This is a genomic window from Nonomuraea sp. NPDC050022 (genome assembly GCF_044460705.1).
Taxonomy (GTDB): domain Bacteria; phylum Actinomycetota; class Actinomycetes; order Streptosporangiales; family Streptosporangiaceae; genus Nonomuraea.
The window spans coordinates 174,124-289,466 of the sequence record NZ_JBITKE010000007.1; the positions used below are offsets into that span (position 1 = coordinate 174,124).

A 115,343-nucleotide genomic window follows, 5' to 3' on the forward strand; every position below is an offset into this window, starting at 1 on the left:
CCGGTCGCGCGGCAGCGCATCGCGGTCAGCAAGGAGATCCCGTACACCACCGGCTTCCTCTCCTACCAGGTCGGCGGCGACTTCGGGCTCGGCAAGAGCACGATCAAGGACCTGTCGCTGGACATCCGCCGCATGGCGTGGCTGCGGATCAGGCCGGGCAAGATCCCGTTCGGGATGAAGGCGCCGCCCGCGCTGGGCTACATCACCCCCGGTTTCGAGGGGAACTACGGCCGCCTCGCGCTCGCCGCGAGCGGGGTGAGCCTGCGCCCCGACGTCAACGTGAACGTCAAGCTGAGCCGCAAGCTCGGCAACGACATCTTCCGCGACGCGGTCCGCATCGGCCCGGTGACCTCGCTCGCCCTGCGCCGCTACGACCAGCGGATGCGCCGCATCGGCGCCAAGCAGGCGATCAGCGCGGTGGGCGTGCAGCTGGCCTGCCTGACCGTCGACGCCAAGCCGGGCTTCGCCGCGAACGGCACGAACTCGATCACGCTGCGCGGCGCGGACGGCCCGCAGATGGTGTCACTGCTCGACCCCGGCGGCCAGGTGCCCGACTACGCGGTGGACCTGCTGACGCACTTCATGTCCCCGTTCCCCGGCGCCGAGTGGAAGGTGGCGGGGACCAAGGTCGGGCATTGCGCCACGGGCACCCCCAAAACCTGAGCCGTCAGCGGGGGCCCAGGTAGCCGGGGGGCGGGCCCGCGCCGTCGTAGGTCCGCACCGGTCGGCCCGCCAGGAAGGCGCGCAGGACGTTCAGGTAAGGCTTGCCCCGGTACGAGCCGGTCGCCACGTAGGCGAGCTCGGCCCGGGGGAGGGTGGCGCGGTAGTCGGCGGCGGCCGACCAGGTCCGTCGGTCGTGGACACCCTTGACGATCAGGGCAGGCACGGTCGAGGCCGCCAGGCCCCGGCGCAGGCCGTCCGGGGCGGCGCGCTGGGCCAGGCCGGCGTAGCCGCTGCCGTAGGCGGTCTCGACCTCGCGGTCTCCGGCGAAGGCGTGCGCGGCCTGGGGGTCGGCCCGCAGGAGCGTGTAGACCGCGAGGAGCCGCGGCGACGGCGGGCGGTTGAGGCCGAGCAGAGAGGCCGCCTTCGAAGCCAAAGGGGAGGCCGTTTCCGGGGGGTTGAGGGGCAACGGGGAGGCGGCCTCCTGGCCGTCGAGCGGGGCCGGGGAGGTGAGGACGGCCTTGGCCACCTGGTCCGGGTGCTCCGCCAGGTAGGCGGCGGCCAGCCGGGCGCCGTAGTCGTGGCCGATCAGGATCAGCCGCCGAGCGCCGATCTCCTGCCGTATCGCCTCCAGGTCGGCCACGTCGCGAGTCAGGCCGTACCCTCGCGGGTCCGTCAGCCGTGCGGATCGGCCCGCGCCTAGCTGGTCATAGGCGTACACGGTGTAGCCGTCGGTGCTCAGCCCGGCCAGGAACGCCGAGTCGCCCGCCAGGTCGGCCGTGCCCGGCCCGTCGTGCAGGAACACCACCGGATCCGGCCGCGTGGCCCGCTTGGGCGTCAGCCGTACGTAGGCCAGCTCGGAGCCCGTCGCCAGCCGCCACTCCCGCTGCCCGGCCACGGCGGGCGGCGGCGCGGACGCGTCCGGCGGGGCGTGCAGGGTGGCGGCCGTGACCTGCCAGACCACGGCGGCCTCCACCGACAGGATGGCCAGGGCCCGCAGCCAGCGCCCCCAGATCGGGCGCGGTCTCGGCACGCACAGCAGCAGGCCGAGGAAGAACACCGACGCGAACACCGCGAGCCCCGTGATGGCGAAGACGTCCGGCGGGGCGCCGATCGTCGCCATGCCGGCCAGCGCCGCCAGGCCCGCGATCGGCGAGAGCGCCAGGATCGCGAGCCCGGTCAGCAGCCGACCAGCCCGTCTGGCTAGAGCACGCACAGGGCGAAACTAGCCCAAACCACCCGTAAGGGCGACCGAAACCGCCAATGGTGCCCCATATTGGTGCCTCCGGTATTGGTGCCTCCGGTCAGGTGAGCGAGTCGCCCAGCCGGAGCCGGAGGTGGCCGTCGCGTGGCGCCATCTCCCGCACCGCCCAAAGCCGCTCCTGCACGACGGTCCCCCGGCCGGTCACGTACCCGCCCACCCGGAGCACCGGCCGCCCGGTGTCGTCGGTCAGGAGCCGCGCCCGCGACTCCGCGTCGTCGCCGCCGAACACCAGCAGGAAGTCGACCGGATCGGCCGGCGCGTCGAGGATGAGGCCGGGGGAGAGGTGGGATTCCGGGATCCTGATCACGTGATAGTTCACCCGGACGCCTCTACCCCGGCCGCGCGGTTTCAGTTGTTGTTGAGGAACTGCTGGGCGAGCGTCCTGCCCAGGTTGGTGGCCTGGGTGTGGTTCTCGATGGTCGAGACCTTGGTGCCCGACCCCGTGAACACGATGTACGTCACGCCGCTGTCGGTGCCGCCGTTGCTCGGGTCCGGGTTGATGCCCAGGTCGGCGGCCGTACGGTAGGACGCCTCACCGATGATGCCCGTCGGTCCGGTATCACCCATGACGGCGTACTCCACTTGGCCGTTGTAGACGATCGCCACCACCGTCCCGCAGCCGATGCCCTTGGTCCGGTAGTCCCAGATGCTGCTGGCGCTGGGCACCACCATGTAGGCGAGCTGCGCCGCGTTCAGCGGCCCGCCGGAGCTGGTCTGGCAGAACGTCTCGTTCTGGAAGCAGCAGTCGGTGTCCTCGTTGCACTGCGTCGTGCGTACGCCGTCGCAGTCGATGTCCATGTCTCCCTTCCAGAACACCGCGCCGGTCTTCTCGCACACCGCCACCGTCGCCGTGCTGACGTCGGAGTCGGTCTTGTACTTGCCGTTGGAGATCTGGCTGCACGCCGTGACCTTGGCCAGCAGCTGGTCGGCCGTGGGCCCGGTGGTGCCGCCGGTGGCGGTGCCGGTGACCGTGGCGCTGTGGCCCGACTCGTTGCCCGCCGAGTCGACGGCGGTGACCGTGTAGCTGTGGGTGGAGCCGGAGGTCAGGCCGCTGATCGTGGCGCTGGCCGTCGGCGAGGTGGCCACGACCGTGGTGCCCTCGTAGACCTTGTAGCCGGTCACGCCGACGTTGTCCGTGGAGTCGTTCCAGGCCAGCGAGATGCTGCTGGCCGAGGTGCCGGTCACCCGGGGGCTGGCCGGCACGCTCGGCGCCTGGCCGTCCGGGCCGCCGGAGCCGCTGACCGACAGCCGGTCCACGTTCGGGCCGCCGTTGGCGGAGGTGCCGGTCGCGCGGATGGTGTTGACGCCGGCGTTCAGGGTGACGGTGACCTGGCCGTCGGCCCAGGTGTCCCAGTTGCCGGTGCCGGCGAAGTTGACTCCGGCGGCGGCCACGGAGCCGTTGACCGCGATGTCCATCGGCCGGGTCGCCGTGGTGCCGTTGGCGTAGCGGAAGGTCAGGGTGTGGGTGCCCGCGTCGGCCACGCTGACGCTCCACTCGATGTACCCGCCGACGGCGTTGACGTAGTCGACGAAGCCGGTGCCGGTGTAGCCGGTGTGGTTGGTCGCCACGCTGGCCTCCGACAGGGTGGCCGCCTCCGCCTGGTACTCGCTGGCGGGGGCGTCGGCGACCGTGGCCTCCAGGTAGTCGAGGTTCGGGTTGCCGCCCGCGTTCGTCGAGGTGACGCGGATCGTGTTGTCGCCCGCGTTCAGCGTCGCGGTGAGCGTGGAGGTGGCCCAGGTGTTCCAGTTGGCGGTGGTGCCGAAGGAGCGGCCGGCCGAGACGACGGTGCCGTTCACCGAGACGTCCGCGGTGCGGGCCGAGGTGGTGCCGTTGGCGTAGCGGATGGCCAGTGTCGCGGTGCCGGCCGCGGGGGCGTTGACCGTCCACTCGGTGTACGGGCCCACGACGTTGTCGCCGTTGACGAAGCCGGTGCCGGAGAAGCCGGTGTGGTTGGCCTCGACGACGCCCTGGACGACGGTGGCGTTCTCGGCCTCGTAGCGGACCGTGGCCGCCCGCGCGGGCAGAGCGGTCAGGGTGGCGGCCAGGAGGGTGAGGAGGGGGAGCAGGATCAGCGGGCGTAAGCGTAAGCGAGCCCGAGCTGGAGAGTGCACGGCTGGCCCTTCTGCCGAATTCGTTAGGAAGGCTTCCTAACAACTGGAGATGGGACCACTCCGTCAAAGCCCAGTCAACCCCGTAGAGGGGCCCAAATAGCGCGAAGGCCCGCAGATGCTATGAAATAGCTGCACCTCTACCAAGGCTGGAGACCTACGTGGCCCTGTTCGACCTGCCGCTTGAGCAGCTCCGTTCCTACCTCCCCGACCGCGACGAGCCCGCCGACTTCGACGACTTCTGGACGCGCACGCTCGCGGAAGCACGCGAGTTCGATTCGGCGGCCGAGTTCACTCCCTACGACCTGCCGCTCGCCTCGGTCGACGTGTACGACGTCTCGTTCGCGGGCTGGGGCGGCCATCGGATCAACGGCTGGTTCCTGGTGCCGAACGGGGTGGAGGGGCCGGTGCCGTGCGTGATGCACTACATCGGCTACAGCGGCGGCCGCGGCTTCCCGCACCACCACCTGGCCTGGCCCGCCGCGGGCTACGCGGTGTTCGTGATGGAGACCCGGGGCCACGGCGGCGCCAGCCCGGGCAGCCCCGGCGTGACCGGCGACCCGTACGGTGGCGACCATGCCCAGGCCCCCGGCATGATGACCCGCGGCATCCTCGACCCCGACCAGTACTACTACCGGCGGGTCTTCACCGACGCGGTCCGCGCGGTCGACGTGGCCGCCGCGCACCCGGCCGTGGACGCCTCGCGGATCGTCGCCTCAGGCGGCAGCCAGGGTGGCGGCATCGCGCAGGCGACCGCCGCGCTGCATCCGGCGATCAAGGCGGCGCTGATCGACGTGCCGTTCCTGACGCATTTCCGCCGGGCCGTGGAGATCACCGACCGCGACCCGTACCAGGAGATCGTCCGGTTCCTGTCCAGCCGCCGGGAGAGCGCCGAGCAGGTGTTCCGGACGCTGTCGTACTTCGACGGCGTGAACTTCGCCGCCCGTGGGCAGGTGCCCGCGCTCTACTCGGTGGCGCTCATGGACCAGATCTGCCCGCCGTCCACGGTCTTCGCCGCCTACAACCACTGGCGTGGGCCGAAGGAGATCAGCGTCTGGCCGTGGAACGGCCACGAGGGCGGCGGCGGCTTCCAGAACGAGGAGCAGATCCGCTACCTGCACAAGCTGCTCGCCGGCGCCTGAGCGGCCGCCGGTCCGGTACAGCCTGACGAACCACTGGTCCGGTACGGCCTGACAAACGGTACGTACCGGACCGGCGGTGGTCCGTGTTTCAGTCGGCCTGGCCGCTCGCCAGGCCGATAAGGCCCGTTTAGACGGGCTGGTCGGTCACCAGGAAGGACACAGAGCCCTGGTCGTCCGCTCCCGCGTCCAGAGACTTGTCCTCCAGCACGGTCGCGGCCACCGGGTCGAGGTACACCCGCGCGCCCTCCGCCTCGACGACTTCGTCGGCCGGCTCCGGCGCGGTGGCCAGGGACAGGGTCAGCGAGCTCGAGCCCTCGCCCTGGGACGAGATGCGGATGCCGCTCTGCGCAGGCTCGGGCGCGGACGCGGTCAAGTCGCGAATCGCCTGGGCTGCGTTGTTTGTCAGGGTGAGCACTACGGCTCCTCCTCACGATCGACGTACATGAACTGCCTGCCCTTCCCTCATTCGGCGGGTCAAACCTTCTGACTCGAAATCTTTGCCAGGCATTCTTGGCCGCTCGCGGGAATCATGTCGGGTATGGAGTTCGACGAGTACCGCGAGGCCATGGTCGCCCAGCTGCTCGAGCGCGGGGAGGTGAGCGAGCGGGTCGCGGAGGCGTTCCGGCTGGTCCCGAGGCATCGGTTCCTGCCGGACTTCGCCCCGGAGGCCGCCTACCGGGACGAGCCCATCGTCACCAAACGCGACGAGGAGGGCCGTCCGATCAGCTCCTCCTCGCAGCCCGCGATCATGGGCATCATGCTCGACCAGCTCGACGTCCGGCCCGGCCACCGGGTGCTGGAGATCGGCGCGGGCACCGGCTACAACGCCGCCCTGCTCGCGCACCTGGCCGGGCCGGAGGGCCGGGTGGTCAGCGTCGACATCGACGCCGACGTGGTCGCGGCGGCGCGGCTGCATCTCGACGCCGCCGCCTATCCCGAGGTGGCCGTCGAGTGCGCCGACGGCGCGGCCGGCTTCCCCGCGGAGGCGCCGTACGACCGGGTGATCGCCACCGTCGGCGTGTGGGACCTGGCTCCGGCGTGGCTGGAGCAGCTGGTGCCCGGCGGCCGGCTCGTGGTGCCGCTCGACCTGCGCGGTGTGCAGGTGTCCGTGGCCATGGAGCAGGCCGGCGACCACTGGTCCAGCCGGTCGGTGGAGCCCTGCGGTTTCATGCGCATGCGCGGGCCATCCGCCGGGCCCGAGGTCACGCTGATGCTGGACGGCGACGCCGACCTGGTGCTCACGCTGCCCGAGCCGCGCGAGGTGGGCGACGTCCTGGCGATGCTGGAGGAGCCCTTCGCCGAGGTGGCCGCCGACGGTGTGGCGCCGCTGCCCCGCCTGTCGCTGATGGGCGGCGGGGTGGGCCTGTGGCTGGCGCTGCACGAGCCCCGCTGGGCGTCTCTGGCCGGGCGGCTGCGGTGGGCCCCGGTGACCACCCAGGGCTACGGCATGACGGTGGGCATCGTCAGCGGGGACGGTCTGGCCGTACTGGCGGCCGAGGAGGAGCTGCGGGCCCGCGGGTACGGGCCCGGCGGGGCGGCACTGGCGGCGGAGCTGATCGCGCACGTCCAGGCATGGGACGCGGCGGGCCGCCCGGAAGCCTGCGACCTGCGCATCGACGCCTACCCCGGCCCGGCGCCGGAGGGCACGGCCGTCATCGCCAAGCGGAACACCCGCCTCGTGCTAAGCTATGACTGAATATCCATAGTAGTCATAGGGGCATAGATGGCCGTGGCGTTCACGGCGGACGATCGGGCGCGCATCACCGCGCGGCTGCTCGACACCGCCGAAGAGCTCTTCGCCGCCCAGGGGCTGAAGAAGACCTCGCTCGACGAGCTGGTCGCCCCCTCGGGCATCGCGAAAGGCAGTTTCTACGCGTTCTTCGAGTCGAAGGAGGAGCTCTACAAGGAGGTCATGGTCCGCCGGGCGCCGCTGATGGGCAAGCTGCTGGCCGCCGCGCTCGACCGGCCGCCCAGCGTGGAAGCGCTGGCCGGGCTCATGCGGAGCATGATCGAGGCGCTCACCACCGACCCGTTCTACCGGCGGCTGCTCACCCGCCCCGACGAGCTCGAGGCGGTGGCCCGCCGGGTCGGCCCCGAAGAGCTCGCCCGGGTCACCCCGCACCTGATGACGCCGCTGATCGACTACCTCGCCCAGGGGCAGAGCGACGGCGTCATCGTCGCGGACGTCCCGCCGGAGGTGCTGATGGGCGTGCTGCGCACCACGGGCCTGCTGGTGATCAACCGCGACAGATACGGACCCGACTTCGAGCAGGTGCTCGACGCCACCATCAACGCGCTGGCAAGGGGGCTCATCGCATGAGTGTGCTGAACAGATACGCGCAGGCCGCTGGCATGACCGACGAGGCGTGGAAGCGGCATGCCAACCCGTGGAGCGTCTGGACCAGGTTCGCCGCCATCCCGCTGATGATGCTGGCCATCTGGAGCAGGACGTGGATCGGCTGGTGGTCCCTGGTGCCGGTGGCCCTGGTCGTCGTCTGGCTGATCGTCAACCCGCACGCCTTCCCGGCGATCGAGCAGCCGACGAGCTGGACGGCCAAGGGCATCTACGGCGAGAAGATGTGGTTCCAGAACCGGTCGCTCGTGGTCGGCGATCATCGCAAGGTGCAGCGCCTGCTCATCGCGGTGGGGCTGGCCGGGTTCGCGCTGCTGGCCTGGGGACTGGTCGCGCTGGAGGTGTGGCCCGCCGTCTTCGGCGCGACGCTGGTCGTGCTCGGCCAGCTCTGGCGCATCGACCGCCTCGGCCAGCTGTACGAGCGCCACAGGGCCGCCTAACCGGCTGGCAGCTCCATCGGGGCGCCCAGGGTGCGGGAGACCTCGTGGGCGGTGGTCGCGACCAGCGGCCCGAGCTCCTCGGCGTCCGCCACCGACAGCTCGTGGGTGAGCGTCGAGATGCTCACCCCGGCCACCACGTGCCCCATGTGGTCGAAGACGGCCGCGGCGACGCAGCGGATGCCCGCCTCGTTCTCCTCGTCGTCGATCGCGAAGCCGCACTCCCGTATCCGGGCCAGGTGGCGGCGGAGCGCGGCCTGCGTGGTGATCGTGGCGGGCGTGCGCCTGGTCAGCCCGGTGCGGGTGGCGATGCCCGCCACCTCCTCGTCGGACATGGCCGCGAGCATCGCCTTGCCGATCCCGCTGGAGTGCAGCCACAGCGACATGCCGACGCGCGAGGGCATCTGGTAGGGCTTGCGGCCCTCCAGCTTGGCGGCGTAGACGGCCTCGTCGCCGTTGAGCACGGCCAGGTGCACGGTGTAGCCGGTCTGGTCGTGCAGGCGCTGCAGCACCGGCGAGGCCTGGCGTACGGGATCGAAGCGGGCCAGCATCCGGCCGGCCAGCGTGAGGATCTTGGGACCCGGCAGGTAGCCGCCGCCGCCGTCGGGCCGGGCGAAGCCGTGCTCGGCCAGCGACTGCAGGATGCGGTGGGTCGTCGACTTGGGCAGGCCCGTCGCCGTCGCGATCTTGGTGACGCTCTCGTGCTCGGCGAGGGCTTCCAGCACCCAAAGCGCCTTGTCGATGGCGGTGCTCGGCCTGGGTTCCACCCGATCAAGCATACTCAGCGGGCCAGCCAGCCGCCGTCCACGACGAGCACGTGGCCGGTGACGTAGTCGGAGGCGCGCGAGGCGAGGTACACCGCCGCCCCCTCCAGGTCCGCGGGCTCGCCCCAGCGCCCGGCCGGGATCCGCGCCCTGATCTCCGGCTCGCGCCCCGAGTCCTCCCGCAGGGCCGTGGTGACGTCGGTGGCGATGTAGCCGGGGGCGATGGCGTTGACCTGCGCGCCCCGTGGCGCCCACTCGTTGGACAGCGCCTTGGTCAGCCCGGCCACCGCGTGCTTGGCCGCGGCGTAGGACGCCACGTTGATCCCGCCCTGGAACGACAGCAGCGACGCGATCGAGATGATCTTCGTGGCGCCGTGCTCCAGCAGCGCCTGGCTGAGCACGTACACGGCGTCCACGTCGACGGCCATCACCCGCCGCCAGTCGTCCAGGCTGGTCGAGCCCCGGCTGATCGTGCCCGCGTTGTTGACCAGGATGTCCACCTCGCCGCGGGCCAGGACCGGCTCCAGCGCGGGCCTGATCGCGGCCGGGTCGCCCAGATCGAGCACGAGCTTGCGTACGTCCGCGCCGAGCGGCTTCACCTGGCGCTCGGTCTCGTCGAGGTCGTCGCGATGGCCGTGCAGGACGAGGTCGGCCCCGGCCCGCGCGAGGCCGACCGCGATCGCCCGGCCGATCCCCGACCGCGCCCCGGTGACCAGCGCCGTCCGGCCGGTGAGCGAGAACAGCTCCATCCGTCACCGCATCTCCGTGATCGCGACCTGGTCCATGTCGTCGAACGCCTGGTTCTCTCCGGCCATCGCCCACACGAACGCGTAGCTGCGCGTGCCGAACCCGCAGTGCACCGACCAGCTCGGCGAGATCACCGCCTGCTCGTTGGCCACGATCAGGTTGCGGGTCTCGTCGGGGCGGCCCATCAGGTGCACGATCCGCTCCTCGCGCGGCAGGTCGAAGTACAGGTAGACCTCGGTGCGGCGGTCGTGGGTGTGGCACGGCATGGTGTTCCACATGCTGCCGGGCTCCAGCACGGTCACGCCCATGACGAGCTGGCAGCTGCGGATGCCGTCGAGGTGGATGTACTTGTAGATGGTCCGGTCGTTGGAGCCGTCGGCGCCGCCGAGCCGTACCGGATCCACGTCCTTCAGCCGCGCGTGCGTGGTCGGGAACGTCTCGTGCGCGGGGGCTGATACCAGGTAGAACGTGCCGCGCTCGAACGTCACCTCGCGCGCGCCTCTGCCGACGTACAGGCAGTCCTTGAGGTCCAGCTCGTAGGGCACGCCGTCGACCTCCACGGTGCCCGGCTCCCCGATGTTGATCACGCCCAGCTCGCGGCGCTCCAGGAAGTGCTCCGACCGCAGCGGGTCGAACGCCCCCAGCCGGGCCTTCCCGCTCGGCCTGACCCCGGCGACGACCATCCGGTCCTGGTGGGTGTAGACACCGTCCACCTCCGGCCCGAACAGGCCCTCGACGAGGTAACGGGCGCGGAGTTCCGCGGTGCCGAAATGGCGGATCTGGTCGGGAGCGGTGGCATGCCGTATTTCCATCTCTTCCCTCCGGTTGTTCGGCGTCCTACGATCCTAGACACGGAACACTGTTCTATCCAATGGAACGCCTACCCCCGGAGGCGCGCGGTGTACCAGCAGAACTTCAACCCCACCGGCTCCCTATGGTTGTCCGCCCTTCTGGCCGCCCTGCCCCTGCTCGCGGTGCTGGTGCTGCTGGGCGTCTTCAAGTGGAAGGCGCACTGGGCGGGCATCTCCGGCCTGGTCGTCGGCTTCCTGATCGCGATCCTGCCCTTCGCGTACGGCATGCCGGTCACGCAGGCGCTCGACTCCGCCCTGTACGGCGCGGCCAGGGCGGTGCTGCTGATCCTGTGGATCACCTTCAATGCCATCTGGATCTACAAGATGACCGAGCGCAGCGGCCACTTCGCGGTGCTGCGCCGGGCCTTCCAGGGCATCAGCGACGACAAGCGGATCACCGCCATCGTCATCGCGTTCTCCTTCGGCGCGCTCATCGAGGCCCTGGCCGGCGGCGGCTCACCGATCGCCATCTGCGCGGTCATGCTCATCGCCCTCGGCTTCGAGCCGATGCGCGCCGCGGTCATCGCGCTCATCGCCAACACCGCACCCGTCGCCTTCGGCGGCATGGGCAACCCGATCACCATCCTGGGCAGCGTCACCGAGCTGCCGCCCGAGCCGTTCGGCGCGATGGCGGGCCGGCAGACCGCGTTCATCGCGCTGCTCGTGCCGTTCATCCTGATCTTCGTCGCCGACGGGCGGCGCGGCCTGCGCCAGGCGTGGCCCGCCGCGCTCGTCGCCGGGCTCAGCTTCGGCGTCACGCAGATCCTGATGTCCCAGGTCAACTACCTGCTCACCGACATCGCGGCGGCCCTGGTCTCGGCGATCGTGCTGGTCGCGTTCGGCAAGATCTGGAAGCCGGCCGAGACGGTCGGGTTCACGCCGAGCCCGACGCCGATCGCGGGCGGCTCCGTGGACGACCCGGCGTTCGTCCGCACCCACGGCCGCCCCGGCGGCGACACCACCGGCGACAAGATCGCGGCCTTCGCCCCGTACGCGATCATCATCGCGTTGTTCTCCATCGCGCAGATCCCCGCGATCAAGACCTACCTCGCCGGTTTCACCGTCAAGCCCGCCTGGCCCGGGTTCGACATGGTGAGCCCGGCGGGCAAGGCCGTGCCCGTGGTCTACGAGCTGCCGTGGGCCGCGCACCCGGGGACGCTGCTGTTCGTCTCCGGGCTGCTCACGCTCCTCGTGCTGCGGATCAGCCCGGCCTCGGCACTGGCCACCTACGGGGCCACGATCCGGCAGTTCGGCTGGGCCATCGTCACCATCCTGTCGGTCTTCGCCCTGGCCTTCGTCATGCAGTTCTCGGGGCAGATCCAGACGCTCGGGCTGTTCCTGGCGGGCGCGGGCGCGTTCTTCGCCTTCCTGTCACCGCTCGTCGGCTGGTTCGGCGTCGCGATCACCGGCACGGACGCGGGCGCCAACGCCCTGTTCGCCAAGCTCCAGACCACCGCGGCGGGCCAGCTGAACATCCCGCCGGAGCTCTTCGGCGCGGCCAACAGCGCCGGCGGCGTCATGGGCAAGATGATCTCGCCCCAGAACCTGGCCATCGGCACGGCCGCGGTCGGCCTGGTGGGGGAGGAGGGCAACCTGTTCCGCCGGGTGATCGGCTGGAGCGCCGTGCTGCTGCTCATCCTCTGCGTGCTGGTGTTCCTGCAGTCGACGCCGGTGCTGGGGTGGATGGTGCCCTGACACCGGATGGGTCGGCTACGGCCTCGCCGGTACGTCCGGTTGCCCTTGCCCGTACGTCCGCTTGCCCGGCCGGTATGTCTACGGTCCGGCTGGTACGTCCGGTTGCTCCGTCGGCGCGGTCGGCTGACCGTCCGGGCCGACGGGGCTGTCGGGGTCGCTGGGCCCGCTGGGGCCGCTGGTTCGTCTGGACAGCAGCCAGACCGCCAGCCCGGCCACCACCAGCGCGGCGAGTCCGCCCCAGAGCCAGCCCGGGATGCCCCCGCCCTGCGCCGCAGCGGCAGGTCGGGTGCCCTCCGCCGAAGTGGCGGGTGCGGCCGAGGCGGCTTCGGTGGCGGACGCCGTCGCGCCGGCGGCGGCGCCTTTCACGGTGAAGGGGATCTCGCCCTCGATCGGGTGGCCGTCGGACGAGACCACCCGCCAGGCGATGACGTATGAGCCGCCCGCCAGCTGGGTGGGCACGGCGGTCCGCACCTTGGGGCCGTCGGCCTGCGGCTCGCCGAGCTGGATCGTCTTGCCGTCGGCGGTGCGCAGCACCACCAGCGGGAAGCGGACGCGTGACGAGTACTCCAGCTCGATCGTCTGGACACCGGAGACGGTGGCGTTCTTGGCCGGTGAGCTGCTCTTGAGGCTGTCGTGGGCGAGGGCGGCGGGCGCGGTGGCGGCGAGGAACAGCCCGCAGCCGATCACCGCCACCAGGGTTCTGCGAAGGAGCGTTGGGCGAAGAAGCGTTGGGCGAAGAAGCGTTGGGCGGAAAAGCGTTGGGCGGAAAAGGAAAGGCAAGGTGGACTCCATGACGAGGGAAGTGTTGGCGATGCGGTGACTCCCCTCGTGGGAGGTCCTCTGCGTGGCTCCGCGGTCGCGATCTGGACCGTGATCGACGACCTCAGCGGCGCCCGCGCCGGCGCCCAGCGTAGCGGAGCGAGGGCGAGAACCGGGCGAAGCGGGCGCGGCACGGCGAGCTGGGGACGGCCCGCCAGACGCAGCATGAGCCAGAACGCGCTCTCACCCCGATGCAGCCACCAGCCCGTGAGCACGGCGATCGTCAGGTGCGCCAGCGGCATGCCCACGGTCAGATGCGCGTGCCCGCCGCTGGGCGCGGTCACCCCGAACAGCTGATGCAGCACTGCCTGCGTGCCCACAGTGGCGCCGAACACCACCTCGGGTCCGCGCTCGTGCCCGCCCAGGCCGTACGCCAGGCCGAGCGCGCCCAGCCCGCCCAGGACCATGACGCCGGGCGCGACCGCCGCGCCGCCCGCGAAGGCATGCCCGGCCGCCGTCACGGCGGCACACACCACCGCGAAGACCAGAGCCCGGGCGAAGCGCATGCGCCCATCCTCGCAGCCTTCAGCCACCCACAACCTACTTGCCGGATATATGTACGGCCGGAGGGGCGGTATTTACTGTGAAGGCATGTGCGATCTGAATCAGCAGGAAAGTCGGGACCTAAGCGACACCCTGAGCAAGATCAACAGCCTGGCGGGGCAGGTGGAGACACACCGATCGAGCATCGAGCAGACCGCGTACATGGACCACGAGAACCTGGCCGCCCTCCTCTCTGACCTGGAGCGCCAGGTGGGCTCCGCCCGGGCCTGGGTGGTGGCCAAGCCCCAGGAGCACGCCGGACACTGACGCTCAGGGCGTGCCAGTGGGGGGAATGCGGATGATGCGGTCGTCCTGGGCCACCGGGGCGCCGCGCCCGTCGCGGTTGCTGGTCGTCACCCACAGCCATCCGTCCGGTCCCACCGCGGCCGCGCGCAGCCGCCCGTAGGTGCCCCGCAGCTCGGCGACCGGGGTTCCGGCCCCGCCGGCGCTCGTCAGAGGGACGGTCCACAGCCGGGTCCCGCCCAAGGCGGCGGCGAACAGCGTGCCGTTGGCGTACGCGAGCCCGCTCGGCGACGCCTCGGCCGTCGACCACGTGACGATCGGGTCGCGGAAGGACGGGTTACCACAGACGCCCTCGCAGGTGGGCCAGCCGTAGTTGCCGCCCGCGACGATCCGGTTGATCTCGTCCCGGGTGTTCTGGCCGAACTCGCTGGCGTACATCCTGCCCTGCGCGTCCCAGGCCAGGCCCTGCACGTTGCGGTGGCCGTAGCTGTAGACCCGGGAGCCGCCGAAGGGATTGTCCGCCGGGACGCCGCCGCTCGGCGTCATGCGCAGGATCTTGCCCGCCGGGGTGTTCAGGTTCTGTGCGTTGGCGGTGTTGCCGGCGTCGCCGGTGGACAGGTACAGCTGGCCGTCGGGGCCGAAGGCGATGCGGCCACCGTTGTGGATGGAGGCCCGCGGCACGCCGGAGAACAGGACGTTCTGGGTCTGCGGCGCGTTCAGCCGGAACCGGACCAGCCGGTTGTCGTTGCTCGTGGAGAAATAGGCGTAGACCCACTGGTCCTGGGCGTACGTCGGCGACACGGCGATGCCGAGCAGCCCGCCCTCGCCGGAGGCGGCGACCCCGTTGACGGTCGCCACCCGAACCGGGGTCTGTCCCGGGCGTACCTGGAGAATTCTGGCGGTGCCGCGCTCGGAGACCAGCGCGCTGCCGTCGGGCAGGAAGGCCAGCCCCCACGGCACCTGCAGGCCGGTGGCGGACACCTGCGCCCGGGAGTAGTCGAAGCCGCCGATCGCCTCCGCGGCGTTGGGGCTCGTTACCACGAGCCCCACGGCGGCCAAGAGAATCATGATCAGGGACGGGGTCGTTCGCACGCGCATGGCGGGATCCTTGACCGATCTGTCGAGATCATCGTCAATGACGGGGACTCGTACGCTACGCAGTTTTCGACGCGTCAACAATGATCTGATCCGTCGCCTGTCGCGGCGCCGGCCCCGCGAGCTGCGCGTTCGGCCGCCTCCTACGATGTAATTTTCAACGCGCAGGCGTAGCCACAGGGACAGCTCACTCGGCGCTGTGTCGAGGCCGGTCTCCTCGGCCAGTTCCCGAGCGGCGTGCCAGCGTAGGGCGGCCGTATCGAGGCCCACACCCTCGGCGGGCGGTTCGACCGCTCCACCAGGTAGCTGCCAGCGACCAGGAGTGGCCGTCGACGCCGACATCCGCCCCACCAGCAGCCTCCCATCATCAGTCGCCGGTTGCGCGACGGCGACGAAAAGGGACGGCAGCCACGAGGTGGCCCCCGGAACCCGCCCCAGAGCGCGGTGCCGGTAGGTCGTCCTCGCCCAGGTGAGCACCAAGCTGTGCGGCCCATCCCGATCCAGCCGCGCGCACGCTACCACCGGCCCATCGAAGAGACAGGGGTTGGCCTGGACCGCCTCCTCCCACAGGCGATCCATGGCCACTCGCTCAGCGGGCGGCACCCGCGGCGCGGCGTCCTCGATCAAGCGGAGCCGGCCGACTTCCAGAAGGCTGACCTCGCGAGGCTCCGGCAATGGCTCGTTCACCGACTCATGCTGGCACATCACGGCCGACAGCCGTGTTTGGCTACGCGGCTGGCGCGGCGGATTCTGTCGGTGGCGCGTGGGAGGCTCGCGGGGACACAGAAGGAGGGCTTACGTGGAAGCCCGCGCAGACGGTCCGATTGGCTGGATGGCCGAGCAGACCGAGGGAGGTCGGCGGCGGCCGCCTTTCGGGGCGGTCCAGAGACGTGTGGAGTTGCCCGTGGTCGTCGTCGAGCCGACGGGGGCCGCCGGATGACGGCCGACCGCAAGCACGGTCGGTCAGCGCCCCCGACCACCACGACGGTCCGCTCGGCCGACTGGGACGGTCGCGAGCTGACCCAGGAGACCTACCATCAGGTCTTGTTCGTCGACGTGGACATGACGGAGCTGACCAGCACCGGGTGCGTTTTCGAGGAGTGCACGTTCAGCGACGTCCGTTTCGACGTGTCCGTGCACGAGGACGCGATGTTCCTCAACTGCACGTTCTCGCGGTGCTCGTTCTTCGACACGACGTTCAAGGGTTGCAAGCTGACGGGCAGCATGTTCGACGGCTGCTCCTACGGGCTGTTGAAGGTCGAGGGCGGTGACTGGTCCTTCACCGGCCTGCCCGGCGCCGACCTGCGGGGGAGTGCCTTTCATGGGGTGCGGCTGCGTGAGGCCGACCTGTCGGGCGCCCGGCTGGAGAAGGCCGAGGTGTTACGGAGTGATCTTTCCGGGGCTTGGCTCAACGGGGCGGACCTGACGGGCTGCGATCTGCGGGGCAGCGACCTGTCCGACCTGGACCCGTCGACGGTCACACTGAAGAAGGCGATCATCGACGCCTTCCAGGCGACCGTCGTGGCCACCGCGCTGGGCTTCGACGTCCGCGCTTGACGCGCTCCTGGGATGCGTCCTGAGGTTTCTCGCCCCTGCCGCAGGGACTGCCTCGCGCACTGTCACCGACGCGGCGCTGCGCCGCGCCCACGGGCTGCTCACCAACCGCGACGACCTGCGCGAGGGATCGCATCCTGATCAACGCCACCCTCGCCGTGTGCGACACCGGGTGGTGTGGCCGGGCATGACATGGAATGTCGCTCAGGTTAAGCGGCAGTTGTCCCCGGACAGGTCCCCGTTCCACGAGAAGACGCTGGGGCAGGAGTAGGTGCCCTGGGCTTCGCCGAACCTGATGAGGACGGTGACCTGGTAGAAGCCGGAGCCGCTGCACACCCAGCCGCTCAACTTGTAGGAGTCGCCGTTCGAAGTCCGGGCGCCGGAAAAGCACTCGTGTGATCCGTCCGCGCGGGCCGGGGCAGCGAACAGGCCCACGACCAGCAGGGCGGCGCTGGCTGTGGCGGCAAGGCGTTTGAAGGGCATGCTCCGAACGTAGAAGCCACCTGCGCAGGTGGCCTAGATGCGGTTTGCCATCGTGAGGCGTGGATTCTTCACAGCGCGAGCCGTGCGGTCGCCCGACTGCTCGACCGCCGCGTTCCGGCCGTCGCACGACTGCTCGACCGCCGGAATACGGCGGTCGAGCACGGCGGCCGGACCTCGCCCAAGAGCTTCGTCGGCTGGCGCGAGCGCCGTACGCATCCTGACGACCGGCGGCCTCTCCGATTTGACGGGTGAGTGGGCGTTCACTCACTATGAGCGGGAGCTGAGGAGGCCCTATGAAGCTGACGATCTTCGGAGCTACCGGAGGTACGGGAACCGAACTGCTTCGCCAGGCGCTCGCCGCCGGGCATGAGGTGACCGCGGTGGTCCGCGATCCTCGGCGGCTGCCGGCCGATCTGCCGTCCGGCCTCGACATCGTCCAGGCCGACCTGATGAACCCGGACGCCATCGCGCCCGCCGTCAGGGATCGCGACGCCGTACTGTCCGCGATGGGTGCCGGCAGTCGGGGGCCCACCACGGTGTGCTCCGACAGCATCAGCGCCATCGCCACGGCCATGGCGCGAGGCCGTACACGGCGCGTGCTCATGACCAGCGCCAGCGGCCTGGTGGCCGACGCGGGCGACGGGGTGTTCACCCGCTATGTGCTCAAGCCGCTCCTCGTGCAGCGGCTCCTGAAGCACGCCTACGCCGACCTTCGGGAGGCCGAGCGGCGGCTACGTGCGACGGACCTCGACTGGACCATCGTGCGGCCGAGCCGCCTGACCGATCGCGGGCTGACGGGCCGTTACCGCACGGCGTGGGACACCAACATCAAGGGCGGCCTCAGTACGACCCGCGCCGACACGGCCCACTGCCTGCTCGCGCTGGCCGCGGATCCCATGTCCGTGCGCCACGCCGTTTCGGTGGCCTCTTGACGACGCATACTCTTGATGAAATCAAGAGTTGTTGGTACAAAGAGTAGAGGTGATCGCTCTTCCAGCGGGGACGGGGGCGCCGACAGCAGAGAGATCGCGTGTGGAGACTCCCGAAGACAGGTTCTTCCGCGAGCTGGGCGGTGCCTGCGGTGAGACGCGTCAGGCGTTCGCGCGGCATGTGGGCATGAGCTCATCCAGACTTCAGCTGCTGATGCGGCTGTGGAGGAACGGAGAGACCAGCCACAGCGACCTGCGTCAGGGTCTGTCCCTCGACGGGGCGAGCGTCACCCGGCTGATCAAGGAGTTCGAGGCCGAGGGACTGGTCAGCCGTCGCATCGATCCGGCGGACAACCGCTACACCCTGGCCAGCCTGACATCCACCGGCGAACGAGCGGCCGCCGACCTTGAGCGGTCTCATCAGGCATACCAGGTGCGGCTGCTCGACGGGATCAGCACGCAGGAGCGGGAGATCGTGCTGCGCGCTCTGGAGCGCCTGCGCGCCAATATGGCACGCATCGATCCGGTCGGCTGACGGCCCGTGATATCCCCAGACACCCGTGATAGCCAAGGAAAGAGCAGACAGATGACCGATGACGTGCGAGCTGTCGGGCAGCGCATGTACGAGGCGTTCAACGCCCATGACTTCGGGGCAGCCGAGACGATCTTCGCTCCGGATTTCGTCAGCCACCCGTTGGGCACGACTGGAGCCGAGAGCGTCATCTGGGCGTGGACGCGGTTCCACGAGAGGTTCCCCGATGTTCGGGTGATCATCGAGGACATGCTCGTCGACGGGGACAAGGTCGCCGTCCGCACGACCCTGCACGGGCTCCCGGCCGATGTCGTCGAGCAGCAGTCGCCGCCGACGATGCTGGAGATCTTCCGGGTGCGGGACGGCCGCATCGCCGAACTGTGGGGTCTGTCCGCGCTGAGGTGATCCCCCGCACGACGGGATACCCGCATGAGCGGGCGGTGTCGGGGCAGCAGGATGAGGTGAACCCCGCACGGTACGACCCCGCCAACCTGGAACATCTCATCCGTCAAGAGTTAACCAACGCGGGGTTCACCGTCGAACCCCCGAAGCCGCCCAGGTCGAACGGGCCGTACGGGCCATCCGGGTCGTCGGGTGAAGGTGGTCTCAGCCTCCGGCGCGAGCCCGGCCGCGGTGTGGTCGTCTCGTGGGAGGCATCTCCCGACCTCGCCAAGGCCGACATGGTGAAGTACGAGACCATCCGCACCGCCGTACAGCTCGCCCTGCGCACGATCCTGGCGCAGGCCGGATTCCAGGTGGTCGGCGACTTCGGCGACAACGAGATGCTCGTCATCGCCGACCCACTCGGTACGACGCCCGAGGACCACTGGCCGCCCGGACCGGTACCCGAGCGAAACCGGCCGAGCAAGCCGGTGCCGGGACAGAACTGACACAGCGCGCCCGGGGCCCCGCGACGGTACGAAACGGCAGCCACCAGCCGGTCACCCCGGACAGCGCCCACGCAGAGCCCCAACGGCCAGTCTCCCAAGTACCGGCCATCTCCACCCAAGGGCGCTCTGCCCGGACAGACGGGGGAAACCGTCGGTCAGTGTCTCCCCTTGGCGAGGGGGAAGGGGACCGGTGGGAGACTGCTGGTGAGAGCCGCAGTCGCGGGGCGAGCGTTACGGGAGAGGTTGGCATGACCGACGAGTTCGACGTCATAGTGATCGGCGCCGGCCCCGCCGGCGAGAACGCCGCGGCCAGAGCCGTGCGCGGTGGTCTGACCGCCGCCATCGTGGAGGACCGCCTGGCCGGTGGCGAATGCTCCTACTGGGCCTGCATCCCGAGCAAGGCGCTGCTGCGCCCGATAGACCTGGCGGCCGAGGTGGGCCGGGTGCCCGGTATGTCGCTCGGCCCGCTCGAGGTGAGCAAGGTGCTCGCCCGGCGTGACGAGGCCGTGTCGCACTACAACGACTCGGGGCAGGTCGAGTGGATCAAGAACGTGCCCATCGAGTTCGTCCGGGGCCGGGGGCGGCTCGACGGGGTCAAGCGGGTGCTGGTGACCACGCGAGACGGGCAGCAGACCACCGAACGCGTGCTGACCGCGCGGCACGCCGTCGTGCTGGCCACCGGGAGCACCGCCCTGGTCCCGCCGGTGCCGGGGCTGGCCGAGGCGAAGCCCTGGACGAGTCACGAGGTCACGGCCGCCCAGGCGGTGCCGGAACGGCTGGCCGTGATCGGTGGCGGAGTGGTCGCCTGTGAGATGGCGCAGGCCATGCACGGGCTTGGCGCACGGCAGACCACCCTCCTGGTACGCGGCGGGTCGCTGCTCCCCAAGATGGAGCCGTTCGCCGGTCAGCTGCTGGCCGAGTCGTTCGCCGATGCCGGGATCGAGGTGCGGACCCGCACGGGCGTCGCTCGCGTCGAACGTCTGGAGCCCGGCGGCAAGGTGACCGTGCACCTGCCCGAGGGGCCGCCCGTGGAGGCCGACGAACTCCTGGTGGCCACCGGCCGGGTGCCCGCCACCTCTGGGCTCGGGCTCGAGTCGGTCGGTCTGCCGGGCGGCCGCTCGATCGAGGTGGACGACAGCATGCGGGCCACGGGTGTCGAGGGCGGCTGGCTGTACGTGGTCGGCGACATCAACGGCCGCGCCCTGCTCACCCACATGGGCAAGTACCAGGCGCGGGTCTGCGGCGACGTCATCGCGGCGCGGGCCAAGGGCGGCGACGACACTCTCCCCGCGATGCGCGACATAGCGGACGGGTACGGGGCGCCGCAGGTGGTGTTCACGGACCCGCAGATCTGCGCGGTCGGTCTCACTGAGGCCGCGGCTCGCGAGGCCGGGTTCGCGGTGCGCGCGGTCGAGTACGACCTGGGCAACGTCACGGGGGCCTACCTGCTCGGCGACGGATATCACGGCCGGGCCAAGGCGGTCGTGGACGAGGAGCGGCGGGTGCTGCTGGGCGTCACGTTCGCCGGTCCCGGCTCGGCCGAGCTGCTGCACGCGGCGACCATCGCGGTCACCGGCGAGGTGCCGCTCGACCGGCTCTGGCACGCCGTCCCGTCCTTCCCCACGGTCAGCGAGATCTGGCTGCGCCTCCTGGAGGAGTACGGCCTCTGACACGCGCGGACCGCCGGGCGGCCGCGACCGAGCGGCCCGCCGGGCGGTGCGAGCGAGCACCCGGACCGCTGGCCGGGTGCGATCGAACGCCCGGCTCAGAAGGACACGTCAGGCTGGCGCGATGGTTTCGGCCGTGTGCCACAGGTCGGGTAGCGCGTCCAGTACGCGCTGCCCGCGCCGCCGCCGGTCCGCGAACGTCTCGGCATCGAGGTCCGCCAGCAACGCGCGGAACCCCTCCTCGTAGGGCCCGGTGGGCGCCCCGGCCAGCGACAGCTTCTTCAGGCACCGCGCGTACGTCGCCACCAGCCAGAACACCGCCTCCCGGTGCAGGCCGCGCGCGATGAGCTCCCGGCTGCCGTCGATCGACAGCGGCCGGGCCGCCTGGCTGATGTCCGACGAGAACGGGTACGACGCCACCTGGACGTTCTTGGCCGCGTCGAACACCCGCTCCAGCACCTCCAGGTGCCCCGCCACACGCGCCGCCCCCAGCCCGCCGCAGCCGAGCAGCTCCAGCAGCGCCTCGTGCCGGTCCAGCATCCCGTGTACGGCCAGCAGTTCCCGTACGGCCTCGTAGCGGCGGCGGACGGTGGGGTTGCGCAGCCCGGCGACGAGCAGCACATGAGTCGTGACCCCGGTGCCGAACAGCCACGACATCACCTGGTCGACCGGCGGCGCCGCCTCGTCCATACCGGCGATCCCGCGGCGCACCACGTCCATCGCCGCGCCGCATCGCCGCAGCACCCGCCGCCGGTCGGCGAACTCGCGGGCCACCACCTCGTGCAGCGCGGTCAGCCGCCCGCCCGGATCGGCCAGCACCCCGGGCAGGTGGAAGCTGCCCGCCAGGTGGTAGTCGCCCAGGACGTCCTCCGCCGACGCCAACCGCTCGCCCGACATATACGAAATTTCCAGCAAAACGCCGTCGTACCGCAGCTTGCCGGGCTTGACGGGCGGTTCCGGGACGTCCAGCACCACCATCACGTCCACATCGGAGCTGGTGGCCAGGACCGCGTCCGCCGGCGACCACAACGCCGAGCCGGTCAGGAACGCCCCGCCGAACCCGGGCAGCCCGGAGCCCACCTCGGCCACCCACCGCCGCGCGATCTCCCTGGCCTCCCGGACCCGCGTCACCACGTCACCCGGCACACCGCTCGCGTCGAGTCCTACCGGCGGGCGCGCAGCGGCGCGCCCACCTCGTGGAGGTGCTTCATCGCCTGGCCCCAGGAGGCCAGCAGCCCGCACTCCACGTACGCCACCCCCAGCGACTCACAGTGCTCCCGCACCAGCGGTTGCACCTTGCGCAGGTTGGGGGTCGGCATGCCGGGGAACAGGTGGTGCTCGATCTGGTAGTTGAGGCCGCCCAGCGCCGTGTTGACCACGTGCCCGCCGCGTACGTTCCGGGAAGTGAGCACCTGGCGGCGCAGGAAGTCCAGCTCGTCCTCGGCGGTGAGGACCGGCATGCCCTTGTGGTTGGGGGCGAACGTGCACCCGAGGTAGACACCGAAGCACGCCTGGTGCACCAGCAGGAAGACCACGGCCTTGCCCACCGGCAGGACCGCGAACACGCCACCCAGGTAGATGACGAAGTGCGCGAGCAGCAGCAGCCCTTCGGCCATCCGGCTCTTGAGAGAGTCGCGGCGCAGCGCCCGGACGCTGGAGATGTGCAGGTTGAGGCCCTCCAGCGTCAGCAGCGGGAAGAACAGGAACGCCTGATAGCGGCCGATGAGCCTGGGCAGTCCCCGGCTGGCCTCGGCCTGCTTGACCGACCAGAGCAGGACGTCGGGCGCGACGTCGGGGTCGTGGTCCTCGTGGTTGGGGTTGGCGTGGTGGCGCGTGTGCTTGTCCTGCCACCACCCGTAGCTGAGCCCGATGCCGAGGTTGCCGACGAGCAGGCCCGCGATCGCGCTGTTGCGCCGGGACGGGAACACCTGCCCGTGGGCCAGGTCGTGGGCGAGCAGGGCCACCTGGCCGAATGTCGCCGCCTGGAACACCGCGACCAGAATCTGCCACCACGAGTCGCCGACCAGGGCGAACGCCACCCAGCCCGCCGCGAAGAGGCCCGTCACCACGCTGATCCGCGTGGCGTAGTAGACGGGTCGCCGTTCCATGAGGCCTGCCTGGGCCACCCGGCGTGACAGGCGGGCGAAGTCGCTCCCCCTCTCTTCCGATGCCGGTGCCGATGCCGAGGCCGTGGCGGCGCGAGTAGTGCTCACGTCAGTCACAGATTCTCCGATGCTCCAGACTCGATTCCCGATCGTTCACCATCAGCATTTCGGGATAACCGTGATCGCGAAGTCCTGCTGTCACCCGTCTTCGAGGTAGGGCTGTCCCTACCTCTGGGACCGGTCGAGGTCAGAGGATACGCTCCGCGGCCCTGACAGGTTCGACTCCGCGGGAGTTCGGCGAGCGTGTCGAGCCGCACCGGCGGGAATCGCGGCCGACTCAGACCGTGCACCGCCGGGAATCGCAGCCACCCCAGAGCGTGCTCCGGCGGAAGTCGCGGTCACGCGCGGATCAGCGCGAGTGCCTGACGGGCGATCTCCCATTCCTCGTCGGTGGGCACGACCAGCACCGTCACCTCCGACTCCGGCGTGGACACCCGCCGGTCGCCCGTCTCGTCGGCCTCGTTGCGCGCGGGGTCGAGGGCGATGCCGAGGCGCTCCAGCCCGGTCAGCGCGGCGGCCCGGGTGGCCGGGTCGTGCTCGCCGACGCCGCCCGTGAAGACGATCGCGTCCACCCGGCCGAGCAGCGCGTAGTAGGCCCCGACGTACTTCCTGATCCGGCGGCCGTAGATGTCCAGTGCGAGCCGCGCCCGCTCGTCGCCGTCGCGGGCCCGTCGCCGTACCTCCCGCATGTCGCCGGTGCCGGCGAGGGCGAGCAGGCCGCTGCGGTACGTCAGCTCCTTCTCCGTCCGCACGATGTCCATGCCGCCCGCGCGGGCCAGGTAGCCGGTCAGCGCCGGGTCCACGTCCCCTGAACGGGTGCCCATGACCAGTCCCTCCAGCGGCGTGAGCCCCATGGAGGTGTCGACGCTGCGGCCGCCCTCGATCGCCGTCGCGCTCGCGCCGTTGCCGAGGTGCAGCACGATCAGGTTCGTCCGCGCCGGATCGCGGTCCAGCAGCTCGGCCGCCCGCGCCGACACGTACGCGCAGGAGGTGCCGTGGAAGCCGTAGCGCCGCACGCCCAGCCGGTCGTGCCAGTCGCGGGGCACGGCGTAGGTGTACGCCTCGGGCGGCAGCGTCCGATGGAAGGCGGTGTCGAACACGGCCACCTGCGGCACACCGGGAAAGGCCTCGCGGGCCACCCGGATGCCGGTGATGTTCACCGGGTTGTGCAGGGGTGCGAGCGCCGATAGGTCCCCGATGGCGCTGATCACGTCTTCGTCCACCAGCACCGCCTCCTGGAAGCGGGTCCCGCCGTGCACCACCCGATGCCCCACCGCCACCGGCTTCAGCGCGGGCCCCGCCTCGTCGAAGGCGGCCAGCATGGCGGTCAGCCCCGCCGCGTGGTCGCCGAACCGCTCCTTCCGCTCGTACGGCGGGTCGTCCCCGGCGCGGTGGGTCAACCGCCCCTCCTTGTCGCCGATCCGCTCCACCAGCCCTCTGGCCGGCCGCTCGCGTGACTCCACGTCCACCAGTTCGTACTTGATGGAGGAGGAGCCGGTGTTCAGGACGAGAATCTGTCCGGCCATGTCCACTCTCGGATCTCGGGCGCGTCCTCGCCGTGCTCACGGGTGTGGGCGCGGGCGCGCAGGCGGGCGTCGGTCATCCGCTGACGCAGGTGAGCCTGGGAGGAACCGAGGCCCGGTGTACGGTCGATGACATCCATGACCAGGTGGTAGCGATCGATGTCGTTGAGCATGACCATATCGAAGGGCGTGGTGGTGGTGCCTTCCTCCTTGTAACCGCGGACGTGCATGTGGGCGTGGCCGTGGCGGCGGTAGGTGAGCCGGTGGATGAGGGCGGGGTAGCCATGGAAGTTGAAGATGACCGGTTTGTCGGTGGTGAACAGGGCGTCGTACTCGTTGTCCGGCAGGCCGTGCGGGTGCTCCGAGGGCGGTTGCAGGCGCATCAGGTCGACCACGTTGATCACGCGTACGCGTAGCTCGGGCAGGTGCTCGCGGAGCAGCGCGGTGGCGGCCAGGGTCTCCAGAGTGGGGATGTCACCGGCGCAGGCCAGCACGACGTCGGGATCGCTTCCCTCGTCGGTGGAGGCCCACGGCAGAATGCCCAGTCCGCGGGTGCAGTGCGCGATGGCCTGGTCCATGGTGAACAGGTCGAGGATCGGCTGCTTGCCGGCCACGATGACGTTGACGTAGTCGCGCGAGCGCAGGCAGTGATCGCCGACCGACAGCAGCGTGTTGGCGTCCGGCGGCAGGTAGACCCGCACGACGCTGGCCTTCTTGTTGACCACGACGTCCAGGAAGCCCGGATCCTGGTGGGAGAAGCCGTTGTGGTCCTGCCGCCAGACGTGCGAGGACAGCAGGTACGTGAGCGAGGCGACGGGCCGCCGCCAGGAGATCTTCTGGGAGGACTCCAGCCACTTGGCGTGCTGGTTGAACATGGCGTCGATGATGTGGATGAACGCCTCATAGCAGTTGAACAGCCCATGCCGCCCGGTCAGCAGGTAGCCCTCCAGCCAGCCCTGGCACAGGTGCTCGCTCAGCACCTCCATCACTCGGCCGCCGGGGGCCAGGTTCATGTCGGTGGGTTCGAGGCGGGCGTTCCAGGCCCGGTCGGTGACCTCGAACACGGCCGACAGCCGGTTGGAGTCGGTCTCGTCCGGGCCCATCAGCCGGAAGGCGCGCGGGTTGGCGGCGATCACGTCGCGCAGCAGGGTGCCGAGCACCCGGGTCGGCTCGCTGGACTGGGTGGCGGGCGTCTTGACCTCGACGGCGTGCTGGCGGAAGTCGGGCAGTCGCAGGGGCTGGAGCAGTTCGCCGCCGTTGGTGTGCGGGTTGGCGCTCATCCTGCGGTCGCCCGGCGGCACCGTCTCCCGGATCGAGTCCACCGGCCGGCCGTCGTCGTCGAACAGCTCCTCGGGCCGGTAGGAGCGCATCCACTCCTCCAGCATCGCCAGGTGCTCGGGGTTCTCCCGTACCTTGGCCAGCGGCACCTGATGGGCCCGCCAGGTGCCCTCCACCGGCACCCCGTCGACCTCGCGCGGCCCGGTCCAGCCCTTCGGCGTGCGCAGGATGATCATGGGGAGCCGGTCGGATCGGCGCTGTTTGTACTCGGCGATCTGGTCGAAGACGGTGTCGAGGGTGTCGGCCATCTCCTGGTGGTCGGGGCCGACGATGTGCGGCCGGTAGCCGTAGCCCTCCATGAGCGCGATCAGCGTCTCCGGGGGGATGCGGGCCAGCACGGTCGGGTTGGCGATCTTGTAGCCGTTCAGGTGGAGGATCGGCAGCACCACGCCGTCATGGGCCGGGTCGAGGAACTTGTTGGAATGCCAGCTCCCGGCCAGCGGTCCGGTCTCGGCCTCGCCGTCGCCGATGACGCAGGCCACGACCAGTTCGGGGTTGTCGAAGGCGGCGCCGTAGGCGTGCGCGAGCGAGTAGCCCAGCTCGCCGCCCTCGTGGATGGAGCCGGGCGTCTCCGGCGCGGCGTGGCTCGGGATGCCGCCGGGGAAGGAGAACTGGCGGAACAGCCGCTGCATCCCGGCCGCGTCCTGGGAGACGTTCGGATAGCGCTCGGAGTAGGTGCCCTCCAGCCAGGCGTGCGCGACCGTCGCGGGACCGCCGTGGCCGGGGCCGGCGATGTAGATCATGTCCTGGTCGCGTTCGCGGATCACCCGGTTGAGGTGGGCGAAGCAGAAGTTCAGTCCCGGTGTGGTGCCCCAATGGCCGAGTAGGCGGGGTTTGATGTGCTCTGGGGTCAATGGTGTCTTTAGTAGTGGATTGTCCAGTAGGTATATCTGGCCCACCGACAGATAGTTCGCCGCGCGCCAGTACGCATCGATTCGCTCCATGTCTCTGCTGATTCCTCCAGAAACGCCGCTCAACCTCAGGCGGCGGTCAACGTGCGCCGCCGCGTAGATTCATCTGATCCAATTTGATGCACTCTGATCCGTCCTAGCTGAACCTCATTCGGTTAGCATCCGTCATATCGGTGGGGGGCCGCAGTCACTGGAAGTGCGCACGAACGCGCATTGCCAAAAACGGGGTGCGGAGGACGCCGGTGGGTGGATCGCGGGGATTGGCCGTACACGACGACATAGAGATGTCGTTGCTGTCGGGAGAGCACGCACTGTATGGGGAAGGCAGCCTGCGGGCGGCGCGGCGCTGGTTCGAGACCGCCCATCGGGAGGCCGAACGACACGGCGACGTGGACGGGATGGCGCGGGCGGCGCTCGGGCTGGGTGGGCTGTGGGTGCACGAGCACCGCACGGCCGCCGAGGCGGCCGCGGTGCGCGCGCGCCAGCGCCAGGCTCTGGCGCTGGTCGAGCCGCGCTCCTCACTGGGGTTACGGCTGCGGGTACGGCTGGCCGGCGAGGACGACTACCGCTCTGGAGGGTACGAGGCGATCCTGGCCATGGTCGATGAGGCCAGGCAGGCCGGTGACCCCGTCGCGCTGGCCGAGGCGCTGAGCCTGGCCCACCACTGCGTTCTGGGACCCGAGCACGGCGCCCTGCGCCTGGCGCTGGCCGAGGAGCTGATCGAGCAGGCGCCGCGGACCGGGCGGCGCGGCGATCTGCTGATGGGGCTGCTCTGGCGGACCGTCGACCTGGTGCTGGCCGCCGACCCCCACGCCGAGCGGGCGCTGGTGGAGCTGCGCGGCCTGCTGTCCAGGGAGGACCACCTGGCGGTCGGGTTCGTCGTGGACGCGATGGAGGTCATGCTCGGCATCAGGAGCGGCCGGCTGGCGGAGGCCGAGGCGATGGCCGGAGCCTGCGCCGACCGGGGCGCGGCGGCCGGCGACATCGACAGCGCGGGCTGGTACGCCGGCCAGCTCGCGACCCTCCGTTGGTACCAGGGACGCGCCGCCGAACTCGTCCCCATGCTGGCGGATCTGGTCAACTCGCCGGATCTCAGCGCGGTGGACAGCTCGTTGTGGGCGGTGCTCGCGGTGTCGGCGGCCACCGCGGGGGACCGGCGGCTGGCGGAGGGGGCGCTGGCCCGGCTACGCGTCCGGGACCTGGCGGCGCTGCCCCGCTCCAGCACCTGGCTCATCTCGATGTACGGCGCGGCCGAGGCGGCGTACCTGCTCGGCGACGCCGACACGGCGGCCGAGGTCCATGCCGTGCTCTCCCCGTTCGAGCGGCTGCCCGTCGTCGTCAGCCTGGGTGTCACCTGCCTCGGCTCGGTCCGCCACTCTCTCGGCGTGGCCATGCTGACCTGCGGCGAGACGGACAAGGCGATCGCCTATCTGCGGGCCGCCGTGCACGACAACCTCGCCCTGGGGCACTGGCCCGCCGTCGCGCTCTCCCGCCTGCGGCTCGGCCAGGCCCTGCGCGGGACCGAGGAGTCGCGCAGGGTCCTGGCGCTGGCCCGGCAGGAGGCCGCGTCGCTGGGCATGACGCTGCCCGACGACGGCCCGGCGGCCCCGGCGGAGGTCGTATGCGCGCGCCAGGGCCGCAAGTGGCGGATCGAGCTGGCCGGCCGGACCGTGCTCGTCGACCACATCGTGGGCATGGCCCACCTGGCGACCCTGCTGGCCAACCCCGGCCGCGAGATCCCGGCCGTGGACCTGGCCGCGGGGGCGGCGGCGAGCGAGGCGGCGGAGTCGGCCCAGCCGGTGCTGGACGAGCAGGCCAGGCAGACCTACAAGCGGCGGCTGTCCGGGCTGCAGGCCGAGATCGACGAGCTGGAGACGATGCACGACCTGCAGCGGGCCGCCACGCTGCGGGCCGAGCGCGACTGGCTGATCGACGAGCTGGCCGCCGCCACCGGGCTGGCCGGGCGGGCGCGCCAGTTCGCCGGCAGCGAGGAACGGGCCAGGATCGCCGTGGGCAAGGCCATCAGGCGGGCCCTGGTGCGCATCGGCGAGGCCGACCCGGTCATCGCGGAGCGGCTGCGGTCGGCTGTACAGATGGGGGTGCGATGCAGCTATCACCCAGTGTGACGTGGAACAGCATGGAACTGGATGGAACGCCTAAAAGGTGTATCCACCCTGGACCGTGATCTCACGCTTAGGCGGCCAGTGAGATCACGCCCCCCGGCGGCCCGTGTCCCTGTGCGGGCCGCCGGTTTCATCCCCAAAATGGCGGGATGTCAGGATGAGGGCATGCCGCTCCGCAGCTCCCGCTGGTACTCAGGTCAAGACCGCAACTCCTACATCCATCGCGCCTGGATGCGCCGCGGCCTGCCGGAGGCCGCGTTCGACGGGGACCGGCCGCACATCGCGATCGCCAACACCGCCTCCGACCTCACCCCGTGCAACTCCCATCTCGACGAGGTGGCCGACAGCGTCAAGCAGGGCGTGTGGGCGGCCGGCGGCGTCCCGCTCAACCTGCCCGTCGTCTCCCTCGGCGAGACGAACGTCCGGCCGACCGCGATGCTCTGGCGCAACCTGGCCGCCATGGCCACCGAGGAGATGCTGCGCGCCAACCCGATCGACGGCGTGGTGCTGCTCGGCGGCTGCGACAAGACCATCCCGTCGCTGCTGATGGCCGCCGCATCGGTGGACCTGCCCGCCCTGGTGGTGCCTGGCGGCCCGATGCTGACCGGCCACTTCCGCGGTGTCCCGCTCGGCTGCGGCACCGACGTGTGGCGGCTGAGCGAGGAGGTACGCGCGGGGACGCTCTCCCGCGAGGCGTTCCTCCGCTCCGAGTCGTCCATGATCCGCAGCCGTGGCCACTGCAACACGATGGGCACCGCCTCGACCATGGCCTGCATGGCCGAGGCCCTCGGCATGACCCTCCCCGGCACGGCGGGCACCCCCGCACCCGACAGCAGGCTGCTCGAACGCTCCCACGAGAGCGGCCGGCTCGCCGTCGAGCTGGTACGGCGCGAACTGCGGCCGAGCCAGGTGATGACCAGGGGATCGTTCCTCAACGCGATCGTGACGCTGGCCGCGATCGGCGGCTCCACCAACGCCGTCGTCCACCTGCTGGCCATCGCCGGGCGCCTCGGCGTGGAGCTGGGGCTGGACGACTTCGACCGGACCCGCAGGGGAGTGCCGCTGCTGGTCGACCTGCAGCCCGCGGGCCGGCACCTGATGGACGACCTGTTCAGGGCGGGCGGGCTGACGGCCGTACTGAAGGAGGTCGAGGACCTGCTGGACCCGGCGGCGGTCACCGTCAGCGGCCGGCCGCTCGTGGAACACCTCGCCGAGGCGGAGATCTGGGACGAGAGCGTCATCCGCCGGCGCGCCGACCCGCTGCTGCCCGAGGCCGGGATCGCGGTGCTGCGCGGCAACCTCGCGCCGGACGGCGCGGTGATCAAGCCCGCCGCCGCCTCACCCGAGCTGCTGAACCACCGCGGCCGGGCCGTCGTGTTCGACAGCGTCGAGGATCTCAACGCCCGGCTCGACTCGCCGGACCTGGACGTCGACGAGACCTCGGTCCTGGTGCTGCGCGGCTGCGGGCCCAAGGGCTACCCCGGCATGCCCGAGCTGGGCAACCTGCCGCTGCCCGCGAAACTGCTGGCCAAGGGCGTACGCGACATGGTCCGCATCAGCGACGCCCGGATGAGCGGCACCGCGTACGGCACGGTCGTCCTGCACACCGCGCCCGAGGCGGCGGCCGGCGGGCCGCTCGCGCGGGTGCGGACCGGCGACCCCATCGTGCTGGACGTCGCGGCCAGGCGGCTCTACGTCGACATCCCCGACGCCGAACTGGCCGCCAGGGAACCGGTCGTCAACGGGCACGCCGCCCCGCCCCGCGGCTGGGAGCGCCTGTACGTCGACCACGTCATGCAGGCCGACAAGGGGGCGGACCTGGACTTCCTCACAGGTTCGAGCGGCGATGCCGTGGGCAGGGAATCCCACTGACCTGGAGACCCGCGCGATATCTTGCCTGATACGGGACTAGTGTGATCGTTTGACGGCACGAGGAGGACGAGTGGGCGGCGACATCACCCAGAGCCAAGAGTGGGCGGCACTGGACAAGCACCACGGGGAGCTGGCGGGCAAGCAGCTGCGCGAGCTGTTCGCGGAGGATCCCGGCCGCGCCGAGCGGATGACGCTGACCGCCGGTGACCTCTACCTCGACTACGCCAAGCACCGCGCCACGGACGAGACGATCGACCTGCTCGCCCAGCTGGCCGAGCGAGCCGGGCTGCGCGACCGGATCGCCGCGATGTTCCGGGGCGAGCACATCAACGTCAGCGAGGACCGGGCCGTCCTGCACGTCGCGCTGCGTATGAGCCGGGAGGCCAAGCTGGAGGTCGACGGCCAGGACGTCATCGCCGACGTGCACGCCGTACTCGACAAGATGAGCGCCTTCGCCGACCGGGTCCGCTCCCGTGACTGGACGGGCGCCACCGGGCAGCCGATCACCACCGTGGTCAACATCGGCATCGGCGGCTCCGACCTCGGCCCGGCCATGGCCTACGAGGCGCTGCGCGACTACGCCGACGCCGGCATCGCGGCCAGGTTCGTCTCCAACATCGACCCGGCCGACATCACCGGCAACCTGGCCGGCCTGGACCCGGCGAGCACGCTGGTCGTGGTCAGCTCCAAGACGTTCACCACCTTGGAGACGCTGACCAACGCCAAGGTCGCCCGGCAGTGGCTCGTCGACGCGCTCGGCGAGGACGCCGTGTCGCAGCACTTCGTGGCCGTCTCGACCAACGCCGAGAAGGTCGCCGAGTTCGGCATCGACACCGCCAACATGTTCGGCTTCTGGGACTGGGTCGGCGGCCGCTACTCCTACGACGGCGCCATCGGCCTGTCCCTGATGATCGCGATCGGGCCCGAGCGGTTCCGCGAGATGCTGGCCGGGTTCCGCGCCATGGACCAGCACTTCCGCACCGCGCCGTTCAAGGCCAACATGCCGGTGCTGCTCGGCCTGCTCGGCGTCTGGTACAACGACTTCTTCGGCGCCCAGACCCGGGCCGTCCTGCCCTACAGCCAGCGGCTGCACCGCTTCCCCGCCTACCTGCAGCAGCTCACCATGGAGTCCAACGGCAAGTCCGTACGCGCCGACGGCACGCCCGTCACGACCGACACGGGCGAGATCTTCTGGGGCGAGCCGGGCACCAACGGCCAGCACGCCTTCTACCAGCTGCTGCACCAGGGCACCCGGCTGGTGCCCGCCGACTTCATAGGGTTCGCCGAGCCGTTCGAGGACCGCGAGGGCATGCACGACCTGCTCAACGCGAACCTGTTCGCGCAGACCTCAGCGCTGGCCTTCGGCAAGACGGCCGAGGAGATCGCCGGCGAGGGCACGCCGCCCGACATCGTGCCGCACAAGGTGATGCCCGGCAACCGGCCCACCTCCACGATCCTGGCCACCAAGCTCACCCCGTCCACGCTCGGCCAGCTCGTGGCCCTGTACGAGCACGCGACGTTCGTCGAGGGCACCATCTGGGGCATCGACTCCTTCGACCAGTGGGGCGTCGAGCTGGGCAAGAAGATGGCGCTCGACCTCGCGCCCGCGCTCACCTCGGAGGAGCCACCGACGCACTTCCCGGACGCCTCCACCGAAGGGCTCGTCCGGCGCTACCGCGAGCTGCGCGGAAGGCGGGTCTGAGGTGGGGGCGACCAAGGCCGCGGGCGCGCTCGTCCTGTTCGGCATCACCGGCGACCTCGCGCGCAAGATGGTCCTGCCCGCCCTCTACCAGCTCACCGCCAAGGGCGAGCTCGATCTGCCGATCATCGGCGTGGCCAAGACCGACCTGGACCTCGACGGGCTGCGCGAGCACGCCCGCGCGGCCTGCGGCGGGGCGCGCGACGCGGCGTTCGAGAAGCTGGCGGGCAACCTGCGGCTGGTGGCGGGCGACTACCGCGACCCCACCACCTACACCCGGCTCCGCGAGGAGCTGGAGGGCAAGGGCTTCCTGGTCCATTACCTGGCCGTGCCGCCCGCGCTGTTCTCGGTCGTGGCCGAGGGGCTGGCCGGGGAGGGCCTCAACAGGGACGCCAGGCTCGTCGTGGAGAAGCCGTTCGGCAGCGACCTGGACTCGGCCCGGGGGCTCAACGCCGAGCTGCTGAAGTATTTCGACGAGGACCACCTGCGCCGGGTCGACCACTTCCTGGGCAAGGAGCCGGTCGAGGACCTCATGGTGTTCCGGTTCGCCAACATGCTGGTCGAGCCCATCTGGAACCGCAACTACGTCCGCAGCGTGCAGATCACCATGGCCGAGGACTTCGACGTGGCCGACCGGGGCGCCTTCTACGACGCCAACGGCGCCATCCGCGACGTCGTCCAGAACCACCTGCTGCAACTCCTCGCCATCCTGGCCATGGACCCGCCGCCGTCCAAGGACGCCCGCGCCCAGCTGGACGAGAAGTGGCGGGTGCTGCGCGCCGTCGAGGCCATCAAGCCCGTCGACGTGGTCCGCGGCCAGTACGAGGGCTACCTCGACACCGAGGGCGTCAAGAAGGGTTCGACCACCGAGACGTTCGTCGCGCTGCGCGCCTACATCGAGAACTGGCGATGGGCCGGGGTGCCGTTCTGCATCCGGGCCGGCAAGGCGCTGCCGGTGACCGACCTGGAGATCGTCGCCGAGCTGCGCAAGCCGCCGATCTCGCTGTTCCCGCACGACCCGCACCTGAACCCCAACCTGATCAGGTTCCGGCTGCAGCCCGACGCCGGGGTGACCTTCGACGTGCTGGCCAAGGAGCCCGGCAAGCAACGCACCCGGCAGGTGCCGGTGAGCGTCGACTTCACCAAGGTGCTCGGGCCGATGGAGGCCGCCTACGAGCGGATCCTGGCCGATGCGGTGAGCGGCGATCCGCTGCGGTTCGCCAGGTTCGACCTGGTGGACGAGTCGTGGCGGATCGTCCAGCCGATCCTCGACCTGCCGGACCCGCCGCTGCCGTACGCGAAGGGCACCTGGGGGCCCAAGGCGGCCGAGAAGATCGCGCCCGGCGGGTGGCACGAGATCTCGACCACCTTCGACTGATCCCGCGCGGGCGGGCGGCGATGAGTGGCATTGACGGCGGGGCCGATAGGTCCGACGATCGCAGGCATGCCCCTCATCCCTGTTCCCGCCCACGCGCACACATGGGCGGCAGTCACCCGCGATACCTCCTATGTCTTCGGGGTGGAAACCGGCGACGACACTCGGATTGCGCAGTGGTACTGGGGGCCCCGGTTACCCGCCGGGGCCCTCGGCCAGGTCGCCGAGCACGACCCCGGCTGGATCGTCACCGGCTTCCTCGACCCCGACGACGCGACGGAGATGCTGCCCGTCGACGGCGGCCGCCGCTGGGGCGTGCCCTCGCTCCAGGCCGTCTACGAGGGCGGGGTCCGCTCCGTCGAACTCGGCTTCGAGGACGCCGTCCTCGGTGAGAACGAGGTGGAGGTGGTCCTGCGCGACCACGCCTACGGCCTCCGGGTGGGCCTGCATGTACGGGTCTTCGACGATTGCGACGTCATCGAGCGCTGGGTGGACGTCACCAACGAGTCGGCCGCGCCCCTGCGGCTGCGGCGGCTCGACTCGGGCAGTTGGGTGATCCCCGAACAGGCCGGTTTCCGCTACACCGGCGCCGCCGGAGGCTGGGGCCGCGAGACTCGGCTCCAAAGCGGCGAGCTGCCGGCGGGGGAGACCACCTTCGGCAGCAGGACCGGCACCACCTCGCACAAGGCCAACCCGTGGATCATGCTCGGCGACGCCACCGAGGACACCGGCGACCTCTGGACCGTCGCGCTCGCCTGGAGCGGCTCGTGGCGGATCACCACGCAGCGCCGCCCCGAGGGCGACGTCGCGGTGAGCGCCGGATTCGGCCACGAGGGCCTGACCTGGCCACTCGGTCCCGGCCAGTCGCTGCGCACCCCCTCCGCGCTCGGCCTGCACACCTCCGGCGGCTACGGCGCGGCCAGCCGGGCCTGGCACGACTACGCCCGCAAGCACGTCCTGCCCAGACCCGAAGAGGAACGGCCGGTCCTGTACAACTCGTGGGAGGCCACCGGGTTCGACGTCACCGAGGCCGGCCAGCTGGACCTGGCCCGCCGGGCGGCCGACCTCGGCGTGGAGCTGTTCGTGGTGGACGATGGCTGGTTCGGCGCCCGCACCGATGACACGCGCGGGCTCGGCGACTGGTGGCCCAACCCCGAGCGCTTTCCGCACGGCCTGCGGTCGCTCTTCCAGGGCGTACGCGACCTGGGCCTGCTCGCCGGGCTCTGGGTCGAGCCCGAGATGGTCAACCCCGACAGCGACCTGTACCGCAAGAACCCCGACTGGGTGCTGCACTACCCGGAACGCCGCCGCGACACCATGCGCAACCAGCTCGTGCTCAACTACGCCCGCGACGACGTGCGCGAGTGGGCGCTCGGCTGGCTCGACCAGCTCGTCCGCGAGTACGGCCTGGACTACCTCAAATGGGACATGAACCGCAGCTTCAGCCAGGCAGGTTGGGCCGAGGGCGGCGACCTGCTCTGGATCGAGCACACCAGGGGCGTCTACGCGATCATGGACGAGCTGCGCGGGTGCCATCCGGGGCTCCGCATCGAGTCGTGCTCGGGCGGTGGCGGCCGGGCCGATTTCGGCATGCTCCGCCGTACGGACCAGGTGTGGACCTCCGACAACACCGACGCCCGCGACCGGCAGGTGATCCAGCGGGGCTTCTCCTTCCTCTACCCGGCCGGCGCCATGTCGTGCTGGGTGACCGACAGCCCCAACCCCCTCACCAACCGGGAGGTGCCGCTGCGCTACCGCTTCCACGTGGCCATGGCGGGCACGCTCGGCGTCGGCGGCGACCTCACCCGTTGGAGCGCCGCGGAGCTCGACGAGGCCAGGCGGCTCATCGCCGACTACAAGGCGGTCCGCCCAGTGATCCAGCACGGCGCGCTGCACCGGCTGGCCGGTAGGCCCGGTGAGACCGCCTCCGCCGCCCAGTACACGCTCGGCGACCAGGTGGTCGTGCTCGCCTACAACCCGTTCGCGCTGGACAAGCAGCCGCCCCGGCGGCTCCGGCTGGCCGGGCTCGACCCGTCGGCCGTCTACGAGGGGCCCGGCGGCTCCTGGTACGGCGCCACGCTGATGCACCACGGCCTCACCCTGCCCACGTGGTTCCACTCCGGCGCCGACTACCGCAGCGAGATGGTGGTGTTGCGGCGGGTCTAGGGCCAGCATGTGGGGATGGACATCATGGAATTAGTCGAACGCGCGAAGGACTCCGCGACCGTCAAGCGGGTCTTCGGCGACCCGATCCAGCAGGACGGCGTCACGGTCATCCCCGTCGCCCGGGTCGTCCAGGGCGGCGGCGGAGGAATGGGCAGGCAGGAAGTCTCCGTGGATCCGGACGCCGCGCCCGGCGGCGAAGGCAGCGGCGGCGGATTCGGTCTCAGCGCCACTCCCGCCGGGGTGTTCGTGGTCAAGGACGGCGACGTCCGCTGGCAGCCGGCGGTCGACGTCAACCGCATCGTCATCGGCGGCCAGATCGTGGCCGTCGTGCTGCTGCTGACCATCCGATCGATCCTCAAGAAAAGCCGCAAGAGCTGATTTTTGCCTGTTTTTAGTAGCGTGAGCGTCATGACCTCTGTGACGCAAGTGCTGGCTTTCGGCGGTGTGGTGATGCTCGGGGCCATGTCCCCAGGGCCCGACTTCGCCGTCGTCGTACGGCGCTCGGCGATCTCCGGTCGCCTGTACGGCATGGCGGCGGCCCTGGGCATCTCGATCGGCGTGTTCGCCTGGGTGGTGGCCGCGGCGACCGGCGTCGCCGCGCTGCTGGCGGCCTCGGCGATGGCGTTCACCGTGGTCAAGGTCCTCGGGGCCGCCTACCTGCTGTTCCTGGGCGTCAAGGCATGGCGCGCCGCCCTGCGCAAGGGCGGCGGGCTGGAGCTGGAGTCGCTGGACCCGGGGAAGCGGAGCGCGTGGGCGGCCTTCGTCGAGGGACTGCTGACGAACGCGCTCAACCCCAAGGCGGCGCTGTTCTTCGTGGCGCTCGTGCCGCAGTTCGTCAGCGAGGGCGCGTCCCTGGGCGACACGCTAACGCTGTCGGTCATCGCGCTGGCGCTGACCGTGCTGTGGTTCCTCCTGGTGGCCAACATCGTGGGAGCGCTGCGCAAGGTCTTCGCCAGGCCGGCGGTACGGAAGGCGGTCGACGGGCTGACGGGCGCGGCCCTCATCGCCCTCGGCGTCAACCTGGCCGCCGCCAGCCGCCCATAGCCCTTCGAGACAGCCGGTCTATGGGACGGCGGCTTTATGAGGCTTTATGAGACGGTGACGCCCAGTAGGTGGCCCAGGCCGAACGTCACGGCGGCGGCCCCAGCGCCCAGCGCGAGCTGGCGCAGGCCGCCCAGCCACCACGGGCGGGCCGTCATCCGCGCCACCGCCGCACCGAACACGAACAGCGCCACCAGGCTCAGCACCAGCGCCACCGCCAGCCCCGACGCCCCGAACAGGAACGGCGCCAGCGGCACCACCGCCCCGGCCGCGAACGCGCAGAACGACGACCCGGCCGCGAGGTACGGCGACGGCAGATCGTCGGGATCGACGCCCAGCTCCTCACGCACATGCACCCGCAACGCCTGCTCGGGATCCGCCGACAGCCCGGCCGCCACCCGCGCCGCCAGGTCGGCGTCCAGGCCGCGGGCCCGGTAGATCGCGGTCAGCTCGGCCAGCTCGCCTTCGGGGTCGCGGGCCAGCTCGCGGCGCTCCACGGCGATCTCGGCCCGCATCAGCTCCGTCTGCGACTTCACGGAGGTGTACTCACCCGCCGCCATCGAGCACGCGCCTGCGATCAACCCCGCGAACCCGGCGAGCACCGCCCCACGGCCCGCCCCCGCCGCCCCGACGACTCCGGCGATCAATGCGAAATTGGACACCAGTCCATCCATCGCCCCGAACACCGCCGGCCGCAACCAGCCACCGGTCACGTCGCGATGGCTGTGGTGCCTCTCGGGAGAGTACGGTCGGTCGAGCTCGATGGTCATGAAAAATCCTCCGCCTCAATAACGCCTTAGTACGAAATTTAGGCAGATGTCACGATGATCCGCAACGAAGGGGAGGCTTCCCTGACCTGCGACGAAGCAGCAGGCTGCGAACAAGTGTGCGGGTGTCGCGGAGGGCCGGGCGGGCGTGCGAGACTCGGCCCTATGACCCGTGGGTCGAGGTGCTGGAGCTGGGAGCGGGCGGCTACGAGGTGACCGCTCGGGCTGGGGCGGGGGAGAAGGTGGCGATCTCCGATCCGTTCGCCGCGTCCTTCGACCCGGCATGCCTGCTCGACTCCTGATTCGATCCGCTGGGGAAGCGTGGCGCATCCCCAGGGGCCGGGTCAGACAGAGGTCAGATGCGGACAGGGGTGGCTGGCTCCGGGGCGGTGTGGGTGTCGATGCCGCGGATCAGGGCCTCGCAGTCCGCGATGGCGCCTGTCAGCAGGTCGCGCAGCAGGGTGTCCGGGTCCGGGATGCAGGCCTGGACGATGCCCACCACCGAGAGCTGCACCGCGTTCGGCGCCGCGTACCGGCGGAAGCCCTTCTCCGTGATCCGGGCCGCCCGGCTGAAGCGCCTGGCCTGCTCCGCCGCGTGCGGGACCAGCGCCATCGCCAGCTGGCTCTCCTCGCTCAGCGGGACCGTGCTGAACCGGCCGGACGGGACGCCGTCGAGCCTGGCCAGCATCTCCTCGGCCGCCAGCACCGACACCGCGAGTGCCAGCTGACGCTCGGCCGCCGAGACCGGCAGCGCCGTCGTCGCGCACCGCAGCGCGATCCGGGCGTCCACCCGGAGGTCGTCGGCGTTCAGGTCGATGATCGAGGGAACGAGACCCACGAGGCGGGCCCGGTTCGCGTCGCTGGTGTTGTCGTTGACCAAGCGGGCGAGCGCGGCCAGCAGTGGGTGCGTGCAGGCCGGGTGGTCGCTCCACCGCTCTCCGGCTAGGTAGGACGCCAGTTCCATGAAGCAGGCGCCGCGCTTCGGGTTGCGATGCCTGCCGCGTGACAGAACCGGCATGTGATCAAGCTGATTGTCCACGGGGTGCTCCACTGCTCCACGGGATGCTGCTCTACGGGATCGCCGTCTTTCCAGTCTGCGCTGATAACAGCAACAACGCCAGTGATGGGGGATTTTGCCTCCCCTGGAGCCTGCCCGGCGGGCGCGGGCGCACACCTGAGGTAACAGGGATGCCACCTTTGTGGATCAGTTCGACCGCCCGAAGGCTCTGAAATTATTCTTTAGTTCATCGTCAAGTCTTGAAAGTTATAACCGCGAACGATTGAGTTCGGTCGTGCAGACCCTCCGCTACGCGGCCGTCGCGGCCGCGCTCGTCTTAGGGATCGCCGCCCCCGCGCAGGCCGATCCCCAACCCCCTGTCGAAGACGCGCTGAAGGCGTCGTCCTATCCGCCGCCCTCCACGCTGCTGACCCAGGCCGTCACCGGCAAGCAGCTGGAGACGGCCAAGAAGACCCGGCCGGTGGCTCCCGGCATCTCGCTGACCTCGTTCGATCGCTACGACGAGCTCGGCTGGCTGCGGGCCGACGCCGTCACCGCCGACCTGGGCGCCGCGAAGGCCGACTACGTCTACTCCGGCGAGGTGTCCAAGACCGAGCCGCTGTCCGGGCCCGCCAAGCGCGCCCACGCCGTCGCGGCCGTCAACGGCGACTTCTTCGACATCAACAGCTCGGGCGCCGCCCTGGGCATCGGTATCCAGAACGGCTCACTCATCCAGTCGCCCGCCTCCGGCCATGACAAGGCCGTCGCGGTCAGTGGCGACGGCCTTGGGCGGGTGCTGAGGATGTACTTCGAGGGCACCGCCACCCCCGCGGGCGGCGCGCCGATCACCCTGACCCAGTTCAACCAGATCGTCCAGGCGGGCGGGGTCGGCCTGTTCACGCCGCTGTGGGGCTCCTACAACCGGGCCCGCGCCGTCGAGGGCGCCACCGCCGTGACCGAGATCGAGCTGGTCGACGGCGTGGTCTCGGCGGTACGCCAGGCGCCGGGCACCGGCCCGATCCCGGCGGGCACCACGATCCTGCTCGGCCGCGACGCCGCGGCCGCCACGCTGGCCGGGCTCAAGCAAGGCGACAAGGTCGATGTGAAGTACCAGCCGAAGTCGTCGGACGGCAACGCCGTCAAGGCGGCGGTCGGCGGCAACTACGTCCTGGTCAAGGACGGCGCCGTGCAGAGCTCCACCGACCCGGCCGCGCACCCGCGCACCGCGGTCGGCTTCTCGGCCGACGGCAGGAAGATGTACCTGCTCACCGTCGACGGCCGCCAGGCCGACAGCCGCGGCGTCACGCTCAACGAGCTGGCCGCCATGATGGTCGACCTCGGCGCCGCGAACGCGCTCAACCTCGACGGCGGCGGCTCCTCCACGATGCTCGCCCGAGAGCCGGGCTCCGCCGACGTCCAGGTCGAGAACAGCCCGTCAGACGGCGGCGAGCGTCACGTGCCGAACGGCCTGGCCCTGTTCGCCCCCGAGGGCAGCGGCAAGCTCAAGGGCTTCTGGCTGGAGACGGCCGGCGACCCCGACAAGGCGCCCGGCGCCGCACCCATCGCCGGTGGCCGCCCCGACCGGGTCTTCCCCGGCCTCACACGGCGGCTGACCGCCGCCGGATACGACGAGACGTACGGCCCGGCGGCCGGTACCCCGTCCTGGCGCGCCGAGCCGATGGTGCACGGCGTCGTCCGCGACGGCAAGTTCCACGCCCTGGTCCCCGGCCAGACGACGGTTACCGCCTCCCGTGGCGCCGCCAAGGGCACGCTCCAGCTCACCGTGCTCCAGCCGCTGAAGCGGCTCGGCGCCACCGTGGACCGGGTCGGCCTGGCCGGCGCGGACGCCACGGCCACCTTCGGCGTCGTCGGCTACGACCACAACGGCAACACCGCGCCCATCGAACCGGCCGACCTCACGCTCGACTACGACCACGACGCATTCGAGGTGACGCCCGCCGACCAGGGCTACTTCACCGTCAAGTCCAAGAAGGCGACCACGTCCGGCCTGATCACCGCCAAGGTAGGCAAGATCAGCACCGCCGTGCCCGTCACCGTGGGCTTCGAGGACAAGCCGGTCGCCGACTTCGAGAATGCGGCCCAGTGGAGCTTCGCCGCCGCCCGGGCCACCGGCTCGCTGTCGGCCGCGCCTGGCCAGAGCGGGGGCGGGCTCAAGCTGTCGTACGACTTCACCCAGTCCACCGCGACCCGCGCCGCCTACGCCAGCCCGCCGCAGCAGATCGAGGTGGCGGGGCAGCCGCAGGCGTTCGGCCTGTGGATCAACTCCACCGGCAAGGGCGAGTGGCCCAGCCTGGAGTTCTACGACGGCCAGGGGCAGTCGCAGATCCTGCGCGGCCCGTACATGACCTGGACCGGCTGGAAGTACGTCGAGTTCGCCGTGCCGCCCGGCGTCACCTACCCGCTCAAGCTGCGGCGCTTCTACGTGGCCGAGACCAAGACCGACGCGAAGTACACCAACGACATCCTCATCGACGGCCTGGTGGCCAAGGTGCCGCCGTCGGTGACGGCGCCGACCGCCCAGAAGGTCGCCGACCCGGTCGTCAAGCCCGAAGTGGCCAAGATGCCGTGGCGGTTCGCCGTCATGTCGGACGCCCAGTTCGTGGCCCGCGACCCGGACAGCGACATCGTCAAGAACGCCCGCCGCACGCTCCAGGAGATCAAGGCCGCCAAGCCCGACTTCCTGCTGATCAACGGTGACCTGGTGGACGAGGCGTCGCCCGAGGACTTCGCGCTGGCCAAGAAGATCCTCGACGAGGAGCTCGGCGGGACGCTGCCGTACCACTACATCCCCGGTAACCACGAGGTGATGGGCGGCAAGATCGACAACTTCAAGGCCGTCTTCGGCGACACGTACCAGACCTTCGACCACAAGGGCACGCGGTTCGTCACGCTGGACACCTCGCGGCTGAACCTGCGGGGCGGCGGCTTCGACCAGGTCGCGCTGCTCCGGGCCCAGCTCGACGCGGCGGCTCGGGACGCGTCCGTCGGCTCGGTGGCGGTGCTGTTCCACGTGCCGCCGCGCGACCCCACGCCCGGCAAGGGAAGTCAGCTCGGCGACCGCAAGGAGGCCGCGCTTGTCGAGGGCTGGCTGGCGGACTTCCAGCGGACCACCGGCAAGGGCGCCGCCTACATCGGGGGCCACGTCGGCACCTTCAACGCCTCGCACGTCGACGCGGTGCCGTACTTCATCAACGGCAACTCCGGCAAGAACCCGGCCACTGCGGCCGACGACGGCGGCTTCACCGGCTGGTCGCTGTGGGGCGTGGACCCGGTCACCGCGCAGGAGGCGGAGCACGTCAAGCGCAACTGGTTCGCCGACGCGCCCAGCTGGCTCGGCGCCCAGGTACGGCCGCACGTGGACGACCTCGCGCTCGCGGCCCCCGCCGCCGTGCAGGTCGGCAAGGCGGTGGCCGTGACGGCGACGGTCAAGCAGGGCACCCGGGTGGTGCCCGCCGCCTACCCGGTGTCCGTGGCGTGGTCGGGCTCGCCGAACCTGCACATCGGATCGCGGCAGAGCGCCAAGCCCTGGGACGTCGCCGTGCTCGACCCCGCGACGGGGACGTTCACCGCGCTGCGTAAGGGCCAGGTGACCGTCGCGCTGACGGTCAGCGGCGTCACCCGCCAGGCGACGATCGCGCTGACGGCCAACGCGGCCGCCTGACACAACAGGCGACTGACACACGGCGGTGGGGGTCACCACACCCGGCCCCCGCCGCCGGACACAATGGAGGTCATGACGGACCTCGTCGAGACCATCGAACGGCTCGAACTGGTCGACCACCACGTCCACGGAGCCACCGCGCACGACCTGACGCGCACCGCGTTCGAGGAGCTGATCACCGAGTCGGACCGGCCGGTGCCGCACTGGATGACCCAGTTCGACTCCCAGGTCGGCCACGCGATCCTGCGCCACTGCGCGCCCGTGCTCGGCCTCGACCCGCACCCCACGCCCGAGGAATACCTGGCCAGGAGGGCCAGGCTGGGCGCGGCCGAGGTCAACGGGCGGCTGCTGGCGGCCTCCGGCGTGGGGCACTTCCTAGTCGAGACCGGCTACCGGGGCGAGGAGATCCTCAGCCCGGCGGGCATGGCCGAGGTCAGCGGCCGGCCCGCCGACGAGATCGTCCGCCTGGAGTCGGTGGCCGAGCAGGTCGCCGAGGGTGAGGCGGCCGGGTTCGCCGACCGGTTCGGCGAGGCGCTTCATGAGCGCACCCGTACGGCCCGCGGCCTGAAGACCATCGCCGCCTACCGCCACGGCCTCGACTTCGACCCCGCGCGGCCCGGCCCGGCCGAGGTCGCCGAGGCGGCCGGCCGGTGGCAGGAGGAGGGCGGGCGGCTCCGTGACCCGGTGCTGCTGCGCCACGTCATCTGGGCCGGCATCGAGCGCGGGCTGCCCCTGCAGTTCCACACCGGGTTCGGCGACCCCGACCTCGACCTGCGCCGATGCGACCCGCTGCTGCTGCGCGGGCTGATCGAGCTGGCCGAGCCGACGGGGGTGCCGCTGCTGTTGCTGCACTGCTACCCGTACCAGCGCCATGCCGGGTTCCTCGCCCACGCCTATCCGAACGTCTACTTCGACGTGGGCCTGGGCGTCACCTACACGGGGGCGCGCGGCGCCGAAGTGGTCGCGGAGAGCCTGGAGCTGGCGCCGTTCGCCAAGATCCTCTTCTCGTCGGACGCATGGGGGCCTGCTGAGCTGCACCATCTCGGGGCCGAGCTGTGGCGGCGGGCGATGGCGCGGGTGCTCGGCGGCCTGGTGGCCGACGGCGAGTGGTCGGCCGCCCAGGCGGTGCGCGTGGCGACCATGGTCGGGGCCGAGAACGCCCGCCGCGTGTACGACCTGGGCCCGGCCGGGTGAGGACGGCGGCTAATTGGGCACCGGGGAAAGGAGGTTGACGAGAATGGAGTGACGAGAGGAGTACATGAGTGAGCCCGGGGGAACTGCTGCGCGAGGCGCTACTCGACGAACTGCCCGCCGCCGTGAAGCTCAGGCGGGAGCTGCACGCGCAGCCGTGCGTGTCCGGGGAGGAGGGGCCGACGCTCAAACGCGTGCTCGACGCGCTGTCGGGCGGCCTCGTGGAGTACGTGGCGGGCACCGGCGCCGTGATCAGGATCGGCTCTCCCGGCCCCGCGGTCGGCGTGCGCGGCGAGCTCGACGCGCTGCCGATCGCCGAGCGCACCAGCGTTCCGTGGGCCGCCACCAGCGGCGCCATGCACGCCTGCGGTCACGACGTGCATCTGGCCGCCGTCGTCGCGCTGGCCCGCGCGGTGGCCAAGGTCCGCGCCGTCGTGGACGCCGGGGTGGAGGAGGCCGGGGATCCGGGCTCGACGGGGCTGTCCGCCTGGAGCTGGGACGAGATCGCGCCGCTGGTCGTGGTGCTGCAGCCGCGCGAGGAGACCTACCCCTCCGGCGCCTTCGACGTGGTCGAGTCCGGCGTGCTCGACCGGCACCAGGTGCGCGCCATGATCGGCGCGCACGTCCAGCCCGTGCTCGCCGCCGGCGTGGTGTCCTGCACGCCGGGGGCGGTCAACGCCTCGGCCGACGAGTTCGAGCTGACCGTCAGGGGCGCCGAGGGCCACGCCGCCTACCCCCACCTGGCCCGCGACCCCGTCGTGGCCATGTCCCAGATCATCGTGGCCGCCCAGCAGATGGTCAGCCGCGCCGCCGACCCCATGGTGCCCACGGTGGTCACGTTCGGCATGGTCAACGCGGGTACGGCGCCGAACGCCATCCCCGGCGAGGCCGTGGCCAGGGGGACACTGCGGACCATGTCCGAGTCGTGGCGCCGCGGCCTGCACGACCGGTTCACCCAGCTGGTCGAGGACGTGGCCAGGGCGCACGGTTGCCACGGCGAGGTGCGGGTCCTGCCGGGGGAGCCGGTGCTGGCCAACGACCCGGCGCTGGCCGTACAGACCGGGGAACTGCTGCGGCACCAGGGATGGACGGTCACCGAGGAGCTGCGCTCGTGCGGCGCGGACGACTTCGCGGCCTACGCGTCGGTGATGCCGTCGCTGATGATGTTCGTGGGCGTCGACACGGCCGCCGGGCTGCACAGCCCGGAGTTCCTGCCGGGGGACGACGGCGTGGCGGCCACGGCGGAGGCGCTGCTGGCCGGATATCTCACGGCGGGGGGCCGGCCGGCCCGCGCGAGATGACGCCGCTGTCCGACTGCCCCGGGACGGACAAGACGTCGGCCGACTGCACCAGGACGGACAAGACACCGGCTGGTTGCACCAGGACGGACAAGAAACTCACCAATACTCACCAATACTCATCAATGACGAAACCGCCCAGAACCTTTAGGCTCGGCGGCGATGGATCTCGAAAACTTCGCACCCGGTTCGGGCCGCCTCGAACCCAGGGCCGCACTACGTTCTGACGCCCCTTCCCTCGACCTGAACGGCGACTGGCGCTTCCGCCTCTCTCCGTCCGCTGTCCTGCCGGACGACTTCGCCGATCCCGGCTACGACGACTCCGCCTGGGACACCCTGCCGGTGCCGTCGCACTGGCAGCTGCACGGGCACGGCTCGCCCGCGTACACCAACGACCTCTACCCCTTCCCCGTCGACCCGCCGCACGTACCGAACGAGAACCCGACCGGTGACCACCGCCGCCTGTTCGACCTGCCCGAGGGCTGGACCGGCGGGCGGCTGCGGTTCGAGGGCGTGGAGTCCTTCGCCCGGGTCTGGCTGAACGGCCACGAGCTCGGCTACTCGACCGGCAGCCGCCTGCCCGTCGAGTTCGACGCCGGACCGTGGCTGGTGCCGGGCCGCAACGTGCTCGCCGTCCGCGTCCACCAGTGGTCGGCCGCCAGCTACCTGGAAGACCAGGACATGTGGTGGCTGCCCGGCATCTTCCGGGAGGTGTCACTGACCCGCTCGGCCGCCGACGTCTTCGTCCACGCCGCCTATGCCGACGGCCGTGGCACGCTGAGCTTTGACGGCCCCGGACGGCTGGCCATCGCCGAGCTAGGCATCGCCGACCTCGCGCCCGGTACGGAGATCACCGTCGACGCCGAGCCGTGGACCGCCGAGACGCCCCGCCTGTACGAGGCCGTGGTCACGCTGCCCGAGGAGACCGTACGGGTGCGTGTCGGGTTCCGCACGATCTCCATCGAGGACGGGGTGCTCCTGGCCAACGGCCGTCCGCTGCTGCTCAAGGGCGTGAACCGGCACGAGTTCCACCCCGAGCACGGCCGCGCCGTACCGTACGAGACCATGCGCGCCGACGTGCTGCTGATGAAGCGCCACAACGTCAACGCCGTCCGGACCAGCCACTACCCGCCGCACCCCGACTTCCTCGACCTCTGCGACGAGCTGGGCCTCTGGGTGATCGACGAGTGCGACCTGGAGACGCACGGCTTCGGCCATGTCGGCTGGCGCGGCAATCCCACGGACGACCCGCGCTGGGCCGAGGCGTGCCTGGACCGGATGCGCCGCACGGTCGAACGGGACAAGAACCACCCGAGCGTGATCATGTGGTCCCTCGGCAACGAGGCCGGAGTCGGCCAGAACCTGAGCCTCATGGCCGACTGGACCCGGCAGCGCGACCCGTCACGGCCGATCCACTACGAGGGCGACCGCTCGTGCGCCGACACCGACGTGTACTCGCGGATGTACGCCTCGCACGCCGAGGTGGAGGCCATCGGGCAGGGGGTGGAGGACCCGCTGGCCGACCCCGAGCTCGACGCGCGGCGCCGGGCGATGCCGTTCGTGCAGTGCGAGTACGCCCACGCGATGGGCAACGGGCCCGGCGGCCTGGCCGACTACCAGGAGCTGTTCGAGCGCTATCCACGGCTGGCCGGCGGGTTCATCTGGGAGTGGATCGATCACGGGCTGGCACACCCGGAGTTCGAGTACGCCTACGGCGGCGACTACGACGAGCCGGTGCACGACGGGAACTTCGTGATCGACGGGCTGGTCTTCCCCGACCGGACGCCCTCGCCGGGGCTGCTGGACCTGAAGAAGGTGTTCGAGCCGGTGCGGTTCGCCTTCGACGACCAGGCCCAGGTCGTGCGGGTGGCCAACCACCACGGCTATCGCGACCTGTCGCATCTGGGGTTCGTCGCGGTGGTCGAGGAGGAGGGGGTGCCGGTCGCCGAGTTCCCGCTCGACGTACCCGCGACGGGTGGCGAGGTCAAGCTGCCCGACCTGCCCGTTGGGGAGGGTGAGCGGTGGCTGACGGTACGGGCGGTGCTCGCCGCCGACCAGCCGTGGGCCGCCGCCGGTCATGAGGTGGCCTGGGGCCAGACCCGCCTGTCATCCGGTGCTCAGGACGGCTTGACGTCTGGAGCTCAGGACGAGGCTCGTCCGGCGTCTGGTGGCGGGGGCGTCGGTTCTGGGGCGGACCTGGAGTTCGACCCCGGTACCGGGCGGCTCACCCGCCTGTTCGGGATCGAGGTCGAGGGGCCGCGGCTGGAGCTGTGGCGGGCGCCGATCGACAACGACACCTACGGCGGGCTGGCGGATCGCTGGCGGCAGCTCGGCCTGCACAGGCTCACCCACCGAGTGGACGCCGTGGAGACCGGCGACGTGCTGACCGTACGCGCCAGGGTCGCACCGGCGGCCACCGACCTGGGCCTGCACGTGGTCTACCGGTGGACCGCCACGGACGGCGGGCTGGAACTGACCGTGGACGTCGAGCCGGACGGGGAGTGGAGCCTGCCCCTGCCGAGGCTCGGCCTCGTCATGGCGCTGCCCGCGGCGTTCGGCGACGTCACCTGGTTCGGCAGGGGTCCGGGGGAGGCGTACCCCGACACCGGCATGGCCGCCAGGGTCGGCCGCTGGTCCGCCACCGTCGAGGACCTGCAGACGCCGTACGTCTACCCGCAGGAGAACGGGCACCGAGCGGATGTCCGCTGGGCCGAACTGACCGGCCCGTCCGGGGGTCTCCGGGTGACGGGTGGTCCGGTCTTCGGCCTCACCGCTCGTCGCTGGACCACCGCTGAGCTGGAGGCGGCTCGTCACAGGCCGGACCTGAAGCCGGGCGACCGCGTGCACGTCAACCTGGACTTCGCTCAGCACGGCGTCGGCACCGCGTCATGCGGTCCGGCCACGCTGCCGCAGTACGAACTCCACGCTCGGCCTGCCACCTTCCGTCTCCGCTTCACCCCGGCGGAAGGCGCCTGACGCCCTGCTGTTCTGACGGCCCGGGGCCTCAAGGCCTCGGGCCTGACGGCCTGATGCCGGGCGCCCAGTGCCCGCCGTGATTGCCTTTTCTCACCGCAACTCCACCCTCTCCTCCCCCCTCTGTCGCAAAGGAGTCGTCATGGATGCCAAGCAGTACATGGCCGGTGTGTTCGACCGCGCGTCCGGCACCTACGAACAGGTCGGCGTGCCGTTCTTCGGCCCGGTGGCCGCCGAGCTGGTACGGCAGGCCGCGCCGGAGCCGGGCGACCGGGTGCTGGACGTGGGATGCGGGACCGGCGCCTCACTGGTCCCGGCGGCAGGGGCGGTGGGTCCGACGGGCCGGGTGGTCGGGCTGGACCTCGCGCCGGGGATGGTCGCCGCCACCACGGCCGAGATCGAGCGGCATGGCTTGACGCACGCGACGGTCCTCCAGGGTGACGCGGAACGGGCCGAGGAGTTGCTGCCCGGAGAGCGGTTCGACGTCGTGCTGGCCGGGATGATGCTGTACTTCCTGCCTGACCCGCTGGCCGCCGTACGGTCGATGACCGGCCTTCTCCGGCCCGGCGGGCGGCTGGCGGCCAGTCTGCTTGCCCAGGCGAGCCCGGCCGAGGCCGAGCTGCTCGGCCTCGTGGCGCGGGCCCTGGCCCCGTACACCGCCGACGCGGGCACCGCCCCCTTCCACCGCACCCTCAACACGGCCGAGGAGCTGACCGAGCTGCTCGTGGCGGGTGGCCTGGAGGGGGTCCGCTGCGAGGACGTGGTGTTCGAGGTGGTCGTCGAGGCCGGACAGGTATGGGACTGGCTGTGGTCGGCCGCCCGCCGCGCCTCCCTGGAGACGATCCCCGACGCCCTGCACCCGGAGGCCAGGGCAGCCCTGGAAGACGCCCTGGCCTACGGGAGATTCGTCCTACCCCGCACGGTCCGCTTCGCGACCGGGACCCGCCCCTGACGGGACCCGGCCGCGCGACATACCGGGGCGGGCACGTCGACCGTGCCCGCCCCGGCCGCCTGGACCGTGCTCGCGACGGACGTCAAGCAGGCACGTCGTCCAGCACGTCCAGCACCGTGCCCGCGCCGACCGTCAGGCCGCCCTCGCGGATCGCGAAGCCGAGCCCCGGCTCCAGGGCGACGGCCTTGCCCAGCTCGACCCGTACCTCGATGGTGTCACCCGGCTGGGCGGGGTCGTCCAGGAGGAGCTGCCCGGGTATGTCGGTCGTGCGCAGGTAGAACTGCGGCCGGTAGCCGGACGCGATCGGCCGGCGCCGCCCGCCCTCCTCCGGCGTGAGGAGGTAGATCCGGGCGGTGAAGGACCGGCGGGCCCGCTGGCTGCCGGGCGCGGCCAGGACCATGCCCCGCCGCACCTGGTCGCGGCGGACACCGCGCAGCAGCACGGCGGCGTTGTCACCCGCCTCACCCCGCTCCATCGTCTTCCCGAACGTCTCCACCCCTGTCACTACGGCGGTGAAGCCGGACTCGAAGCCGACAATGCTCACCGAGTCGCCCACCCGGACCGCGCCACGCTCGATGGCGCCCGTGACGACCGTGCCCCGGCCGGTGACCGTGAGCACGTTCTCCACCGGCATCAGGAACGGCGCGTCCACGTACCGGACTGGCACCGGGATGTGGTCGTCGACCGCCTGGAGCAGCGCGCCGATGGACGCCGTCCACTCGGGGTCGCCCTCCAGCGCCCGAAGCCCGGAGACCCGGACCATCGGGACGTCCCGGTAGCCGTGCTCGGCGAGCAGGTCGTGCAGCTCGAGTTCGACCAGGTCGGTCAGCTCCGGGTCGGCGCCGTCGGCCTTGTTGACCGCGACGACCAGGTGCTCGACGCCGACCCGCCGGGCGAGCAGCACGTGCTCCCTGGTCTGCGGCATGATGCCGTCCTGCGCGGACACGACGAGGATCGCGCCGTCGAGCTGCGCCGCCCCCGTGATCATGTTCTTCACGTAGTCGGCGTGGCCCGGCATGTCCACGTGGGCGTAGTGCCTGGTGTCGGTCTCGTACTCGACGTGCGAGATGTTGATCGTGATGCCGCGCACGGCCTCCTCGGGCGTGCGGTCGATCCGCTCGAACGGCGTGTACGTCGCCTGGCCCCGCTGCGCGAGCACCTTGGTGATCGCGGCGGTCAGCGTGGTCTTGCCGTGGTCGACGTGGCCCATGGTGCCGATGTTGAGATGCGGCTTGTTACGGATATAGGCCTGCTTGGCCATGATTCTTTCCTCTTGAGTCCTGGATGTGCTGTGACCCGCACGGGCCGACTACCTCCCCCCGCCGGGTCACTTTCAGGACTTACGGGAAGAGGTCAGCGCTCCAGGCCGTCGCAGGCACGCTCGAACGCGCCCGCGTTGGCGGGCGTCGCGAGGTGATCGTGCCTGAACATGAGGACCATAGTGAGGCGCTCAGCGCCGCCACGCAACGCAATATTCCCGGGAGGCGGCAGGGCGGTATGCCGTAAGGCGGCATCACCTATGGTGACCAGGCAAAACACCTCATAGAGTGGGTGGGGTGAGCAGGCTGACCAGCTCTCGCCGGCCGGGCACGCGAAGGCCGACCACACCGCGGGTCGACTACGCGGCGCTGTTCGCCGTGACGCCCGCCCCATGCCTGGTGCTGGACCCGGATCTGATGATCGTCGATGTGAACTGGGCTTACCTGCGCGCGACCGGCCGCACCGCCGAGGACCTGATCGGGCAGCACATCTTCGCCGCTTTCCCCGACAACCCCGAGGATCCGCACGCCAGCGGCGTGAAGAACCTGAGCGCCTCGCTGCACCGGGTGCTGGCCTCCCGAGTGCCGGACACGATGGCGCTGCAGAAGTACGACATCCCCCTCGCCGGCTGTCCTGGCGCGTTCGAGGAGCGCTGGTGGTCCCCGATCAACACCCCCGTCCTGGCACCGGACGGGACGCTGGCGTGGATCATCCACCGGGTCGAGGACGTGACGGAGTTCGTCCGCTCCTTCGGCCCGCGACGGCCCACCACCCGCCGCTCACCGGGGCGTGCGGAGATGGAGGCCGAACTGTACGGCAGAGCACAGGAACTGCAGCGGCTGAACGAGGAACTCCGCCTGGCCCATACCCGTGAACACCATGTCGCGCTCGCCTTGCAGGAGGCCATGCTGCGCTGCCCCGACCTCGACCTGCACCCCGAGATCGAGGTGCGTTACCTGCCCGCGGTGGAGACGCTGAACGTCTGCGGCGACTGGTACGACGTCGTCGACCTGCCGGACGGCTGCTTCGCCGTCGCGGTCGGTGACGTCGTGGGGCACGGCCTGGAAGCGGCGACGTCCATGGGGATGCTGCGCAGCGCGCTCAGCGCCGCGATCCGCGCTCTGAAAGAGCCGGCCCCGGCACTGGAAGTGCTCGGCTTGTACGCCCGTTCGCTCGAAGGGGCGCTGGCCACTACGGCGGTCAAGGCCGTGATCGACACCAGGAGGCGGCGCATCGCCTACAGCAGCGCCGGCCACCCGCCACCCGTCCTGTGCCATCTGGGCAGCGCCTGCACACTCCTGGACCAGGCCACCGACCCGCCGCTCGGCGCTCGCCCCGAACATATCACCCGCCCCCAGGCCGAGCTGTCCTACGCACCCGGTGACACCCTCGTCCTGTACACCGACGGTCTCATCGAACGCCGCGACCGGGACATCGACGTCGGCTTGGCCCGGCTGACCGACGTACTCGCCCGATCCGGTGGGCTCGACCCCGGACTCCTCGCCGACGCCCTCCTGGCGGGCATGGACGTCAGCAGCGGCGCCCGCGACGACATCGCCCTGCTCGTCGTCCGCCTGTAAATGGTGCATCCCGGAAGATCTGGTTTACCCGACTGGCTCACTTGATCTGACATTTCCCGCTATGGTGCCGAAGATCCCTATCCTTGTCACAGGAGCTCCATGGCGCACGTCGAACCCCTCCGGGAGGGCGACCCCACTGCCATGGGTCCCTACCAGCTGTTCGGGCGTCTGGGCGCGGGCGGCCAAGGGGTGGTCTATCTGGGCCAGGGGCCCGACGGCAGGCCGGTCGCGGTCAAAGTGCTGCGCGAGGGACTCGCCAATGAGCGCTTCGCCAAGGAGATCGACGCGGCGCGCCGGGTGGAGCCGTTCTGCATCGCCCAGGTGCTCGACGCCTCGCTGGGCACCCGGCCGTACATCGTGACCGAGTACGTCGAGGGGCCTTCGCTCCAGCAGGCGGGCCGCCACGTCGGCGCCGACCTGCAGCGGCTCGCCGTGGCGACCGCGACCGCGCTGGCGGCCATTCATCAGGCGGGCATCGTTCATCGCGACTTCAAGCCCGCCAACGTGCTGCTCGGCCAGGGCGGCCCACGGGTGATCGACTTCGGGATCGCCCGGTCCGTCGAATCGGGGCTGACGGCTACCAGCAGCATCGTGGGGACGCCCGCGTACATGGCGCCCGAGCAGCTCGCCGGCGAGGGGATCGGGCCGGCGGTCGACGTGTTCGCGTGGGCGTCGGTGATCGTGTTCGCCGCCACCGGGGCGCCTCCGTTCGGTGAGGATTCACTGCCCGCGGTCATCAACCGGATCCTGCACAACGAGCCGCAGCTCGGCGACCTTCCGCAACCGTTGCGCGCGATCGTGCTGGGGTGCCTGGCCAAGGATCCGGCGCGTCGGCCGGCCATGCGGGACGTGCTGCTGCAGCTCCTGGGCGGGCAGGCCCCGGGGCGTCTGGACCTGGCCGACGGCCGCGGGTACGCCCCCGGGCGTCCGGACGGTGCCGACGGCGGCTGGCATGCACCCGGGCGTCCGGACGGTGCCGACGGCCGCGGTCCGGCCACGGTGCCCGGACGGCGGCACGGGACCAGGACGGTGCTCGTCGCGGGCGTCTCGGGCGTGGGGGCGCTGGTTGTCGCGGGCGCCGTCGCCTGGGGCGCCACGAGCGTCTGGGATCTCCGGGAATCGCGGCCGAGTACGCGGTCACTGGCGTTCACCGCTACCGGGACGCCCACCTCGACGAAGACGAAAACGCGTCAGCACCCGAAGACCAAGAGCCCGACGACCACGGCGAAGCCGACCGTGAAACAGACCCCGAAGCCGACGCGGACCGTGAAACCGACACAGACCGTGAAACCAACAAAGACCGCGCCCAAACCCACGACCTCGTCGTCGAAATCGTCATCGGGCAGCGGTTCCTTCCGGATCGTGTGGGTGCGAGTCATCGGTCCCAGGCACGCCGACTCCCCGGACTGCGTGTACAACCATGGCAACATCTCCGGCCTGGTCGAGGGGACCAAACTCTCCACCGACTTCCGCTACGAATGGGTCCTGAACGGGCGGGTGGTGTCGCGCTCTGAGAGCGTCATCGCCGAATCCCACACCCAGCAGGTCATCGGCCCGCTCGTGCAGACGGACGGCACTCACCGGGTCACCCTCCGCCTCACCTCCCCCCAAGCGGTGTCGAAGGCCTTCTCCTTCACCATCTGCCCGAGCGACGATTGATGACCCCGCTCCTGCCAGAAGACCCCCAGGTCGTGGGGCCGTACCGGCTGTCCGGGCGTCTGGGCGCGGGCGGTCAGGGGGTGGTCTACCTCGGCCAGGGTCCCGACGGGCGGCCGGTGGCGGTCAAGTTGCTGGCGGACGGCCTGGCCGGTGATCACCGCTTCGCCAAGGAGATCGACGCGGCGCGCCGGGTGGAGCCGTTCTGCGTCGCCCAGGTGCTCGATGCCTCGCTGGGCGGCCGGCCGTACATCGTGACCGAGTATGTCGAGGGCCCTTCGCTGCAGGAGGCCGGCCGCCACGTCGGCGCAGACCTGCAGCGGCTCGCGGTGGCGACCGCGACCGCGCTGGCGGCGATCCACCGGGCCGGGGTGGTGCATCGCGATTTCAAGCCCGCCAACGTGCTGCTCGGCAGGGACGGGCCGCGGGTCATCGACTTCGGCATCGCCCGCGCGGCCGGCCATTCGCTGACGGTGACGAGCAGCATCGTCGGCACGCCCGCCTACATGGCGCCCGAGCAGCTCGCGGGCGCCTCGCTCGGTCCCGCGGTGGACGTCTTCGCGTGGGCGTCGGTGATCGTGTTCGCCGCGACGGGAAGCCCGCCGTTCGGCAACGACTCGCTGCCCGCGGTGTTCCGCCGCATCCTCCACGACGAGCCGTATCTGGGGGACCTGCCGGGTCCGCTGCGGCCGATCGTAGTGTCCTGCCTGGCCAAGGACCCCGCCGCCCGGCCCGCCATGCAGGACGTCCTGCTCCGGCTCATCGGCGCCCCGCCCACCGGCACGGCAGGCGACCTAACAGGCCATCGAGGCGGTACGGCGGGCGACTTGACGGGCCGTCGAGGCGGTACGGCGGGCGACTTGACGGGCCATCGAACTGGTACGGCCGGTCCTCCCGTGAGCAGCCCGCGCTGGAAGGCGCTGCTGGCGGGCGCCGGGGCACTGGCGGTGTCCGGCACCTTGGTGGCCGGGGCGATCATGTTGCTGCCCGACACGACGACGCCGACGGCCGCGCCCCTCCAGTCGGCCACGGAACAGCAGGCCACCACGACCCCCAGCCCGCCGGCCAAGAAACAGGGCACCGACAAGACACCCAGCGCGCCGACCAAGAAGCCGCGCCCCACCCGGACCGGCGGCTCGAACCCCACCAGCTCCGTCTCGAGGCAGCCGACGCCCAAACCCACGGCCTCCCCGCGGAAAACCACGACCACGGCTGCGGCTGGGGGGACCGTACGCCTGGCGTCGCTGACCCTGGACGGGCAGCAGACCGGACCGAACTGCTACTCGCCCAGCCTCTTCCCCGTCGCCTTGCTCAAAGGCCCGTCGGGCAAGCAGATCGAGTACGGCTACCGCTGGGTCGTGGACGGCCAGGACGAGGGATGGAAGACGGACTGGGTGACAGGCACGACCCAGAACCGGCGCAACCCCTTCGGCGCCTTCGACCCGGGCCGGCATACGATCGTCTTCCACTTGCTGACACCTTCGAAGGCCACCAGGAGCGTGTCGTTCACGGTGTGCGAGCGGTTGTCCTAGGCGAGAGTCCCTGGGCTGGTGGTTCGTGTTACGCGGTCGTTGGTGTTTCGCACAACGGGAGCGGTGGCCTTCGTCGGATGTGCCGAAGATGCCGTGACCCGGCCGGGCCTACCGTACGGTCATGCCACGCCTCGTCCTCGACGACCTCTACCGCATCGCGGTCCCATCCGACCCGAGGCTGCGCCCCGATGGCGACGCCGTCGCGTATACGCTCACCACCGCCGACCGCGACTCCGACCAGAACCAGGCCGAGATCTGGCTCGCCGCCCCCGGATCCGCGCCGCGCCGGCTCGCCTCCGGGAGCGCGGCGCGCTGGTCGCCCGACGGCCGGCTGCTCGCCTTCCTGCGTCCTGTCGATGGGCGCGCGCAGATCCACCTGCTGCCGATGGAGGGCGGCGAGCCGCGCCCGCTCACCTCGGCGCCGCTCGGTGCCGGTGCGCCCGTGTGGTCGCCGGACGGCAGCCGGATCGCCTACAGCGGACCGTACGGAGACCTCGACCCCCACGCGCCGGTCGTGGCCGACATCCTGGAGTACAAGGCCGACGGCGCCGGGCTACTGCGCGGCCTGACCACGCAGCTGTTCGTGGTGGACGTGGCGACGGGCGACACCATCCAGGTGACCGAGGGCGGGTTCCACGCGGGCGAGCCGTCGTGGTCGCCGGACGGACGGCGGCTGGCGTTCGCGGCGAGCATGGCGCCCGACCGTGACCTGGTGGTGGAGAGCGCGGTGTACGAGGTGGACGCCACCGGGCCGACGCCGGGCAAACCGGAGCGGCTCACCGGGCCGGACATCATCTGCACCGGCGCCTGGTGGCTCGCCGCGCCCGACCGCAACGGCACCCCCGACCCCGACCCCGGCTCCGACCGCGCTCCCGACCCCGGCTCCGACCGCGACGGCGACGGCCAGGGCCGGGGTGACCGGCTGGTGGTGGCTGGGCTGCGCGAGGTCATCGGCCACACCCGCCTGTACACGCTCGGCTCCGGCACCCTCGACGAGGTGGAGACCGGGCTCGACCGGAACGTCATGACCGGCGCCCCCGGCTACCCGGGCGCCGTCCCCGCGCTACTGGGCGACGACCTGCTGTTCTGCGCCCGCGACCAAGGCCGCACGCACCTGTACCGCCTGGCGGGCGCGCCGCCGGTCGGGGAGGCCGGGACGGAAGGGGAGGCTGGGACGGCTGGGGCCGGGACGGAAGGGGAGGCCGGGCGAACCAGGCAAGCCGTGAAGACAGGGGAGACCGGGCAAGCCGGGAAGGCCGTGAAGATCGTCGGCAACGACTTCACGGTGTCCGGCGTGTCCGTGGCCGCGGGCCGGATCGCCTGGGTCGCCTCCTCCCCGCTCAGCGCCGGTGACGTCTACCTCGACGGCGAGCCCCTCACCCACCACGCCCTCCCGGACGTCGACCTGTTCACCCCGCGCCCCCGTACCTTCACCGCCCCCGACGGCGCCACCATCGAGGGCTTCGTGCTGCGCGACGAGACCCGTACCACCCCCGGCCCGCTGCTGCTCGACGTGCACGGCGGCCCGCACAACGCGTGGTCGCCCGCCTTCGACGGCGCCCACCTCTACCACCAGCGGCTCGCCGCCGACGGCTGGACCGTCCTGCTGGTCAACCCGCGGGCCAGCGACGGGTACGGCGAGGACTTCTTCACCGCCACGGTCGGCGCCTGGGGGCTGGCCGACGAGCAGGACTTCCTCGCGGCCGTGGACGACCTGGTGGCGGAGGGCGTCGCCGATCCTGATCGGCTGGCCGTCGCCGGTTACAGCTACGGTGGCTACATGGCGTGCTGGCTGTCGACCAGGACCGACAGGTTCAAGGCGGCCATCCCCGGCGGCTGCGTCAGCGACCTCGCCAGCATGGCGGGCACGTCCGACCTCGGGTCTCTCATCAAGGCGTACGAGTGCCGGGGCGACCTCCAGGCCCAGTCACCGATCGCCCAGGTGGCCCGCGTCACCACCCCCACCCTGCTCCTGCACGGCGACAGCGACGACCGCTGTCCGGTCGGCCAGGCCGAGCAGTGGTTCGCCGCGCTGCGCGAGCAGGGGGTGCCGGTCCGGCTGGTCCGCTATCCGGACGCCTCGCACCTGTTCATTCTCAACGGGCGCCCCTCACACCGGTACGACTTCAACGAGAGGATCATCACGTGGCTGGAGCAATGGGTCACCGGCTCGCCGAGCTGATCGCCGAGCACGAGGTTCCGGGGGCCGCGCTGGCCTACCTGCACCGGGGCGAGGTGCACGAGTTCGCGGCGGGGACGCTCAACAAGGACACCGGCGTCGAGGCGACCCCCGACTCGCTGTTCCAGATCGGCTCCGTCACCAAGGTGTGGACCGCGACCCTGCTCATGCGGCAGATCGAGCGCGGCCGGCTGACGCTCGACACGCCGGTGGCCGAGGTGCTGCCCGAGTTCAGGGTGGCGGATCCGGAGGTCTCCAAGACCGTCACGGTCAGGCACCTGCTCTCCCACACCAGTGGCATCGATGGCGACCTCTTCCTCGACACCGGGCGCGGCGACGACTGCGTGGAGAAGTACGTCGCGGCCTGCGCCGACCTGGCCCAGAACCACCCGCTCGGCGCCACCCAGTCCTACTGCAACTCCGGCTTCACCGTCGCCGGCCGGATCCTGGAGAAGCTCGAGGGCAAGCGCTGGGACGATGTACTGCGCGAGCAGATCGTCGAACCGCTCGGCCTCACCCACACCTGGACCCTGCCGGAGGACGTGCTGCGCTTCCGCGCCGCCATGGGCCACGTCGACGGCGCGACCGCCCCCGTGTGGGGCCTCATGCGCTCGGCCGGGCCCGCCGGGCTCATCTGCGCCCGGCCCGCCGACGTGGTCGCGTTCGCCCGCGCCCACCTCGAAGGCGGCCTCCTGGACGACCCGCGCGCCATGTGGGAGCCGCAGGTCGACATCCCCAACCCGTACGCGCTGGGCAGGCAGTGGGGCATCGGCTGGATCCTCGACGAATGGGACGGTCACCAGGTCATCTCCCACGGCGGCAACACCATCGGCCAGCACGCCATGCTCTGGGCCGTACCGGACACCGGCACCATCGTGTGCGTCACCGCCAACGGCGGGCACAGCGGCGCGTTCACGCACGCCGTGGCCACCGAGCTGTTCGCCGAGCTGGACGGCCTGACCGTGCCGCCCAGGCTCGGGCCGCCCGAGACGCCCGTCCAGGTCGACGTCGACGGCTACGTGGGCGTCTACGAGCGGGCCGGGTTCCGCGCCACGCTGAGCGTCCGCGCCGGCGAACTGTGGATCCTCGGCGAGGCCACCGGCGCACTGGCCGCGCTCCAGCCGCCGATGGAGATGAAGCTCGTCCCCGTGGACGAGGTCACCTTCGTCTGCCGCCGGGAGGAGGACCCGGACTGGATGTCCGCCGTGTTCTACCGGCTCGAGGACGGTTCGCCGTACATCCACCTGGGAGCGCGCGCCACTCCGAAGATCAGCTGAACTGCCGGACCACGGTGAGCGGGCGGACGGCCGCCCGCTCACCCCCTCCGGACCGAACTACGGCTTCGGGCCGGACTACGGTGAGTGGATGAACGACCGCCCGCGCGCCAGCCTAGGACGGATCCTGAACGACCTCGGCAGCACCGTGATCGACGTGGCCGCCTCGCCGGGCGACCTCGACGCCGAGGTGACCGGGGTGCACATCTTCGATCCGCTCGACGAGCTGATCGTCCCGCCGGGCGGCATCCTGCTGGCGGTCGGCGTGCAGGGCCCGGCGGAGATCTGCTCGCTGCTCACGCGGGCCCCGGCGGCGGCCGGCGTGGTGGTCAAGCTGCCCGTGGACGCCGACGAGCAGGTACGCGCGACCGTGCTGGAGACCGGCGTGGCCGTGCTCGGACTCACCAGGGCCGCCTCCTGGGCCCAGGTCGCCGCCCTGCTGCGCTCCCTGCTGGCGGAGGGGGACCTGACCGAGCCGGGGGAGGAGCCGCAGGGCGACCTGTTCTCGCTGGCCAACGCGGTCTGCGCGCTGCTCGACGCGCCCGTCACGATCGAGGACAGGTCCGCGCGGGTGCTGGCCTACTCCGAACGGCAGGACGAGGCCGACCAGGGCCGGATCGCCACCGTGCTCGGCCGCCAGGTGCCCGAGCGCTACCAGCGGATGCTCGACGAGAACGGCTTCTTCAAGCTGCTCTACCAGAGCCAGGAGCCCGTCTACCTCGAACTCGACGACGGCAGCATCAAGCGGGCGGCCGTCGCCGTGCGGACGGGTGATGAGATCCTCGGCTCCATCTGGGCCGCCGTCCGCGAGCCGCTCACGCCCCAGCGGCAGCGCGCGCTCGCCGACGCGGCCAAGATCGTCGCTCTGCAGTTGCTGCGCGAGCGGGCCGGCGCCGACACCCAGCGGCGGCTCCGTAGCGACCTGCTGTCCACCGTGCTCGCGGGCGGCGCCGACGCGCCCGAGGCCGCCGCGCGGCTCGGCATCGCCACCGCCCGGCTGTGCGTGCTCGCCGCGCAGCTCGCGCACCCCGCCGCCGACGACCCGGCGCGCGCCGAGAGCGACCGGCAGCGCTTCGCCGACGCGCTCGCGCTGCACGTCGGCGCCATCCACCCCAAGGCAGCTGCCGCGCTCGTCGGCTCGGTGGCCTACGCCGTGCTGCCGCTGCAGGCGGGTGGTGAGGAGGAGGCGCGGGCCGTACGCGTGGCGGAGAGCTTCCTGGCCAGGGTCGGGCCGCGGCACTCGGCCAGCATCGGCGTCGGCCGCCTGGCCGCCAGCCTCGCCCACGTCGCCAGGTCCCGCGCGGACGCCGACCGGGCGCTGCGCGTGCTGCTCGCCCGTGGCGCGACGGGCCAGGTCGCCGGCTACACCGCCGTGCACTTCGAGTCGCTGCTGCTCCAGGTCGCCGACGTGGCGGCGGCGGAGGACCAGGCGCCGACCGGCCCCTACCAGCGGCTGCTCGACCACGACGCCGAGCACGGCAGCGACCTGGTCGCCACGCTGCGGGCCTACCTCGACGCGTTCGGCGACGTCAACGCCGCCTCGGCCAGGGTCCACGTACACGCCAACACCTTCCGGTATCGGCTCAAGCGGCTCACCGAGATCAGCGGGCTGGACCTGTCCGACGCCGACGCCCGGCTCACCGTCATGCTCCAGATGCGCATTTTCGGGCGATAGCACCACGCCTGCCGCGCTTTTCGTTACAGCGCACGAAGAACGATCTACGGTCAGCGACCAGGGTGGTGCCTCAGATCCCACTCCCCAGGAGCGCCCCACATGAGAAAACCAGCCGCGCTCGTCGCGCTGGCCCTGCTCGCCGCGGCCTGCGGCGGCACCGCGGGCACAGAAACAGGCACCGGCTCGGGGACGGGCGCGCCGGTCACCGGCGGCACGTTCTCCTTCGCCATCAGCGCCGACCCCGGCGTGCTCGACCCCGCCATGGGCGTGCTGTCGGTCACCAACCAGGTGCTCGCGTTCGCGTACGACACCCTCGTCGGCGTCGGCGCCGACGGCCGGATCGTCCCGGGACTCGCCGAGAAGTGGCAGGTCAAGCCCGACTCGGTGACCTTCACCCTGCGCAAGGACGCGACCTGTTCCGACGGCGCCAAGCTCACCCCCTCCGACGTGGCCGAGAACGTCAACCACATCGCCGACCCCGCCACCAAGTCGCCCATCTACGGCGTTCTCGTGCCCACCGGGATGAAGGCCAAGGCGGACGACGCGGCGGGCACCGTGACCCTGTCCACGCCCGAGCCCTTCAGCTTCATCCTGGAGAGCACCCAGCAGATGTTCATCGTGTGCGGCAAGGGCGTCAAGGACCGCTCGGCGCTCGCCCACGGCACCTCCGGCTCCGGCCCCTACCGGCTCACCGAGTCGGTCTCGGGCGACCACTACACCTTCAAGGTCCGCAGGGAGTACGTCTGGGGTCCCGGCGGGACCACGGCCAAGGACCTGCCCGAGACGGTCACGCTGAAGGTCGTGCCCAACGAGCAGACCGCCGCCAACCTGCTCCTCGCCGGCACGCTCAACGGGGCCACCTTCTACGGCCCCGACCGCGCCCGCGTGGCGGCCACCCCGGGAGTCGTCAAGAACGTCCTGCCCTTCGGGAACGGCCAGTTCTTCTACCACCAGGGCGACGACCGGCCCGCCCACGACCCGGCCGTACGCAAGGCGCTCACCCAGGCCGTCAACCTCAAGGAGCTGTCCGGGATCGCCGCCAGCGGCACCGGCCGGCCCGCCACCGGACTCGTCCTCGAGCCGCGGCCCTGCCAGGGCGACACGGTCACCGGGCACGTGCCCGCCAACGACCCGGCCGCGGCCGCCGCCGCCCTGGACGCGGCGGGATGGCGAGCGGGTGCCGATGGCGTCAGGGTCAAGGACGGCAAGCGGCTGACGCTGCGCTTCGTCTACCCCACCACCAGGGGATCCGGGGTACAGGCGGCGGCCGAGTACCTGGGCGCCGCCTGGAAGAAGGCCGGCGTCGAAGTGAAGCTGAACGGCATCATCGACGCCAAGCTGGCCGAGTCGCTCAACGTCACCCAGGACTGGGACGCCATCTGGCTGCCGATCGCCGTCACCCTGCCGAGCCAGCTCGTCGGCTTCCTGTCGGGACCGGCCGCGCCCAAGGGCGCCAACTTCGCCCACCTGACCAACTCCCGCTACACCTCGCTCATCACGAAAGCCTCGGGAAAGCCGGCGGCCGAAGGCTGCAAGCTGTGGCTGGAGGCCGAGTCGGCGCTGTTCGAGAACGCCGACCTGGTCCCCGTCGTGGAGAACACCGTCCTGGCCGCCGGCAAGGGCGGCACGTTCCGCATCATGGCCGGGGACCTCGTGCCGACCTCGATCCGCCTCACGCGGGGAGGGTAAGAACTGTTGTCGGCGCTTCCTATGCCAGCCGGTGGTTGCCAGAAGAACTGTGATTGGGTTTTCGGATCGACCGCGACTGAAGGTAATCAGATGGTAATGTTCAGTCACAGCCGGGTGCCTGACTGGCGCCCGGTCCCCGCCCCCATTGGTGTCCGCACCAACGGGACAGCGTCCGGCGGGGCGGTGGCCCAAGAGCCGCACTCCCTCCAGGAATGCGGAGTCAGGCCCCGACAACGCGGCTCTCAACCACGGTCCGTCCGGCTCGCCGGACGGACGCGGCATCGGCTTCCACCAGATCGCCTCCCGGCCTCGGCCGGAAAGCGACGAGGCTACGCTGATGTCCGTTTTACTCACGTAAACACAGAGAGCGGAAGACGCTGAGTGCGCGAGCTCCACACAACCGGGCCCGGCTCGCGTCGGGTGCGGTCACGCGGGTCGCGGTGGGTGGTGCGGCAGGTCGTGCGGTTCGCCGTCTCGCTCGCCGCGCTGCTCGTCGCGTCCTTCGCGATGATCCACCTCATTCCGGGTGATCCGGTACGGGCGTCGCTGGGGCCGGCCGCGCCGATCGAGCTCGTCCGGGCGCGTACGGCGGCGCTGGGGCTCGACCGGTCGATCCCCGAGCAGTTCCTCACGTACACAGGCCACGTGTTGACCGGAAATTTCGGGACCTCGTTCCTGTCGGGCGAGCCGGTCGTCGAGATCGTCGCCGCCCGGCTCCCCAACACCCTGGCCCTGGCCCTGCTGGCGACCGTGGTGGCGCTGCTGGTGGCGGTGCCGCTCGGCATGTGGGCGGCCGTCCGCACCGAGAACGGCCGCAATCGTGGCACCGAGTACGCCTTCACCACCGTGACGGGCACCGCCGTCGCCGTGCCCGAGTTCCTGTACTCGATCGCGCTGGTGACCGTCTTCGCCATCGGCCTCGGCGCGTTCCCGCCCGCGGGCAAGGCGGGCGCCGCCTCGTACGTGCTGCCGGTCCTCGCCCTGGCGATCGGCCCGATCGCGATGATCGCCCGCATCTCCCGCGCGGAGACGCTGCGCGAGCTGGGCACTGACTACGTGCGGCTGGCGCGCGCCAAACGCCTGCCCGCCGCCCGCCTCTACCTCAGGCACGTGCTGCCCAACACGCTCACCGCCACCCTCACCCTGGGCGGCCTGCTGCTCTCGGCGCTGATCGCGGGCAGCGTGCTGGTCGAGTACGTCTTCGCCTGGCCCGGGCTCGGCCTGAAGATCGTCGAGTCGATCACGCAGAAGGACTATCCGGTCGCCCAGGGCGTCATCCTCGTCTACGGCGCGATCGTGCTCGTCGTGAACCTCGCCGTCGACCTGGCCCTGGCCGCGCTCGACCCCACCTCCAAGATCAGGGAGGCATGAGTGAAGCCTCGCCTGCCGCGCACGCCCGCGGCGGTCGCCGGAGCCGTGCTGGTCGCGGCCATGATCGTGCTGGCCGTCGTCGGGCCGCCCATCTGGGGCGCGAGCGCCGAGCGCATCGACGCGGCGGCCATCCTCCAGGGCGCGTCCGCCGCCCACCCGCTCGGCACCGACAGCCTGGGCCGCGACCTGCTCGCCAGGGTGCTCGTGGCCGGCCGGTTCTCCCTGGCGCTGGCGCTGGCCGCCACGCTCATCGGCGGTCTGGCCGGGATCGTGCTCGGCGCCCTCCCGTCCGTGCTGCCGGGCCGGCCCGCCCGGCTGATCACCGGATTGGTCAACGCCCTGGTCGCCTTCCCCGGGTTGTTGCTGGCCATGTTCACGGCGGTCGTCTCCGGGCTGGGCGCCCGCGGCGCGGTCCTGGGCATCGGGGTGGCCATCGCGCCCGGATTCGCCCGGCTCACCCAGACGCTGGCCGCGACCGTCGCCGGGTCCGACTACGTGTCGGCCGCCCGCATGCTCGGCGTGTCCCGCCGCCGGATCCTGACCGGGCACGTGCTGCCGAACATCGCCGAGCCGCTCATCCTGCAGCTCGCCCAGGCGCTCGGTGGCGCCCTGCTCGGCCTGGCCGGGATGTCGTTCCTCGGCCTGGGGGTGCAGCCGCCGTCGTTCGACTGGGGCAGGCTGCTGTTCGACGGGTTCGCCCGCATCTATGTCACGCCCGAGGTCGCCCTCGGCCCGGCGGCGGCCATCGCGCTGGCCGGCATCGGGTTCAACCTACTGGGCGACGCCATGGCCAAGGCCGCCGCCCGTACCGCCGCGGCTGGGAAGGCGTCGGACGCGGCCGTACAGGCCGATCCCGGCGAGCCGGACCCCGGCGCGGTGCTGGAGGTCAGGGACCTGACCGTCGCGTTCCCCGGCGGTGTGACACCCGTGCGCGGGCTGTCGCTGACCATCGCCCCTGGCGAGATCGTCGGTCTGGTGGGGGAGTCGGGCAGCGGCAAGAGCTTGACCGCCGCCGCGATCGGCGGGCTCGTCCCCTACCCGGGCAGGGTCGCCTACGGGCGGCTGCTGCTCGGCGGCCGGGACATCGCCACGCTGTCGGGCAAGGAGCTCGGCACGACGCTGGCCATGGTGTTCCAGGACCCGATGGCCTCGCTCAACCCGGCGCTGCGGGTGGGCGGGCAGCTGGCCGAGGTGGCGAGGGTGCACCAGGGCGCCGGGCGGGCCGAGGCGAACCGGCGGGCCGTGGACCGGCTCGGGCACGTCCACCTGCCCGACCCGGCCGCGCGCGCCCGGCAGCACCCGCACGAGCTGTCCGGCGGCATGCGGCAGCGCGTGGTGATCGCGATGGGCCTCATGGCCACGCCGCGGCTGATCATCGCCGACGAGCCGACCACGGCGCTCGACGTGACCGTGCAACGGCAGATCCTGCGGCTGCTGCGCGAGGTCACCGAGGAGAGCGGCGCGGCCGCGCTGTTCATCACGCACGACATCGCCGTGGTGGGCGAGCTGTGCGACCGGGTCATGGTCATGTACGCGGGCCGGGTCGTCGAGGAGCTGCCCGTCCGCCGGCTGGCCGTCGAGGCCGCGCACCCGTACACGCGGGCGCTCATCGCCTCCCTGCCCGACATGGCCACCGACCGGGACAAACCGCTCGCGAGCATCCCCGGCCGCCAGCCCGCCCCCTCGGACGTGGGCCCCGGCTGCGCCTTCGCGGACCGGTGCGCCCTGGCGACCGCCCGCTGCGCTGCCGAACGTCCCCCGCTCATCCCGTACGGCGAGGCGGGCCGCGTGGCCTGCTGGGAGGTCAAATGATCATCGAAGCCCTGACCGTGCGCTTCGGCGCGTTCACCGCGGTCGACCGGGTCACGCTGGAGATCCCCCCTGGCCGGATCGTCGGGCTCGTCGGCGAGTCGGGGTCGGGCAAGTCGTCGCTGGCCAGGGCGGTGAGCGGCCTGGTGCCGTACACGGGCCGGATCGACGGGGCGCGCAACGTCCAGATGGTCTTCCAGGACCCGTACGCCTCCCTGGACCCGCGCATGACGGTCGGCGAGTCGGTGGGGGAGGGGGTACGGGCGGACCGCGCTCGCCGGGCGGGGGCCGTCGCCGACGGCCGCCAGGCGGGAGCCGTCGGTGACGGATCCGACCGTGTGAGGCGGCGTGCGGGGATCTTCGCCCACGGACGCGACCGGGCGGGGCGGCGGGCCGAGGTGGAGCGGCTGCTGGGGCTCGTCTCGCTCCCCGCCGACCTGGCCGGGCGCTACCCGCGTGAGCTGTCCGGCGGCCAGCGGCAGCGGGTCGCCGTCGCCAGGGCGCTCGGCGCGGCGCCCGACCTGCTGGTCGCCGACGAGATCACCAGCGCGCTCGACGTGTCCGTCCAGGGCGCGGTGCTCAACCTGGTGCGCTCGCTCCGCGACGAGCTGGGCCTGTCGATGCTGTTCATCTCGCACAACCTGGCGGTCGTCCGGTACGTCTCCGACGTCGTCGCGGTCATGCACCAGGGCCGCGTCGTCGAGTCCGGGCCCACGGAGCGGGTGGTCGGCGAGCCCGCCCACGACTACACGCGCGCCCTCCTGGAGGCAGTGCCCCGGCTCGCCTGAGAGCTCGCCTGAGTGAGCTCATCCGAGAGCTCACTCGACAACTCGCCTGAGAGCTCACCCGAGGGCTGACCGGAGGGCTCAGAGAGTGATCCACTCGGTGGCGGTGGTGACCTCGTCGAGGACGGCTGGAATGGGCGCGACGCCCAGCCCCGGCCCGGTCGGCACCGCCAGGTGGCCGTCGCTCAGCTCGAACGGCTCGGTGATGTCGGTGGCGAAGTAGCGGCGCGAGGCCGAGGTGTCGCCCGGCAGCGTGAACCCGGGCAGCGCGGCCAGCGCCACGTTCGCGGCCCGGCCGAGCCCGGTCTCCAGCATGCCGCCGCACCACACCGCGATCCCGTTCGCCCGGCACAGGTCGTGGATGCGGCGGGCCTCCAGGTAGCCGCCGATGCGGCCGGGCTTGACGTTGACGATCGAGCAGGAGCCCAGGGCGATCGCGGCGGCGGCGTGCTCGACCGACTCGATCGACTCGTCCAGGCAGATCGGCGTCCGCAACTGCTTGGCGAGCTTGGCGTGCTGGACGAAGTCGTCGTTGGCCAGGGGCTGCTCGATGAGCAGCAGGCCGAAGTCGTCCAGCTTGGCCAGCTGGCGGGCGTCCACGAGGGTGTAGGCGGCGTTCGCGTCGACCTGGAGGAGAACGTCGTCGCCGAACCGCTCGCGCACCGCCCTGACCGGCTCCACGTCCCAGCCGGGCTCGATCTTCAGCTTGATCCGCACGTATCCCTCGTCGAGGTAGCCCTCGACGGCGTCGAGCAGTTGCGGGATCGAGTCCATGATGCCGACGGAGACCCCGCACGGCACCCGGTCACGGGCCGCGCCGAGGAACCGGCCGAACGACTCGCCCGATGCCCTGAGCTGGGCGTCCAGTACGGCCGTCTCCAGGGCGGCCTTGGCCATCCGGTGGCCCTTGATCGGCTCCAGGGCGCGGCCGACGGCGTTCGCGTCGAGGGTGCGGGGCAGGGCGGGCAGCAGGAAGCGCCGGATCACCTCGGCGGCGCCGTCGACGTACTCGGGGGAGTAGAGCGGCTCCGACATGGCCACGCACTCGCCCCAGCCCTCGGCGTCGGGCGTCACGACCCGCACCAGCAGCACGTCACGGGCCGTCTCGGTGCCGAACGAGGTGCGGAACGGCGCCACCAGCGGCATCGCGATCCGCCGCAGCTCAACTCCGGTGATCTTCACGCTTTCTCCACTACGTAAAAGGACTTCTGATGGAACCCGGTGACGACGCGGCCTTCGGCGATCAGGCCGCCCAGGACGTCCCGCATGGCATGACGCCATGCCTTGGCCGTTCCCGGGTCGGCTCGGCGCAACCCCTCGATGTCCGCAGGCGCGGCCACCAGCACCACCGCGGCGTCCGTACGGCCCGGCACCGGCCGGCCCCCGTCGTCGGCCAGGCCCACCACCGCGTCGCCCGGCACGTGGACCGGCCACGGCTCGCGCCTGGCCAGGGCCTCGACATGCGGCGCGGACAGCTCCCAGACGGCCAGTATCCGGTCGGACTCGTCGCCCTGGTTGATCTCGTCGTCCATGATGCCGTAGAAGCCGGGCAGGTATTCGCGCGGCCGGGCGCCCAGCTTGGCCAGGTTGAAATGGGCGTTGCGGCGTACCAGCGGATCGTAGGTCCAGGTGACCCGGCCCAGCTCGCGCTCCAGCGCCCACCGGCGCTGGTGCAGCTTGATCTCGAACCCGATCCCGCGTCCGGCGGAGGCGCCGGTGATGTGGGAGTGCAGCGCGTTGCCCGTCGCGAGGAACCCGACGGACCCGCCGGCCATCCGGTCACCGTCGAAGGCGCCCGCGACGTAGCCGCCCGCGTGCGACAGCGCCCGCATCAGCTCGACCGTGATCGGCTGCCCGCCCTGGTCGAACCGCCAGATGCCGTCGAACAGCGCGAACAGTTCCTCGAACTCCGCGATCTCGTGTAGTTCCCTGACCGCGATCAACCTGCCGGCCCTCCGAGTAGTCGATGTCACCCGCGACCGTACGCCACAGTGAGGGCGGCCGATTCGTGCCGGTTCACCAAGACGGGAGGGTTCTTCGTCGCCGAGCCCTACGGCCCGGCTCGGCAGCGCGAGCCCTCCGGTGGGACTTCGCGCTGTCGGCGGCTTGAGGACGGCGGGGTGTCAGCCGCGCGATCACGACGCGTCGTAGCGCAGGCGGGAGCCGGCTACGTATGCACGGTGCTGCTCGGCCCATGCGATGAGCCCGGAGACCTGGGCCGAGAGCGTCTGCCCGACGGGGGTGAGGGCGTAGTCCACCCGGGGCGGCGAGGTGGGGGTGACGGTGCGCTCGACCAGGCCGTCGCGCTCCAGGCTGCGCAGGGTGAGGGTGAGCATCCGTTGGGAGATGCCTTCGATGGCCCGCTGCAGTTCGGAGTAGCGCTTGGGTCCGCTGCCGAGCAGGTTCATCACCAGGACGCTCCATTTGTCTCCGACGCGGTCGAGGATGTCGCGCAGCTGGCAGGTCGGGTGGTCCTCGCCGATCGTTTCGCGCACATCGGTGTGCCTTGCGGGGGTCAAAGTGCCTTCTTCCGTCATGGCGGCATTGTGGACCAGACTCGGGAAGCGCACAAGAAGTAACCAGCGCACAGAAAGTGCTGTTGTGATGAGCATCGACTTGACCGATCCCCCACCCCGATCCGGCCCTCGCCCGCAGACCACGGGCCGGGAGATCCCGCATGACCAGCTCGACCAGTTCTCCCCGCCGCGCATCAGGGCCGCTCTGGTGGCGGACGCGCAGGCGCTGGCGGGCGTGTTCACCGGCCCCAGCCAGGTGTCCGAGCCCGCCTCGCTGGCGCTGCGGCTGCATGAGCCCGCCGGGCCATGGGCGGCGTTCCTGCACCCCAGCCCCGACGAGTTCGGGCACATTCACCGCTCGGGCTTCCTCCATCTCACCGTGCCCGTGCCGCTCATCGAGCCGCTGCAGCGGGCCGGGTGGATCGAGCCGCATCCGATCAGCCGTCGTCCTGAGTGGCCGGACACGATCGTGATGCTGTACGCCCCCCGCGACGAGGCCGAACTGGCTGTCGCCCGCGCCGTCCTGCGCGCTTCCTGGCGGCAGGCCACCGCATCATCTGCTACAGAAACGGAGTGATCATTATGCGTGCCATGGCTTTCACCGACTTCGGCGCCGACCTGGCGGCCACCGACCTTCCCGTACCCGAGCCCGGTCCCGGGGAAGTGCTGGTCCGGGTGCTGGCCTCCTCGGTCAACGGCTTCGACCTGGGCGTGCTGGGCGGCTATCTCAAGGGCGTCTACGACTACGACTTCCCCGTCGTGCTCGGTAAGGACTTCGCCGGCACCGTGGCGGCCGTCGGCGACGGCGTGACCGGCCTGGCGCCGGGTGAGGACGTGTTCGGCGTGGTCATGCGTCCGACCCTGGGACAGGGCGGCTACGCCGAGTACGTGGTGGTGAGCCGGCAGTACGGCCTGGCCAAGATCCCCGACGGGCTGGACCACACCCGCGCGGGCGTGCTGGGACTGGCCGGCACCGCCGCACTCAACGCCATCGACGCCGTCGCCCCGGTACCGGGGGAAACCGTCCTGATCTCAGGTGCGACCGGCGGCGTCGGCGCGTTCGCCGTCCAACTGGCTGCCGCCCGCGGCGCCCGGGTGATCGCCACCGCCCGGCCCGGAGCCGAAGCCGCCTTCGTCACCGGCCTGGGTGCCACCTGGGCCGTCGACCACACCGACCTGCCGGCACAGGTACGCGCGATCACACCGGACGGGGTGGATGTCGCGCTGCACCTGGCGGGCGACGGCCCGGCCGTCGCCGCCCTGCTGGCCAACGGTGGGCGGCTGGCCTCCACCCTTCACTATCTGCCCGACGAGCCAGGCCGGGACATCAAGGCCACGGCGGTGATGGCCGACCCCAGCCCGGCCACCCTCGCCCGGCTCGCCGCCGACGCGGCCGAAGGACGCCTTCGGGTGCCGGTCGCCCGCACCTATCCGCTGGCCGAGACGCCGCGCGCGATCGCCGACTTCACCACCGGAACCGTCGGCAAACTCGCCGTCACCATCTGACGGAGACGCCGCCATGCGGCAGCGGACCGAGTCGGCGGGGAACTGCTCCAGCAGTGCCGGGCCGAACGGATCGAGCCGCCCTCTCCGGGGCGGATCACTCGGATCGTACGGTCGGCACTGCACAACGCGGAGCAAACCTGGTTTCGGTTAACGGCACCCCAGGTCGCCGGCGCGCTTGGGCTCGCAGCCAGCCCCTGGTTCAAGCCGCTCGCCATCGTGGCCGCGACCGGTCTCACACTGCTGCTGATCGGCGTGGCCCTCCTGGCTGGGGTCGAGGGCGGGGGTGATCGTCTCCCACGCGGAGAGAAGATGCGCCACGCTCGGATCCGGCGGGCGCAGCAGCGAAACCAGCATCCCCGTGAATTGCGTCACCGACCAGGGCAGCCGGCGGCCCAGAGCGGTCTGCACCTGCGCCTCCCGCTGGCGGAACACCGGGTGGTCGAGCCGTACGTAGGAGACCCCTTCGGTCGGCACGTCCCGGTGCAGGTCGCCGAGATCTCCCACGAGGGCGATGCCGCCCGAGCAGCGGACGAACTCGTGCAGCGGGCCGAGCCAGTCACAGACCAGCACCGGGCGGACCGTCAGGCCCTCGATCTGCGTACCGATGTCGAAGAGCTCGCGCTGGCTGGTCCCGGGGGAGGCGAGGGCGAGGGGATACTCGCACAACTCCGCCAGCCCGACCCGATCCCGCCCGGCGAGCTCGTGCCCGAGCGGGACGACCGCGACCAGCGGGATCACGACGGCGCACTCCACCCGCACATCGTGCTGTGGTCCCATCGCGTAGGTGACGGCGACGTCGGCGATCCCCTCGGCCACCCGGCGGGTCGCCTCCTGGCGAGGGACGACGTCGAGCCGGAACGTCATGTCGGGGTGGTCGCGCCGGAAGGCCGCCATCGCCCGCGGGACGATCCGGCGTCCGAACCCCTCCGAACAGGCCACGGTGACGTTGCGGGCATCGGCTCCGCGTCCCGTCCGCAACTCGGTCACCAAAGCGGAGGACTCGGCCTCGCTGCGGCGGGCATGGGCGAGGAGCCGGGACCCGGCCTCGGTCAGGGTCATCCCACGCGGATGCCGGACGAACAGGGACACCCCGCACCCTGACTCCAGCTTGGTGATCTGCCTGCTGATCGCCGACGGCGCGACGGTCAGCGAACGGGCCGCCTCGGTCACCGACCCTGTCCGCGCGACCTCGAGGAAGTACGAGAGGCCCACGGGCAAGAGTTGCATCGGATCTCCCAGTGACGGCATGGCGGCGCAGGTTTGCCAATAATAGAACGCTGGATGCCGCAACCGGCAATGGTCGCAGCCTGGGAAACCGCCCTACGCTGCTGACAGCACGGCGCCCCCGATTGCCAGGAGAAACTGGTTGTGATCCCTGCGAACCTCATCGAACAGGCGGAGGAGTACGTCGACTCAGGCGCCTTCTTCGCCGACCTAGCCGCGATGGTCGCCTATCCCACCGTGAGCACCAAACCCGAGAGTCGTGTTGCTGTTAGGGCATACCTCGACGAGATCCTTACACCCGCGCTGGCCGACCTCGGGTGCTCCGTGACCGAGTACCCCAACCCCTGCGCCGACGACGGCCCGTTCCTGGTAGGCACCCGGGTCGAGTCTCCTTCGCTGCCGACGCTCCTCTGCTACGGCCACGCCGATGTGGTGGACGGCCACGCTGGCCGGTGGAGCGGCGGCCGTGACCCGTGGACGCTGACCGCCGACGGCGACCGCTGGTTCGGCCGCGGGTCGGCCGACAACAAGGGGCAGCACCTGATCAACCTCGCGGCGCTGCGGCTGCTGCTCGCCCAGCAGGGGTCGCTCGGGTTCAACCTGATCTTTCTGTTCGAGACCGGCGAGGAGATCGGCTCGCCCGGGCTGGCCGAGTTCGCCGCCACGCACCGCGAGGCGCTGCGGGCGGATGTGCTGATCGCCTCGGACGGCCCGCGCCTGGACGCGGCGACGCCGACGCTGTTTCTCGGGTCGCGCGGGGGTGTCCAAATCCTCTTCGACGTCGACCTGCGTCCCGGCTCGTATCACTCCGGCAACTGGGGCGGCGTCATCCGCAACCCCGCCACCACCCTCGCCGGCGCGATCGCGAGTTGCGTCAACGGGCACGGGCGCATCCAAGTGCCCGCTCTGCTGCCGCCGGAGCTCCCGGACGCGGTCCGCGAGGCGCTGGCCGGCGTCACCGTCGCGAACAGCCCCGGCGACCCGCCTCCCGACGAAGGCTGGGGTGACACCGGACTGACCGCCGCCGAGCGGCTGTACGGCTGGAACACAGTGGAGGTCCTGTCGCTCGGGTCGGCCGACATCGACAACCCCGTCAACGCGATCCCCGGCCGGGCCCGCGCGATCCTGCAGCTGCGGTACGTGGCCGGGACCGATGTGAGCGGGGTGGAGAAGGCCATCACCGAGCATCTCGCCGCCCACGGTTACCCGATGGTCGACGTCAGCATCCTGGGCGACTTCCCCGCCAGCCGTACGGCACTCGACGACCCGTGGGTGCGGTGGGCCAAGAGATCGCTGGAGCAGGCCGGCGGCAAGCCCGTCGCCGTGCTGCCGAACATCGGCGGCTCCCTGCCCAACTTCGTCTTCACCGACGCCCTCGGCCTGCCGACCCTGTGGCTGCCGCACTCGTACCCGGGCTGCCTGCAGCACGCGCCCGACGAGCACATGCTGGCCGCGATCGCCCGTGAGGGCGTCGTACTGGCCGCCACGCTGTTCCACGCTCTCGGCAACCCCACGGCCGACCACCCTCTCCCAGCCCGCCGCCAGGCCTGACGAGCGTCAGCCCGCGCACCCACCGGAAGGACCCCGATGGCCGTCGCCTCGACCGATTCACCTCAACCCGCGAACCGCCCGGCGGCACCCGCGAGGCGTGGATCATCCCCCAGACGAGCGATCGCCGCGGCGACCGTCGGTAACGCGCTCGAGTGGTTCGACCTCGCCGTCTACGCGATGATGGCGGCCTACATCGGGAAGGTGTTCTTCCCCGACGACGCCCCGGGCGTCCAGCTGGTGCAGGCCTATGCGGTGTTCGGCGTGACGTACCTGATCCGTCCCCTCGGAGGGCTGTTCATCGGCGCGTACGCCGACCGGCACGGGCGCAAGAAGGCCCTGATGCTGACCATCTGGATGATGGTCCTCGGCACTCTCCTGATCGCGGTCTTGCCCGGCTACGCGACGCTCGGGTTCGTCGCGCCACTGGGGATCGTGGTCGCGCGACTGATCCAGGGATTCGCGGCCGGCGGCGAGTTCGGTGCCGCCACCTCGTTCCTGGTCGAGCAGGACGACAGCCGCAAGGGCTTCCTCGGCAGCTTCCAGTTCGCCAGCCAGGGGCTCTCGACCTTGATGGCCGCCGGGTTCGCCGCGGGTCTGACCGCGGTGCTGTCCAATGAGCAGATGACAGCCTGGGGCTGGCGGGTGCCGTTCGTATTCGGCCTGCTGGTCGGCCCGGTCGGTCTCTACATCCGCAGGTACATCGAGGAGTCACCCGCGATCACGCTGCCGGAGAGGGCGGAGAAGAGACCTTCGCCGATCCGGTCGGTGTTCCGCCATCACTGGGGCGGCCTGCTGATCGCCGGTGGCGCGCTGGTGATCTCGACCGCGCTCAATTTCATCCTGCAGTACATGCCGACTTTCGGAATCGAAGAGCTGGGCCTGAACGATTCGCTGTCGTTCGTCTCGCTGCTCATCACCGGTGTCATCCTGACCGTCGCGACTCCGGTCGTCGGCCTGCTGGCCGACCGGTTCGGCCGGTTGAAGATCATGATCCCGGCCGCGGTGCTGATCGGCGCGAGCGTCGTCCCGCTGTTCGTCTGGCTCACCGCGGCGCCGTCGTTCCTCACCCTGACGCTCTGCATGACAATCCTCGGCCTGCTGAAGGCCGCCTACTTCGGCGCGCTGCCGTCGGTGATGGCCGACGCGTTCCCGGTGGACGCCCGCGCGACCGGCCTGTCCTTCAGCTACAACACGGCGGTCGCGGCGTTCGGTGGCTTCACTCCCACGATCGCCGCGGCGCTGATCTCGGGAACCGGGTCGCAGGTGTCGCCCGGGTACTACCTCCTGGCCGTCTCCTTCCTGAGTATCGCTGCACTGGCGTGCGGGTACCGGACCCGCGGTATCCGCTGAGGCGGGTCTCCTGCCACGGGTCGCGGCTTTCGCAGACCTACGACCGCGGCTCGCGGCCATGGCTTGGCGCGGTGCTCGGCGACGAAGCGGTTCGCCGCACTCGGGTCTGTGGTGGTCTCCGACCGGCTCAAGCCGGTGGACATTCCTTCCGACCGGCCGTGGCGTCGGACACCCCTGGGGCGCCCTCAACGCGGAAGGGACCCGACCGATGATGTCTCAACTCACGGTGGCTGGCCTCGCCATCGCCGCCGTGCTCACCGTCCTGGTCGGAGTCTACCTCTTCGCCACCGACCAGGCCCGCCGCTCCCGCGCCTGGCGCCTGCTGTTGCCTCTCGAGCCGCGCAACAGCCCGCACCTTCACATCTCAGCGACCATTCTCAGCGATCATGAGGCCCCCTGCATCCTGTCGGAGGGTATCCGGGAGCCGTAGGCCCTGGCCCGCTGGCAGCAAGCTCGCGACCCCGCCGCCCGCAGGCGCTGACGCCCGGCTGGCCGACGGTGCGGCCAGCTCACCGAGATCGCGAGAAGGGTGAGCAGGCGCCAGGAGCAGTCGTGCCGGTCGAACCGCACTGCGGGCCCTGGGGCTACGTGGTGATCCATCCATTGCCTCTCAGGCACGCTGCTCGGGCCCGTACGAGCCGCTCAGGGGCGGGGAGTGCTGTCGCCGGCCGCCGGTGGCGACTGGGCGAGGCCCGCCAGCGCCAGGAGGGCGGCGGCCGCCATGGCGGGCCTCTTCCATCGTCTGGAAGAAGTTCGCCGAGGTCTCCCGCCAAGGCGGAGAGAAACGTCTTTATCTTCCGTTCAGCGGTTAGAGCGCTTCCCCGGCCGTAGATCGCCGCATATGGTCCAGACGCGCCGCATCAGCTCGCCATTCATCGCGATGGATGTGCTCCAAGAACAGCCCCACCCCCGGCTCCGCTCAGAGCCGCGTTCCTTTCCTGCCTCGTGTCCTGTCCTCGTGGCGGCGGAGCCATGCCCGCTGCCTTCGTTCCGGAGAGGTAAGACCATGAGATTCCCCCTCAATCCAGCCGGCGGGCGACCGCTGGGCCGCGCCTCCTGGTCGGCGGCGTGCGTCGCGGTGATCGTCGCCCTGGCGACCGCGCTCGCTGGTGGCGCCGTCACGGCCCGGGCCGCCGCCACCGCTCAGGTCGCCGCCGAGCTGCTGTCGCAGGGCAAACCGGCGACCGCGTCATCCACCGAGAACGCCACCACGCCGGCCTCGGCGGCAGTGGACGGCAATGCCGCCACCCGCTGGGCCAGCGCCTTCAGCGACCCCCAATGGTTACGGGTCGACCTCGGTGCCACCGCCACCATCACCCAGGTCGTGCTGAACTGGGAGGCCGCCTACGGCCGGGCCTTCCAGATCCAGACCTCCGCCGACGGTTCGGCCTGGACCACCGTCTACACGACCACCAGCGGCACGGGCGGTGTGCAATCTCTCACTGTGGCCGGTAGCGGCCGGTACGTACGGCTGCTCGGAACGGCGCGGGGGACCGCCTATGGCTACTCCCTGTGGGAGTTCCAGGTCTACGGCACATCGGGCGGCACCACGCCGCCGGGGGGTGGCATCCCCGATCCGACGATCCAGTCGCTGGAGGCGACCAACGGACCGTTGGCCACCGCGACGTACACGGTTCCGAACCCCAGCGGCTACAAGGCCGGCACCGTCACGTACCCGACGGCCAGTGGCTCGTATCCGGGCATCGTCCTGATGCCGGGCTACCAGGGCACGCAGGCGAACCTGAGCTGGCTCGGCCCTCGCCTGGCGTCCTGGGGCTTCGTGGTCATCAACGTCGACACCAACACCCTGAGCGACACCCCCGACCAGCGCGGCACGGAGATCAGGGCCGCCGGCACCCAGCTGCTCAACCTCGGCAACGCCACGGGCAACCCCCTTACGGGCAAGCTGAACGGCACCCTCGGCGTGTCCGGCCACTCCATGGGCGGAGGCGGCACGATGGTGGCGCTGCGTGACGACAGCCGGTTCAAGGCGGGCGTACCCCTCGCCCCCTTCCACCAGAGCCCCAACTTCGCCGCCGTCAACAAGCCGACGTTCTTCCTGACCTGCGCGAGCGATGTGGCCGCGCCCGGCAACACCTACGCCAAGCCCTGGTACAACAGCATGACCCAGGCCGAGAAGCTGTACATCGAGGTTCCCGGCGACCACCTCTGCCCGATGACCGGCAACGGCAACAAGGCCAAGCAGGGCAAGTGGATCGTGTCGTTCTTCAGCCGCTGGCTGCGTAGCGACACCCGCTTCACGCCGTTCCTGTGCGGCACCCAGCGTGACGCCGACCGGACCAACACCTCACTGGTGACCCAGTGGATGGACACCTGCCCCTTCTGACCAGCTAGCTTTCCACGGCCGGGCATGGCGACATCGGCCGCTATGCCCGGCTGTCAGGCTCTTTGCCCAGTGGTGTGGAGGTAGCCCACGGTGGCGCAGAGCAGGAACACGCCCCAGACCAGGAAGATCGGATAGGTCCCTGCGAACCCCCAGCTCCCGTCGAGGACCATGGCACCGCCGTCGGGCGCGCACGTGCGGGTGATGCCGAACGCCAGGCATTTGGTCATCATCGCCCCGTACTGACCGACCAGCAGACCCACCACCGCCGCTGGAACGACCGCCAGGCCACGCGGTACCCGGCGCCGCCCCGCGAACGGCACCCACCCCGGGACGACTTGGCCCCATCGGCTGATCAGACCCCATGTGAGCAGGGCCCCGGCGGCCGGTCCGGCGACGAGCAAACCCCAGAACACCGCCGAACTGCCCAGCTCTGTCAAGCCGGAGCGGGAGTTCGCCGCTACACCAAACGGTACGCCCAGCCCCCACAGCAGGTGCGGAACCGAGAAGCCCAGCACCGGCACGCCGGCCGCCACCCAGGTCACCACCTTGGCCCAGAGCGCGGGACGGATCGTCCCATCGGCCCGGCGCACGGGTGGGCGTGGGGCGGTACGCATGCCGTAGCGGGTGGTGGTCAGCGCGAGCAGCAGCCCCAGCGCGGCAAGCAGTACTTGCCAGACGAGCGCGGGATCGCCGAGCTTGCCGAACGCCAGCCGCATGATCAGATTTCCCGGCGCCACCAGCGTGAGCGCGGCCGCTCCTGCCCAGCCCGCGCCCAGCAGCGCCGGCCGCGTATGTGATCTCATGGCCGCCCACGGTATGGCCCACCATCCTCTGGTGATCTCCCCCTCCTGGGCGAAAAACCTCCCCCGTGCGGGGGAATTCAGGCTGGGATCCGTCAGCGGCCGGCCGCGCGGCCGTGACCTGCGGGCGTGACAGGCGTGTTTCTAGATTGTTATGAAAGGCAACAAATTAGCCCGGAAATAGGGCTAGACCCGTCTCGCCTCCCGGGATTACGTTGCCGCAAACAACATTCAACGAAATGGTGAGGCCGGGACCCGGCGTACTCGAAGCTCGATCGACGGTCGGAGGCGCTGCCCATGACCATGACCACAGCAACGATGGCAAGCCCGTCCAGGCAACCGGATCCCGCACGGTCGGTGGCCAGCCGGGTCCTCAGTGTTCTGGACGCGTTCTCCGGCGAACGCCGCCGGCTGACCCTGTCCGACATCAGCCGGCGGACCAGGATGCCGCTGACGACGGCGCACCGCCTGGTCGGCGAGCTGGTCGCGTGGGGCGCGCTCGAACGCGACCGTAACGGCCGCTACCAGATCGGCCTGCACCTGTGGGAGGTCGCGGCATTGGCACCTCGCGGCCTGGGGCTGCGCGAGGTGGCCATGCCCTACCTCGAGGACCTCTTCGTGGCGACCCGTCAGCACGTCCAGCTCGCCGTCCTCGACGGGCTGGACGTCGTGTACATCGAGCGGATCTCCAGCCACGACGCCGTCGGCGTGCACAGCCGGGTCGGCGGACGATGGCCCGCGCACGCCACCGGTGTCGGGCTGGTGCTGCTCGCGTACGCGCCCCGGGCCTTCCAGGAGCGCTACCTGGGCAGGCCACTGGCGGCCTTCACCAACAAGACCATCGTGGACCCGGACGCCCTGCGGCGCGTACTGGCGGAGGTGCGGCGCACCGGCTTCGCCGTCAGCGACCGGCAGGTCACCCTCGACGCGGTGTCGGTGGCCGCGCCCGTGAGCGACGCGGCCGACGAGGTGGTGGCCGCGCTCTCCGTCGTCGTCCGCGCCGACGATCCGCTGCCGGGCTTGCCCATGCCCGGCGTGGTACCCCCGGTGCTGGCCGCCGCCCGCGGCATCAGCCTGCAACTCCTCCGGCATCCCGAAACACGGTAGCGGCGGAAAGTCCCCCTAGTCGTTCTTGGTCACGGTGCCGGTCTTGGCGTCGATCTTGAACCCCTGCCAGGTGCCGTTCGGGCTGACGACATCGACATCCCAGACGAGAAGGTCGTTGTTGTACTTGTCCAGGCTCATGTGGGTGATCTTGCCGTGCGACACCGAGGACGACACCTTCTCCAGCGCGTCCTTGAAGGTCACCTTGGCGTCCTTGATCAGCCCCATGACCCTGGCCTTCTCATATTTGCCGGTGTCCTTGGACCTGGCCTCCGAGACCACCTTTCCCGAGGCGTCCACTTCCAGCAGCCGCTCGGTGCCGTCGGGTCCGGCCAGTTGGACCTCCCAGATCTTGCCGTCGTTCTCTGACTGGACCGAGAGGACATGGGAGCCCTCGGCGGAGCTCGTGGCCGCGGTGGCCGCCTTCTCGAGGCTCGCCATGTCGCCGGGTTCCAGCTGGGGACCGCCCGGCGTCGACATGGGCAGGGGGATGACGCCGCGCGCGGGCTCCGCCTTGATGGTGCCGGACTGAGTGTGGGCGCCTGCGCAGGCCCCGGCCGCGAGCAGGGCCGAGCCGGCGAAGATGGTGCCTATGATGGTCTTTGACCGGTTTCTCCCATTCATGCTGAAGACGCTGCCCGGAACTCCATAAAGGCACGCCCAGGCGCTGGGCAACACGCTCCAGCGCTAGATCACTTCGCGGAGCACGTCGTCGACCGGGGTGGCACTCACGCCGAGGATCTTCTCGGTTTCGGCGTAGTCGACGACGAACGGGTGGCCGGGCTTGGTGAGCACTTCGTGCATTTCCCCCCAGAATGGTTCGGTGTACGCGAGCAGGGTCAGGTCGCGTTCGGTCATCTCCTCCATCCGTGGTTCCGGTGCCCCCGCGAGTTCGGCGAGCCGCTCGGCCAGTTCTCGTACCGACAGGGTCGAGGTGGGCGCGTGCCACGCCCTGCCGTACGCCTGATCGTCGCGGCTCGCGGCGACCAGCGTGCGCGCGGCGTCGCCGATCGCCGTGTAACTGTGCGGCACGTCGAGCTCCTGCGGCACCAGGACGAGCCTGCCCTCCAGTACGTGCCGCTGCACCATGAGGCTGAACACCGAGAAGGCTCCGGCGCCGTAGAACTGGCCGGCCCGCACCTCGGTGACCTTCACCCCTGAGGAGGCGGCCTCCTCCCATACCCGCGCCCTGGCCCGCCCCTTGGGCCCGGCCGCGGCCAGCGGGAAGTCCGGGGTGATCGGCCCGTCCACCGGGCCGTAGGCGTAGAGATTGCCGAGCATGACGTAGGCGGGCCCGGTCCGCTGCACCGCGGTGAGCAGCGACGCCGACAGGATCGGGAACTGCTCGGGCCAGGTGTGGTACGGCGGCGCGGCGGTGGTGAACAGCGTGTCCGCCCCCTCGGTCAGCTCGGTGAGCCGATCGGTGTCGGTCGCGTCCGCGGCGACCCTGTCGATGAGCGGGTGCTCGGGCCCGCCGCCGGTGCGGCTGATCATCCGTACCCGCTCGCCGTCCCCGGCCAGCAGCAGAGCGGTCTTCGACGCGGTAGCCCCACGACCCACGATCACATGAAATGTCATGACCACTACGGTGCCGACCCGCGGCCTCCTGGCATAGTGGCCGGAATGCCAACTATCCGGAGGATCTGGCCATGCACCGCGTCGCCGCAGTCGTCGTGCCTCCCGTGCTGAGTTTCGACATCTCGATCCCTTTCATGGTCTTCAACAGCGTCCCGCACTATGACGTGCGCGTCTGTACGGCGCGGCCCGGCCCGCTGCCGACCGTTGGGGGTCCCGATGTCGTAGTGGCGGACGGTCTGGACGCGCTGGACGGCGCGGACACGGTGCTCGCCGTCGGCAGCGGCGGCGAGCAGGCACCCCCGGAGGTTCTCGACGCCTTGAGGAGAGCCGCGGCCGGCGGCGCCCGGATCGCCTCGCTGTGCACGGGCGCGTTCGTGCTGGCCCAGGCCGGCCTGCTGGATGGGCGCCGCGCCACCACGCACTGGGGGCTGGCCGACGACCTCGCCACCCGCTTCCCGTCGATCGAGGTACGGCCCGACGTCCTCTTCGTCGAGGACGGCGGCATCTTCACCTCGGCGGGCGCCGCGGCCGCCATCGACCTGTGCCTGCATCTGGTCAGGCTCGACTATGGCGCGGCGGTGGCCAACGCGGCCGCGCGGCTCGCGGTCGTCTCTCCCGTACGGCCAGGCGGCCAGTCCCAGTTCATCGAGACACCGCTGCCTCCCGAGCGCGGCACCTCGCTCGCTCCCACCCGGGCCTGGGCGCTGGAGCACCTCGATCGCCCGCTCACCCTGGCCGACCTGGCCGGACACGCCAAGATCAGCGTGCGTACGCTGACCAGGCGCTTCCACGCGGAGACCGGGCTGAGCCCACTCCAGTGGCTGCTGTACCGGCGCGTCGACCGGGCCAGGGAGCTTCTGGAGACCACCGAACTGCCCATGGATCAGGTGGCCGGGAAGAGTGGTCTGGGCAGCGCGGACTCCCTCCGCAAGCACCTGTCGAACCGGGCCGGGCTCACTCCCACGGCCTATCGCGCGAGCTTCACCCGAAGAGGGTGAAACCGCACCAAACGGCCGGATGGTCGAAGCGGGTGTCGGAGCGGAGTACGGTGCGGGCCGTGGCGAAGGCGCGTCCGGGTGGGACGCCGCGGCTCAGCTCGGCGAGGTAGCGGGAGGTGAGCAGGGCGCCTGCTTCCAGGGTCACCGGCCACAGGGAGGCGACGACCGCCTCGACACCGGAGGCCAGCAGCGAGACGGCCAAGCCCTCGACCTCCATGTGGGAGAGGTCCTGGTCGATGTGGGCCGACCAGCAGCCCAGCAGGACGACCGTGCGCGGTTGCGTGGTGAAATCGTGCAGCGCGTGGGTGAGGCCGCGGCCGCGGCGGCCGTGACCCAGGAGCACGAGGGCGTCGGCCGAGCTCACCCGGTGGAGATCCGCCTGGAGGCAGATCCCGACGTCGGCTTCGTCCGAGGGCTGTTCCGAGTAGATCAGCTCGGCCAGGTCGCCGCCCGCCTCCAGCAGTTGCGCGTTCGCGCGCTCCGACCGGTCGTCCTGAACGGCGACGACGATCGCCGGAGTCGGCTCGGCCGGCCGCTGAGGCCGTCCGACCAGCGCTGTGGTCGCCACGACCCGCACCACGGTCGCTTCTCCCGCCGAAAGCAGAGCGGCCGCCGACCACGGTAGCTGGAGCGCGTAACCCTCGGTGCTGAGGTGCAGTTCGCCGAAGCGTCCGGCACCTGCCCCCAGTGCCTGCCAGAGCGTGGCGAGGCGCTCGTGGACGTCGGCGGCCGGGACGAGCCGTTCGAGGATGCCGGCGTACTCCTCCATGGTGGCGATCCGTGCCTCGCGTACCGCCTGTGCCGCCTCCTGCATCCGGTCGGAGAACCAGAGGTGGGCCTCGAAGAGCAGCTCGGGCGGGATGGTCTCCTCCGCCCACCCGCCGGCTTCGTCGGCGGTCAGGCTCCCCCCCGACGAAGCCGGCGGGTCGGCGGGGAGCCCGACCGCCATCCACCGGCCCTCGACGCGAACCGTGTGGGGATGCAGGCCGACGCAGATGACAGCGTGCCCGTCCGGCAGCGTGGCAGCGGCCGACGTGAGCGGCGAGACCAGCCACTGGGTAGGCTCCGTCCCGGTCAGGACGATGCCCCGCTGCCGGAGCTCCCGCGCGCGATGCCGTTCGAGCGCGTCGCCCGCGAGGAGGGCGTCCTGGAAGTCTCCACCGGACAGGTAGCGGGCGAAAAGGCAGCGCGAGAGCCGGGTATAGGGCGGGGTCATCGTGGCCTGGGCCCAGAGCGTGAGCATCCGGTTGAGGAAGACCGAACGCCGCTTCTCGGCGCGGGGTATCAGCTCCTGGTAGAGGTCGATGGCCTGGTCGAGCTCTTCCGCGGTCTCCAGGGCCAGCGCGTAGCCGGTGAGGACCGCCTCGGTCAACCATCCGTGTGCGGTCATGGTGTTGCGGCGCCGTTCGTCCAGGATGCGGTCGAGCGCGTAGGCCACCTTGCCGGTGAGCAGCGCCGACCCCCACAGCCGGACCGACAGGTCGCCTGTCGGGCCGCCACGGGCGAAGATCTCATCCGCCCGCAGCGCCTCGATGACCGCCACCTGACAGGCCAGCGCGAAGGCGAGGGCGATGTCCGTCACCAGGCTCTGCGGCGGATCGTCTCCCGCGGCCTGGAGCGCCAATACCCCGAGCTGGTGCACGCTCCGGATCAGGCTGCCGTTGACCGTTTCCCGTGGCGCGCGGCCGCCGGCCAGGAAGCCGGCCTCCGCCTGAAGGATCGCCAGGAGCAGCCGTAGCCGGTCAGCGGGATCCTCCGCGTCGACCAGCGCCCGGACCAGCTCGTTCAGGCAGTGATTCCCGACGATCAGCGTGCCGGCCTCGGCGGGAGCGTTGGGGCTGCGGAACTCCACCACGGCCATCGACTTGGCCCCGCCCAGGTCGATGGCGCCGATCTCCCCGGTGCCCAGATCACAGACGATCTCCAGTCCGGGGTTCACAGCGGAGGCCAGGGCGCCGAACATCTCCGCGAGCAGCGCGCGGGGCATCCTGTGCCCGATCTCCTCCGTGTCCAGCAGGTCGGCGATCTCGAACGCCTCGCCTTGGCGGCCGAACGCCACCAGGGAGACGACGAGGGCAGGGCCGACTTCGGACAGCCAGCCCCAGTCCTCGAGACTCAGATAGAGGTCGAACGCGCTGAGCTGATGGTTGAGGGCCCACTGGAACTCCCCGATCGACCTCTCCACCTCGCCGACCACGCGCTGGACATGCGCCAGCCCGGTCAGCTCGTTCAGCTCCACCCGGCCGGTGCGCTGGATGTCGGTGATCGTCGCCTCGATCGCGTCCCAGGCCATGCCGCGTCCATAGGGCCGGCCGCACTCCAAGGTCAACATCGCGGTGTAGAGCGCGCACAGCCGCCTCTGGTCGGGCCGGCAGGAACGCTCCACCAGCAGCGTCCGCTCCAATGCCTCCTCGTACCGTCCGGCCTCGTACGCGGCGACGGCCTCTTCAAGCCCGTCGGGCGGGTCGATGACGTCGGTGTCGGTCCAGGCGAAGGGCTGCCACTCTCCTCCGCCGAGGGTGCGCATGACCTGGCGTACCCCGCGGTTCTCAGGGGCGGCCGGAGACTCTTCTGCCGGCTCCCCGGCGAGCTGTTCGAGCAGGTCCGGCAGCCCGTTCAGGAGCGCGTCCCACCCGATCGCGGCCTCGCCGAAGCGCTCGGCCTCCACGGGGGTCAGAGAGATGTCCCTGTCCAGGAGGACGCCGACGGCCCGCTCCGCCCCGATGAGCTCGCCGATATCGTCGATCTCGCCCGTGATGACCTGCCTGGCCTCGGCGAGCGCGGTGTGGAACCACTCCAGCGCGGACGGCGGCAGTCTCTTCACCTTCGACCCGGGGGACAACGTCTCATCGTCCGGGTCGAGCGCGCCGTCGAGCACCTCACGGACGCTCCGCGCCTCGTCCCCGCACCAGAGCTCGGCGCGTCCGAGCAACTCGGCGGAGCGTTCGTAGTCGCTGATGAAGAAGATCGGGGAGGTTCGGATGTCCCGGCAGATCGCCTCGACCCTGGCCTGTCCGAAGATGCCCATCCGAGCCTCGCGCAGCCGGATCCCCTCCAGCGCGAGGGCGAACCACTCGTCGTCGAGCTCCCGGAAGTCGTTCAGCTCACGGAAGTTGCGTACGGACAGAGAGTTGACGCGCAGCGCGCCCACGTCGAACCCGCCCCGCTCCTCCAGCAGCGCGAAGATCTCCGCCCGGACCGCCGACTCCTCGCGGGAGGCGGTGAAGGTGTCGTAGACGAGAATGCTCCGGTCATCGTCGGCCCACAGCACAGGGGCGCTGAGGTCGCCCAGGTCGCCGCAGACGGCGCACTCCACCAGGTTCAGGCGGCCCTCGTCGACCAGTTCGAGCAGTTCGGGGGCGCTGTCCGGGGTCAGCACCATCCAGTAGACGGCCTCGGGCAGGAGCTCTCCACAGCGCGGGCAGACCAGGTCCCCAAAGGCTCCCGGCACGTAGGGGATGGCCACCGTCGTCAGACCTGGGTGCCCGAGGCGAGGTAGACGGCCAGGGTCGTCTTCTTCTGTTCCTCGTCGAAGCCGGGATCCTGGAGGACCGTGAGGAGCCAGGCGAGCCGGGTCTTCCTCTCCTCCGGCGTGAGCAACGCGTCCAGATTGATGTCCAGCCGGACCTTGTTGCCCAGCGCCTTCAGGTCGTTGTCGTCGATCAGCCGCTGCGCCCGCTGTGCCCGGTTGGCCTTGATCTCCTCGTTGATCCTCTTGAAGACGAACTGCCGTCCCGACTCATAGAAGGTGTCCAGCCCGATGGGGATCTCGGAGTTCTGGTAGGACACGGTGGCGAACTTCAACCGGACGAAGGCCAGGTAGGTCACACCGATGCCGGCGGCGAATAGCCAGGAGTTCCAGCCCTGGAAGGCCGTCAGCGCGCGCAACCCGAAGAAGACCGCCACGGCCGTCACACTGTTGACGACGATGAACCCCCACCACCATACGGATCGGTAGACCCGGTAGCCCGACACGTCGCCGGCGATGAACGTCTGGTCCATGTCGAAGAGCGTCACCCCGCCGGCGATGGCCGCCGACAGCACGGAGAACCACGCGGAATGCTGCATCGTCTGCCGCCCTACTGGTCGGGTACGTCGTCGCCGGCGCCCAGCGCGTCGTCCAGCGCGCTGTTGAGCTCGTCCTCCGAGGTGCCGCTCGCCGCTTCCTCGGCCTCGTCGTCAAGGAGGAAGACGCCGCTCACCCGGTCGCGTGGGCTGCCTGGGGTGGCGTTCAGGCTGGTCTTGACCCCGTAGTCGGTCAGCGCGTACCGGCCCGGACCGCTCTCGACGACCAGACCCCGGCGCTGCAATGCGGGGAGCGCGTTGCGCACGTCCTCGGGCGACAGCCCTGAGTAGGCCACCAGCGCTTCGACCGAGCTGTCGCCATGGTCCCGCAGGGCCGGCAACAGCAACGACTCCACCGGCCGGACAAAGAATGGCATGGACACCTCCTGCCGTCGATTATGGCGACGCGTCTGGAGAAAATCGCTAGGGATGTGCCGTCTTCAGACGTCTTGGGCGTCTCGCGCGACGACGGCATAGGTGACGTTGTGGAAGACGTCCAGGAAGTCGTGAATCGTCAGCCTGAACCGCCCGGTGTCCTGCTCGAAGGTGAGCGCCTTGTCCAGGTCAGGCGAGTTTCGATGGTGTGGATTGCGCAGGGTGATGGTGGACGCCTGGGTGTCGAGGGTTGCCAGCACCGCGGACAGCGACGCCATGTCCCTCGGCGGGGCGCCGTGTTTCGCGTCGTAGTCAGGCTCGGGCCGATCTGCGGTGAACCGCAGATCGGCGCCGCAGATCGCGTACGCGTGGCTGGCGAAGACGTGGTGCCGTTGCCCGGGCGAGGACACCGGCGGAGCCAGTACCGCGATCAGCTTGACGACCCTGTCAGCCCAGGGAAGCTCATTCCTCAGGGGCCAGAGGGTGTCAATCACCTCCTCACAGGGGGTCCTGAATTCGTTGGCGTACTCCAAGGCCGCGCGCCTCGCCATTCGCTTGTCCTTCTGATCGTCCGTCTCGCTTCCCGGCGGGTCCGGCGGCAGCACGGACGCCAGCAGCGCGCTTATCCTGCCGCCCTGGTCGGGGAGACCGGCCTTCACCAGATCAGCCTGGTGCTCCTTGAGCTTCGGCAGCAGCTCCTGGCCGGAGTCCACCCAGGACACACCGGCGGTGGGTACGACGATGTACGGTGACTGGCCCGCGGCCTGCTTCTCCAGCATGATCAGTACGTTCAGCAGTAGAGCGGCGTGCGTGGAGGGCGCCTCGCTGGTCTGGGCCGCTCGGCGCAGCTGCTGCACGCTCACCGAGTACGCGTGGCGCAGCTGATGGCCGTACAGGCAGTCGAACAGCGACACCGAGGAGAACAGGCCCTGGCCGATCTGCTTGTAGCCGTCGTCGGGCGTCGTGTCCGGGGAGGGGGAGGCCGTCCCGTACTCGCCGTACGATGCCGCGAAGGCGGCGAACGCCCGTTCCATCAGCGGGACCCACATGACCGCCGTCACCGGGATCGCCGTCTCCGCGTAGACCTTGCCGTCGGCGGTCATGCGGCGTCTGACCACCCTCTGCCCGCAGATGGCCCTTGGCCGGGCGGATATCAGGGTGAGCGTGCCGTCTGGCTGCGCGAGGTGCGGGAAACGCGGCTCGACCACGATCCGCTGCGGCATGCGGCAGGTCCGCTCCTGGACGGTGGCCGTCCGGAAGAAGGTGACGTCGAAGGAGCTTCCGTCGGTGCTCGGCTTGACCATCCGCCTGATCTGGGCGGGATCGTGGTCGGCGATCGAGGCGAGCGTGGACAGCAGGACGCAGGTGCCCAGCTCGCCCTGGGCCACGTCGTCACCGCTCGGACCGTCCAGGGAGAACACGGTCTGGTGCTCCAGCATCAGTCGTTTCACCGGGGGGTCGGCGGGTTGGGTCGCCCCGTCGAGGTAACGGTCGCCGGCGGGATCGATGATCGTGCCGGGGACGAACGGGGTCGACAGGGAGACCATCGACTGGTCGTGGGTGGAGAACAGGTTCTGAGCGTGCGGATAGATCGGCGCGTACGTCACCGGGTACTCCTGAGAGGACCTTTCGTTCGCCGCGAGAATGCCGTCACATGCCTGCAGGGATTGGCGGACGATCGACGACAAACGGGCGTCGTCGTACGGTTCGTTGAGCATCTGGTCGAACGCGGTGGTGACCAGCTTCGGCAGGAAGTTGTACGGCCCCTTGCGGGTGTTCGCCGGCTTAAAGGCGCAGAGGCGCAAAATCGCCGGCCATGGCCCTGGCTCCTGCTCGACGGCCCAATACATGACGGCTTTCTCGGTCACCGACCGCAGGGCCAGAGGCCGCCACAGGTTGACCCGGAAATCGGTGAGGTGCGTCTCCAGTTGCTTCTTCACCATCGAGTGGTTGTCGATGGTCTCGGGCAGTCCGTCGATGGCGGCCCGCACGCGCTCGCAGTGGGCGACGAACCCGGATACGCTGGCGACCTGCTGGATCTCCTCCCGCTTTCCGGCGATGAACAACCCCGTCTCGCCGTTCTCGGCGATCACCGCCGTGGTGTCCGCCCAGCCCGGCTGCCCATCGATCTCGATCCGGACCCTTTCGCCGACGATCAGCGGCGGATCGTCGGTGAAGGCGAAGTCGGTGCCTCCGGGAAGCTCTCTGGGATTGCCCCCTTCTGGGTGGAAATGGGATTTGATCAGGAATTTGCCGCGCATGTGCCCTCTCCCCCTCCTGTGCCACCCCCGAGCCAGCGAATTGTTACACCTTCCGAAAAGCGGGTCAATAACGGCGAACGCGCGAGAGTGGGCTCTATCAGATCGCCGACCGGAGCACAATTGCCGCATAAGCCAGAGAAAAACAATTTCAGCCGCTCACTCGCGGAGACCGGCGGGGGCCCATCAGTTGGCGCGGCTCGCCGGCGGTAACGCAGCCGGGGCTGGAAGCCCGACGACCAGTTCGCCGGTGTCCTATTTTCCGCACGGTATTCCGCTGGACGCTCGCCGGAGGTGTCGCCCCTGACTACGCTGTCGGCACGTGGACCCGATCTTCCAGCTTCCGACCGATTCCCCGCTGGCCGCGGCTGTCTCCGAGGACTGGGGTCTGCTCCCGCTGCGCGTCCCAGCCGGTTGGAACGTCATCTACAACGCCCTGGAGGCTCGACGCCTGCCGGACGGAAGGGTCGAGACCAACGACTCCGAGGACCTGTATTGGGCCCGTACCGCACCATCGCCGTGGCTGACCGCGCAGGAGGTGGCCGAGAAGGGTGGCCTGCGGGCTCGGGAGATCAACATAGACGCCGGCTGGTACGGCGGCTGCGGCTTCCGCGTCGTCGTCCTCGACCCCGACTGGGACCATGAGCGGGCCTCCTACACCACTTCCGACCTCGGTGAGTTCGTCGCCAGCCTGGAGGGATGGATGCGGATGATCGCCCAGCGAGGGGAACTCCCCAAGCCGTGAGGCTCTCCGGGTTATCACGCCGACCTGAGCGGGGCCGGGGGCGCGGGCACAGCGGAGGCCGCTCATCGTCCAGGGATCTCTCTTCGCAAGATCTCCTCAAGTACGGGTAGCGCGCCGCTGAGCACCTCGCGTTCCTCGGCCGTGAGCTTGCCCATTGCGGCAGCGAGAGGTGCGGTGCGGCGTGCGTGGCCGTCGTGGATGGTGGCGCGTCCGATGGGGGTGGCCGACAGGATGGCGCTGCGGCCGTCTTGAGTCGACGCGATGCGCTGAATCATGGACAGCTTCTCGAGTTGTGACACGGTGCGCGCCATCGTCGGCCGCGCCACCTCCTCCAAGGCGGCCAGCTGGGACGGCGTGATCTCTCCCGCGTGCACGATGACCGCCAAGGCGGAGGCTTGAGCCCCGGTGAGCACCGGATTCGGATCCGCCGCCCGCAACCAGCGGACCAGTGTGGCAGCAGCCATCGTCCAGCGTTGAGCCTCGTCATGGACCTTGTGACCACTCATTTGATTAGCATAGGCTAACTATATGCCCGACGCAGCCTTAACCACCGGACCAGCCGTCCCGCGTCTCGCCGCGGCCGCCGCCCCAGCAGCGGCGGCCATGTTCCTGGGCAGTCTCGCGGTGTTCGCCTCGTTGCGCGATGACGGCTATTCGCACGCCCACAAGGCGGTCAGCGAATTGGGCGCCTCAGGGGCACCGCACGCGTTCGCGTTCAACGCACTGGGCTTCGTCGCCCCCGGATTGCTGGTGATCGCGTTCGCGACGGGGTTCGCCCCGCTGATCCGGGCCGGCGGCTCCGCGGTCGGGCCGGCGCTGCTGGCGCTGTCCGGGGCGTCTCTGGTGATCGCCGGTGTCTTTCCCGTGGACATGGCGGCACGCGACTCCGGCACGTCCCTCGCGCATCTGGCCGGCGCCACCGCCTCGGGGATCTTCTGGGCCGCCTCCCTGTTCTGGATGGGCCGGCTGTTGACGCGCCTGCCCTCCGTCGCGCGCTTGGCGCGGATCACGCCGTGGTTTGTGCTGTTCCTGGTGGCGAATCTGGCCTGGCAGGCGATGTGGCAGGCCACGGGGTGGCCGCCGCCCGGATGGGGCCAACGCATCGCCTTCGTCGGCTACTTCCTCTGGATCGCACTTACCGGCGTGATGCTGTTGCGCGGGTCAAGCCCGGCCAATGGTCGGCCGGTGCGTGGCGCAGGTCCTCCGTCTTCCCCTCACAACGGTGTCATCGGTCCGTGATCCACGTACGGATCAGGCCGCCTGGGGAAAGCGGCGCTGGTCGGCCTCGGCCTGGTCGCGGTGGTCTCCGCCATCGCCCTGCGGGTCACCGAGCACCGCCGAACGCGGCGAAAAGCGGCGAAGAGCCGTTGAACGCAGAAGCCCCGCTCGCCCGGCTGAGGTTCCTGATCTTAGGGTGCCGCCGAGGAACCCCTGCAGCCCCGACGCGGCGGGTCGGTGAAAGCCGGATGCGGTGCGCGAGCGGCAGGCTGGCCAGCAACCTGCTGTGCTGCAAAAGGGGCGTACCTTCATGTCTGCTTTCGTGATCGCCGTGGTGGCGATCTTCTTCCTCGGGATGGGCGTCTACGGACTTGTCGCGCCTGCCGCGCTGATCAGGCCGTTCCGGATCGTGGCCGACTCGGCCGAGGCGCGGACCGAGATCCGCGCTGTGTACGGCGGTTTCGGCGTGGCAGTCGGGGGCCTGTTGCTGGCAGCGGCGGCCGACGCGGGCGGGATGCGGACGGGCATGGCCGTTACCGTCGCGGTGTCCCTGCTGGGCATGGCCGTTGGACGGCTGGTGGCGCGGCTGGTCGAGCGGCCGTCGGCGTTCTATCCCTCCTGGCTGTACTTCTGGGTGGAGGCCGTTGGCGGTGGCACGCTGCTGGCCGCCATCACCTGGTGAACCGTCCCGTCACACGACGGGATCCAGGCACCGGATCGTGAGATGCCCGGAGAGCAGCGCGCTCGGGGGAAGGCCGAACATCGCGTGAAACGCGGTGCTGAAGTGGGACGGACTGGCGAAGTAGCCGTCGGCCGCGGCACGGGTGAGGTTCGCGCCCGCGGCCAGCGCACGGCCGGCCCGGTGCATCTGCGCCCACAGCCGGAACCTCCGGTACGAGGTGCCCGTACGTTCCCGGAACAGCCGCAGGAAGCGTGACTCCGACAGCCCGAGCTCGGCGGCCAGCAGCGCGGCGGGCAACGGCTCGTCCGCGCTGATCAGACGGCGCAGGGCGGCGGCGATCCGGGGGTCGGTCAACGATGCCGCCTCATGGCCGGTGACCTCGTCCGCCCAGGCGGCGATCTGCCGGTCCGGGCTGTGCGCGCGGATGGCCGCCGCCCGGACCAGAAGGTCGGCCTCGGCTTCGTGCCCGGTCATGACGCCGTGCTCACCGGCGGTGAACCTGGCCCGGCATGCCCGGTCCTCGGCCGACCCGGGGTCGAGGTAGAGGAAGACCATGCGGTCGCCGCCCGCCGTGAGCTGGTGCCTGACCCGCGGCGGGATGAGAGCGGTCCGCGCCCGCAGCTCGCCGCCGGGTGCGCTCCGTACGGTGAAGGGCGCGTCCACGCCGACGGCCACGCACGCCACCGAGCCGGAGTGCGGGCCTAGCCGTAGGGACGGCCCGGCGTACAAAGCGCGGCCCGGCCACAGCCATACAGCCGCTTCCCCGCCCGTGGCTTCCCGCGCCTGGGGTGAGGCTATACCGCGACGGGTCCGTGAAAGCGCTGACATCGACGTCTCCCGCAGGCTTACCGGAGTCGGAACGTTCCTTGGGACGATGAGGATACGGTGCGCTCGTCCACCCGTGGCCGCCGTCTTCATTCGCTACGCGAGGCGACCTGCGCCGAGACGATCGACGATTACCGACGTAAGCAAGGAAAGGCCGCCATGCCTCGCGGTTTCGCTGGCTAATGCTCCGCCCGCCATGGCCACGGACAGCCCACATGTCCGACAAGAAGTCAAACCGTGCTCGCGCCTCTCTCTAGCTCCCTGGAGCCGCGATGAACGCCACGGACGTGCAGAACTTGGAGAGACCGCTGCACTGCGGCTACCCGACGAACGAACCTGGATCTCGGCGGCGGTGCCGGTCATCAGTGCATGCTCCGGGCGTCGAGTTGTCGTAGTACCCGGGTGACCACCTCGGGGTCGGCGGTTGAGTCGCGGCGTGCGTCGATTACTGCCTGGCGGGCGGCGGACATCATTTCCGATTCGACGCGTCGGACCGTCCGTATCCGCTCGGCCCGTTTCTCGTAGGCCGCGCGCCGTTCCTCGTCGGCGGCCTCAGCGCTGATGCGCATGCCGATGTCCGTCATTCGTTTGGCGAGTAGTTCGACCACCTCTTCGGGTAGGTCCTCGGCTTCGTCGATTTCCTTGAGCCGCTTCCTGGCGGCCTTGGCGGCGCTGATGGCCAGGCGGCGTTCCAGGTCTCGTTCGGCTGCGGTGTCGGTTTTGACGCCCAGCTTGGTCACCAACCAGGGCAGGGTCAGGCCTTGGAGGACCAGCGTGACCAGGATGACGGCGAACGCGATGAACACCAGCACGGCCCGTTCCGGGAACGGCGACCCGTCCTCCGTCTTCAGCGGGAGGGCCAGGGCGAGTGCCACCGAGGCGACGCCGCGCATGCCCGCCCACCACATCACGACCGTCTCGCGCCAGGTCAGCGGTACCTCGGAGTCGTCGTCGCCGGCCCGGCGGGTCTTCCTGGCCAACCAGGCGGCAGGTAGCAGCCAGACCAGCCGTACCACTACCACGACGGCCACCACGGCGGCGCTCCAGCCGAGCACCTCGGTCAGCCGGCCGCCGACCGTACCGAACAGGCTGTGCAGCTCCAGCCCGATCAGGCCGAACGCCACGCCCGTCACGAGCGTGTCGACGATCTGCCAGAACGTCGCGGACGCGAACCTGCCGTGTACGTCGTCGGCGTCCGACATACGGTCGCTCAGGTAGAACGCGCTGGTCAGTACGGCCAGCACCCCCGAGCCGTGCCACTTGTCGGCCACCGCGTAGCTGACGAACGGCACCAGCAGCGACAGCCCCACCTGCAGCGTGGCATCGCCCAGCAGGGCCATCAACCGGCCGGCGAGCCAGCCGAGCCCGAGTCCCACCGCGACCGCCACCACCGCCGACAGCACGAACTCGCCCAGCGCGCCCGGCCACCAGAAGACGCCGGTGACCGCCGCCGTGATCGCCACCTTGTACAGCACGATCGCGGTGACGTCGTTGAACAGGCCCTCGCCCTCCAGCAGCGACACCAGCCGCCTGGGCAGCCCCAGCCGGCCCGCCACCGCCGTGGCCGCCACCGGGTCGGGCGGCGCCACCAGCGCGCCGAGCGCCGCCGCGGCCGCGATCGGCAGGCCCGGGATGAGCGCGTGCGCCGTCACCGCGACGGCCGCCGTCGTCACGAACACCAGCGCCACCGCGAGCAGGAAGATCGGCCGCCAGTTCGCCGCGAACTGGCGCCATGACGTGCGGCGTACCGCCGCGTACAGCAGGGGAGGGAGGAGGAGCGGTAGGACGATGTCGGGGGGTACGTCCACGTTCGGTACGAACGGCAGCAGGGCTAGGACGATGCCGAGCAGGGTCATCAGGACGGGTGGCGGAAGCCCGAGCCGGTCGCCGAGCGGCACCGTGATCAGGGCGCCCAGCAGGATGAGCATGAGCAGCACGAACTGGTCCACGACGCCCTCCGATGATCGTCTCAATCAGCCTAGACGGGTCGTTTGCCGAGGCCACGGAGGGGCGGCCCCCGGAGGTGTGGTCCGGGGTTATGGGGGGCGGCCCCCAAGGTGTGATCCGGTGTTACGGAGGGCGGCCCCCGGAGGGGCGATCCGGGGCCGCGGGGGCGGCCCTGGCCCCGGAGAGGCATCGTGCGGGGTGCGGCGTCAGTGGTCGAGGACCTGCAGGGTGTGGTGGGCCGAGCCGAGGGGGGTCGGGCCCGACGCCGTGATGGCGACCACGTCGGCCACCCGGGCGCCGAACAGGTCCGGCACGTAGATCGCGGGCTCCAGGCACAGGGTCATCCCCGGTTCCAGTGGCGTGCCGTCGCCGGGCTGTACGCGCGGGCCCTCGTCGTGGCCCAGCCCGACGCCCCGGCCGAAGTGGGCGGCGGCGTAACGGCCGTACCCGCTGCCGTCGATCACGTCCCCGACCGCCTTGGCCACGCTCTCGGCGTCGGCCGACGGCCGGGCCGCCGAGTGGAGGGCGGCGGCCCGTGCGGCGAGTACGACCGAGTACATGGCCTCGAAGTCCTCCGGCGGCTCGGCGACGGCGAACACCCGTGCCACCTCCGCGCAGTAGCCGTCCCACCGGCCGCAGAGCGACACCAGCAGTGCGTCGCCGGGGTTGATCACCCGGCCGCCGGGGAGGTGCGCGGGGCGCGCGGTGTGCTCGCCCGCGGCGACCCGCAGCGACAGGACCTCCTCGCAGCCGGTCTCCAGCAGCAGTAACCGCAGCCGGGCCGCCATCGCGCGCTCGGTGGCGCCGAACCAGGACAGCTCGCGGGCCTGGCCGAGCACCGATTCCGCGGCCACGACGGCGCGCTGGACCGCCTCGATCTCGTGCGGCCGCTTGCGCAGCCGCAGCGGCGCCAGCACGGCCGTGGCGGGCACCAGCTCGGCCTCGATCGCGAGGCCGAACAGCTCACGGACCCGCATCTCCGGGTCTACACCGACGCGCCGCGCGGCCCGGGGTACGAGCGGGACCGGGTCGGCGGTCTCGGCGGCCGTGTCCAGGGTGACGACGAGAAACCCGTCGCCCTGCCCGCCCAGGAACCTGAAGTCGGGCGATGGCCGTAACACCAGGGCGTCGACCTCTGCCTCGGCCATCGCCCCCCGCACGGCCGTCAGGATGGACTCCGGGCTGGGCTGCTCCAGGATGGGAACTGCGATGGGATCCGTGGTGGGCTCCAGGGCAGGGTCCGTGGTGGGTTTCAGGGTCGGTTCCGGGGTGGGTTCCAGGACCGGCTCCTGGGTTGGATCCGTGGTGGGTTCCAGGACCGGTCCCTGGGTGGGTTCCGTTACGTCGGGGTCCGTCACGTCGGGTCCGTCACTTGGGCTCGTGGAGCCAGCAGGCGACCGGTCCGAAATCGGGCTCCTTGTCCCGGCACACGTCCATGACCTGCGGGCAGCGCGGATTGAACCGGCACCCCGCCGGCGGGTCGGCCGGGTCAGGCACGTCGCCGGGCAGTTCGGCGGGCAGCACGCCCATCCCGTCGGGCTTGGGAATCGCGCGCAGGAGCGCCTGCGTGTACGGGTGCCGGGGGTTGGCCCACACCTCGGCCGTGTTCCCGACCTCGACGATCCGGCCGAGGTACATGACCGCGATCCGGTCGGCGATCAGCTGCACCACCGACAGGTCGTGGCTGATGAACAGCAGCCCCGCCCCCGAGTCCACGGCCAGGTCGCGCATCAGGGTGGCGACCTGCGACTGGGCCGAGGCGTCCAGCGCCGAGATGGGCTCGTCGCCGATCAGCAGCCGGGGCCGGGCCGCCAGCGCCCTGGCGATCGCGATGCGCTGCCGCTGGCCGCCCGAGAACTCGTGCGGGTGTCGGCTGACGAAGTCGCGCGGTAGCCCGACGCGTTCCAGCAGGTCGGCGGGCGCGGTGGCGGTGTCGCCGGAGGTACGGAGTCCGTCGGCGATCTGGTCGCCCACGCGGCGGCGCGGGTTCAGCGACGCGTACGGGTCCTGGAACACCATCTGGATGCCCGTCAGCTTGCGCCGCCGCAGCCCGAGCGGCGTGACCGGCTGCCCGTCGAACGTGATCGAGCCCTCGGTGACGGGGTTCAGCCCGCAGACGGCGCGGGCCAGCGTCGACTTGCCGCAGCCGGACTCGCCGACCAGGCCGACGACCTCGCCGGGCCCGACGGACAGGCTCGCCCCGGCGACCGCCCTGACGATCGGGCGCCCGGGCGAGCGGTGCTCGACGACCAGGTCGTCGATCGCCAGCAGGGTCATGAATCCTCCGAACGGGGAGCGGGGTCGGACCCGGCGTCGGGTAGCGAGTCGAGCAGGGAGCGGGTGTACGGGTGGGCAGGTTCGCGCAGCACCTGGCCGCGCGGCCCCGTCTCCACCACCAGGCCGTCCTTCATCACGCTCACCTCGTCCGCCACCGCCGACATGACGCCCAGGTCGTGGGTGACGAGCAGCACGGCCAGCCCCAGCTCGTCGCAGAGCCCCCGCAGCAGCCGCAGGACCCCCGCCTGCACGGTCACGTCCAGCGCGGTCGTCGGCTCGTCGGCGATCAGCACCTTGGGGGAGCAGGCCAGCGCGATGGCGATCGCGACGCGCTGCCGCATGCCGCCCGAGAACTGGTGCGGGAAGCGCCCGTACGCCTCCTCGGCGCCGGGGATGCGTACCTTGCCGAGCAGTTCGACGGCCCGCCGCCGGGCCTCCCGCTTGTCGACGCCGAGGTGGTGGCGCATGTGCTCGGTGAGCTGCTTGCCGATCGTGAGCATCGGGTGCAGGCTCGTGGCCGGGTCCTGGAAGACCATGGCCACTTCGCCGCCGCGTACCCGGTTCAGCTCCTTCGGCGGCAGCGTGAGCAGTTCGCGGTCGCCGAGCGCGATGCTGCCGGTGGTCCGCGAGCCGTGCGGCAGCAGCCCGAGTACGGCCAGGCCGGTCATCGTCTTGCCGGACCCGCTTTCGCCCGCCAGCCCGTGCACCCTGCCCTCCTGGAGCGACAGGTCCACGCCGCGCAGGATCTCCTTGCCGCCGATGGTGACCTTCAGGTCGGTGATGTCCAGGGTCACAGCGCACGCTCCTTGATGGCGCGGGCCGTACGGGGGTCGAGGGCGTCCCGCAGCGTGTCGCCGAGGAAGTTGAAGGCCAGCACCACGGTCAGGATCGCCAGGCCGGGGAAGGTCGCCACCCACCAGCTGTCGAAGACCTCCACGCCGGAGGCCACCATCGCGCCCCACTCCGGAGACGGCGGCTTGGCCCCGAGGCCGAGGAACGACAATCCGGACAGCAGCAGCAGCGCGGTGCCGATGTCGAGCGTGGCCAGGACGAGCACCGGGCCCGTCACGTTCGGCAGCACGTCCACTCGCAGCGAGCGCCAGGCCGAGAAGCCCAGCAGCCGCCCGCTCAGTACGAACTCCCGCTCCCGCACGCCCAGCACCAGCCCGCGCGTCACGCGGGCGTAGGCGGGCCAGGCCACGACGAGTACGGCCAGCACCGCGTTGGTCAGGCTGGCCCCGAGCGCCGCGGCCACCACCATGGCCAGGATGACCGTCGGGAACGCGAACACCAGGTCCGCCACCCGCATGATCGTCTCATCCACCCATCGGCCGAAATATCCGGCGCAGGCGCCGAGCAGGCCGCCGATCAGGACCGACAGCGCCACCAGCATCAGCGTCAGCGGGATGGACACCCGCGCGCCGTGCATGACCCGGCTGAGGATGTCCCGGCCGAGCTGGTCCGTACCGAACCAATGGCCTGGTCCGGGGGCTGCCAGGCGCGGCAGGTCCTGGGCCAGCGGGTCGTGCGGCGCGAGCACCGGCGCGGCCAGCGCGATCACGAGCCAGGCGATCGCGATCACGCCGCCGACGATGGCCAGCGGTTGCCGCCAGGCATGGGGGAGCCGCCCGGTCAGGCCCTTGCGGGCCAGGGGATCCCGATTCACTGAAGCCTCACTCGGGGATCGATGACGCCGTACAGCACGTCCACGATCAGGTTGATGACGAGGTAGACGACGCCGACCACCAGCCCGACGCCCATGACGGCGGGCAGGTCGAGGGTGGTGGCGCTCTTGTAGGCGTACTGGCCGACGCCCGGCCAGGCGAAGATCGCCTCGACCAGTACCGTGCCGGACAGCAGGCTGCCGAACGCCAGGCCCGCGACGGTGATGATCGGCACCAGCGCCGAGCGCAGCACGTACCGGAACAGGATCGTCCGGCCAGGCAGGCCCTTGGCGCGGGCGGCCCGCACGTAATCCTGGCCGAGCACCTCCAGCACGGCCGAGCGGGTGAAGCGGGTCAGCAGCCCGATCGTGTACAGGGCCAGCACGAGGGCGGGCGTGATCAGGTGGCCGACGGCCGAGCCGAAGATGTCCCACCGGCCGGCGAGCAGCGCGTCCACCGTCTGCAGGCCGGTGACGGCCGGGGCGGTGCCCAGCGCCGCGTCGACCCTGCCGCTGCCCGGGGTGATCTGCAGCCGGTAGAAGAACACGTAGAAGGCCACCAGCGCCAGCCAGAATGTCGGCACCGAGATGCCGATCAGGCTCAGCACCCGCAGCGCGTGGTCCGACAGCCGGTCCCTGCGCAGCGCGGCGATCACACCGAACGCCACGCCGAGCACGAGGGAGACCAGGATCGCCGCCCCGGCCAGCTCCAGCGTCGCCGGGACGAACTCGGCCAGGTCCTGGCTCACCGGCCGGTGACTCTGCTGGCTGGTGCCGAGGTCGCCGTGGACGACGCCCTGCAGGTGCAGCAGGTACTGCTCCCACAGCGGCTTGTCCAGGCCATGCTCGGTGCGCCACTGCGCCACGATGGCCGGGTCGCCCAGGGCCCGCTGGCCCAGGTTCGCGGCCACGGGGTCGCCGGGCACCAGATTCGTCAGCACGAACGTCACCAGCGTGATGCCCCAGGCCAGCAGGAGCGCCATGAGGATCCGCCGGATCAGGAACCGGGCGAGGGGATGCGCCCCGCGCCGCCTGGACGGGCGGGGCGGGGCGGGGGTGGCGGGCATGCCTACTTCGCGCCGAGGTCGGCGACGTCGACGGTCCAGACCGGGTGATACTCCAGGCCGGTCACCGAGGCGGCCGTCACGATGTTCTGGCTCGGCTGGATCAGCGGGATGAACGGGCCCGAGGCGTTCAGCTTCGTCTGCACGTCGGCGTACGCCTGCTTGCGCGCATCGTCGCCGATCGCGACCGCGGCCTTCTCACCCGCGGCCTCGATCTCCTTGGCCGCGCCGGCCTTCCAGCCCGCCCGCAGGCCCACCGTCTTGCCCGGCAGGAAGGCCAGGTAGTCGCTGGGGTCCGGGTAGTCAGGGCCCCAGTACCACAGGCCCATCTCCTCCTTGCCGTTGCGGTAGTTGTCCAGCGCGGTGGTGACCGGCGCGGGCTGCAGGTCCACCGTGATGCCGACCTCCTTGAGGTTGGCCTGGATCCGCTCGGCCAGCGGCTGGAACGACAGGCCGTTCACGGTCAGCTCGCTCGGGTACTCCAGCTTCACCGTGGGGTTGGCCACGCCGCTGGCGGCCAGGGCCGCCTTGGCGCCCTCGACGTCGCGCTTGGCCGCCTGGTCGGCGGGCAGCGCGCCCAGCAGCTGCGACGGGATGACGCCGGGCGCCTGCGTGGAGCCCTCACCGGCCAGTTCGAGCAGGCCCGCATAGTCGACGCCCTTGCGCACGGCCTCGACGAACTTGGCGTTCGGCGTCGTCTTGCTGACCTTGTCGTCCTGGTTGGCCAGCAGGAAGATCACGTTGGCCGAGGCGGTCTTCTTGACCTGCAGGGTCGCCGGCATGCCGGTCACCTGGTCGCCCGACAGGTTGAGCGCCACCTGGCTGTCGCCGCGCTGGACGTTCAGCTTCTGCGTGGCGGACTCGACGTTGCGGATGACGACCTTGTCGTAGGCGGGCTTGGTGCCGTAGTACTTCGGGTTCGCCTTCAGCACGACCTGGCTGCTCACGTTGAACGACTCGATCGTGTACGGGCCCGAGCCGGCGGAGGAGGCGTTCAGGTACTGCTCGGCCTTGTCCTGCGCGTCCGCGGTCGCGCCGTGCTGCTTGGCGAGCTTGCTGTTGATGATGCCGAGCGCCGGGTTCGGCAGGATGAACGGCAGCGCCGGGTTGGCCGCCTTGGAGGTCAGCGTGATCGTCGAGTCGCCCTCCTTGGCCACCTCGACACCGTCGAGCAGGAACGACGGGGTCCCCTTCATGTCCCGCACCCGGTTCAGGGAGAACACCACGTCGTCCGCGGTGACGGGGGAGCCGTCGGCGAACGTCGCGCCCTGCTTGAGCTTGAGCGTGAGCACCTTGCCGTCCTTGGACAGCTCGTACGACTCGGCCAGCGCCGGCACCGGCTTGGTCACGTCGGCGCCGTCGAAGGTGAGGAGCGTCTCGTAGATCGCCTTCTCGACGGTCAGGCCGGTCGGCTCGTACGTGCGCCCGGGGTCGGCCGTCTTGAGGTCGAAGGACGTGTCGATCACCAGGGTCTTGCCGCCGCCGCTCTGGGCGGCGGGGGTCTGGGAACCGCCGCTTCCGCAGGCGGCGAGGGCGAGTGCACCGGCGAGCAGCACAGCCGCCGTCTGCGAGCGGGTCGCCATTGAGTCCTCCAGTTGGACGGTTGGCCGAAAGATGTCGAGGATTGTCGGGCAGAACGTCCAGGCACTGTGCGGTCGCTGAGACGTATATAAATGGGCTGGGGGTAACTATGAGTGAAATTTCCAGGAATGGTGCCAGCGGTAGCGGTCAGCCTGGACGGATCGGCATCGGCCTGGAGCTCGACGCCGTCCACCTGAAGATCCTCGAGGTCCTGCGGGAGAACGGCAGGATCTCGGTCTCGTCACTGGCCGAGCGGGTGGGTATCTCCCGGGCCAACGCCTACACCCGCTTCGAGGCGCTGCGCGCCGACGGCGCGATCAAGCGGTTCACCGCCGAGATCGACCACGTCAGGACGGGGCTCGGCATCACCGCGCTGATCTTCGTGACCGTCCGGCAGCAGATGTGGAAGCAGTTCAGGGCCGAGCTGGCCAGGATGCCCGAGGTCGAGTACTGCGCGATCACCACCGGCCAGCACGACGCGATGATCCAGGTACGGATGTCGGACGTGGCCGAGGTCCACGCCATGGTGACCGATCGGCTGGCCAACATCCCGGCCGTGAAGGCGACCGAGACGGTCTTCATCCTGGACGAGGTGCTCAGGCGGCCGTACGTGCTGCCCAGCGACCGTGACAAGGCCCGTCCCGCACGGCGGGCGGCCCAGGAGGCCCCCGGCGACGTGCCGCTCGGCAAGATGCGCTTCGTCGGCGCCGCGGAGGGAAGGGCCGCCCTGCGCAAGGACGGGTAGGTCAGGCGGAAGGATGGTCAGGTCAGCCGGTGCTGAGGGGCCGGAGGATCAGCCGGTGACGACCTCGGTGCACACGCTGACGTGCCGGGTGTCGTCGCCCTCGAACTGGAACTCCTCCACCAGGCGCAGCCGTCCGTCGGCCTCGGTCTCGATGCGGCTGTTGCTCTGGCCGCCAGCCTTGCCCCCGGCCTTGAGCGCGTGCGCGTAGGCGATGGAGACCAGGTCGCCGTCCCTGGTGCCGACGAAACGGCCGTGGGTGACGGTGTCACCCGTGTAGCTGCCCCACACCACCCCGTCGGCCTCCCAGTAGTCGAACGCGGTGGGCCGCTCCTGGTCCACCACGCTCGCCGTCGAACTCACCATCACGAATCTGCGGCCGTTGAGAAGGTTCACGCCGCCCATGCTCCCGATGTTTCCTGACACGGAGCGTCAGGCTGGACGTTTCTCGCCGAACGCCGAGATCTCCTCGGCGATCCGTCCAGCCGCCGGGCCCGCGAAGCGGGCCTTGTCAGGAATCCGACTCTGCCGGCCGAGGTTTACCAGGGGTCGGACAAATGGTCAAAGCGTCTGGTGGAACGATGGACTTGTGACGGCCGCGCCGAAGGTCGCCGCGTTCCATGAGACGAAAAGGAGACGCCATGTCTTCTTCGGCCACACACCGTTCCATGCAGGTCGGCGAGCCTGGCGGGGACCTGTCCCTCGTCCGGGCGGACACCCGGGAGCCGGGCCCGGGCCAGGTGCGGATCACCGTCGAGGCGTGCGGGGTGTGCCACTCCGACGCGTTGATCACCTCCGGCCACATCCCGGGCACCACGTTCCCCGTCACAGCGGGGCACGAGATCGCGGGACGCGTCGACGCGGTCGGCGACCACGTCACCGGCTGGTCCGTCGGTGATCGGGTGGCGGTCGGCTGGTACGGAGGCAGCTGCGGCCACTGCGACGCCTGCAGGCAGGGAGACGGCATCCTGTGCCCCGAGCTGCAGGTGCCGGGTGCCGCGTACGCGGGCGGGTTCGCCGACTCCGTCGTGGTGCCGGCCGTCGCCCTGGCCGCGATCCCGGACGAGCTGACGGCGGTGGAGGCCGGGCCCCTGGCCTGTGCCGGCGTGACCGTGTACAACGCGCTGCGCCACAGCTCGGCGCGTCCGGGCGACACCGTCGCGATCCTCGGTGTGGGCGGTCTGGGGCACCTGGGCGTCCAGTTCGCCGCGAAGATGGGCTTCAACACCATCGCGCTGGCCCGCGGTCCCGACAAGGCGCCGCTGGCGCACAAGCTCGGCGCCGCCCACTACGTCGACAGCGCCACCGCGCCGGTGGCCGACGCGCTGCGGGCGTGCGGAGGAGCGAAGGTGGTGCTGGCCACGGTGACCAACGCCGAGGCGATGTCCGCGACCATCGACGGCCTGGGGCCCCGCGGTGAGCTCATCGTCGTCGGCGTCGACATGGAACCGCTGCGGGTCACGCCCCTGCAGCTGGTGGCGGCGGCCAGGCGGGTGTACGGGCACGCTTCCGGCAACGCCGTCGACATCCAGGACACCATGAGGTTCGCCGCCCAGAGCGGTGTCCGGGCGTGGACCGAGGAGGTCTCGCTGGAGGAGGCCCGGGCGGCGTTCCAGAAAATGCTCTCCGGCCAGGCCCGCTTCCGCATGGTCCTGACCACCGGGAACTGATCGACCATCGCAGCGGAAACTCCGCCCGACCGTTACCGATCGGTTACGTACCGTACCGCAATCTATCCCCTGAGTAGTCATGCGGTCTGTGATAGTAATGTCACGCTCGGTGTTCGGTGGGGATTGGGGAGATCCTTATGCTGCAATACGTAATCGCGGCCGTGGCCGCGGTGGGTGTGGTGGCGCTGGCGGCCACCCTGTTCAGGCTCACGAAGAAGGGCAGCGACGACAACGACGCCGGCGGACCGTCGGCCGGCCACGCGGGCGCGATGCTGTCCGCCCTGTTCCTCCTGGTCTTCGCCATCGCGATCATCGTGCCGTGGACCACCGCCGACTCCGCAAGCCAGAACACCCACACCGAGAGCCAGGCCGCCGTCGAGGCCTACTGGTCGGCGTCCGGCCTGCCGGGCACCGCCCCCGACGTGGTGCGCGCCGGGCTGCGCGACTACATCACGTTCGTCGTCCGGGACGAGTGGCCCGTCATGCAGCGCGGCTCGATGGATCCCGTCGGCACGGAGCGGCTCGACGCGCTCCGGGCCCGCGTCGCCGCGCTGCAGGTGACCGCCGACCAGAAGGAGGCCAAGACCGCGGTGCTCGACCACCTCGCGGCGATCGCCTCCGCCCGTTCCCAGCGCACCGCCGACGCCGCCGCGACGCCGCCCGACGGGCTGCTGGCCCTGACGATCCTCACCGGCCTGCTGGTCGTCCTGTTCCCGTTCCTGGCCGGAGCGCGGCCGACCGGGCTGGCGGTCCTGCCGCTGCTGGCGATGGCCGCGATGCTCGGCTTCGGCGTCTACCTCACCTGGGACATCTCCCACGCCTTCGACGGACCGCTGGCCGTGGGGCCGGAGGCGTACAAGGGCGCGCTGCAGGAGTTCGCCCGGATAGCCGGAGGCGTGTGACCGTGGGGGCCTGGCGCATGCCGCTGCTCCTGGCGGGCACGCTGTTGGCGCTGTCCGCGAGCGCTCCCGCCGCGGCCGATCCGGATCCGGGCGACGTGACGGTGAAGGTCGGCGTCGAGGCGACCGTGTGTGTGGACGTGCCGCTGGTGAGCGTACACATCGGGAAATGCGCGGCGCCGGCGGCGCAGCCGCCGACCGTGGTGAAGCCGCCGACCGTGGTGATCGTGAAGCCGCGCCCCGTCGTCACTCCGAAACCGCAGCCCGTGGCCACCCCGAAGGTGACGCCCAGGGTGCGGGTGGTGATCACTCCCCGCCCCGCGAAACCCAAGCCGACTCAGCGGCCGACACCCAACCGGGTGCGGGTGCCCCACATCGCACCCCAGCCGGTCCGCGTCAAGCCGGCCAAGCCGACACCGAAACCCACACCGACCCTCAAGCCGACGCCCAAGCCCCCGGTCGCCTTTGTACGCGCCCATCGCGCCCCGCCACCGCGCCCGCGGAAGAACCCGCTGGGCACCGTGCTCCTGATGGTGGTCCTCACGACGGCCATCGCGTCCACCACGGCCGTGGCGTTCGCCTCCGTGCGATAAATGACCGTCTGGCGACGCCGGAGGCGGAACCGAAACCGGTTCCGCCTTCTTGGCTTTCAGCGTGCGGTGGTGAACAGGAACGCGCAGTCCTGTACGGCCTCCACGCAGGGGCGGCGTTCAGGCATGACCAGCAGATCGCCGGGCATCCCGTCCCAGGACTGGCCGCTGTCCGCCTCGCGGGCAAGCGTGAGCTGATCGCGAACGAGGGCAGTCAACGAGACCTTGGTCATGACTGTGGGGCGCGACGGTCTCGCCGAGCTTCCAGCTCTTCCGGGCTGACCGGGATCAGCATCGGCTGTCCAGGCGCGCAGAACATCGTCACCACGAACTGCGACTCCTCGTCGGTGAGGTGGTTGCCGTCCTGGTAGTGGATCACGTCTCCACCGGGCTCCCAGAACGCGTCACCAGGCCGGAGAACCCGCACAGGTTCGCCTTCGAGCTCGAAGTTGACGGCGCCCTTGATCACGTAGCCGTACGCGGGCCCGGAGTGCCGGTGAGGCGGCGCACCCGGGCTGTTCGGCGGCAGCGTGACCCGGAGCGTCATCGCTTCGGCCCCCTCCGGCGCGGCCGGCGCCCCCGGTACGGTGCCGACGACGTCGATCTGCGGCGGTGGCCCGCTCTTGTCGGGGTTCTCCAGGTGGTGGGCTTGAGCGTGATCGGTGCTCATCATGATTCCTTCCCGGAAGTGGCCGGCTCGATCCGGCCGTTCACCAGCTCAGACAAGACAGCGCCCCGATCTGTGACAACGCTCCGAACAGTGCGTCTGTCTCATCCGCGCAGTTCAAGAGGCACGTTGGTATTTGCCGGGGGCCCGGCCAGCCGACGCGGCGCAAGCCCGGCGCGGCGGATGGCGCGCGTAGCTCGGCGGCCAGCGTCCAAGAAGCGCAAACACCTGGTCCGTTGTCCGTCAACTTCGCGTACGACCGGCCTTGCCGGGTACCGGGGGCGCCAGAGAGGGGGAGCCATGACATTGGACGCCATCAGCATGATCAAGTCAGACCATCGCGACGTGGAGCGGCTTTTCGGTCGGCTCAAGAAGGACACCGAGGATCGTCCGGCCCTGCTAGCCGAACTGGCCGCCAAATTCGTCGCTCACTCCAGGGGGGAGGAGGAACTGGTCTACCCGGAGATCGCCAAGGCCGTACCCAGTGAGAAGGACCAGGTCCGAGAGGGAGCGGAGGAACACCACCAGGCCGAGCGGATGCTGCTCCAACTCCTGGACGTCGACACCGACACGGAGCGGTTCGACAAGCTGCTGGACGAGCTCGTTCTGGCAGTCGCGCACCACGTTCAGGAGGAGGAGAGCGAGATCCTCCCAGCGCTCAAGAAGGCGGTTTCCCGCGAGCGCCTGGAGGAGCTCGGCCGAGCCTTCAGCGAACGCAAGGCACAGGAGATCCAGCACGGTCTTCCGGTGGGGAGCGGTAACAAATCGAGGAAGCAGAGCCGAGGATCCAAGGAACCGAGCAAGGAGGATCTGTACCACCGAGCTCAGGAGGCCAAAGTCCCCGGCCGCTCGTCCATGACCAAGGAAGAGCTCACCCGGGCGCTGCAGAAGAGCGGTAAGGCCTGATCAGCGCGTGGGCCGCCTCGCGAGATTGGGACCTTTGACCCTGCCAGGCGCAGCGAGGGCGCCGAATAATGGCAGGTGGGAGGTGACTTCGATGAAAGAAAGTCATGAGCTCCGCTGGGGTGGAGTGGCAGGCGTCGTGGCCATAGTGGTCGCGATCATCGGGCGCCTGATAATGGGGAACGCGCCGCAGATCACGGAATCCGCGATGACGATCTCGGGGTATCTGGTCGAGCGCCGGGCCCAGGTTCTGGCGGCGGCACTGCTGTACGCCATCGCGACCGCGCTGTTCCTGTGGTTCGGCGTGGCGCTGGCCACTGCCTTCCGCCGTTCGGACGAGACCAGTGACGCGCCCGCGATGGTGCTCGCGGGGTACATAGTTCTCGCCGCCACCGGATTCATCGGCATATCCGTGTTCGCCGGGATGACCTACGCGGTCACCACGCATCGGCCGCTGCTGGCCATCGCCGCGGCGCCGTACATCTCGCTGACCGTGATGGACGCCATCATGGGAATCGCGCTGGCCGTGCCGTTCGCGGCCTCGGCCGCCGCCATCATGCGCACGCACGTATTTCCGCAGTGGATGGCCTGGTGCGCCATCATCGTCGCCGTGGTCAGCGTCCTGGGCGCGTTCACGGTCGCGATCACCGGCGGTCCGCTGGCGCCGGGCGGCGCGTTGGTGGCGTTCGTGCCCGGAGTGCTCACCGCGCTGTGGGTGCTGGCCGCGAGCTGGCTGCTCATCCGCGAGCATCTGCCGATCCCGAGCGCCGGGGTGAGGCCGGTGATGGGCCACTAGCCACTGGCCACACGCCACTGGCCACCGCCACCAGCCACCACGCCGGGTGCCTGACCATGCTGGATCTGATCATCCGGCATGGTCAGGCACCCGGCGAGCGGCGATGGAGCTTTGGGCGAGCTCGCTCAGTCTCCGTGCAGGCCGTCGGGGTCGCAGTAGTCGACCTCGTCCGTGGGCCTGAAGTTGGACACGATGATCTCGCGTTTGAACCGGCCGCCCTTTGGTACGTCCTCGGCCGACACCTCGTACGTGAACTGCTGCATCGTACGAAGCCGGGTGCCAGCGATGACGATCGGGCGCCGGACCAGGTAGATGGCCGCCCACGGGCAGCAGTAGTAGCTGCCGTACGGCTTGCCCCCGGCGTCGGTGGCGTAGGTGATGGCGCCACTGGTGAACGCGGCGTCGATCTCGGCCTGGATGCGCAGGGTGTGGGCCGCGTCGGGGTCGTACTCCCACATCTCCTTGATCGCTTGCCGGGCGCGGGGATCCGCCTGCCAAACGCCGCGCTTCTGCGGGTCGGTCAGGCACCAGGGGTCGAAACCGCGGGGGTTCACCGGCGGCGTCGCGACGGGAGGCACGGCCCGTCTCGCGTCCGCCCCTTTGTAGTCGGCGATGAGCTGCGGCATCGCGGTCAGCTGGCCGAGGTGGTAGTAGATCTCCAGCGCCCGCTGCAGCCGCTGCTCGATCGCCTCGTGCATCCGCGGGTTCGGGTCGGTGTCCAGCAGTCCCTCGGCGTAGTCGGCGGCGGTCGCGGCCTCGGCGACGAGCTGCCTGAGCCGCCGCAGGGCGTCCATGTGCCGGTCGGCGTCGGCGACCGTCTTCTCGAAGACGCCGAGCGCGACCTCGGCGTGCTGGCGGATCGCGCGGGAGGCGGCCAGCATGCCGTGCAGGTGCGGCAGCGGACACGGATCGGCCTCGGCCCACTCCGGCAGGTCGGCCGGGAGGAGTAATTCCTGCTCCACCAGGTAGCCGGGATTGCCCGCCGCCTGCCGCGCCCGCGATACCCACCCTTCGACCTGTGCGAAGCACGCGCCCACCTGCCGGGCGGTCACCGGCGGCACGAATCCGGAGGTGCGAGGGTCGGCGGTGTAGTCGGCGTCCAGCAGGTGCTCGCCGATGGCCTGGAGGACGAACGCGTTCCACACGCACAGCAGTTGCCCGGCGGCCCCCTGCGGGCCGTGCCACAGGTTCACCCCCTCCAGGGCCAACCGGCCCCGGAGGCTTTCGGCCTGCTCCAGCTCGGTGTACACGATCCCGCCTGCCCGCCGGTACGCCTCGAGCTCGTCGGCCCGGACCTCTCCCTTCAAGGCAGCGGCCATCCGTGTCATCAATGTCGCCATGCGATCCCCCATCCCCATCCCCGTGCGCCGTCCGTCGTAGCGTAAGTCGGATATGGGGGATGATCCCCGGGTAGCAGGAACATTTTGATCACGACTCGGCTCCTGGGATCGACGCGTGCGCGCCGGTCCCAGGAGCGCCGTGCGGGTCAGCTGCCGGGGCCGACGCGCATCATCTGCTCGTTCATGATCAAGAAGGCGCCCAGCCCGTGGAAGTCGTTCACCGGCCGCCCCCGGTTGAAGTAGTAGCTGAGCGAGTCGCTGGCGTTGGTGCCCTCGCTGACGTCCACGAGGTTCGTCCGCCCGTCCTGGCCGAGTGAGATCTTGTTCAGCACCCCCTGGTAGCCCCGGTCGGCGTTGGCGCGGTAGGAGGCGTCCACGTACCCGCGCTCGACCGCCTTCGAGATCGTGTACGTGTACATCGCCGAGCAGGACGTCTCGGTCCAGTTGGCGGAGTTCGTCGTCTCGGTGACCACCTGGAACCACCGTCCGGTCGCCGGGTCCTGCCAGCGGGCGTAGGCGGGCACCAGGTCACGGATGATGTTGATCAACGCGGTCCGGCGCGGGTGGTCGGCCGGGATGAGGTCGAGGATGTCGATCGTGGCCATGCCGAACCAGCCCATGGCCCGGCACCACGAGATCCCGTTCGTGTTGCCCAGGGACGGCTTCACCCAGGAGGCGGTCAGGCCACCGGGCTCGTCGTAGGCGTGGTAGAGCAGCCCGGCCGCCGTGCCCGAGGTGCGGCGCAGATGGCTGTGATAGACCTCGATCTGCTTGGCCGGCTCGGCGCTGGTGAAGGTGTCGCCCGCGACCCAGGCGCCGTAGCGGGCCAGGAACGGATCGGCCATGTAGACACCGTCGCCCCAGAGCTGGCCCTGCCGCGAGTCGGAGGTGGAGTGCCACCAGCCGCCGTCGGAGGTGCGCGGGTAGGTGTTCAGCCGGGTCCGGATCTTGGTGGCGGCGGTGCGGTAGCGGGCCTGGCCCGTCTCTTTGAACAGGGCCAGCAGGACGTTACCCGCCTGCATGCTGTCGAGGTTGCCGAAACTGTTGGAGATGTTGCCCGAACTGTCGACGAACCGGTCCGTCCAGTCCTTGATGTACTGCAGGTAGCGGGCGTCACCGGTGCGCTGCCAGACGAGATACTGCCCCCACAGGTATAAGCCCTGCGGGTAGCTCCAGCCACCCAGCGAGCTGGGGGTGAAGCGGGCCATCGTGGAGTCGACGACGGCCTTGGACCAGTCGGTCCCGCCGCCCGTGGTGCCGTCGTCGACGGTGAGCGAGTCGACGTTCGGGCCGCCGTTCGCGGTCGTCGCGGTGGCCCGTACGGTGTTCGGGCCGGCGACCAGCGAGGCCTGTACGGTCACCGTCCGCCAGGTGGTCCAAGCCCCGGTGCCGGGGAAGGACAGGCCGGTCGCGATGGTCGTGCCGTTGAGGGAGATGCTCATCGGCCGGTCCACCGTGGTGCCGTTGGCGTACCGCAGGATCAGCCGCACCTGGCGCGCCTGCGGTGAGTCGGTCGCCCATTCGACCGACGAGCCGGTCACGTTGTCGTAGTTGACGAAACCGGTGCCGGTGAACCCGGCGTGGTTGGATTCCACGACGCCTTGCGAGATGGTGGCGTTCTCGGCTTCGTGGAGCGTGGCCGCGGCGACGGCCGCGGGCACGGGCTGGATCAGCAGGGCACCGAGGGCCACCACGGCCACCACTCGATGTCGGATTCTGAGGGGCAAGGGACTCTCCTCACGCTGGTGAGCGTCACAGGTAAGACATCCTAGGTCTCACCTGTGATCTTCTGACCTGTGATGTCTCTCGGCTGTCCTGAGTGCGGTGAAGTGCCTGGCGCGCCTTCGAGTGCGTCGAGAGACAGATCCAACCTTTCGCCTGTCGCATAGCCAAACATCCTGGCTCTCTCCGTGTCCAGGCGTCAGGACATCCGATCTCTGCTCCGGATGACCATAAGTAGGGTTAGGAAAGTTTCCTAAAGATTGGATCGTTCCAAGATCTAGAATCTGTTGACGGTTGTGACTATTTGTGGGAACACGATGAAAAGCTCCAATCTCTCGCCGAGATACCACCCCCCGCAGGAGTGATCGAATGAACTTACGCAGGTACCGCGTCCTCGCCGGTGTCCTCGCGCTCTTCGCCGGGGCGCTGACGGTCGTGGCCCCTCCGGCCGCCGCGGCGCCCACCCGATACGAGGCGGAGAGCGCCACGATCTCGCAAGGTGTCGTGGAGTCGAACCACACCGGTTACTCCGGCACCGGCTTCGTCAACGGTGACAACGTCGCCGGATCCTCGGTCGAATGGACCATCAACGCGCCCAGCGCGGGCACCGCCACGCTGGCCTTCCGCTATGCCAACGGCACCAGCGCCAACCGGCCGAGCGACATCGCCGTCAACGGCACCGTCGTCGCCGCGGCGCGGGCGTTCAACGCCACCACGAACTGGGACACCTGGGCGACGGTCACGCTGACCGCGCCGGTCGTCGCCGGCACCAACACGATCAAGGCCACCGCCACCACCGCGGGCGGCAATCCGAACTGGGACTACCTGGAGGCCGAGGTCGCCTCGGGCTCGAACTTCACCGACTACCAGGCGGAGAGCGGCACGATCTCGCAAGGCGTCGTCGAGTCCAACCACGCCGGTTACACCGGCTCCGGCTTCGTGAACTACGACAACGTGGCCGGCTCCTACGTCGAGTTCGCGGTGAGCGCCGCGACCGCCGGGCCGCAGACCCTGACCTTCCGCTTCGCCAACGGCACCACCGTGGACCGGCCGATGAGCGTCACGGTCAACGGTACGACCGTCGCGGCCAGCCAGTCCTTCCCCAGCACCGGCGTGTGGACCACGTGGCAGGAGATCAGCGTCAACGCCACGCTGAACGCCGGCAACAACACGATCAGAGCCACCGGCACCACCGCCAACGGCGGCCCGAACCTCGACCGGCTGCGCGTCAGCGGCCCAGGTGACACCGAGAAGCCGACCGCCCCGGGTCAGCCGGTCTGCAGTGACATCACCTACAACAGCATCCGGCTGGACTGGCCGACGTCGAGCGACAACGTCGGCGTCGTGGCCTACGACATCTTCCACCAGGGCACCCAGATCGCCACCGCGCCCGCGCCGCCGTACACGGTGACGGGGCTGAATTCCGACTTCCCGTACCAGATCTCGGTGTTCGCCCGGGACGCGTCCGGGAACGTGTCGCTGAGCAGCCCGGAGGCGAACTGTCGCACGCTGCCCGCGCCCGCGGACAACCCCCCGTCGCAGCCCGGCCAGCCCACCGTGACCGGCGTGCAGCCCACCTCGGCCACCGCGACCTGGACCGCCTCGACCGACGACAACGGCGTCCGCGCCTACCTGATCCGCGACCACGCCACCGGCACCGTGCTGCAGACGGTCACCGGCACGCCGCCCGCGACCAGCGCCAGCGTGCCGCTGGAGTGCGCGCACACCTACACGCTCGACGTCGTCGCTCGTGACAGCGCCAACCAGCTGTCCACTCCGAGCGCGGCCTCCGCGTCGTTCACGACCGGCAGCTGCGGGACCGTGCCGCAGACGCCGACCACGATCGCCGGCGGCTGGGACATCCCGTGGGACATCTCCTGGGCGCCCGACGGCTCGTACGCGCTGGTCACCGAGCGGGACTCGTTCAAGGTATTCAAGATCACCCCGTCCGGCACCAAGACGCAGGTCGGCACCGTGCCCAACGTGGTGACCACCGACGGCGAGGGCGGCCTGATGGGCCTGGACTTCTCGCCCACCTGGAACGGCACGACCGACCAGGAGGTGTTCTTCATGCACACCGCCTCCGAGGGCAACCGGGTCGCGAAGATGAACTTCAACGGCACCACGCTCAGCGGCTACAGCGCGATCCTGCAGGGCATGATCGACAAGAACCGCTATCACAACGGCGGCCGCATCAGGTTCGGTCCCGACGGCTACCTGTACGTCACCACCGGTGACGCGCAGAGCAGCAGCAACGCGCCCGACCTCGACTCGCTCAACGGCAAGATCCTGCGCATCACCAAGACGGGCGCGGCCGCTCCCGGTAACCCGTTCGGCACCCGCGTCTACAGCTACGGCCACCGCAACCCGCAGGGCCTGGCGTGGGACTCGGCCGGGCGGCTGTGGGAGTCGGAGCTGGGCAACTCCTCCAGGGACGAGCTCAACCTGATCCAGCCGGGCAAGAACTACGGCTGGCCCACCTGCGAGGGCACCTGCAGCACCACCGGCATGACCAACCCCAAGTACACGTGGAGCGTCTCCGAGGCCTCGCCCAGCGGCATCGCCATCGTGAACAACACGGTGTTCATGGCGGCGCTGCGCGGCCAGCGGCTGTGGCGGATCGTGCTCAACGGCGAGAACGTCTCGACGGTCAACTCCTACTTCAACAGCACCTACGGCCGGCTCCGCGCGGTGGAGAAGGTGCCGAACGCCAGTGCCATCTGGTTCGGCTCCACCAACTCCGACAACAACGGCAACGGTGACGCCGACGTGATCAGGCGCTCCAACATCCAGTGACGCACGCTCCCTCACCAGGCGGCCGCGCTTCGGCGCGGCCGCCTGCCACCCCCTGCGGGAGCAGCTCCCGAAGCACCCCCCGAGTAACTGGAGAACCTCGCGTGATGGAACCTGACGACAGTGAGAGGAAGCCGACGCGCCGGGTGGTGCTGGGCGGCGCCTTCGGCACCCTGGCCGCGGCCGCGCTGACCGGCACTACCGCCGTCCCCGCCCATGCCGAGGCGTCGGCGGCGCCCTGGGCGCTCGACGTCCGGATGACCTCGGACGCCCAGTGGGCCGCGTTCCTGCGGGAGCAGGACCTGCTGTGGGCCAAGCTGCCCACACTCTGGCACGAGGGCCCGTTCCTGGGCGACGGCCTGCTCGGCAGCATGGTCTACAAGGAGCCGGACGCCAACAAGATCCGCTTCACCACCCAGCACGGGCGGGTCCAGGACCACCGGCCGGAGTTCGGCAGCGGGTTCGGCACCTGCCGGCTGCCCGTGGGCCATCTCACGCTCGACCCCGTCGGCACCATCACCGCCGTCGACTGGCGGCTGAGCCTGTGGGACGCCGAACTGACCGGCACCGTCACCACCTCGTCGGGGAAGATCACGTTCACCGCGTTCATCCATGACGAGACGTTCGTGGCCAGCGCCTCGGTAACGGGCGGTGAGCAGGTCCGGTGGACCTTCCACCCGGAGGTGGCCGACAGTCCCAGGCAGGCTTCGGAGGACCCGCCCTCCGGCTACACGCACAACCCGGCCTACACCACCAAGACCACCGGCGACGTCAAGCAGGTGCTCCAAGGGCTGGCCGGGGGAGGGCAGACCGCCACCGCCTACCGGCAGAGCGGCAACCTGCTGCTGCTGTCGGTCGCCCACAGCTTCCCGTCCAACACCGCGGCCGAGACGACCTCGCTCGGCCGGATCCAGAACGCGGGCACCTACGACACGTTGCGGGCGGCGCACCGGACCTGGTGGCACGCCTTCTACCGCAAGAGCTTCGTGTCCTTCCCGGACCAGCGGCTGCAGAGCTTCCACTGGATCCAGCTCTACAAGGTGGCCTCCGCCACCCGCGCGGGCGCGCCGGTGATGGCGACGACCGGCCCGTGGCTGGAGCCCACCCCGTGGCCCGGCGTGTGGTGGAACCTCAACGTGCAACTGGAGTACTGGCTCATCCACGGCTCCAACCACCTGGAGCTCGACTCGGTCACCAGCACGCTCGACCAGAACCGGGCGCAGCTGACCGCCAACGTGGGCAGCGCGTACCGCAGCGACTCCTCGGGCGTGGGCCGCAGCTCGGACATGTTCGCCAACCGGAGCGTCGGTACGCCCGGCAGCGGCGCCGAGGTCGGCGACCTGACCTGGGCGCTGCACAACGTGTGGCTGTCCTACCGGCACACGATGGACGACGCGCTGCTCAGGGTCACGTTGTTCCCGCTGCTGCGCCGGGCGATCAGCTACTACCTGCACTTCCTGGCCAGTGGCAGTGACGGCAAGCTGCACTTGCCGAGCACGCTGTCGCCCGAGTACCCGACCGTCCCGCCGCAGGACACCAACTACGACCTGGCCCTGATCAGGTGGGGCTGTCAGACGCTGCTCGACTCGGCGGCCCGCCTGGGCGTCGACGACCCGCTGAAGACCAAGTGGCAGCAGGTGCTCAGCACGCTCGTGTCGTACCCGACGGACACGAACGGCTACATGATCGGCGGCAGCACGCCGTACGCGCAGTCCCACCGCCACTACTCCCACCTTTTGATGATTTATCCCCTCTACCTGGTCAACTGGGATCAGACGGGCAACCGCTCGCTGATCGAGAAGTCGATCGTCCGGTGGCACGCTCTGACCGGCGCCCACCGGGGCTACAGCTACACCGGCGCCGCCTCCATGTACGCCATGATGCGGCGGGGCGACACGGCGCTGTCCTACCTGCTGAAGTTCTTCGACCCCTCGACGTCCTATCCGTGCCGGGCCAACACCCACTACACCGAGGCCGGGCCGGTCATCGAGACGCCGCTGTCGGCCTCGCAGTCGATCCACGACCTGCTCTGCCAGAGCTGGGGCGGCGTCGTCCGCGTCTTCCCCGCGATCCCGGGCTCGTGGCCCGACGTCACGCTGCACGACTTCCGTACGCAGGGCGCCTTCCTCGTCTCCGCGGTACGGCAGGCGGGCGCGACCCGCTTCGTCCGGGTCAGGAGCCTGGCGGGTGAGCCGCTCAAGCTCGACCACGGCCTGACCGGCACGGTCACCGCCGTGCTCGACGACGGCACTCCCGCCACGGTCTCGGACCTGGGCGGCGGCGTCCTGGGCATCACCCTGCCCAAGAACCGTGAGGTGCTCCTCTACGCGGGCGCGGTCCCGGACCTGGTCATCGCGCCGGTGCCGATCGCCAAGCCGGGCGCCGCCTGGGGTCTGCCGGGCGCGAGCACACCGCCGCCGCCGGGCCGCTACGAGGCGGAGGACGCGACGATCTCGCAGGGCGTCTTCGAGAACTCCCACACCGGTTTCAGCGGCACGGGCTACGTCAACGGCGACAACGCGGCGGGCGCCTTCATCGAGTGGGCCATCCAGGCGGCAGCGGCCGGCGCGGCGACGATCAAGCTCCGGTACGCCAACGGCACCACGACCAACCGGCCGTCGGCGATCGCCGTCAACGGTACGACGGTGTTCGCCACGCGTGACTACGCGAGCACCGGCACCTGGGACACCTGGGCCACCGACACCTTCACCGTGCCGGTCAACGCCGGGGCCAACACGTTGCGCGCCACCGCGACCACGGCCAACGGCAACCCGAACATCGACTACATCGAGGTGGCGACCGCCTCGGGGGGCGGCACCGACTACCAGGCCGAGGACGCCACGATCTCCCAGGGCGTCGTGGAGTCCAACCACACCGGCTTCACCGGCACCGGCTTCGTCAACCTCGACAACGTCACCGGTTCGTACGTCGAGTTCACCGTCACCGCCGCGGCCGCGGGGCCCGCCACGCTGACGATCCGCTACGCCAACGGCACCACGGTCAACCGGCCGATGGCCATCGCGGTCAACGGCGGCACGGCCGTGAACCGCGACTTCGCCGGCACCGGGAACTGGGACACCTGGCAGACCGCCACGCTCACCGTCCAGCTCACGGCGGGGGCCAACACGATCAGGACGACCGCCACGACGGCCAACGGGGGCCCCAACCTCGACAAGATCACAATCGGATAGGAAGCCATGGACATCACCCGACGCCAGCTGGGGACCCTCGTAGGCGCCGCGCTCCTCACCCCGTACCTGCCCGCCCGCCGGGCCGCGGCGGCACTCGCCTGGCAGCTCATGTGGGCGCCGGAGGCGTCGTCGGTCGGGCTCGGCGCGTTCGAGACGATCGAGGACGACCGCGCCGACTCCCACCCCGCCGGCCAGCCGCACATCTTCGCCGAAGGGAACAACTTCCGCTTCAACATGCACACGGTCGACCGCGACACGATGACCGACCGGCAGCGTCAGGAGGTGACCGGTACCCGTAACCCCAGCGGCTACCTGCAGTGGCTGAAGGGGGAGACGTGGCGGGTCACGTACTCGATGTTCATCCCGAGCTCGCTGAAGGCGACCACGACCTTCACCCACATCAGCCAGACGAAGATGCCGGGTACCGGCGGGCTGCCGATCACGACCACCTCGCTGCGCCGGGTGAACGGCGTGCAGACCATCGAGCACACGATCTACGAGCAGGGCATCCTGGTCGGCCGGACCAACCTGGAGCCGCTGCAGGACAAGTGGATCGACGCCGAGTACGAGATCAAGATCGGCGACGGCAGCGCGGGCTCGGTCCGCTGGGTGCTGCGCGACGGGAGCACCACGCTGGTCGACGCCACCAAGACCGGCGACACGTTCCTGGGCGACCGGGTCCGCCCCAAGTGGGGC

At 70.6% G+C, this 115,343-nt stretch carries 99 protein-coding genes and 1 pseudogene (2 of these 100 only partly in view); 56 read left to right on the forward strand and 44 right to left on the reverse strand.

The annotated features are described in order from the left end of the window. Positions 1–663 carry the end of a hypothetical protein gene (locus ACIBO2_RS29915; protein WP_358542384.1) on the forward strand. Its footprint begins 3,327 nt before the window's first position, so only the last 663 of its 3,990 coding nucleotides appear in the window; the start codon falls outside the window, past its left edge; the stop codon is at positions 661–663. A gap of 4 nt (positions 664–667) precedes the next feature. Here ACIBO2_RS29915 and ACIBO2_RS29920 read toward each other — a convergent pair whose 3' ends face one another. The 3 genes from ACIBO2_RS29920 to ACIBO2_RS29930 all read right to left on the reverse strand — a co-directional run bounded on the left by ACIBO2_RS29920 (position 668) and on the right by ACIBO2_RS29930 (position 4,036). Next, positions 668–1,876 (reverse strand): alpha/beta hydrolase, encoded by a 1,209-nt coding sequence (locus ACIBO2_RS29920; RefSeq protein WP_397301072.1) that lies wholly within the window; start codon positions 1,874–1,876, stop codon positions 668–670. A gap of 88 nt (positions 1,877–1,964) precedes the next feature. Continuing rightward, positions 1,965–2,243, reverse strand: coding sequence for a hypothetical protein (locus tag ACIBO2_RS29925; RefSeq protein ID WP_397301075.1), 279 nt, complete (start codon positions 2,241–2,243; stop codon positions 1,965–1,967). Between the two features lie 29 nt (positions 2,244–2,272). Continuing rightward, positions 2,273–4,036: a glycoside hydrolase family 75 protein gene (locus ACIBO2_RS29930; protein ID WP_358542391.1), complete on the reverse strand. Its 1,764-nt coding sequence runs from the start codon at positions 4,034–4,036 to the stop codon at positions 2,273–2,275. A gap of 158 nt (positions 4,037–4,194) precedes the next feature. Here ACIBO2_RS29930 and ACIBO2_RS29935 point away from each other — a divergent pair, with 158 nt between their 5' ends. Continuing rightward, a complete protein-coding gene (locus ACIBO2_RS29935) occupies positions 4,195–5,175 on the forward strand; it encodes an acetylxylan esterase (RefSeq protein WP_397301077.1) in 981 nt (326 codons plus the stop codon). Between the two features lie 127 nt (positions 5,176–5,302). Here the strand turns inward: ACIBO2_RS29935 and ACIBO2_RS29940 are convergent, their stop codons facing one another. Beyond that, positions 5,303–5,590: an iron-sulfur cluster biosynthesis family protein gene (locus ACIBO2_RS29940; protein ID WP_357957242.1), complete on the reverse strand. Its 288-nt coding sequence runs from the start codon at positions 5,588–5,590 to the stop codon at positions 5,303–5,305. A 123-nt stretch (positions 5,591–5,713) separates the two neighbouring features. Between ACIBO2_RS29940 and fxlM the strand changes: the two genes are divergently transcribed. From fxlM to ACIBO2_RS29955, 3 genes are read left to right on the forward strand one after another with little or no spacing between them, the layout of a single operon-like run. After that, positions 5,714–6,871 (forward strand): methyltransferase, FxLD system, encoded by a 1,158-nt coding sequence (gene fxlM, locus ACIBO2_RS29945; protein WP_358542397.1) that lies wholly within the window; start codon positions 5,714–5,716, stop codon positions 6,869–6,871. Positions 6,872–6,898: 27 nt separating this feature from the next. After that, a complete protein-coding gene (locus tag ACIBO2_RS29950; RefSeq protein ID WP_397301081.1) occupies positions 6,899–7,495 on the forward strand; it encodes a TetR/AcrR family transcriptional regulator in 597 nt (198 codons plus the stop codon). Continuing rightward, on the forward strand, positions 7,492–7,968 hold the full coding sequence (locus ACIBO2_RS29955; RefSeq protein ID WP_358542402.1) for a DUF6653 family protein: 477 nt from the start codon (positions 7,492–7,494) through the stop codon (positions 7,966–7,968). The genes ACIBO2_RS29950 and ACIBO2_RS29955 overlap by 4 nt, the downstream gene beginning before the upstream one ends. Here the strand turns inward: ACIBO2_RS29955 and ACIBO2_RS29960 are convergent. The 3 genes from ACIBO2_RS29960 to kduI are packed head-to-tail and all read right to left on the reverse strand — an operon-like array spanning position 7,965 to position 10,288. Then, positions 7,965–8,732 (reverse strand): IclR family transcriptional regulator, encoded by a 768-nt coding sequence (locus ACIBO2_RS29960; RefSeq protein ID WP_358542404.1) that lies wholly within the window; start codon positions 8,730–8,732, stop codon positions 7,965–7,967. The two genes, ACIBO2_RS29955 and ACIBO2_RS29960, sit on opposite strands and share 4 nt — an antisense overlap. 14 nt (positions 8,733–8,746) lie before the next feature. Beyond that, on the reverse strand, positions 8,747–9,478 hold the full coding sequence (locus ACIBO2_RS29965; RefSeq protein ID WP_358542407.1) for an SDR family oxidoreductase: 732 nt from the start codon (positions 9,476–9,478) through the stop codon (positions 8,747–8,749). A gap of 3 nt (positions 9,479–9,481) precedes the next feature. Continuing rightward, the gene (gene kduI / locus ACIBO2_RS29970) at positions 9,482–10,288 is read right to left on the reverse strand and encodes a 5-dehydro-4-deoxy-D-glucuronate isomerase (protein ID WP_397301086.1); all 807 of its coding nucleotides are present in this window, start codon (positions 10,286–10,288) and stop codon (positions 9,482–9,484) included. Between the two features lie 87 nt (positions 10,289–10,375). On the opposite strand from kduI, the gene ACIBO2_RS29975 reads away from it, so the two are divergent. Next, positions 10,376–12,022 carry an L-lactate permease gene (locus ACIBO2_RS29975; protein WP_397301089.1) on the forward strand — a complete coding sequence of 549 codons (1,647 nt, stop codon included), beginning with the start codon at positions 10,376–10,378 and terminating at the stop codon, positions 12,020–12,022. 78 nt (positions 12,023–12,100) lie between these two features. Here ACIBO2_RS29975 and ACIBO2_RS29980 read toward each other — a convergent pair whose 3' ends face one another. Beyond that, a complete protein-coding gene (locus ACIBO2_RS29980; protein ID WP_397301092.1) occupies positions 12,101–12,709 on the reverse strand; it encodes a copper resistance protein CopC in 609 nt (202 codons plus the stop codon). Continuing rightward, positions 12,706–13,347 carry a hypothetical protein gene (locus ACIBO2_RS29985; protein ID WP_397301094.1) on the reverse strand — a complete coding sequence of 214 codons (642 nt, stop codon included), beginning with the start codon at positions 13,345–13,347 and terminating at the stop codon, positions 12,706–12,708. The genes ACIBO2_RS29980 and ACIBO2_RS29985 overlap by 4 nt, the downstream gene beginning before the upstream one ends. Before the next feature lie 85 nt (positions 13,348–13,432). On the opposite strand from ACIBO2_RS29985, the gene ACIBO2_RS29990 reads away from it, so the two are divergent. Continuing rightward, positions 13,433–13,651 (forward strand): hypothetical protein, encoded by a 219-nt coding sequence (locus tag ACIBO2_RS29990; protein ID WP_358542417.1) that lies wholly within the window; start codon positions 13,433–13,435, stop codon positions 13,649–13,651. 3 nt (positions 13,652–13,654) lie between these two features. Here the strand turns inward: ACIBO2_RS29990 and ACIBO2_RS29995 are convergent, their stop codons facing one another. Continuing rightward, positions 13,655–14,725, reverse strand: a complete 1,071-nt coding sequence (locus tag ACIBO2_RS29995; protein ID WP_397301701.1) for a PQQ-dependent sugar dehydrogenase — start codon at positions 14,723–14,725, stop codon at positions 13,655–13,657. 207 nt (positions 14,726–14,932) lie between these two features. Beyond that, a pseudogene (locus ACIBO2_RS30000) lies at positions 14,933–15,427 on the reverse strand (hypothetical protein); the annotation flags it as partial. A gap of 231 nt (positions 15,428–15,658) precedes the next feature. Here ACIBO2_RS30000 and ACIBO2_RS30005 point away from each other — a divergent pair. Next, positions 15,659–16,279, forward strand: a complete 621-nt coding sequence (locus tag ACIBO2_RS30005) for a pentapeptide repeat-containing protein (protein WP_397301097.1) — start codon at positions 15,659–15,661, stop codon at positions 16,277–16,279. A gap of 201 nt (positions 16,280–16,480) precedes the next feature. Here the strand turns inward: ACIBO2_RS30005 and ACIBO2_RS30010 are convergent, their stop codons facing one another. Further along, positions 16,481–16,759, reverse strand: a complete 279-nt coding sequence (locus tag ACIBO2_RS30010; RefSeq protein ID WP_358542434.1) for a hypothetical protein — start codon at positions 16,757–16,759, stop codon at positions 16,481–16,483. 293 nt (positions 16,760–17,052) lie between these two features. Here ACIBO2_RS30010 and ACIBO2_RS30015 point away from each other — a divergent pair, with 293 nt between their 5' ends. The 5 genes from ACIBO2_RS30015 to ACIBO2_RS30035 all read left to right on the forward strand — a co-directional run bounded on the left by ACIBO2_RS30015 (position 17,053) and on the right by ACIBO2_RS30035 (position 20,780). Next, a complete protein-coding gene (locus ACIBO2_RS30015) occupies positions 17,053–17,691 on the forward strand; it encodes an SDR family oxidoreductase (RefSeq protein ID WP_358542437.1) in 639 nt (212 codons plus the stop codon). A 100-nt stretch (positions 17,692–17,791) separates the two neighbouring features. Next, the gene (locus ACIBO2_RS30020; protein ID WP_358542440.1) at positions 17,792–18,223 is read left to right on the forward strand and encodes a MarR family winged helix-turn-helix transcriptional regulator; all 432 of its coding nucleotides are present in this window, start codon (positions 17,792–17,794) and stop codon (positions 18,221–18,223) included. 51 nt (positions 18,224–18,274) lie between these two features. After that, positions 18,275–18,625: a nuclear transport factor 2 family protein gene (locus ACIBO2_RS30025; RefSeq protein WP_358542443.1), complete on the forward strand. Its 351-nt coding sequence runs from the start codon at positions 18,275–18,277 to the stop codon at positions 18,623–18,625. Between the two features lie 56 nt (positions 18,626–18,681). Next, positions 18,682–19,110, forward strand: a complete 429-nt coding sequence (locus tag ACIBO2_RS30030; RefSeq protein ID WP_358542447.1) for a hypothetical protein — start codon at positions 18,682–18,684, stop codon at positions 19,108–19,110. A 248-nt stretch (positions 19,111–19,358) separates the two neighbouring features. After that, complete coding sequence (locus ACIBO2_RS30035) at positions 19,359–20,780, forward strand: dihydrolipoyl dehydrogenase family protein (protein ID WP_397301103.1); 1,422 nt, start codon at positions 19,359–19,361, stop codon at positions 20,778–20,780. A 108-nt stretch (positions 20,781–20,888) separates the two neighbouring features. Here the strand turns inward: ACIBO2_RS30035 and ACIBO2_RS30040 are convergent, their stop codons facing one another. The 4 genes from ACIBO2_RS30040 to ACIBO2_RS30055 form a co-directional block, all read right to left on the reverse strand. Further along, entirely contained in the window at positions 20,889–21,908 is a 1,020-nt protein-coding gene (locus tag ACIBO2_RS30040) for a hypothetical protein (RefSeq protein WP_358542451.1), read from the reverse strand. Positions 21,909–21,940: 32 nt separating this feature from the next. Further along, positions 21,941–22,885, reverse strand: coding sequence for a fatty acid desaturase family protein (locus ACIBO2_RS30045; protein WP_397301106.1), 945 nt, complete (start codon positions 22,883–22,885; stop codon positions 21,941–21,943). Between the two features lie 395 nt (positions 22,886–23,280). Further along, positions 23,281–24,468, reverse strand: coding sequence for an acetate kinase (locus ACIBO2_RS30050; protein WP_358542456.1), 1,188 nt, complete (start codon positions 24,466–24,468; stop codon positions 23,281–23,283). Then, positions 24,444–26,747, reverse strand: a complete 2,304-nt coding sequence (locus ACIBO2_RS30055; RefSeq protein WP_358542458.1) for a phosphoketolase family protein — start codon at positions 26,745–26,747, stop codon at positions 24,444–24,446. The genes ACIBO2_RS30050 and ACIBO2_RS30055 overlap by 25 nt, the downstream gene beginning before the upstream one ends. A gap of 209 nt (positions 26,748–26,956) precedes the next feature. On the opposite strand from ACIBO2_RS30055, the gene ACIBO2_RS30060 reads away from it, so the two are divergent. The 7 genes from ACIBO2_RS30060 to ACIBO2_RS30090 all read left to right on the forward strand — a co-directional run bounded on the left by ACIBO2_RS30060 (position 26,957) and on the right by ACIBO2_RS30090 (position 36,993). Next, on the forward strand, positions 26,957–28,840 hold the full coding sequence (locus ACIBO2_RS30060; protein WP_397301110.1) for a hypothetical protein: 1,884 nt from the start codon (positions 26,957–26,959) through the stop codon (positions 28,838–28,840). 162 nt (positions 28,841–29,002) lie between these two features. Next, positions 29,003–30,709 carry an IlvD/Edd family dehydratase gene (locus ACIBO2_RS30065; RefSeq protein ID WP_397301113.1) on the forward strand — a complete coding sequence of 569 codons (1,707 nt, stop codon included), beginning with the start codon at positions 29,003–29,005 and terminating at the stop codon, positions 30,707–30,709. 70 nt (positions 30,710–30,779) lie between these two features. Further along, on the forward strand, positions 30,780–32,411 hold the full coding sequence (pgi, locus tag ACIBO2_RS30070) for a glucose-6-phosphate isomerase (RefSeq protein WP_358542466.1): 1,632 nt from the start codon (positions 30,780–30,782) through the stop codon (positions 32,409–32,411). A 1-nt stretch (position 32,412) separates the two neighbouring features. Further along, positions 32,413–33,786 (forward strand): glucose-6-phosphate dehydrogenase, encoded by a 1,374-nt coding sequence (gene zwf, locus ACIBO2_RS30075; RefSeq protein WP_358542469.1) that lies wholly within the window; start codon positions 32,413–32,415, stop codon positions 33,784–33,786. Positions 33,787–33,852: 66 nt separating this feature from the next. Further along, the gene (locus ACIBO2_RS30080) at positions 33,853–35,949 is read left to right on the forward strand and encodes an alpha-galactosidase (protein WP_397301117.1); all 2,097 of its coding nucleotides are present in this window, start codon (positions 33,853–33,855) and stop codon (positions 35,947–35,949) included. Between the two features lie 24 nt (positions 35,950–35,973). Further along, positions 35,974–36,327 (forward strand): spore germination protein GerW family protein, encoded by a 354-nt coding sequence (locus ACIBO2_RS30085; RefSeq protein WP_358542474.1) that lies wholly within the window; start codon positions 35,974–35,976, stop codon positions 36,325–36,327. Between the two features lie 30 nt (positions 36,328–36,357). Continuing rightward, positions 36,358–36,993 carry a LysE family translocator gene (locus ACIBO2_RS30090; protein ID WP_358542476.1) on the forward strand — a complete coding sequence of 212 codons (636 nt, stop codon included), beginning with the start codon at positions 36,358–36,360 and terminating at the stop codon, positions 36,991–36,993. A gap of 44 nt (positions 36,994–37,037) precedes the next feature. Here ACIBO2_RS30090 and ACIBO2_RS30095 read toward each other — a convergent pair whose 3' ends face one another. After that, the gene (locus ACIBO2_RS30095) at positions 37,038–37,760 is read right to left on the reverse strand and encodes a VIT1/CCC1 transporter family protein (RefSeq protein WP_397301121.1); all 723 of its coding nucleotides are present in this window, start codon (positions 37,758–37,760) and stop codon (positions 37,038–37,040) included. A 116-nt stretch (positions 37,761–37,876) separates the two neighbouring features. Here ACIBO2_RS30095 and ACIBO2_RS30100 point away from each other — a divergent pair, with 116 nt between their 5' ends. Next, a complete protein-coding gene (locus ACIBO2_RS30100) occupies positions 37,877–38,059 on the forward strand; it encodes a hypothetical protein (RefSeq protein ID WP_358542481.1) in 183 nt (60 codons plus the stop codon). A gap of 53 nt (positions 38,060–38,112) precedes the next feature. Here the strand turns inward: ACIBO2_RS30100 and ACIBO2_RS30105 are convergent, their stop codons facing one another. After that, positions 38,113–38,775 (reverse strand): hypothetical protein, encoded by a 663-nt coding sequence (locus tag ACIBO2_RS30105; RefSeq protein ID WP_358542484.1) that lies wholly within the window; start codon positions 38,773–38,775, stop codon positions 38,113–38,115. Between the two features lie 274 nt (positions 38,776–39,049). Between ACIBO2_RS30105 and ACIBO2_RS30110 the strand changes: the two genes are divergently transcribed. From ACIBO2_RS30110 to ACIBO2_RS30130, 5 genes are all read left to right on the forward strand, one after another. Then, positions 39,050–42,436, forward strand: a complete 3,387-nt coding sequence (locus ACIBO2_RS30110) for a phosphodiester glycosidase family protein (RefSeq protein ID WP_358542486.1) — start codon at positions 39,050–39,052, stop codon at positions 42,434–42,436. 72 nt (positions 42,437–42,508) lie between these two features. Beyond that, entirely contained in the window at positions 42,509–43,630 is a 1,122-nt protein-coding gene (locus ACIBO2_RS30115; RefSeq protein ID WP_358542489.1) for an amidohydrolase family protein, read from the forward strand. Between the two features lie 68 nt (positions 43,631–43,698). Beyond that, a complete protein-coding gene (locus ACIBO2_RS30120; RefSeq protein WP_358542492.1) occupies positions 43,699–44,928 on the forward strand; it encodes a M20 family metallopeptidase in 1,230 nt (409 codons plus the stop codon). 159 nt (positions 44,929–45,087) lie between these two features. Then, complete coding sequence (locus ACIBO2_RS30125; RefSeq protein WP_397301127.1) at positions 45,088–47,901, forward strand: glycoside hydrolase family 2 TIM barrel-domain containing protein; 2,814 nt, start codon at positions 45,088–45,090, stop codon at positions 47,899–47,901. 139 nt (positions 47,902–48,040) lie between these two features. After that, on the forward strand, positions 48,041–48,850 hold the full coding sequence (locus ACIBO2_RS30130) for a methyltransferase domain-containing protein (protein ID WP_358542498.1): 810 nt from the start codon (positions 48,041–48,043) through the stop codon (positions 48,848–48,850). A gap of 82 nt (positions 48,851–48,932) precedes the next feature. Here the strand turns inward: ACIBO2_RS30130 and tuf are convergent, their stop codons facing one another. Continuing rightward, positions 48,933–50,111, reverse strand: coding sequence for an elongation factor Tu (gene tuf / locus ACIBO2_RS30135; protein WP_397301130.1), 1,179 nt, complete (start codon positions 50,109–50,111; stop codon positions 48,933–48,935). Positions 50,112–50,406: 295 nt separating this feature from the next. On the opposite strand from tuf, the gene ACIBO2_RS30140 reads away from it, so the two are divergent. The 10 genes from ACIBO2_RS30140 to ACIBO2_RS30185 all read left to right on the forward strand — a co-directional run bounded on the left by ACIBO2_RS30140 (position 50,407) and on the right by ACIBO2_RS30185 (position 65,663). Then, the gene (locus ACIBO2_RS30140; RefSeq protein ID WP_358542502.1) at positions 50,407–51,690 is read left to right on the forward strand and encodes a SpoIIE family protein phosphatase; all 1,284 of its coding nucleotides are present in this window, start codon (positions 50,407–50,409) and stop codon (positions 51,688–51,690) included. A 99-nt stretch (positions 51,691–51,789) separates the two neighbouring features. Further along, complete coding sequence (locus ACIBO2_RS30145; RefSeq protein ID WP_358542505.1) at positions 51,790–53,349, forward strand: protein kinase; 1,560 nt, start codon at positions 51,790–51,792, stop codon at positions 53,347–53,349. Further along, positions 53,349–54,878, forward strand: coding sequence for a protein kinase (locus tag ACIBO2_RS30150; RefSeq protein WP_358542507.1), 1,530 nt, complete (start codon positions 53,349–53,351; stop codon positions 54,876–54,878). Before ACIBO2_RS30145 ends, ACIBO2_RS30150 begins: the two co-directional genes overlap by 1 nt. 121 nt (positions 54,879–54,999) lie before the next feature. Next, positions 55,000–57,060 carry a prolyl oligopeptidase family serine peptidase gene (locus ACIBO2_RS30155; protein ID WP_397301135.1) on the forward strand — a complete coding sequence of 687 codons (2,061 nt, stop codon included), beginning with the start codon at positions 55,000–55,002 and terminating at the stop codon, positions 57,058–57,060. Continuing rightward, positions 57,024–58,334, forward strand: coding sequence for a serine hydrolase domain-containing protein (locus ACIBO2_RS30160; RefSeq protein ID WP_358542512.1), 1,311 nt, complete (start codon positions 57,024–57,026; stop codon positions 58,332–58,334). The genes ACIBO2_RS30155 and ACIBO2_RS30160 overlap by 37 nt, the downstream gene beginning before the upstream one ends. A gap of 88 nt (positions 58,335–58,422) precedes the next feature. Then, positions 58,423–60,006 carry a helix-turn-helix domain-containing protein gene (locus ACIBO2_RS30165; RefSeq protein ID WP_358542514.1) on the forward strand — a complete coding sequence of 528 codons (1,584 nt, stop codon included), beginning with the start codon at positions 58,423–58,425 and terminating at the stop codon, positions 60,004–60,006. Between the two features lie 99 nt (positions 60,007–60,105). Beyond that, positions 60,106–61,695, forward strand: a complete 1,590-nt coding sequence (locus ACIBO2_RS30170; RefSeq protein WP_358542517.1) for an ABC transporter substrate-binding protein — start codon at positions 60,106–60,108, stop codon at positions 61,693–61,695. A gap of 447 nt (positions 61,696–62,142) precedes the next feature. Next, positions 62,143–63,066, forward strand: coding sequence for an ABC transporter permease (locus ACIBO2_RS30175; protein ID WP_358542519.1), 924 nt, complete (start codon positions 62,143–62,145; stop codon positions 63,064–63,066). After that, entirely contained in the window at positions 63,067–64,878 is a 1,812-nt protein-coding gene (locus ACIBO2_RS30180) for a dipeptide/oligopeptide/nickel ABC transporter permease/ATP-binding protein (protein WP_397301141.1), read from the forward strand. Then, on the forward strand, positions 64,875–65,663 hold the full coding sequence (locus ACIBO2_RS30185) for an ABC transporter ATP-binding protein (protein WP_397301144.1): 789 nt from the start codon (positions 64,875–64,877) through the stop codon (positions 65,661–65,663). Before ACIBO2_RS30180 ends, ACIBO2_RS30185 begins: the two co-directional genes overlap by 4 nt. 78 nt (positions 65,664–65,741) lie before the next feature. Here ACIBO2_RS30185 and menC read toward each other — a convergent pair whose 3' ends face one another. From menC to ACIBO2_RS30200, 3 genes are all read right to left on the reverse strand, one after another. Continuing rightward, positions 65,742–66,842: an o-succinylbenzoate synthase gene (menC, locus tag ACIBO2_RS30190; RefSeq protein ID WP_397301147.1), complete on the reverse strand. Its 1,101-nt coding sequence runs from the start codon at positions 66,840–66,842 to the stop codon at positions 65,742–65,744. Further along, positions 66,839–67,603 carry a GNAT family N-acetyltransferase gene (locus ACIBO2_RS30195; RefSeq protein WP_397301149.1) on the reverse strand — a complete coding sequence of 255 codons (765 nt, stop codon included), beginning with the start codon at positions 67,601–67,603 and terminating at the stop codon, positions 66,839–66,841. Before ACIBO2_RS30195 ends, menC begins: the two co-directional genes overlap by 4 nt. Before the next feature lie 192 nt (positions 67,604–67,795). Continuing rightward, positions 67,796–68,197 carry a helix-turn-helix domain-containing protein gene (locus tag ACIBO2_RS30200; RefSeq protein ID WP_358542531.1) on the reverse strand — a complete coding sequence of 134 codons (402 nt, stop codon included), beginning with the start codon at positions 68,195–68,197 and terminating at the stop codon, positions 67,796–67,798. Positions 68,198–68,264: 67 nt separating this feature from the next. Here ACIBO2_RS30200 and ACIBO2_RS30205 point away from each other — a divergent pair, with 67 nt between their 5' ends. Further along, positions 68,265–68,753 (forward strand): luciferase family protein, encoded by a 489-nt coding sequence (locus ACIBO2_RS30205; protein ID WP_358542534.1) that lies wholly within the window; start codon positions 68,265–68,267, stop codon positions 68,751–68,753. Positions 68,754–68,767: 14 nt separating this feature from the next. Further along, entirely contained in the window at positions 68,768–69,682 is a 915-nt protein-coding gene (locus ACIBO2_RS30210) for an NADP-dependent oxidoreductase (RefSeq protein ID WP_358542537.1), read from the forward strand. A 147-nt stretch (positions 69,683–69,829) separates the two neighbouring features. On the opposite strand, the gene ACIBO2_RS30215 is transcribed toward ACIBO2_RS30210, so the two are convergent. After that, a complete protein-coding gene (locus ACIBO2_RS30215) occupies positions 69,830–70,909 on the reverse strand; it encodes a LysR family transcriptional regulator (RefSeq protein ID WP_358542539.1) in 1,080 nt (359 codons plus the stop codon). A gap of 141 nt (positions 70,910–71,050) precedes the next feature. On the opposite strand from ACIBO2_RS30215, the gene ACIBO2_RS30220 reads away from it, so the two are divergent. The 4 genes from ACIBO2_RS30220 to ACIBO2_RS30235 all read left to right on the forward strand — a co-directional run bounded on the left by ACIBO2_RS30220 (position 71,051) and on the right by ACIBO2_RS30235 (position 76,154). Then, positions 71,051–72,457, forward strand: coding sequence for a M20 family metallopeptidase (locus ACIBO2_RS30220; protein WP_397301154.1), 1,407 nt, complete (start codon positions 71,051–71,053; stop codon positions 72,455–72,457). 36 nt (positions 72,458–72,493) lie between these two features. Beyond that, positions 72,494–73,807 carry an MFS transporter gene (locus ACIBO2_RS30225; protein ID WP_358542545.1) on the forward strand — a complete coding sequence of 438 codons (1,314 nt, stop codon included), beginning with the start codon at positions 72,494–72,496 and terminating at the stop codon, positions 73,805–73,807. Between the two features lie 208 nt (positions 73,808–74,015). Further along, positions 74,016–74,237 (forward strand): hypothetical protein, encoded by a 222-nt coding sequence (locus ACIBO2_RS30230; RefSeq protein WP_397301157.1) that lies wholly within the window; start codon positions 74,016–74,018, stop codon positions 74,235–74,237. A 576-nt stretch (positions 74,238–74,813) separates the two neighbouring features. Beyond that, positions 74,814–76,154: a discoidin domain-containing protein gene (locus tag ACIBO2_RS30235; RefSeq protein ID WP_397301160.1), complete on the forward strand. Its 1,341-nt coding sequence runs from the start codon at positions 74,814–74,816 to the stop codon at positions 76,152–76,154. A 53-nt stretch (positions 76,155–76,207) separates the two neighbouring features. On the opposite strand, the gene ACIBO2_RS30240 is transcribed toward ACIBO2_RS30235, so the two are convergent. Next, positions 76,208–76,957, reverse strand: coding sequence for a hypothetical protein (locus ACIBO2_RS30240; protein ID WP_397301163.1), 750 nt, complete (start codon positions 76,955–76,957; stop codon positions 76,208–76,210). Between the two features lie 294 nt (positions 76,958–77,251). Between ACIBO2_RS30240 and ACIBO2_RS30245 the strand changes: the two genes are divergently transcribed. Beyond that, the gene (locus ACIBO2_RS30245; RefSeq protein ID WP_358542557.1) at positions 77,252–78,061 is read left to right on the forward strand and encodes an IclR family transcriptional regulator; all 810 of its coding nucleotides are present in this window, start codon (positions 77,252–77,254) and stop codon (positions 78,059–78,061) included. A 15-nt stretch (positions 78,062–78,076) separates the two neighbouring features. Here the strand turns inward: ACIBO2_RS30245 and ACIBO2_RS30250 are convergent, their stop codons facing one another. Further along, positions 78,077–78,682, reverse strand: a complete 606-nt coding sequence (locus ACIBO2_RS30250) for a PepSY domain-containing protein (RefSeq protein ID WP_397301167.1) — start codon at positions 78,680–78,682, stop codon at positions 78,077–78,079. Positions 78,683–78,745: 63 nt separating this feature from the next. Beyond that, entirely contained in the window at positions 78,746–79,636 is an 891-nt protein-coding gene (locus ACIBO2_RS30255; protein ID WP_397301170.1) for an NAD-dependent epimerase/dehydratase family protein, read from the reverse strand. Positions 79,637–79,707: 71 nt separating this feature from the next. Between ACIBO2_RS30255 and ACIBO2_RS30260 the strand changes: the two genes are divergently transcribed. After that, positions 79,708–80,634, forward strand: a complete 927-nt coding sequence (locus tag ACIBO2_RS30260) for a GlxA family transcriptional regulator (RefSeq protein ID WP_397301173.1) — start codon at positions 79,708–79,710, stop codon at positions 80,632–80,634. On the opposite strand, the gene ACIBO2_RS30265 is transcribed toward ACIBO2_RS30260, so the two are convergent. The 4 genes from ACIBO2_RS30265 to ACIBO2_RS30280 all read right to left on the reverse strand — a co-directional run bounded on the left by ACIBO2_RS30265 (position 80,618) and on the right by ACIBO2_RS30280 (position 87,335). Next, entirely contained in the window at positions 80,618–84,100 is a 3,483-nt protein-coding gene (locus ACIBO2_RS30265; protein ID WP_397301176.1) for a CHAT domain-containing protein, read from the reverse strand. The two genes, ACIBO2_RS30260 and ACIBO2_RS30265, sit on opposite strands and share 17 nt — an antisense overlap. 5 nt (positions 84,101–84,105) lie before the next feature. Then, complete coding sequence (locus ACIBO2_RS30270; protein ID WP_357953377.1) at positions 84,106–84,702, reverse strand: hypothetical protein; 597 nt, start codon at positions 84,700–84,702, stop codon at positions 84,106–84,108. An 11-nt stretch (positions 84,703–84,713) separates the two neighbouring features. Further along, positions 84,714–85,076, reverse strand: a complete 363-nt coding sequence (locus ACIBO2_RS30275) for a hypothetical protein (RefSeq protein ID WP_358542568.1) — start codon at positions 85,074–85,076, stop codon at positions 84,714–84,716. A 63-nt stretch (positions 85,077–85,139) separates the two neighbouring features. Beyond that, a complete protein-coding gene (locus tag ACIBO2_RS30280) occupies positions 85,140–87,335 on the reverse strand; it encodes a hypothetical protein (RefSeq protein ID WP_397301180.1) in 2,196 nt (731 codons plus the stop codon). Positions 87,336–87,654: 319 nt separating this feature from the next. Here ACIBO2_RS30280 and ACIBO2_RS30285 point away from each other — a divergent pair, with 319 nt between their 5' ends. Then, on the forward strand, positions 87,655–88,077 hold the full coding sequence (locus tag ACIBO2_RS30285; RefSeq protein WP_358542574.1) for a hypothetical protein: 423 nt from the start codon (positions 87,655–87,657) through the stop codon (positions 88,075–88,077). A 62-nt stretch (positions 88,078–88,139) separates the two neighbouring features. Here the strand turns inward: ACIBO2_RS30285 and ACIBO2_RS30290 are convergent, their stop codons facing one another. After that, positions 88,140–88,583: a MarR family winged helix-turn-helix transcriptional regulator gene (locus ACIBO2_RS30290; RefSeq protein WP_397301183.1), complete on the reverse strand. Its 444-nt coding sequence runs from the start codon at positions 88,581–88,583 to the stop codon at positions 88,140–88,142. Positions 88,584–88,605: 22 nt separating this feature from the next. Here ACIBO2_RS30290 and ACIBO2_RS30295 point away from each other — a divergent pair, with 22 nt between their 5' ends. Then, complete coding sequence (locus ACIBO2_RS30295) at positions 88,606–89,316, forward strand: DUF998 domain-containing protein (protein WP_358542580.1); 711 nt, start codon at positions 88,606–88,608, stop codon at positions 89,314–89,316. Positions 89,317–89,605: 289 nt separating this feature from the next. Further along, positions 89,606–89,977, forward strand: coding sequence for a DUF4345 family protein (locus tag ACIBO2_RS30300; protein ID WP_358542582.1), 372 nt, complete (start codon positions 89,606–89,608; stop codon positions 89,975–89,977). Positions 89,978–89,986: 9 nt separating this feature from the next. On the opposite strand, the gene ACIBO2_RS30305 is transcribed toward ACIBO2_RS30300, so the two are convergent. The 8 genes from ACIBO2_RS30305 to ACIBO2_RS30340 all read right to left on the reverse strand — a co-directional run bounded on the left by ACIBO2_RS30305 (position 89,987) and on the right by ACIBO2_RS30340 (position 99,336). After that, positions 89,987–90,652 carry a helix-turn-helix domain-containing protein gene (locus ACIBO2_RS30305; protein ID WP_397301187.1) on the reverse strand — a complete coding sequence of 222 codons (666 nt, stop codon included), beginning with the start codon at positions 90,650–90,652 and terminating at the stop codon, positions 89,987–89,989. 512 nt (positions 90,653–91,164) lie between these two features. Then, the gene (locus ACIBO2_RS30310; protein ID WP_397301189.1) at positions 91,165–92,751 is read right to left on the reverse strand and encodes a Na+/H+ antiporter; all 1,587 of its coding nucleotides are present in this window, start codon (positions 92,749–92,751) and stop codon (positions 91,165–91,167) included. A gap of 204 nt (positions 92,752–92,955) precedes the next feature. Beyond that, positions 92,956–94,107 (reverse strand): M24 family metallopeptidase, encoded by a 1,152-nt coding sequence (locus tag ACIBO2_RS30315; protein ID WP_397301192.1) that lies wholly within the window; start codon positions 94,105–94,107, stop codon positions 92,956–92,958. 10 nt (positions 94,108–94,117) lie between these two features. Further along, complete coding sequence (locus ACIBO2_RS30320) at positions 94,118–95,026, reverse strand: ABC transporter ATP-binding protein (RefSeq protein ID WP_397301195.1); 909 nt, start codon at positions 95,024–95,026, stop codon at positions 94,118–94,120. Beyond that, positions 95,023–95,820: an ABC transporter ATP-binding protein gene (locus ACIBO2_RS30325; protein ID WP_358542594.1), complete on the reverse strand. Its 798-nt coding sequence runs from the start codon at positions 95,818–95,820 to the stop codon at positions 95,023–95,025. The genes ACIBO2_RS30320 and ACIBO2_RS30325 overlap by 4 nt, the downstream gene beginning before the upstream one ends. Continuing rightward, the gene (locus ACIBO2_RS30330) at positions 95,817–96,692 is read right to left on the reverse strand and encodes an ABC transporter permease (RefSeq protein WP_358542597.1); all 876 of its coding nucleotides are present in this window, start codon (positions 96,690–96,692) and stop codon (positions 95,817–95,819) included. The genes ACIBO2_RS30325 and ACIBO2_RS30330 overlap by 4 nt, the downstream gene beginning before the upstream one ends. Beyond that, positions 96,689–97,756 carry an ABC transporter permease gene (locus tag ACIBO2_RS30335; protein ID WP_358542600.1) on the reverse strand — a complete coding sequence of 356 codons (1,068 nt, stop codon included), beginning with the start codon at positions 97,754–97,756 and terminating at the stop codon, positions 96,689–96,691. Before ACIBO2_RS30335 ends, ACIBO2_RS30330 begins: the two co-directional genes overlap by 4 nt. Before the next feature lie 2 nt (positions 97,757–97,758). Beyond that, positions 97,759–99,336 carry an ABC transporter substrate-binding protein gene (locus ACIBO2_RS30340; RefSeq protein WP_357953346.1) on the reverse strand — a complete coding sequence of 526 codons (1,578 nt, stop codon included), beginning with the start codon at positions 99,334–99,336 and terminating at the stop codon, positions 97,759–97,761. 107 nt (positions 99,337–99,443) lie between these two features. Here ACIBO2_RS30340 and ACIBO2_RS30345 point away from each other — a divergent pair, with 107 nt between their 5' ends. Next, the gene (locus ACIBO2_RS30345; RefSeq protein WP_357953344.1) at positions 99,444–100,079 is read left to right on the forward strand and encodes an Lrp/AsnC family transcriptional regulator; all 636 of its coding nucleotides are present in this window, start codon (positions 99,444–99,446) and stop codon (positions 100,077–100,079) included. 48 nt (positions 100,080–100,127) lie between these two features. Here ACIBO2_RS30345 and ACIBO2_RS30350 read toward each other — a convergent pair whose 3' ends face one another. After that, positions 100,128–100,472 carry a hypothetical protein gene (locus ACIBO2_RS30350; RefSeq protein ID WP_357645519.1) on the reverse strand — a complete coding sequence of 115 codons (345 nt, stop codon included), beginning with the start codon at positions 100,470–100,472 and terminating at the stop codon, positions 100,128–100,130. A 245-nt stretch (positions 100,473–100,717) separates the two neighbouring features. Here ACIBO2_RS30350 and ACIBO2_RS30355 point away from each other — a divergent pair, with 245 nt between their 5' ends. The 3 genes from ACIBO2_RS30355 (at position 100,718) to ACIBO2_RS30365 (ending at position 103,238) form a co-directional block, all read left to right on the forward strand. Continuing rightward, complete coding sequence (locus tag ACIBO2_RS30355) at positions 100,718–101,746, forward strand: alcohol dehydrogenase catalytic domain-containing protein (protein WP_397301201.1); 1,029 nt, start codon at positions 100,718–100,720, stop codon at positions 101,744–101,746. Positions 101,747–101,883: 137 nt separating this feature from the next. Then, positions 101,884–102,648: a hypothetical protein gene (locus ACIBO2_RS30360; protein WP_358542609.1), complete on the forward strand. Its 765-nt coding sequence runs from the start codon at positions 101,884–101,886 to the stop codon at positions 102,646–102,648. Further along, positions 102,645–103,238 carry a hypothetical protein gene (locus ACIBO2_RS30365; protein ID WP_358542611.1) on the forward strand — a complete coding sequence of 198 codons (594 nt, stop codon included), beginning with the start codon at positions 102,645–102,647 and terminating at the stop codon, positions 103,236–103,238. Before ACIBO2_RS30360 ends, ACIBO2_RS30365 begins: the two co-directional genes overlap by 4 nt. A 56-nt stretch (positions 103,239–103,294) precedes the next feature. Here ACIBO2_RS30365 and ACIBO2_RS30370 read toward each other — a convergent pair whose 3' ends face one another. Continuing rightward, positions 103,295–103,453, reverse strand: a complete 159-nt coding sequence (locus ACIBO2_RS30370; protein ID WP_397301204.1) for a hypothetical protein — start codon at positions 103,451–103,453, stop codon at positions 103,295–103,297. Positions 103,454–103,464: 11 nt separating this feature from the next. Beyond that, positions 103,465–103,908, reverse strand: a complete 444-nt coding sequence (locus tag ACIBO2_RS30375; protein ID WP_358542617.1) for a cupin domain-containing protein — start codon at positions 103,906–103,908, stop codon at positions 103,465–103,467. 294 nt (positions 103,909–104,202) lie between these two features. Between ACIBO2_RS30375 and ACIBO2_RS30380 the strand changes: the two genes are divergently transcribed. Both ACIBO2_RS30380 and ACIBO2_RS30385 read left to right on the forward strand, forming a co-directional pair. Next, entirely contained in the window at positions 104,203–104,808 is a 606-nt protein-coding gene (locus tag ACIBO2_RS30380; protein ID WP_358542620.1) for a hemerythrin domain-containing protein, read from the forward strand. 91 nt (positions 104,809–104,899) lie between these two features. Next, positions 104,900–105,601, forward strand: coding sequence for a hypothetical protein (locus tag ACIBO2_RS30385; RefSeq protein WP_358542623.1), 702 nt, complete (start codon positions 104,900–104,902; stop codon positions 105,599–105,601). Positions 105,602–105,726: 125 nt separating this feature from the next. Here ACIBO2_RS30385 and ACIBO2_RS30390 read toward each other — a convergent pair whose 3' ends face one another. Next, a complete protein-coding gene (locus ACIBO2_RS30390; protein WP_397301209.1) occupies positions 105,727–106,941 on the reverse strand; it encodes a hypothetical protein in 1,215 nt (404 codons plus the stop codon). Positions 106,942–107,087: 146 nt separating this feature from the next. After that, positions 107,088–108,668, reverse strand: a complete 1,581-nt coding sequence (locus ACIBO2_RS30395) for a glycoside hydrolase family 88 protein (RefSeq protein ID WP_358542629.1) — start codon at positions 108,666–108,668, stop codon at positions 107,088–107,090. Between the two features lie 364 nt (positions 108,669–109,032). On the opposite strand from ACIBO2_RS30395, the gene ACIBO2_RS30400 reads away from it, so the two are divergent. The 3 genes from ACIBO2_RS30400 to ACIBO2_RS30410 form a co-directional block, all read left to right on the forward strand. After that, positions 109,033–111,459 (forward strand): PQQ-dependent sugar dehydrogenase, encoded by a 2,427-nt coding sequence (locus ACIBO2_RS30400; RefSeq protein WP_358542631.1) that lies wholly within the window; start codon positions 109,033–109,035, stop codon positions 111,457–111,459. A gap of 104 nt (positions 111,460–111,563) precedes the next feature. Beyond that, positions 111,564–114,647: a glycosyl hydrolase family 95 catalytic domain-containing protein gene (locus ACIBO2_RS30405; protein ID WP_397301213.1), complete on the forward strand. Its 3,084-nt coding sequence runs from the start codon at positions 111,564–111,566 to the stop codon at positions 114,645–114,647. Positions 114,648–114,653: 6 nt separating this feature from the next. Then, positions 114,654–115,343, forward strand: the 5' portion of a protein-coding gene (locus ACIBO2_RS30410; protein WP_397301216.1) for a carbohydrate-binding protein. Its footprint extends 480 nt past the window's final position; 690 of the gene's 1,170 nt are visible here — the first part of the coding sequence; it begins with the start codon at positions 114,654–114,656; the stop codon falls past the right edge of the window.

Bases quoted from the DNA above. Each gene is read 5' to 3' on its own strand.
- fxlM (WP_358542397.1), top strand. From the start codon at position 5,714: ATGGAGTTCGACGAGTACCGCGAGGCCATGGTCGCCCAGCTGCTCGAG.
- ACIBO2_RS30400 (WP_358542631.1), top strand. From the start codon at position 109,033: ATGAACTTACGCAGGTACCGCGTCCTCGCCGGTGTCCTCGCGCTCTTC.
- ACIBO2_RS30375 (WP_358542617.1), bottom strand. From the start codon at position 103,908: ATGATGAGCACCGATCACGCTCAAGCCCACCACCTGGAGAACCCCGAC.
- ACIBO2_RS30080 (WP_397301117.1), top strand. From the start codon at position 33,853: ATGCCCCTCATCCCTGTTCCCGCCCACGCGCACACATGGGCGGCAGTC.
- ACIBO2_RS30165 (WP_358542514.1), top strand. From the start codon at position 58,423: ATGAACGACCGCCCGCGCGCCAGCCTAGGACGGATCCTGAACGACCTC.
- ACIBO2_RS30210 (WP_358542537.1), top strand. From the start codon at position 68,768: ATGGCTTTCACCGACTTCGGCGCCGACCTGGCGGCCACCGACCTTCCC.
- ACIBO2_RS29955 (WP_358542402.1), top strand. From the start codon at position 7,492: ATGAGTGTGCTGAACAGATACGCGCAGGCCGCTGGCATGACCGACGAG.
- ACIBO2_RS29990 (WP_358542417.1), top strand. From the start codon at position 13,433: ATGTGCGATCTGAATCAGCAGGAAAGTCGGGACCTAAGCGACACCCTG.
- ACIBO2_RS30035 (WP_397301103.1), top strand. From the start codon at position 19,359: ATGACCGACGAGTTCGACGTCATAGTGATCGGCGCCGGCCCCGCCGGC.
- ACIBO2_RS30360 (WP_358542609.1), top strand. From the start codon at position 101,884: ATGCTGCAATACGTAATCGCGGCCGTGGCCGCGGTGGGTGTGGTGGCG.
- ACIBO2_RS30390 (WP_397301209.1), bottom strand. From the start codon at position 106,941: ATGGCGACATTGATGACACGGATGGCCGCTGCCTTGAAGGGAGAGGTC.
- ACIBO2_RS30150 (WP_358542507.1), top strand. From the start codon at position 53,349: ATGACCCCGCTCCTGCCAGAAGACCCCCAGGTCGTGGGGCCGTACCGG.
- ACIBO2_RS30255 (WP_397301170.1), bottom strand. From the start codon at position 79,636: ATGACATTTCATGTGATCGTGGGTCGTGGGGCTACCGCGTCGAAGACC.
- ACIBO2_RS30320 (WP_397301195.1), bottom strand. From the start codon at position 95,026: ATGACCCTGCTGGCGATCGACGACCTGGTCGTCGAGCACCGCTCGCCC.
- ACIBO2_RS30085 (WP_358542474.1), top strand. From the start codon at position 35,974: ATGGAATTAGTCGAACGCGCGAAGGACTCCGCGACCGTCAAGCGGGTC.
- ACIBO2_RS30015 (WP_358542437.1), top strand. From the start codon at position 17,053: ATGAAGCTGACGATCTTCGGAGCTACCGGAGGTACGGGAACCGAACTG.
- ACIBO2_RS30125 (WP_397301127.1), top strand. From the start codon at position 45,088: ATGGATCTCGAAAACTTCGCACCCGGTTCGGGCCGCCTCGAACCCAGG.
- ACIBO2_RS30340 (WP_357953346.1), bottom strand. From the start codon at position 99,336: ATGGCGACCCGCTCGCAGACGGCGGCTGTGCTGCTCGCCGGTGCACTC.
- ACIBO2_RS30385 (WP_358542623.1), top strand. From the start codon at position 104,900: ATGAAAGAAAGTCATGAGCTCCGCTGGGGTGGAGTGGCAGGCGTCGTG.
- ACIBO2_RS30270 (WP_357953377.1), bottom strand. From the start codon at position 84,702: ATGCAGCATTCCGCGTGGTTCTCCGTGCTGTCGGCGGCCATCGCCGGC.
- ACIBO2_RS30300 (WP_358542582.1), top strand. From the start codon at position 89,606: ATGTCTGCTTTCGTGATCGCCGTGGTGGCGATCTTCTTCCTCGGGATG.
- ACIBO2_RS30225 (WP_358542545.1), top strand. From the start codon at position 72,494: ATGGCCGTCGCCTCGACCGATTCACCTCAACCCGCGAACCGCCCGGCG.
- ACIBO2_RS30155 (WP_397301135.1), top strand. From the start codon at position 55,000: ATGCCACGCCTCGTCCTCGACGACCTCTACCGCATCGCGGTCCCATCC.
- ACIBO2_RS30055 (WP_358542458.1), bottom strand. From the start codon at position 26,747: ATGGAGCGAATCGATGCGTACTGGCGCGCGGCGAACTATCTGTCGGTG.
- ACIBO2_RS30115 (WP_358542489.1), top strand. From the start codon at position 42,509: ATGACGGACCTCGTCGAGACCATCGAACGGCTCGAACTGGTCGACCAC.
- ACIBO2_RS30260 (WP_397301173.1), top strand. From the start codon at position 79,708: ATGCACCGCGTCGCCGCAGTCGTCGTGCCTCCCGTGCTGAGTTTCGAC.
- ACIBO2_RS30130 (WP_358542498.1), top strand. From the start codon at position 48,041: ATGGATGCCAAGCAGTACATGGCCGGTGTGTTCGACCGCGCGTCCGGC.
- ACIBO2_RS30250 (WP_397301167.1), bottom strand. From the start codon at position 78,682: ATGAATGGGAGAAACCGGTCAAAGACCATCATAGGCACCATCTTCGCC.
- ACIBO2_RS30010 (WP_358542434.1), bottom strand. From the start codon at position 16,759: ATGCCCTTCAAACGCCTTGCCGCCACAGCCAGCGCCGCCCTGCTGGTC.
- ACIBO2_RS29965 (WP_358542407.1), bottom strand. From the start codon at position 9,478: ATGGAGCTGTTCTCGCTCACCGGCCGGACGGCGCTGGTCACCGGGGCG.
- ACIBO2_RS30335 (WP_358542600.1), bottom strand. From the start codon at position 97,756: ATGCCCGCCACCCCCGCCCCGCCCCGCCCGTCCAGGCGGCGCGGGGCG.
- ACIBO2_RS30095 (WP_397301121.1), bottom strand. From the start codon at position 37,760: ATGACCATCGAGCTCGACCGACCGTACTCTCCCGAGAGGCACCACAGC.
- ACIBO2_RS30230 (WP_397301157.1), top strand. From the start codon at position 74,016: ATGATGTCTCAACTCACGGTGGCTGGCCTCGCCATCGCCGCCGTGCTC.
- ACIBO2_RS30170 (WP_358542517.1), top strand. From the start codon at position 60,106: ATGAGAAAACCAGCCGCGCTCGTCGCGCTGGCCCTGCTCGCCGCGGCC.
- ACIBO2_RS30050 (WP_358542456.1), bottom strand. From the start codon at position 24,468: ATGGCCGGACAGATTCTCGTCCTGAACACCGGCTCCTCCTCCATCAAG.
- ACIBO2_RS30235 (WP_397301160.1), top strand. From the start codon at position 74,814: ATGAGATTCCCCCTCAATCCAGCCGGCGGGCGACCGCTGGGCCGCGCC.
- ACIBO2_RS30280 (WP_397301180.1), bottom strand. From the start codon at position 87,335: ATGCGCGGCAAATTCCTGATCAAATCCCATTTCCACCCAGAAGGGGGC.
- ACIBO2_RS30215 (WP_358542539.1), bottom strand. From the start codon at position 70,909: ATGCAACTCTTGCCCGTGGGCCTCTCGTACTTCCTCGAGGTCGCGCGG.
- ACIBO2_RS29995 (WP_397301701.1), bottom strand. From the start codon at position 14,725: ATGCGCGTGCGAACGACCCCGTCCCTGATCATGATTCTCTTGGCCGCC.
- ACIBO2_RS30240 (WP_397301163.1), bottom strand. From the start codon at position 76,957: ATGAGATCACATACGCGGCCGGCGCTGCTGGGCGCGGGCTGGGCAGGA.
- ACIBO2_RS30200 (WP_358542531.1), bottom strand. From the start codon at position 68,197: ATGACGGAAGAAGGCACTTTGACCCCCGCAAGGCACACCGATGTGCGC.
- ACIBO2_RS30290 (WP_397301183.1), bottom strand. From the start codon at position 88,583: ATGAGTGGTCACAAGGTCCATGACGAGGCTCAACGCTGGACGATGGCT.
- ACIBO2_RS30295 (WP_358542580.1), top strand. From the start codon at position 88,606: ATGCCCGACGCAGCCTTAACCACCGGACCAGCCGTCCCGCGTCTCGCC.
- tuf (WP_397301130.1), bottom strand. From the start codon at position 50,111: ATGGCCAAGCAGGCCTATATCCGTAACAAGCCGCATCTCAACATCGGC.
- ACIBO2_RS30380 (WP_358542620.1), top strand. From the start codon at position 104,203: ATGACATTGGACGCCATCAGCATGATCAAGTCAGACCATCGCGACGTG.
- ACIBO2_RS30345 (WP_357953344.1), top strand. From the start codon at position 99,444: ATGAGTGAAATTTCCAGGAATGGTGCCAGCGGTAGCGGTCAGCCTGGA.
- ACIBO2_RS29950 (WP_397301081.1), top strand. From the start codon at position 6,899: ATGGCCGTGGCGTTCACGGCGGACGATCGGGCGCGCATCACCGCGCGG.
- ACIBO2_RS29985 (WP_397301094.1), bottom strand. From the start codon at position 13,347: ATGCGCTTCGCCCGGGCTCTGGTCTTCGCGGTGGTGTGTGCCGCCGTG.
- ACIBO2_RS30245 (WP_358542557.1), top strand. From the start codon at position 77,252: ATGACCATGACCACAGCAACGATGGCAAGCCCGTCCAGGCAACCGGAT.
- ACIBO2_RS30205 (WP_358542534.1), top strand. From the start codon at position 68,265: ATGAGCATCGACTTGACCGATCCCCCACCCCGATCCGGCCCTCGCCCG.
- ACIBO2_RS30145 (WP_358542505.1), top strand. From the start codon at position 51,790: ATGGCGCACGTCGAACCCCTCCGGGAGGGCGACCCCACTGCCATGGGT.
- ACIBO2_RS30045 (WP_397301106.1), bottom strand. From the start codon at position 22,885: ATGGAACGGCGACCCGTCTACTACGCCACGCGGATCAGCGTGGTGACG.
- ACIBO2_RS30275 (WP_358542568.1), bottom strand. From the start codon at position 85,076: ATGCCATTCTTTGTCCGGCCGGTGGAGTCGTTGCTGTTGCCGGCCCTG.
- ACIBO2_RS30185 (WP_397301144.1), top strand. From the start codon at position 64,875: ATGATCATCGAAGCCCTGACCGTGCGCTTCGGCGCGTTCACCGCGGTC.
- ACIBO2_RS30355 (WP_397301201.1), top strand. From the start codon at position 100,718: ATGTCTTCTTCGGCCACACACCGTTCCATGCAGGTCGGCGAGCCTGGC.
- ACIBO2_RS30025 (WP_358542443.1), top strand. From the start codon at position 18,275: ATGACCGATGACGTGCGAGCTGTCGGGCAGCGCATGTACGAGGCGTTC.
- ACIBO2_RS30065 (WP_397301113.1), top strand. From the start codon at position 29,003: ATGCCGCTCCGCAGCTCCCGCTGGTACTCAGGTCAAGACCGCAACTCC.
- ACIBO2_RS30005 (WP_397301097.1), top strand. From the start codon at position 15,659: ATGACGGCCGACCGCAAGCACGGTCGGTCAGCGCCCCCGACCACCACG.
- ACIBO2_RS30405 (WP_397301213.1), top strand. From the start codon at position 111,564: ATGGAACCTGACGACAGTGAGAGGAAGCCGACGCGCCGGGTGGTGCTG.
- ACIBO2_RS30090 (WP_358542476.1), top strand. From the start codon at position 36,358: ATGACCTCTGTGACGCAAGTGCTGGCTTTCGGCGGTGTGGTGATGCTC.
- ACIBO2_RS30105 (WP_358542484.1), bottom strand. From the start codon at position 38,775: ATGCCGGTTCTGTCACGCGGCAGGCATCGCAACCCGAAGCGCGGCGCC.
- kduI (WP_397301086.1), bottom strand. From the start codon at position 10,288: ATGGAAATACGGCATGCCACCGCTCCCGACCAGATCCGCCATTTCGGC.